This window comes from Bacillus sp. X1(2014), from assembly GCF_007678255.1.
In genome coordinates this window covers 57672-173014 of sequence record NZ_VEED01000001.1, presented here as the reverse complement: position 1 = coordinate 173014, position 115343 = coordinate 57672, and the positions used below count along the sequence as shown (strand labels likewise).

The 115343-nt window shown below is 37.6% G+C and carries 121 protein-coding genes and 1 other annotated feature (2 of these 122 cut by a window edge); of the genes, 86 read left to right on the top strand and 35 right to left on the bottom strand.

The window, feature by feature from the left end:
• Positions 1–12: the 3' end of a peptide-methionine (R)-S-oxide reductase MsrB gene (gene msrB / locus FS608_RS00870; protein WP_260871550.1), read on the top strand. 423 nt of this gene lie to the left of the window's left edge; 12 of the gene's 435 nt are visible here — the last part of the coding sequence; the start codon falls outside the window, past its left edge; its stop codon occupies positions 10–12.
• Between the two features lie 21 nt (positions 13–33).
• Here msrB and FS608_RS00865 read toward each other — a convergent pair whose 3' ends face one another.
• The gene (locus FS608_RS00865) at positions 34–624 is read right to left on the bottom strand and encodes a DUF502 domain-containing protein (protein WP_144547944.1); all 591 of its coding nucleotides are present in this window, start codon (positions 622–624) and stop codon (positions 34–36) included.
• Positions 625–743: 119 nt separating this feature from the next.
• On the opposite strand from FS608_RS00865, the gene FS608_RS30660 reads away from it, so the two are divergent.
• Entirely contained in the window at positions 744–896 is a 153-nt protein-coding gene (locus FS608_RS30660; RefSeq protein ID WP_222127295.1) for a YjcZ family sporulation protein, read from the top strand.
• Between the two features lie 103 nt (positions 897–999).
• Here FS608_RS30660 and FS608_RS00855 read toward each other — a convergent pair whose 3' ends face one another.
• Positions 1000–2361: a TrkH family potassium uptake protein gene (locus tag FS608_RS00855; protein WP_144547267.1), complete on the bottom strand. Its 1362-nt coding sequence runs from the start codon at positions 2359–2361 to the stop codon at positions 1000–1002.
• A 180-nt stretch (positions 2362–2541) separates the two neighbouring features.
• Between FS608_RS00855 and FS608_RS00850 the strand changes: the two genes are divergently transcribed.
• The 10 genes from FS608_RS00850 to FS608_RS00805 all read left to right on the top strand — a co-directional run bounded on the left by FS608_RS00850 (position 2542) and on the right by FS608_RS00805 (position 12151).
• Entirely contained in the window at positions 2542–3876 is a 1335-nt protein-coding gene (locus FS608_RS00850) for an aspartate aminotransferase family protein (protein ID WP_144547264.1), read from the top strand.
• 24 nt (positions 3877–3900) lie between these two features.
• Complete coding sequence (locus FS608_RS00845) at positions 3901–4593, top strand: CoA transferase subunit A (RefSeq protein ID WP_144547262.1); 693 nt, start codon at positions 3901–3903, stop codon at positions 4591–4593.
• Positions 4578–5243: a 3-oxoacid CoA-transferase subunit B gene (locus tag FS608_RS00840; RefSeq protein ID WP_144547260.1), complete on the top strand. Its 666-nt coding sequence runs from the start codon at positions 4578–4580 to the stop codon at positions 5241–5243. Before FS608_RS00845 ends, FS608_RS00840 begins: the two co-directional genes overlap by 16 nt.
• Positions 5244–5286: 43 nt before the next feature.
• Positions 5287–6540, top strand: coding sequence for a peptidase (locus FS608_RS00835; RefSeq protein WP_144547942.1), 1254 nt, complete (start codon positions 5287–5289; stop codon positions 6538–6540).
• Positions 6541–6666: 126 nt separating this feature from the next.
• Positions 6667–7521, top strand: coding sequence for a putative beta-lysine N-acetyltransferase (gene ablB, locus FS608_RS00830; protein ID WP_144547258.1), 855 nt, complete (start codon positions 6667–6669; stop codon positions 7519–7521).
• Positions 7522–7584: 63 nt separating this feature from the next.
• Positions 7585–8979, top strand: coding sequence for a sigma-54 interaction domain-containing protein (locus FS608_RS00825; RefSeq protein ID WP_144547256.1), 1395 nt, complete (start codon positions 7585–7587; stop codon positions 8977–8979).
• A gap of 266 nt (positions 8980–9245) precedes the next feature.
• Positions 9246–10685: a lysine 2,3-aminomutase gene (gene kamA, locus FS608_RS00820; protein ID WP_144547253.1), complete on the top strand. Its 1440-nt coding sequence runs from the start codon at positions 9246–9248 to the stop codon at positions 10683–10685.
• Positions 10686–10696: 11 nt separating this feature from the next.
• On the top strand, positions 10697–10981 hold the full coding sequence (locus FS608_RS00815; RefSeq protein ID WP_144547251.1) for a YokU family protein: 285 nt from the start codon (positions 10697–10699) through the stop codon (positions 10979–10981).
• A gap of 124 nt (positions 10982–11105) precedes the next feature.
• Positions 11106–11330: a YozE family protein gene (locus FS608_RS00810; RefSeq protein WP_260871566.1), complete on the top strand. Its 225-nt coding sequence runs from the start codon at positions 11106–11108 to the stop codon at positions 11328–11330.
• Positions 11331–11455: 125 nt separating this feature from the next.
• A complete protein-coding gene (locus tag FS608_RS00805; protein WP_144547247.1) occupies positions 11456–12151 on the top strand; it encodes a hypothetical protein in 696 nt (231 codons plus the stop codon).
• Here the strand turns inward: FS608_RS00805 and FS608_RS30025 are convergent, their stop codons facing one another.
• Positions 12152–12319 (bottom strand): hypothetical protein, encoded by a 168-nt coding sequence (locus FS608_RS30025; protein ID WP_186328564.1) that lies wholly within the window; start codon positions 12317–12319, stop codon positions 12152–12154.
• Positions 12320–12515: 196 nt separating this feature from the next.
• On the opposite strand from FS608_RS30025, the gene FS608_RS00800 reads away from it, so the two are divergent.
• From FS608_RS00800 to FS608_RS00785, 4 genes are all read left to right on the top strand, one after another.
• Entirely contained in the window at positions 12516–12686 is a 171-nt protein-coding gene (locus tag FS608_RS00800; RefSeq protein WP_144547245.1) for a YozD family protein, read from the top strand.
• Between the two features lie 349 nt (positions 12687–13035).
• Complete coding sequence (locus FS608_RS00795) at positions 13036–13833, top strand: serine/threonine protein kinase (protein ID WP_144547243.1); 798 nt, start codon at positions 13036–13038, stop codon at positions 13831–13833.
• 11 nt (positions 13834–13844) lie between these two features.
• Entirely contained in the window at positions 13845–14615 is a 771-nt protein-coding gene (locus FS608_RS00790) for a sporulation protein (protein ID WP_144547241.1), read from the top strand.
• A gap of 197 nt (positions 14616–14812) precedes the next feature.
• On the top strand, positions 14813–15124 hold the full coding sequence (locus FS608_RS00785) for a YodL domain-containing protein (RefSeq protein ID WP_186328563.1): 312 nt from the start codon (positions 14813–14815) through the stop codon (positions 15122–15124).
• Positions 15125–15191: 67 nt separating this feature from the next.
• On the opposite strand, the gene FS608_RS31060 is transcribed toward FS608_RS00785, so the two are convergent.
• On the bottom strand, positions 15192–15320 hold the full coding sequence (locus FS608_RS31060; RefSeq protein WP_098575029.1) for a hypothetical protein: 129 nt from the start codon (positions 15318–15320) through the stop codon (positions 15192–15194).
• 161 nt (positions 15321–15481) lie between these two features.
• Between FS608_RS31060 and deoD the strand changes: the two genes are divergently transcribed.
• The 6 genes from deoD to FS608_RS00755 all read left to right on the top strand — a co-directional run bounded on the left by deoD (position 15482) and on the right by FS608_RS00755 (position 22374).
• Positions 15482–16186 (top strand): purine-nucleoside phosphorylase, encoded by a 705-nt coding sequence (deoD, locus tag FS608_RS00780; protein ID WP_144547236.1) that lies wholly within the window; start codon positions 15482–15484, stop codon positions 16184–16186.
• A 222-nt stretch (positions 16187–16408) separates the two neighbouring features.
• Positions 16409–18598: a heavy metal translocating P-type ATPase gene (locus FS608_RS00775; RefSeq protein WP_144547234.1), complete on the top strand. Its 2190-nt coding sequence runs from the start codon at positions 16409–16411 to the stop codon at positions 18596–18598.
• Between the two features lie 21 nt (positions 18599–18619).
• A complete protein-coding gene (copZ, locus tag FS608_RS00770) occupies positions 18620–18826 on the top strand; it encodes a copper chaperone CopZ (RefSeq protein WP_144547231.1) in 207 nt (68 codons plus the stop codon).
• Positions 18827–19033: 207 nt separating this feature from the next.
• Positions 19034–20482 carry a lmo1851 family serine protease gene (locus FS608_RS00765; RefSeq protein ID WP_483861886.1) on the top strand — a complete coding sequence of 483 codons (1449 nt, stop codon included), beginning with the start codon at positions 19034–19036 and terminating at the stop codon, positions 20480–20482.
• Positions 20483–20561: 79 nt separating this feature from the next.
• Entirely contained in the window at positions 20562–21467 is a 906-nt protein-coding gene (locus FS608_RS00760; protein WP_144547227.1) for a CobW family GTP-binding protein, read from the top strand.
• An 88-nt stretch (positions 21468–21555) separates the two neighbouring features.
• Positions 21556–22374: a hypothetical protein gene (locus FS608_RS00755; protein ID WP_144547225.1), complete on the top strand. Its 819-nt coding sequence runs from the start codon at positions 21556–21558 to the stop codon at positions 22372–22374.
• Between the two features lie 65 nt (positions 22375–22439).
• On the opposite strand, the gene FS608_RS00750 is transcribed toward FS608_RS00755, so the two are convergent.
• Entirely contained in the window at positions 22440–22685 is a 246-nt protein-coding gene (locus FS608_RS00750) for a DNA alkylation repair protein (protein ID WP_144547223.1), read from the bottom strand.
• Between the two features lie 100 nt (positions 22686–22785).
• Between FS608_RS00750 and FS608_RS00745 the strand changes: the two genes are divergently transcribed.
• Complete coding sequence (locus tag FS608_RS00745) at positions 22786–23064, top strand: hypothetical protein (protein ID WP_144547221.1); 279 nt, start codon at positions 22786–22788, stop codon at positions 23062–23064.
• Positions 23065–23076: 12 nt separating this feature from the next.
• A complete protein-coding gene (locus tag FS608_RS00740) occupies positions 23077–23538 on the top strand; it encodes a FixH family protein (protein ID WP_260871549.1) in 462 nt (153 codons plus the stop codon).
• Between the two features lie 53 nt (positions 23539–23591).
• Here the strand turns inward: FS608_RS00740 and FS608_RS00735 are convergent, their stop codons facing one another.
• The gene (locus tag FS608_RS00735) at positions 23592–24017 is read right to left on the bottom strand and encodes an Hsp20/alpha crystallin family protein (RefSeq protein ID WP_260871548.1); all 426 of its coding nucleotides are present in this window, start codon (positions 24015–24017) and stop codon (positions 23592–23594) included.
• A 215-nt stretch (positions 24018–24232) separates the two neighbouring features.
• On the opposite strand from FS608_RS00735, the gene FS608_RS00730 reads away from it, so the two are divergent.
• Both FS608_RS00730 and FS608_RS30020 read left to right on the top strand, forming a co-directional pair.
• On the top strand, positions 24233–25003 hold the full coding sequence (locus tag FS608_RS00730; protein WP_144547217.1) for an SDR family oxidoreductase: 771 nt from the start codon (positions 24233–24235) through the stop codon (positions 25001–25003).
• A 91-nt stretch (positions 25004–25094) separates the two neighbouring features.
• Positions 25095–25253 (top strand): hypothetical protein, encoded by a 159-nt coding sequence (locus FS608_RS30020; RefSeq protein WP_186328562.1) that lies wholly within the window; start codon positions 25095–25097, stop codon positions 25251–25253.
• A 53-nt stretch (positions 25254–25306) separates the two neighbouring features.
• On the opposite strand, the gene FS608_RS00725 is transcribed toward FS608_RS30020, so the two are convergent.
• The gene (locus FS608_RS00725) at positions 25307–25867 is read right to left on the bottom strand and encodes a GNAT family N-acetyltransferase (RefSeq protein WP_144547213.1); all 561 of its coding nucleotides are present in this window, start codon (positions 25865–25867) and stop codon (positions 25307–25309) included.
• A gap of 310 nt (positions 25868–26177) precedes the next feature.
• Entirely contained in the window at positions 26178–27305 is a 1128-nt protein-coding gene (locus tag FS608_RS00720) for an amidohydrolase (protein ID WP_144547211.1), read from the bottom strand.
• Positions 27306–27484: 179 nt separating this feature from the next.
• Here FS608_RS00720 and FS608_RS00715 point away from each other — a divergent pair, with 179 nt between their 5' ends.
• From FS608_RS00715 to dapF, 3 genes are all read left to right on the top strand, one after another.
• Complete coding sequence (locus FS608_RS00715; protein WP_144547209.1) at positions 27485–28339, top strand: patatin-like phospholipase family protein; 855 nt, start codon at positions 27485–27487, stop codon at positions 28337–28339.
• Between the two features lie 111 nt (positions 28340–28450).
• Positions 28451–29242, top strand: a complete 792-nt coding sequence (locus FS608_RS00710) for a hypothetical protein (protein ID WP_144547207.1) — start codon at positions 28451–28453, stop codon at positions 29240–29242.
• A gap of 78 nt (positions 29243–29320) precedes the next feature.
• A complete protein-coding gene (gene dapF, locus FS608_RS00705) occupies positions 29321–30304 on the top strand; it encodes a diaminopimelate epimerase (RefSeq protein ID WP_144547204.1) in 984 nt (327 codons plus the stop codon).
• Between the two features lie 7 nt (positions 30305–30311).
• Here dapF and FS608_RS00700 read toward each other — a convergent pair whose 3' ends face one another.
• The gene (locus FS608_RS00700; protein ID WP_144547202.1) at positions 30312–32156 is read right to left on the bottom strand and encodes a DNA ligase D; all 1845 of its coding nucleotides are present in this window, start codon (positions 32154–32156) and stop codon (positions 30312–30314) included.
• A gap of 129 nt (positions 32157–32285) precedes the next feature.
• Here FS608_RS00700 and ku point away from each other — a divergent pair, with 129 nt between their 5' ends.
• The 4 genes from ku (at position 32286) to FS608_RS00680 (ending at position 35070) form a co-directional block, all read left to right on the top strand.
• Positions 32286–33116 carry a non-homologous end joining protein Ku gene (gene ku, locus FS608_RS00695; protein ID WP_144547200.1) on the top strand — a complete coding sequence of 277 codons (831 nt, stop codon included), beginning with the start codon at positions 32286–32288 and terminating at the stop codon, positions 33114–33116.
• A gap of 110 nt (positions 33117–33226) precedes the next feature.
• A complete protein-coding gene (locus FS608_RS00690) occupies positions 33227–34189 on the top strand; it encodes a nucleoside hydrolase (protein WP_144547197.1) in 963 nt (320 codons plus the stop codon).
• A gap of 293 nt (positions 34190–34482) precedes the next feature.
• Positions 34483–34683 carry a cold-shock protein gene (locus FS608_RS00685; RefSeq protein WP_132094519.1) on the top strand — a complete coding sequence of 67 codons (201 nt, stop codon included), beginning with the start codon at positions 34483–34485 and terminating at the stop codon, positions 34681–34683.
• 183 nt (positions 34684–34866) lie between these two features.
• Positions 34867–35070 (top strand): cold-shock protein, encoded by a 204-nt coding sequence (locus FS608_RS00680; protein WP_186328561.1) that lies wholly within the window; start codon positions 34867–34869, stop codon positions 35068–35070.
• Between the two features lie 37 nt (positions 35071–35107).
• Here the strand turns inward: FS608_RS00680 and FS608_RS00675 are convergent, their stop codons facing one another.
• A complete protein-coding gene (locus FS608_RS00675; protein ID WP_144547195.1) occupies positions 35108–35401 on the bottom strand; it encodes a DUF6509 family protein in 294 nt (97 codons plus the stop codon).
• A gap of 528 nt (positions 35402–35929) precedes the next feature.
• Between FS608_RS00675 and FS608_RS00665 the strand changes: the two genes are divergently transcribed.
• From FS608_RS00665 to FS608_RS00655, 3 genes are read left to right on the top strand one after another with little or no spacing between them, the layout of a single operon-like run.
• Positions 35930–36682: a DeoR/GlpR family DNA-binding transcription regulator gene (locus FS608_RS00665; RefSeq protein ID WP_144547193.1), complete on the top strand. Its 753-nt coding sequence runs from the start codon at positions 35930–35932 to the stop codon at positions 36680–36682.
• Entirely contained in the window at positions 36679–37593 is a 915-nt protein-coding gene (pfkB, locus tag FS608_RS00660; protein WP_144547190.1) for a 1-phosphofructokinase, read from the top strand. Before FS608_RS00665 ends, pfkB begins: the two co-directional genes overlap by 4 nt.
• 13 nt (positions 37594–37606) lie before the next feature.
• Positions 37607–39475 (top strand): PTS fructose transporter subunit IIABC, encoded by a 1869-nt coding sequence (locus FS608_RS00655; protein WP_144547187.1) that lies wholly within the window; start codon positions 37607–37609, stop codon positions 39473–39475.
• A 28-nt stretch (positions 39476–39503) separates the two neighbouring features.
• On the opposite strand, the gene bcbE is transcribed toward FS608_RS00655, so the two are convergent.
• Positions 39504–40790, bottom strand: coding sequence for a bacillibactin exporter BcbE (bcbE, locus tag FS608_RS00650; protein WP_144547185.1), 1287 nt, complete (start codon positions 40788–40790; stop codon positions 39504–39506).
• Between the two features lie 219 nt (positions 40791–41009).
• Positions 41010–41258, top strand: a binding site (T-box leader).
• A 61-nt stretch (positions 41259–41319) separates the two neighbouring features.
• On the opposite strand from bcbE, the gene trpE reads away from it, so the two are divergent.
• The 8 genes from trpE (at position 41320) to mnmH (ending at position 48986) form a co-directional block, all read left to right on the top strand.
• Positions 41320–42708 (top strand): anthranilate synthase component I, encoded by a 1389-nt coding sequence (gene trpE, locus FS608_RS00645; protein WP_144547183.1) that lies wholly within the window; start codon positions 41320–41322, stop codon positions 42706–42708.
• Positions 42705–43316 carry an anthranilate synthase component II gene (locus tag FS608_RS00640; protein WP_144547181.1) on the top strand — a complete coding sequence of 204 codons (612 nt, stop codon included), beginning with the start codon at positions 42705–42707 and terminating at the stop codon, positions 43314–43316. Before trpE ends, FS608_RS00640 begins: the two co-directional genes overlap by 4 nt.
• On the top strand, positions 43288–44316 hold the full coding sequence (gene trpD, locus FS608_RS00635; protein WP_144547179.1) for an anthranilate phosphoribosyltransferase: 1029 nt from the start codon (positions 43288–43290) through the stop codon (positions 44314–44316). The genes FS608_RS00640 and trpD overlap by 29 nt, the downstream gene beginning before the upstream one ends.
• Positions 44317–45108 (top strand): indole-3-glycerol phosphate synthase TrpC, encoded by a 792-nt coding sequence (gene trpC / locus FS608_RS00630; RefSeq protein ID WP_144547177.1) that lies wholly within the window; start codon positions 44317–44319, stop codon positions 45106–45108.
• The gene (locus FS608_RS00625) at positions 45105–45722 is read left to right on the top strand and encodes a phosphoribosylanthranilate isomerase (protein ID WP_144547175.1); all 618 of its coding nucleotides are present in this window, start codon (positions 45105–45107) and stop codon (positions 45720–45722) included. Before trpC ends, FS608_RS00625 begins: the two co-directional genes overlap by 4 nt.
• Positions 45723–45727: 5 nt before the next feature.
• Positions 45728–46927, top strand: coding sequence for a tryptophan synthase subunit beta (gene trpB, locus FS608_RS00620; protein ID WP_144547173.1), 1200 nt, complete (start codon positions 45728–45730; stop codon positions 46925–46927).
• Between the two features lie 3 nt (positions 46928–46930).
• On the top strand, positions 46931–47716 hold the full coding sequence (gene trpA / locus FS608_RS00615; RefSeq protein ID WP_144547171.1) for a tryptophan synthase subunit alpha: 786 nt from the start codon (positions 46931–46933) through the stop codon (positions 47714–47716).
• 181 nt (positions 47717–47897) lie between these two features.
• Complete coding sequence (gene mnmH / locus FS608_RS00610) at positions 47898–48986, top strand: tRNA 2-selenouridine(34) synthase MnmH (protein ID WP_144547169.1); 1089 nt, start codon at positions 47898–47900, stop codon at positions 48984–48986.
• 40 nt (positions 48987–49026) lie between these two features.
• Here the strand turns inward: mnmH and sda are convergent, their stop codons facing one another.
• On the bottom strand, positions 49027–49161 hold the full coding sequence (sda, locus tag FS608_RS00605) for a sporulation histidine kinase inhibitor Sda (protein ID WP_026563762.1): 135 nt from the start codon (positions 49159–49161) through the stop codon (positions 49027–49029).
• A 199-nt stretch (positions 49162–49360) separates the two neighbouring features.
• On the opposite strand from sda, the gene FS608_RS00600 reads away from it, so the two are divergent.
• Both FS608_RS00600 and FS608_RS00595 read left to right on the top strand, forming a co-directional pair.
• Positions 49361–49564, top strand: coding sequence for a DUF6501 family protein (locus FS608_RS00600; protein WP_144547167.1), 204 nt, complete (start codon positions 49361–49363; stop codon positions 49562–49564).
• Positions 49565–49622: 58 nt separating this feature from the next.
• Complete coding sequence (locus tag FS608_RS00595; protein ID WP_144547165.1) at positions 49623–50213, top strand: GNAT family N-acetyltransferase; 591 nt, start codon at positions 49623–49625, stop codon at positions 50211–50213.
• A 43-nt stretch (positions 50214–50256) separates the two neighbouring features.
• Here the strand turns inward: FS608_RS00595 and FS608_RS00590 are convergent, their stop codons facing one another.
• From FS608_RS00590 to FS608_RS00570, 5 genes are all read right to left on the bottom strand, one after another.
• Positions 50257–50832, bottom strand: coding sequence for a YhcN/YlaJ family sporulation lipoprotein (locus FS608_RS00590; RefSeq protein WP_144547163.1), 576 nt, complete (start codon positions 50830–50832; stop codon positions 50257–50259).
• A 107-nt stretch (positions 50833–50939) separates the two neighbouring features.
• Positions 50940–51734, bottom strand: coding sequence for a membrane protein insertase YidC (gene yidC, locus FS608_RS00585; RefSeq protein WP_144547161.1), 795 nt, complete (start codon positions 51732–51734; stop codon positions 50940–50942).
• 496 nt (positions 51735–52230) lie between these two features.
• Positions 52231–52983, bottom strand: a complete 753-nt coding sequence (gene pflA, locus FS608_RS00580) for a pyruvate formate-lyase-activating protein (protein ID WP_144547159.1) — start codon at positions 52981–52983, stop codon at positions 52231–52233.
• Between the two features lie 58 nt (positions 52984–53041).
• Complete coding sequence (gene pflB / locus FS608_RS00575) at positions 53042–55267, bottom strand: formate C-acetyltransferase (protein WP_144547157.1); 2226 nt, start codon at positions 55265–55267, stop codon at positions 53042–53044.
• A gap of 331 nt (positions 55268–55598) precedes the next feature.
• Positions 55599–56051 (bottom strand): cupredoxin domain-containing protein, encoded by a 453-nt coding sequence (locus FS608_RS00570; protein ID WP_144547155.1) that lies wholly within the window; start codon positions 56049–56051, stop codon positions 55599–55601.
• 287 nt (positions 56052–56338) lie between these two features.
• Between FS608_RS00570 and mprF the strand changes: the two genes are divergently transcribed.
• Positions 56339–58867 (top strand): bifunctional lysylphosphatidylglycerol flippase/synthetase MprF, encoded by a 2529-nt coding sequence (gene mprF, locus FS608_RS00565; protein ID WP_260871547.1) that lies wholly within the window; start codon positions 56339–56341, stop codon positions 58865–58867.
• Positions 58868–59007: 140 nt separating this feature from the next.
• Entirely contained in the window at positions 59008–60183 is a 1176-nt protein-coding gene (locus FS608_RS00560) for a D-alanyl-D-alanine carboxypeptidase family protein (protein ID WP_144547150.1), read from the top strand.
• 159 nt (positions 60184–60342) lie between these two features.
• On the opposite strand, the gene FS608_RS00555 is transcribed toward FS608_RS00560, so the two are convergent.
• Complete coding sequence (locus FS608_RS00555; RefSeq protein ID WP_144547148.1) at positions 60343–60585, bottom strand: YkuS family protein; 243 nt, start codon at positions 60583–60585, stop codon at positions 60343–60345.
• A gap of 102 nt (positions 60586–60687) precedes the next feature.
• Between FS608_RS00555 and FS608_RS00550 the strand changes: the two genes are divergently transcribed.
• Positions 60688–60819 carry a YuzL family protein gene (locus FS608_RS00550; RefSeq protein WP_144547146.1) on the top strand — a complete coding sequence of 44 codons (132 nt, stop codon included), beginning with the start codon at positions 60688–60690 and terminating at the stop codon, positions 60817–60819.
• A gap of 45 nt (positions 60820–60864) precedes the next feature.
• Here FS608_RS00550 and FS608_RS00545 read toward each other — a convergent pair whose 3' ends face one another.
• Positions 60865–62484, bottom strand: coding sequence for an ABC-F family ATP-binding cassette domain-containing protein (locus FS608_RS00545; protein ID WP_144547144.1), 1620 nt, complete (start codon positions 62482–62484; stop codon positions 60865–60867).
• A 188-nt stretch (positions 62485–62672) separates the two neighbouring features.
• Between FS608_RS00545 and FS608_RS31055 the strand changes: the two genes are divergently transcribed.
• A complete protein-coding gene (locus FS608_RS31055) occupies positions 62673–62807 on the top strand; it encodes a hypothetical protein (protein WP_257148543.1) in 135 nt (44 codons plus the stop codon).
• Between the two features lie 74 nt (positions 62808–62881).
• On the opposite strand, the gene FS608_RS00540 is transcribed toward FS608_RS31055, so the two are convergent.
• Positions 62882–63484: an SCO family protein gene (locus FS608_RS00540; RefSeq protein ID WP_144547141.1), complete on the bottom strand. Its 603-nt coding sequence runs from the start codon at positions 63482–63484 to the stop codon at positions 62882–62884.
• Positions 63485–63646: 162 nt separating this feature from the next.
• On the opposite strand from FS608_RS00540, the gene FS608_RS00535 reads away from it, so the two are divergent.
• From FS608_RS00535 to FS608_RS00525, 3 genes are all read left to right on the top strand, one after another.
• Positions 63647–64039 (top strand): CidA/LrgA family protein, encoded by a 393-nt coding sequence (locus FS608_RS00535; protein ID WP_144547139.1) that lies wholly within the window; start codon positions 63647–63649, stop codon positions 64037–64039.
• Entirely contained in the window at positions 64023–64700 is a 678-nt protein-coding gene (locus FS608_RS00530; RefSeq protein WP_144547137.1) for an LrgB family protein, read from the top strand. The genes FS608_RS00535 and FS608_RS00530 overlap by 17 nt, the downstream gene beginning before the upstream one ends.
• 599 nt (positions 64701–65299) lie before the next feature.
• Positions 65300–67234, top strand: a complete 1935-nt coding sequence (locus tag FS608_RS00525; protein ID WP_144547135.1) for an endonuclease MutS2 — start codon at positions 65300–65302, stop codon at positions 67232–67234.
• 46 nt (positions 67235–67280) lie between these two features.
• Here the strand turns inward: FS608_RS00525 and FS608_RS30015 are convergent, their stop codons facing one another.
• Positions 67281–67421: a hypothetical protein gene (locus FS608_RS30015; RefSeq protein ID WP_186328560.1), complete on the bottom strand. Its 141-nt coding sequence runs from the start codon at positions 67419–67421 to the stop codon at positions 67281–67283.
• Positions 67422–67467: 46 nt separating this feature from the next.
• Between FS608_RS30015 and FS608_RS00520 the strand changes: the two genes are divergently transcribed.
• Complete coding sequence (locus tag FS608_RS00520; protein ID WP_260871546.1) at positions 67468–67686, top strand: cold-inducible protein YdjO-related protein; 219 nt, start codon at positions 67468–67470, stop codon at positions 67684–67686.
• A gap of 57 nt (positions 67687–67743) precedes the next feature.
• On the opposite strand, the gene FS608_RS30010 is transcribed toward FS608_RS00520, so the two are convergent.
• Both FS608_RS30010 and yhfH read right to left on the bottom strand, forming a co-directional pair.
• Complete coding sequence (locus tag FS608_RS30010; RefSeq protein ID WP_186328591.1) at positions 67744–67917, bottom strand: hypothetical protein; 174 nt, start codon at positions 67915–67917, stop codon at positions 67744–67746.
• A gap of 145 nt (positions 67918–68062) precedes the next feature.
• Positions 68063–68197, bottom strand: a complete 135-nt coding sequence (gene yhfH / locus FS608_RS00515; RefSeq protein ID WP_081825336.1) for a protein YhfH — start codon at positions 68195–68197, stop codon at positions 68063–68065.
• Positions 68198–68491: 294 nt separating this feature from the next.
• On the opposite strand from yhfH, the gene FS608_RS00510 reads away from it, so the two are divergent.
• Together FS608_RS00510 and fdhF are read left to right on the top strand one after the other, a co-directional pair.
• Positions 68492–70648, top strand: a complete 2157-nt coding sequence (locus FS608_RS00510; protein WP_144547133.1) for a PAS domain S-box protein — start codon at positions 68492–68494, stop codon at positions 70646–70648.
• Between the two features lie 144 nt (positions 70649–70792).
• Positions 70793–72853 carry a formate dehydrogenase subunit alpha gene (gene fdhF / locus FS608_RS00500; RefSeq protein ID WP_260871545.1) on the top strand — a complete coding sequence of 687 codons (2061 nt, stop codon included), beginning with the start codon at positions 70793–70795 and terminating at the stop codon, positions 72851–72853.
• A 224-nt stretch (positions 72854–73077) separates the two neighbouring features.
• Here the strand turns inward: fdhF and FS608_RS00495 are convergent, their stop codons facing one another.
• Positions 73078–74379, bottom strand: coding sequence for a NarK family nitrate/nitrite MFS transporter (locus FS608_RS00495; RefSeq protein ID WP_144547127.1), 1302 nt, complete (start codon positions 74377–74379; stop codon positions 73078–73080).
• A gap of 223 nt (positions 74380–74602) precedes the next feature.
• Complete coding sequence (locus tag FS608_RS00490) at positions 74603–76099, bottom strand: nitrate/nitrite transporter (RefSeq protein ID WP_144547125.1); 1497 nt, start codon at positions 76097–76099, stop codon at positions 74603–74605.
• Positions 76100–76294: 195 nt separating this feature from the next.
• Between FS608_RS00490 and FS608_RS00485 the strand changes: the two genes are divergently transcribed.
• The 3 genes from FS608_RS00485 (at position 76295) to FS608_RS30005 (ending at position 79051) form a co-directional block, all read left to right on the top strand.
• Entirely contained in the window at positions 76295–77632 is a 1338-nt protein-coding gene (locus tag FS608_RS00485; protein WP_144547123.1) for a TrkH family potassium uptake protein, read from the top strand.
• Between the two features lie 44 nt (positions 77633–77676).
• The gene (locus FS608_RS00480) at positions 77677–78825 is read left to right on the top strand and encodes an acyl-CoA dehydrogenase family protein (RefSeq protein WP_144547121.1); all 1149 of its coding nucleotides are present in this window, start codon (positions 77677–77679) and stop codon (positions 78823–78825) included.
• Positions 78826–78889: 64 nt separating this feature from the next.
• On the top strand, positions 78890–79051 hold the full coding sequence (locus tag FS608_RS30005; protein ID WP_186328557.1) for a hypothetical protein: 162 nt from the start codon (positions 78890–78892) through the stop codon (positions 79049–79051).
• A 68-nt stretch (positions 79052–79119) separates the two neighbouring features.
• On the opposite strand, the gene FS608_RS00475 is transcribed toward FS608_RS30005, so the two are convergent.
• Positions 79120–79299, bottom strand: a complete 180-nt coding sequence (locus FS608_RS00475) for an H-type small acid-soluble spore protein (RefSeq protein WP_144547119.1) — start codon at positions 79297–79299, stop codon at positions 79120–79122.
• Between the two features lie 79 nt (positions 79300–79378).
• Complete coding sequence (locus FS608_RS00470) at positions 79379–79561, bottom strand: hypothetical protein (protein WP_144547117.1); 183 nt, start codon at positions 79559–79561, stop codon at positions 79379–79381.
• A 446-nt stretch (positions 79562–80007) separates the two neighbouring features.
• Here FS608_RS00470 and ltaS point away from each other — a divergent pair, with 446 nt between their 5' ends.
• From ltaS to FS608_RS00450, 5 genes are all read left to right on the top strand, one after another.
• The gene (gene ltaS, locus FS608_RS00465) at positions 80008–81957 is read left to right on the top strand and encodes a lipoteichoic acid synthase (protein WP_144547115.1); all 1950 of its coding nucleotides are present in this window, start codon (positions 80008–80010) and stop codon (positions 81955–81957) included.
• A gap of 86 nt (positions 81958–82043) precedes the next feature.
• Positions 82044–82433: a hypothetical protein gene (locus FS608_RS30000; protein ID WP_186328556.1), complete on the top strand. Its 390-nt coding sequence runs from the start codon at positions 82044–82046 to the stop codon at positions 82431–82433.
• A complete protein-coding gene (locus FS608_RS00460; protein ID WP_260871544.1) occupies positions 82373–82936 on the top strand; it encodes a thermonuclease family protein in 564 nt (187 codons plus the stop codon). Before FS608_RS30000 ends, FS608_RS00460 begins: the two co-directional genes overlap by 61 nt.
• A gap of 58 nt (positions 82937–82994) precedes the next feature.
• Complete coding sequence (locus tag FS608_RS00455; RefSeq protein ID WP_222127294.1) at positions 82995–83225, top strand: hypothetical protein; 231 nt, start codon at positions 82995–82997, stop codon at positions 83223–83225.
• A 36-nt stretch (positions 83226–83261) separates the two neighbouring features.
• Positions 83262–83774 (top strand): HD domain-containing protein, encoded by a 513-nt coding sequence (locus tag FS608_RS00450; RefSeq protein ID WP_144547108.1) that lies wholly within the window; start codon positions 83262–83264, stop codon positions 83772–83774.
• Between the two features lie 39 nt (positions 83775–83813).
• Here FS608_RS00450 and FS608_RS00445 read toward each other — a convergent pair whose 3' ends face one another.
• Entirely contained in the window at positions 83814–84290 is a 477-nt protein-coding gene (locus tag FS608_RS00445; RefSeq protein ID WP_144547106.1) for a hypothetical protein, read from the bottom strand.
• Positions 84291–84487: 197 nt separating this feature from the next.
• Between FS608_RS00445 and FS608_RS00440 the strand changes: the two genes are divergently transcribed.
• The 12 genes from FS608_RS00440 (at position 84488) to FS608_RS00390 (ending at position 99622) form a co-directional block, all read left to right on the top strand.
• On the top strand, positions 84488–87895 hold the full coding sequence (locus tag FS608_RS00440; RefSeq protein ID WP_144547104.1) for a hypothetical protein: 3408 nt from the start codon (positions 84488–84490) through the stop codon (positions 87893–87895).
• Positions 87896–88257: 362 nt separating this feature from the next.
• Entirely contained in the window at positions 88258–89418 is a 1161-nt protein-coding gene (locus FS608_RS00435) for a cation:proton antiporter (RefSeq protein ID WP_144547102.1), read from the top strand.
• A 161-nt stretch (positions 89419–89579) separates the two neighbouring features.
• A complete protein-coding gene (locus FS608_RS31050) occupies positions 89580–89708 on the top strand; it encodes a hypothetical protein (RefSeq protein WP_260871543.1) in 129 nt (42 codons plus the stop codon).
• A gap of 605 nt (positions 89709–90313) precedes the next feature.
• Positions 90314–91312: an ABC transporter substrate-binding protein gene (locus tag FS608_RS00430; protein ID WP_144547100.1), complete on the top strand. Its 999-nt coding sequence runs from the start codon at positions 90314–90316 to the stop codon at positions 91310–91312.
• Between the two features lie 108 nt (positions 91313–91420).
• Positions 91421–92443 carry an ABC transporter permease gene (locus FS608_RS00425; protein WP_144547098.1) on the top strand — a complete coding sequence of 341 codons (1023 nt, stop codon included), beginning with the start codon at positions 91421–91423 and terminating at the stop codon, positions 92441–92443.
• Positions 92427–93221, top strand: a complete 795-nt coding sequence (locus FS608_RS00420; RefSeq protein WP_144547096.1) for an ABC transporter ATP-binding protein — start codon at positions 92427–92429, stop codon at positions 93219–93221. The genes FS608_RS00425 and FS608_RS00420 overlap by 17 nt, the downstream gene beginning before the upstream one ends.
• 240 nt (positions 93222–93461) lie before the next feature.
• Complete coding sequence (hppD, locus tag FS608_RS00415; protein ID WP_144547094.1) at positions 93462–94577, top strand: 4-hydroxyphenylpyruvate dioxygenase; 1116 nt, start codon at positions 93462–93464, stop codon at positions 94575–94577.
• 78 nt (positions 94578–94655) lie between these two features.
• A complete protein-coding gene (locus FS608_RS00410) occupies positions 94656–95267 on the top strand; it encodes a flavin reductase family protein (RefSeq protein WP_144547092.1) in 612 nt (203 codons plus the stop codon).
• Positions 95268–95281: 14 nt separating this feature from the next.
• Positions 95282–96208 carry a fumarylacetoacetate hydrolase family protein gene (locus tag FS608_RS00405; RefSeq protein WP_144547090.1) on the top strand — a complete coding sequence of 309 codons (927 nt, stop codon included), beginning with the start codon at positions 95282–95284 and terminating at the stop codon, positions 96206–96208.
• A 4-nt stretch (positions 96209–96212) separates the two neighbouring features.
• A complete protein-coding gene (locus FS608_RS00400; RefSeq protein WP_144547088.1) occupies positions 96213–97370 on the top strand; it encodes a homogentisate 1,2-dioxygenase in 1158 nt (385 codons plus the stop codon).
• A gap of 113 nt (positions 97371–97483) precedes the next feature.
• Entirely contained in the window at positions 97484–98098 is a 615-nt protein-coding gene (locus FS608_RS00395; protein WP_144547085.1) for an NUDIX hydrolase, read from the top strand.
• A gap of 162 nt (positions 98099–98260) precedes the next feature.
• A complete protein-coding gene (locus FS608_RS00390; protein ID WP_144547083.1) occupies positions 98261–99622 on the top strand; it encodes an aspartate kinase in 1362 nt (453 codons plus the stop codon).
• A 44-nt stretch (positions 99623–99666) separates the two neighbouring features.
• Here the strand turns inward: FS608_RS00390 and FS608_RS00385 are convergent, their stop codons facing one another.
• Entirely contained in the window at positions 99667–100245 is a 579-nt protein-coding gene (locus FS608_RS00385) for a DUF2238 domain-containing protein (protein ID WP_144547081.1), read from the bottom strand.
• 14 nt (positions 100246–100259) lie between these two features.
• Positions 100260–100826 (bottom strand): DUF2238 domain-containing protein, encoded by a 567-nt coding sequence (locus FS608_RS00380; protein WP_144547079.1) that lies wholly within the window; start codon positions 100824–100826, stop codon positions 100260–100262.
• Positions 100827–100977: 151 nt separating this feature from the next.
• Between FS608_RS00380 and FS608_RS00375 the strand changes: the two genes are divergently transcribed.
• Complete coding sequence (locus FS608_RS00375) at positions 100978–101613, top strand: GntR family transcriptional regulator (RefSeq protein WP_260871542.1); 636 nt, start codon at positions 100978–100980, stop codon at positions 101611–101613.
• Between the two features lie 60 nt (positions 101614–101673).
• Here FS608_RS00375 and FS608_RS00370 read toward each other — a convergent pair whose 3' ends face one another.
• Positions 101674–103233: an ABC transporter permease/substrate-binding protein gene (locus FS608_RS00370; RefSeq protein ID WP_144547075.1), complete on the bottom strand. Its 1560-nt coding sequence runs from the start codon at positions 103231–103233 to the stop codon at positions 101674–101676.
• On the bottom strand, positions 103233–104357 hold the full coding sequence (locus FS608_RS00365) for an ABC transporter ATP-binding protein (protein WP_144547073.1): 1125 nt from the start codon (positions 104355–104357) through the stop codon (positions 103233–103235). Before FS608_RS00365 ends, FS608_RS00370 begins: the two co-directional genes overlap by 1 nt.
• A gap of 168 nt (positions 104358–104525) precedes the next feature.
• On the opposite strand from FS608_RS00365, the gene FS608_RS00360 reads away from it, so the two are divergent.
• From FS608_RS00360 to FS608_RS00335, 6 genes are all read left to right on the top strand, one after another.
• Complete coding sequence (locus FS608_RS00360; protein ID WP_144547071.1) at positions 104526–105197, top strand: response regulator transcription factor; 672 nt, start codon at positions 104526–104528, stop codon at positions 105195–105197.
• Positions 105198–105200: 3 nt separating this feature from the next.
• Entirely contained in the window at positions 105201–106586 is a 1386-nt protein-coding gene (locus FS608_RS00355) for a sensor histidine kinase (protein WP_313958684.1), read from the top strand.
• Between the two features lie 95 nt (positions 106587–106681).
• Positions 106682–107743 carry an ABC transporter permease gene (locus FS608_RS00350; RefSeq protein WP_222127293.1) on the top strand — a complete coding sequence of 354 codons (1062 nt, stop codon included), beginning with the start codon at positions 106682–106684 and terminating at the stop codon, positions 107741–107743.
• Between the two features lies 1 nt (position 107744).
• Positions 107745–108437, top strand: a complete 693-nt coding sequence (locus tag FS608_RS00345) for an ABC transporter ATP-binding protein (protein ID WP_144547065.1) — start codon at positions 107745–107747, stop codon at positions 108435–108437.
• A gap of 123 nt (positions 108438–108560) precedes the next feature.
• Complete coding sequence (locus tag FS608_RS00340) at positions 108561–109244, top strand: M50 family metallopeptidase (RefSeq protein WP_144547063.1); 684 nt, start codon at positions 108561–108563, stop codon at positions 109242–109244.
• Positions 109245–109340: 96 nt separating this feature from the next.
• Complete coding sequence (locus FS608_RS00335; RefSeq protein ID WP_144547061.1) at positions 109341–109826, top strand: nitroreductase family protein; 486 nt, start codon at positions 109341–109343, stop codon at positions 109824–109826.
• A 49-nt stretch (positions 109827–109875) separates the two neighbouring features.
• Here FS608_RS00335 and FS608_RS00330 read toward each other — a convergent pair whose 3' ends face one another.
• Complete coding sequence (locus tag FS608_RS00330; RefSeq protein ID WP_186328583.1) at positions 109876–110847, bottom strand: NAD(P)H-dependent flavin oxidoreductase; 972 nt, start codon at positions 110845–110847, stop codon at positions 109876–109878.
• 207 nt (positions 110848–111054) lie between these two features.
• On the opposite strand from FS608_RS00330, the gene FS608_RS00325 reads away from it, so the two are divergent.
• Both FS608_RS00325 and FS608_RS00320 read left to right on the top strand, forming a co-directional pair.
• On the top strand, positions 111055–112302 hold the full coding sequence (locus FS608_RS00325) for a DHH family phosphoesterase (protein ID WP_186328554.1): 1248 nt from the start codon (positions 111055–111057) through the stop codon (positions 112300–112302).
• 292 nt (positions 112303–112594) lie between these two features.
• The gene (locus FS608_RS00320; protein WP_144547057.1) at positions 112595–113581 is read left to right on the top strand and encodes an acyltransferase family protein; all 987 of its coding nucleotides are present in this window, start codon (positions 112595–112597) and stop codon (positions 113579–113581) included.
• 56 nt (positions 113582–113637) lie between these two features.
• On the opposite strand, the gene FS608_RS00315 is transcribed toward FS608_RS00320, so the two are convergent.
• Entirely contained in the window at positions 113638–114162 is a 525-nt protein-coding gene (locus tag FS608_RS00315; RefSeq protein ID WP_144547054.1) for a MerR family transcriptional regulator, read from the bottom strand.
• Between the two features lie 40 nt (positions 114163–114202).
• Positions 114203–115081: a MerR family transcriptional regulator gene (locus tag FS608_RS00310; RefSeq protein ID WP_260871541.1), complete on the bottom strand. Its 879-nt coding sequence runs from the start codon at positions 115079–115081 to the stop codon at positions 114203–114205.
• Positions 115082–115312: 231 nt separating this feature from the next.
• On the opposite strand from FS608_RS00310, the gene FS608_RS00305 reads away from it, so the two are divergent.
• A protein-coding gene (locus tag FS608_RS00305; RefSeq protein ID WP_144547052.1) for a DMT family transporter crosses the window boundary here: on the top strand, positions 115313–115343 show its start. 806 nt of this gene lie beyond the right edge of the window; only the first 31 of its 837 coding nucleotides appear in the window; it begins with the start codon at positions 115313–115315; its stop codon lies off the right edge, out of view.

Below are 115343 nucleotides of genomic sequence, written 5' to 3'. Positions count from 1 at the left end.
GAAGCAAAATAAAAAGCCGCACTATGCGGCTTTTTATTTTGCTTTTTGTTTAGAAGAAGATGTCATCCCGCCTGAGAGAATAAATTTCATCGCATCCTCGGGCTTAACGTCAATAATTTCGACTTGTTCCTTGGGAATTAAAAACGTGAACCCGGCCACCTGGAAGGTTTGTGGAATATATACGGCCACATGGTCTTTTAAGGGAGAATAAAAGGCCTCTAATTGTTCGGAGGTAATAAAACCTAGACTCCGCATCTCAGTTCCTGGAATGACGACAAGAGCAACTTTGGAAAAGGACTTCTTCTCACCTAGAAAGGATTGAACAGTGTCTTTAATAACGGAATAGATCGTTTTAACAACAGGAATCTTATCGAGAAGTCGATCAATTAACCTGATAATCTTTCCTGAGATATATTTCGTGGACAGCCATCCCAATACTGTAATTAAAATAAGGGTCGACAGTAATCCAATACCAGGGATGTAATCCTCTTTTAAATACGGCCTCAGCGTATTACCCATTAAACCGTCTAAAAATAGAAAGGTTTTGTAAATGACATAGACCACGAGGATAATAGGGACAATCGTTAAAATACCGTTAATAAAGTTTTTCACTATTGATTTCATCGTTTCACCTACAATTTTTATCATTGTCTTACATAATATAGGCGAATGCACATGCGGGTCAAGTACCTACTACATATTGTATCAGTGTTAAGAAACAATTTCGCGAGGAGTGAATGTGCATGTATTACGGACATGGTGGTTTTGGTGGTTGTGGTGTTGGTTGTGGTTACCCTGCATATCCAGTAGGAGGCTGTGGAATCGGCAGTGGGTTTGCGTTAATTGTCGTCCTCTTTATCCTATTGATCATTATCGGAGCAAGCTGGGGCTGTTAATAGTAAACTAGAGGCTGACTCAAATCGAGTCAGCCATTTTCTATTTTTTGCGGTTATTTTTACAAAAAAATGGAGAGGCAAGGCCGCTTCATTCCTATATATATTACCCAATCGTTACTTTTTCTTTCGGATATTTAATCTTTTCCTTAGTGCCTTTGCCTCTTAAAATGAGTAAACATGTAACAATTCCGACTCTCCCAATAAACATAAGGATAATAATTAGAATTTGGCCAAAGGTAGACAAACGAGGTGTTAACCCTAGTGATAACCCATTCGTCCCGAAAGCAGACGATACCTCGAAGATGACCTCCAGAACAGTCCCGTTTTCAGTAATCGATAATACTAAAATGGAAAATAAACATAATAGCGCACCTGTCGTGATGACAATAAAGGATTTAAGCACATCCTCACTTAGCAATTCACGTCTAAAGATCTTGATTGAACTTTTTCCTTGAGCATAAAATACAATGGCTAAAATGATGATCGCAAATGTAGTAGTTCGGATTCCGCCGCTTGCGCTACTAGGGGAGCCTCCAATGAACATTAATATGGACAAGAATAGTTGGTTGCTCGGTGTAAAGTCATTAATATTCATGGTTGCTAAGCCCGCACTTTTGGTTGTCACCGAATTAAATAACGAGTAGAAAAAGGATTGATGCCAACTTTTATTTGTAAAAAAGTGATGGCTATCAAATATATAGATAAATATGGCTCCTACTACGGTAAGAAGGACAAATGTTATGGTTGTTAACTTTGTGTATAAAGTGAAATGAAATTTCTTCCTCTTATTAAGGTTTATTAAGAATTCATAAACCTCCACCATCACTGGAAAGCCAATCGCTCCCACAATCATCAATACAATGATCACCGACTGTACATAATAATCACCGCTAAATGGACTGAGTGACTCATCCGTCAAATCAAATCCCGCATTGGTCGTGGCGCTGATGGATGCGAAAAATCCATGTTTAAATGCAGATAATATTCCTTCGTAATAATTCAAAAAACGAATCCCTAAAATGATTCCACCCACAAATTCAAACGAGATAAAAATAATTAATATTCGTTTTGCCAATTGAACCAATCCGGAGAGTTTCGATTGATTTTGATCAATCATAATCAATTGTCGTTCTTTTAAGCCTACCTTTTTGCCAAGCATAATCCAAAGGAATGTACTTAAAGACATGACCCCTAATCCACCCAATTGGAGAATTAAGCATAAGAGAAAGATACCAAAGTTGCTAAAAGTATCTTTAATGGAAATCACACTTAACCCGGTAACACTTATCGCACTAGCCGAGGTAAACATGGCATCAATAAAGCTGAGTGTAACATCCTCACGGTGGGCCATCGGGATTTTTAATAATAGTGTCGAAATGACTAAAGCAGATAAATAAAAAATAACGATTAATTGTACCGTTGAAATCTCTTTTGTTTTTAACTTTATTTTTTTAATTGTGCTCATCGGATTCATTCCTTCTGTATTCTAAAAGTAATTTTATATGAATCATTATGAAATGTAAAAGTTTCCTTACATTTAACTGTCTGGCTTCCTCTTTTCTTTGTAAATAACACGAAAGAAACATATAAACCATTCATACAATTTCTATAAGGACTGCCTAATTTATAAAGGAAGTGAATCCCTTTGGATCATTCTTTTCTCATAAAGCCAATGCTCGATGACATTTATCCCGTTATTGACTATGGTCAAGGAATTTATTTATTTGATATGGATGGAAAAAAGTATCTAGATGCTGCTTCCGGTGCAGTAACAGCCAATATTGGTCATGGTGTACCAGAGATTATTGAAGCAATGAATGAACAAGCAAAAAAGGTATCCTTTGTGTATCGCTCCCAATTTACAAGTGAGGCAGCAGAGAATTTAGCGAAAAAAATGGCAGATATGCTTCCTGGAGATCTGAATTGGTGCTTCTTCGTGAACAGTGGTTCTGAGGCTACTGAGACGGCGATGAAAATGGCGATTCAATATTGGCAGGAAAAGGGGGTGCAAACGAAATCTAAGGTGCTTTCAAGATGGGTGAGCTACCATGGGATAACCCTGGGAGCACTTTCCATGTCAGGGCATACAGCAAGGAGAGCAAGATTTGTTCCACTTTTAGAGGATTTCCCAGTTATTCATCCCCCTTATTGCTACCGCTGCCCATATAACCTCGAGTCATCAAGTTGTAATTACTTATGTGCCCATGAGTTGGAAAGGACGATCAAGCGGATCGGTGCCAATCAAATCGCTGCTTTTATCGCTGAACCAGTGATTGGCGCTGCAGGAGGAGCCATAACCCCACCCCCTGGTTATTACAAGGTCTTAAAGCAAATTTGTGAGGATCATGACATCCTTTTTATCGCTGATGAAGTCATGACTGGCTGTGGCCGAACGGGAACCATGCTGGCTTGTGAACAATGGGGAATCACCCCTGATATTGTTGCATTAGGAAAAGGGATGGGTGCGGGGTATGCACCGATAGCCGCAGCTATCGCAAGTGAAAAAGTCATCGAACCGATATTGGCTGGTACCAAGGCCGTAATGAGCGGTCATACCTTGAGCGCGAATCCGCAGGCATGTGCGGCTGCATTGGCAGTCCTTCAATTTTTAGAAGAAAACAATATTATTCAGGAGGTTGAAAATAAAGGGAATTATTTACTTGGCCAGCTTGAAAATTTAAAGCAACACTACTCGTTCATTGGTGATGTCCGGGGCAAAGGGTTATTGCTAGGAATCGAGTTTGTCCAGGATGCCACAACCAAAACACCATTCCCTAGAAATGCGCATGTAACACAAAGAATGGTTGAACTAGCCAAGGAAAAAGGGCTGATTATCTATCCTGCTGGTGCAGGAATGGATGGGATTAATGGTGATTCAATCATTATTTCACCACCACTAACCATTATACAAAAAGAGATGGATGAACTGGTCCATTTGCTAATTGAAACATTTAAATGTTTCTCAGAGTCAACACAATGAATAAAGGAAAGGGGGGAAACAGAAATGGAAAATCCGTTTAGAAAAGTGACTACATTAGAGGCAGCCATGGAATATTTCCATGATGGAATGACGTTGATGTTTGGCGGGTTTGGCGGGGTCGGCTCACCTCCTGACATAATTGATGGCATTCTTGAAAAAGGAGTTCGTAATCTTACCCTAATAGGGAACGACACAGGTTTCCCGCATATTGGCATTGGAAAATTAGTAAGCAAACAAAGAGCATCTAAAGTTATCGCCTCTCATATCGGTTCCAATCCGTTTGCAGGACAGCTGATGCATGAAGGAAAACTAGAGGTTGAATTTTCACCACAGGGAATATTAGCTGAACGAATTCGTGCCGGCGGTGTCGGTCTTCCTGCAATTCTGTCTGATATCGGTATGGATAATGAATTAGTTGTGAAAGACAAACCGTATATTTCTTTAGCAGATAAGAGGTATTTGCTTGAAACGGCCCTAACTGCCGAGGTGTCCATTGTTTATGCGAAAAAAGCCGATGAGTATGGAAATTTAATTTATGACAAAAGTGCCCGCAATACCAATCCGCTTGTTGCTATGGCAGGGGATATCACGATTGCGGAAGTAGAAGAAATTGTCCCGCTTGGCAGTCTTGACCCCGACACCATCATTACTCCTGGAGTGTTTGTGGATTATGTGATTTTATCGAAGGGGGTCAATTGGAAATGGGCATGGGAGTAGATGTTCGAAATCAAATGGCCAAACGAGCTGCTGAGGAAATTCATTCTGGTATGGTTGTCAACTTAGGAATAGGAATCCCATCGCTCGTTCCGAACCATCTTTCAAGTGAGACAAAAGTGATGTTTCATGCGGAAAACGGTATTACCGGGATGGGTCCTAGCCCAAGTAAGGGTGAGGAAGATGAAAATTTATGTAATGCAGGAGGATTTCCAGTTACGTTGAACCAGGGAGGGTCTTATTGTGACAGTGCGATTTCGTTTGGAATGATTCGCCGCGGCAGAGTGGATATAACCATTTTAGGATCGCTTCAGGTAAGTAATAGCGGAGACCTTGCAAACTGGATTGTCCCAGGGAAAAAGGTTCCAGGAATGGGCGGAGCAATGGAACTTGCACAAAAAGCGAAAAAAGTCATTGTGGTTATGAATCACTGTGACAAACAGGGGAATCCCAAAATTGTTTCATCCTGTACATTACCGTTAACTTCATCCGCCTGTGTGGACTTAATCATAACTGAATTAGCTGTTTTCATGGTAACGGAAGAGGGTTTGCTTTTAACAGAGTTATTTGCCCCTTATAGTTTAGAAACGGTTGTCAATAAAACTGGCTGCGAATTCAAAATACGGGAAACTGTTCGTATGATTCCATACTAAGCAGAATTATTCTGAAGGAGTGAATCGTTTGAACAATGATGAAATGCGAATCAAAAAGTGGATAAAAGAGAATCGTGCTCGTGGAGCGAGATTGTTACAAATAATGGTACGAGAAAATAGCACGCGGGGAAACGAAAGTAGTACACAAGCGATTATCATTGAAAAATGCAGACAGTTGGGCTTAACCCTTGATATTTGGGAAATCGGCGGTGATGAGTTAACATCTCACTCAGCCTATTGCTGTGATCGTAAGAGTTTCGAAGGAAATCCCAATCTGGTAGCTGTGTTAAAAGGAACTGGCGGCGGCAAGTCGATGATTTTAAATGGCCATATCGATGTGGTCCCAGTTGGGGATGAATCAAGTTGGAACCATGACCCATTTAGCGGGATAATTGAGTGTGGAAAGCTGTATGGGAGAGGCGCAACAGATATGAAAGGCGGCAACGCAGCGTTATTAATGGCGATTGAGTCATTAATTGCGAATGGAATCAAACTGAAAGGTGATGTGATTTTTCAAAGTGTAATAGAAGAAGAAAGCGGTGGGGCTGGTACCCTTGCAGCTGTTCTAAGGGGTTATCATGCGGATGGGGCCATTATTCCTGAACCGACGAATCTGCGAATATTTCCGAAGCAGCAGGGGTCCATGTGGTTTAGAATAACCGTCAAAGGCAGGGCAGCACACGGAGGTACGAGATACAAAGGAATCAGCGCGATTGAAAAAGCGATCTTAGTCATTCAAAGATTACAACAATTAGAGAAAGATAGAAATGCCAGAATGACCGATCCACTCTTTGACAAAATTCCCATCCCAATACCCATTAATATCGGGAAACTTACGAGCGGCGAATGGCCATCCTCGGTGCCTGACACCGCAGTAATCGAAGGTAGGATGGGCGTATCTCCGGAGGAAACGATTCAATCTGCACAGCAGGAGATGGAAAAATGCTTGCGTGAATTAGGAATTCATGACGAGTGGCTTCATGAGAATCCACTTAAATTGGAATGGTTTGGTGGAAGATGGCTGCCAGGAAGTCTGGAAAATGATCATCCTTTGATGGCTGAATTGACAAAGAGTTTTATAGAAGTTAAGGGGGATAGCCCAACCATCGAAGCAAGTCCATGGGGGACGGATGGCGGTATTCTTTCAACGATTGGGAATACTCCCGTGGTGGTATTCGGGCCGGGTATAACTGAAACTGCTCACGATGCTAATGAGCATATTGTTCTCGAGGATATGTTTGTGGCAAGTGAGATTATCGCGTTAACTCTATTAAGATGGTGTGAGGTTGCAGAATAAATAGCAAAATTTTCCCTATTTAATAATCATATAATTGTTAAAATTGAAATATATAAATGTCTGGCTTATCTAGGGCCAGACATTTCTTCAAATTGCTAGAAAATTAATCAAAATGAGGTGAGTGCAATGAATCAAACGGCATCCACTATTTTTCTAGAGGAGGATCATTATTTCCTCGAAATTTATCTTGATCCATTTAATAAACGCATTCGTGTCGATGATTATCGTGGCAATACAAAATTGTTGTTAGAGAAGGCCGAAGAACTCGTCTTAGAACACAAGGCTGAAAAATTAATTATTAAAGTCCGCCGTGAAGATTACTTCACTTTCTTGGAAAAAGGCCTTCAGCCAGAAGCGGTAGTAGACCGTTATTTTCTTGGCTCAGATGCCTATTTTTTTTCAAAGTTTTATACCTCAGAGCGAAAAAAAAATGATCATTGGGTGATTGAGGACGGGATGATCCATAGTATTTATAAATTAGACACCACCGTTCAAAAGGCATTTCCACCGAAAGAATATGAATTAAGAAAGGCTGATGACAATTGTGCTGAGGAACTTGCCGCACTGTACAGGCAGGTGTTTCAAATATATCCAACTCCTTTGCATGAGCCAGAATATATTAAAAAGACCATGAAGGAAGGAACGATTTATTACACTTTCTTCCACTCAGGAAAAATTGTTAGTTCTGCTTCTGCTGAAGTTAATTCTCTTTATAAAAATGCAGAATTAACGGATTGTGCTACATTGACAGATCATCGAAAATACGGACTGATGAAAATTATTCTCAAGGAACTGGAAGAGGAATTACAAAGGAAAGGAATATATTGTGCATATTCCATTGCCAGGTCATTATCCTTTGGAATGAATGCCGTCTTATTTCAGTTAGGCTATTCCTACCGAGGAAGGTTTATGAATAATTGTTATATCTATGATAAGCTGGAAAATATGAATATGTGGGTAAAAAATCTGGCAAACTGCTAAAAATTCGGCTTCATGTGCCAAGATTTCGGCACCTTTAAATAGAGGACGAAGGGTAGTGATGGAATGGTGTTGTTAACCACTTTAACACAAGAAGTTCTAACCGCTATTCTAAAAGGCATTGATGAAGGAATTCATGTGGTGAATACAGAGGGGAAAACCATATTTTATAATGAAGTAGCGGCCGCTCACGATGGCATGGACGTGAAGGAAGTCCAGGGAAAGTTTTTACTAGACGCCTTTCCCTCCCTTACTGAAAAGTCGAGTACCTTGCTAAAAGTAATTAAAACAGGAAAGCCTATTTATAACCAAACACAGGTCTATATGAACTTGCATGGGAAAAGAATCGATACCATAAACACCACCTTGCCAATTTTCCTCGGGAATGAAATCATTGGCGCGGTAGAAATCGCTAAAGATTATTCCCGAATGAAACTTCTCGCGGAACGATTATTAGATTTACAAAAAGGCTTGAATAAAAGCAGTAGGAAGAAGACGTCAAAACAAGTTACTTATACATTAAATGATCTATTGACGTTGAGTCCAGCGTTTCAAAGGATGAAAGATGAGGCTAAGAAACTGGCAAAATCAGATGCTCCTATTCTTGTCTATGGTGAGTCGGGTACAGGGAAAGAATTATTTGTGCAAGGCATGCATCATGAATCCCATCGCTCAAATGAACCATTTATTGCTCAAAACTGTGCAGCCATTCCTGAAACACTATTAGAAAGTATCCTTTTTGGCACGGCAAAAGGAAGTTATACCGGTGCCGTTGATCGCAAAGGGTTATTTGAACTGGCAGATGGAGGTACGTTATTCCTGGATGAATTACATACGATGCCGATTGAGCTCCAGGCGAAGCTCTTACGGGTTTTAGAAGACGGGATGATACGAAGGGTTGGAAGCTCACAAAGTATTTCTGTAGATGTACGTATGATTGCCGCCATGAATGTCTCCCCTAGCAAGGCTCTCCAAGAGCAAACACTTAGAGCTGACCTTTACTACAGATTGAATGTCTTTACCTTTTCACTTATCCCTTTACGGGATCGAAAAGAGGATATTCCTTTAATAACAGAACATTTTATCAATGTATTTAATCAAAAACTCCACAAAAATATCAATGGATATGAGAAGAAACTGGGGCTCTTTTTAACGAATTATCAATGGCCGGGGAATGTACGGGAATTAAAACATACCATTGAATATATGATGAATGTTTGTGAAGCAGAGCAGTTGAGATATGAAGATTTACCGAGTTTATTAAAACATCTTTCTAGCACAGCCATAATTAACAACTGCGAACTAGACAATCTATCATTAAGGAAAAATATCGAAAAATTAGAGAAGGATCTTATCATGAACGCCCTTGAATTATCTGCAGGGAATATTAACCAAGCAGCAAAGCTTTTAGAGATTCCTAGACAAACACTACAATATAAATTGAAAAAAATTATTGAATAAGGTGCCGAATATTCGGCGTTTTTTATTTTTTATATAAGAAATTATTACTCTGAACTTAGTTAATTATCTAGCTGCAGCGCCCAACGGCTAGTGTCCTTCGCTCTTTTCCTACGATAAGTCAACATCGAATCGTTTACGCTCTCCGTGTTTCCTTTATCTCAGTCAAAGCGCTCCAGGCCATTCGCCGTTAAACGGGCGCTTCCGCTTTTATCATTGGCACATATCTTGCATATTATTTTAGTGAAGCAAGATGGGAGGAACTGACAATGAAACAATTTTTATACAAACCAAGCAGGCATTGGAAAGATATAGAGTTATGGAAAGATGTGACCGAAGAGCAGTGGAATGATTGGCTTTGGCAGTTAACAAATACGATTCGAACGTTAGACGATTTAAAAAAGGTAATCAATTTAACACCTGATGAAGAAGAAGGGGTAAGAATTTCAACGAAAACTATTCCCTTAAATATTACACCCTATTATGCCTCCTTAATGAATCCAGACGACCCGCGCTGTCCGATTAGAATGCAATCGGTCCCAATTTCAAAGGAAATTTACAAAACGAAATATGACTTGGAAGACCCATTATATGAGGATGAAGATTCACCGGTCCCAGGTTTAACGCACCGTTATCCGGACAGGGTTCTCTTCTTGGTAACCAATCAATGTTCAATGTATTGCCGTTACTGTACAAGGAGACGTTTCTCAGGTCAAATTGGCATGGGTGTTCCTAAGAAGCAGCTGGATGCCGCTATTTCCTATATTAGAAAAACCCCGCAAGTTCGTGACGTTTTGATTTCAGGAGGGGATGGCCTGCTGATTAATGATAATATCTTGGAATACATTCTTAAAAATCTGCGAGAAATCGATCATGTTGAAATTATCAGAATTGGAACACGAGCCCCTGTTGTGTTTCCGCAGCGAATTACCGAAAACCTCTGTAATATTTTGAAAAAATATCATCCCATCTGGCTTAATACCCATTTTAATACGTCCATTGAAATTACCGAGGATTCGAAAAGGGCTTGTGAAATGCTTGCGAATGCCGGTGTTCCAGTTGGGAATCAATCTGTTATCCTTGCAGGCATTAACGACAGTGTGCCAATCATGAAGAAACTGATGCATGATCTTGTCAAAATCCGCGTTCGCCCATATTACATTTACCAGTGTGATTTATCAGAGGGGATAGGTCATTTCCGAGCACCAGTTTCAAAGGGACTTGAGATTATTGAAGGGCTCCGAGGACACACTTCAGGATATGCAGTACCAACTTTTGTGGTTGACGCCCCTGGCGGAGGTGGTAAAATAGCCCTCCAGCCGAATTACCTGATCTCCCAAAGTCCGGAAAAGGTTGTTCTTAGGAACTTTGAAGGAGTAATTACCTCGTACCCTGAACCGGAGAATTATGTCCCGGGCAGGGCAGAAAAATATTTCCATGAGGTTTATCCAGATATGGAAGAGAAGCGATCACTCGCAGGAATCGCGGGTATCATGAATGATCAGCATTTTAACCTTGTTCCTGAAGGGGTAACTCGGCTAAATCGACGCAAAGATTACAACCAAGACCCTGCCCACACCACATTAAAAGATAAACGCAGCAAACGGGATGAATTAAAGGATAAGAAGTTTAAGGCATTGACCCAGAAAGAAGCGGTAGGTCAGAAACCAGGCAATGAAGGCACGTCAGCTGAAAAAATGAAGGATTAGGAGTGGTGTAATTGAAAATGGAATGTGAGTGGTGTAATAGCTTAAATGTGGTGAGATTAACTGATTCTGTGTTTTGGGAATTGCCTGATGGGACACGGGCAATTGAAATAACAGAAACCCCTACCCATTCCTGCCCTGACTGTCAGATGATTTATCAAAGTGAACCAATCGTAAAAGAGATCGAAAATCAGTTGTATTTAATCGATTGTAAACAGCTTGGAAAAGTGGTCAGCTTTGAAGAATTAATGGCAATTCCAAGATTATTAAAGAAAAATTATTTTGATTTTTCGTCCTAAAGAAGCAGCCTTACTCGCAGGCTGCTTTGCTTTATACTTTATTCATTCCGAAACGCTGGACGCCTATCATTGAATCCGTTATAGTATTTCTAAGAAATCTGGATGAGAAAGGCGTTTCGAAATGATCAAATCCTTTTACCATTTTTTAATGAAGTTTAGGCATCCAGCTCCAAAGGATGAAATTAGTTTATTTGCGAATCATGCGTATTTAGATCATAGTTTTCCTAAAGTGTCGGAGGACTACGATGAAATCAGTTCTTATCTAGAGCTGAATGGCCATTATTTAGAATCCATGACTGTTTTTGATGAGGCCTGGCAGCAATATTTGTTAACTGAACGCAAAGAATAGGAAATTAGAATCGTCTCTTAATGAGGCGATTTTTTCATTTTACAAATGCCATGCGCTTTTATGTAAATGGTGCATATACTATTGTAATCAAAACTCACGACTTATTATTGAGAGGATGGGAGGAAATGGCAAATAGAAAAAAACCGAAGTTTAAGATCGGTGATACGGTCGTGATTACCATATATGGAACTGTTGGCAAGGTAACAGATGTTAAATGGCTAGATGGGAAGTATGTATATGAAGTAAATAAAAGTGACGGATTATTCATTGAATCCGCCTTACAATTACTTTCAGAATTCGAAGGCGTTGTGATGGAGAAAGAACAAATTGACATCGAATATAATTTTTTCTTCGGTGATCTAGTTCAAGTAAGCGGTTATGGCGCGGACTTATTTAAAGTCGTAGGCTTCCGAACAGAAATTTGGCGCTATAAGGAAGATGCCTGGGAAGATGTCATTTATGAGTTATCACGAGTTAGTGATGGTGAATGGCTTGAAGCAGGTGAAGAAGAATTAACACTTGTAGCCGATGCAGAAAATGCTGATACATTCATTCAAAAACTAGGTCTCCTATACTTAGTGAATAAACAAGAAAAGGTAGTCGAAAATCCAAAAGTCCAGAACATGATAAGAAAATCAGAATTTGAAGAAATTGAAAGAAAAAAAGAAAAGAAGGAACTAATTGATAATTTATTGGACATATTTAATGATTACCGAATTTTATATGAAATGTTTCAGGATCAGGAATATTATCAAGTCATGCGTGTGATTATTAGAAAATTAGAAATTCTTGTTAGTAATGATGGCAAAAGCCATGTATAATTACCACTTTGAAATTTCAAATAGTAAATAAACAACAAACGGGATTCCTGCCCATTTTATGAGGAAAAACATTCCATCTAAAAACTTTTCAATTAATTGGAGAGTAACACTATTCTCCCGATTTACATCATCTATCCATGCCTCTAATTTTACTTGTAAATTTGACATCCGAATCCACCCCTTGGAAAGTTCTTTTCATTCATCCTATGCTTGTCCAATCCCAAAAAGACATCTCTCCTGCTTAATTTTCCAAGTTTATTTTAGAAATTTGTTCACAACCAATGGATATTCCGTTTGCTCCTTAAAGTAACTAGCATGAAAACGCCATGTACATCATACATTCACTAAAAAGGGGGGCGATGCTATGAGAGAAATTGAAGTTTTTATTGATACCGAAGAGATTGCCGAATTTTTCTTTCATGAGCTTGTAAAAAGGGGATACGTTCCTAGCGAAGAAGAGCTAGAAGAAATTGCAGACATCACCTTCGAATATCTAATTGAGAAGAGTATTATCGATGAAGAAGATGATGAATAAAAAAAGGAAAAGAAGTTTTCCTTTATCATAGATTTAAACGAAAGACGAGCATTCTGTGCTCGCTTTTTGTTGTGTATGTTTTATACAAAATAATTTTGTAATTAATTGAAACCTTTACTTTAGGGTTACGTATTACTAGTTACGAAGCAGAGGAGGAGATTGAGTTGTTTAAAAAAATCCTTAAATTGATTTTTGGAAGCAAATCACATCATCACAAGTATAGTTCCTCAAGTGATGCCTGGAAGAAAAGGAATCATTATAAGCAAAACAACCTAGGGCACCATTATTATAAAAAGAAATATAAAAGTAGTAGTTTTTTCAGCAGCTAACGTAATCGGGTGTTTTATTCATGATGAAGAAAATTGCTTTACTCATATCAAATTTATTTGAAAAACCATTTCCCAAAGATAAACTGATTGCTGAGCGATACCAGGTAATCACCCATCTCGGAGCAGGTGGTTATGGTCATAGTTATTTGGTGTATGATTTGGAAAGTAGACAGAAGAAGGTTCTAAAAGCCTTACGTCTCCATAAAAGATTGACCTCATCCGGGAGAGGAAGTTTTGAATTAGAAAAAGAACTGTTAGATTCGATTGATCACCCAGGGTTTCCTAGGTATTTTGAAGAGGGGATCTATAACAACATACCCTTCTTCACCATGGAATTTATTGAAGGCATGAATTTCGAACAACTCATTTTTTTAGAAGGAAGGAAAATCTCAGAAAAAGAGGCCTTTCAAATTATCAATAAATTACTTACACCACTAGAATATTTGCACAACCGTAAAATAGTCCATCGAGACATTCGAATACCCAATGTCATTACGGATGGATCAAACATTAGGCTGATCGATTTAGGGTTGGGTAGACATTTCCATCACGAAAATGAGGCAGTAAAAACAAAGGAAAAGCATTTGCGTAAAGAAATAAATTTCCAAGCGGATTTCTATGGACTTGGACATTTCCTTTTGTTCTTGCTGTATTCTAATTTTACTTTTTCAAATGACATACATGAAAAAAGTTGGGAAGAGGAACTGAAAATTTCGAACCATGCAAAACACATAATTAGAAGGCTCTTGCAGATTGAGCCAGCGTATGAGAACTGTGCTCAAATAAGAGCTGAAATAATAAATTTATACTTAATTTAGGAGGAAGAACGATGTCTTTTTTTAACAAAGTATTTGCCAGTGTAGGAATAGGGTCTGCTGCTGTGGACACAAAGCTTGAAAAAGATACCTATATGCCAGGAGAGACAGTTAATGGTGTAGTTGAAATTAAAGGCGGCAAGGTGGAGCAGAAGGTGGATGAGATTTATCTTACCCTCAATACCACTTATTTAAGAGAGTCAGATGACAAAAAATATACCGTCACTGCAGCTATTGATAGGTTCAGATTGACTACTCCTTTTGAAATTCGTCCCAATGAGAAAAAAGATATCCCATTTTCCTTTCAACTTCCCTTCGATACACCACTTTCCATTGGAAGGTCAAAAGTTTGGGTAACAACAGGCCTTGATATTAAAGGCGGTGTCGACCCAAGTGATAAAGATTATCTTAAAGTTGTTCCGAACCCATTGATGTCGGCTGTGTTTACTGCCATTGATCAGTTAGGCTTTAGAATTCGTGAGGCCGATTGTGAAGAAGCACCTCGGCGATTACGAGGAAGATTACCATTTGTTCAAGAATTTGAATTCGTCCCAACTTCAGGAGCATTTCGAGGCAAACTAGATGAATTAGAAGTTGTTTTCTTCCCATCAGGGAATGGAAGCCTCGATATTATGTTTCAAGTAGATAGGCGTGCAAGAGGGTTATCTGGCTTGTTCTCGGAAGCTTTAGGGACAGATGAGACCAATGTGCGCCTGTCAGTATCAAATGCAGATATCCCATATTTACAACAAAAAATTCAAAGTGTTATTCAACGATATTCATAAAAGCGAAGGAAATAGGGCTAAATGGTCCTATTTTTTATATCGTTCCAAGAACTTGATTCGCTAAATTTTCACAAGAAACTCCCTGTCTGGATAAAAAAAGCGCTATTCGACAAAAAAAGTAGGAGTTCTATGGAGGAATCGACAGGCGCCATCGCTAATTATTAGAATAGACATTAAATTCTAATAATTGGAGGTTCATGATGATCAAGGTATTAACAAAAAGAGCTAGTATGCAATATGATGTAACGATCTTTCAAACTCCAAGGTATCGGGAACATAAGGGTCATAAAGAGGTTTATCGGACCATGGTTCCAGCATCCAGCCGTAAAAAGTGCTTAGAGGAAACCTTTAGCCGCTTTAATGTGACCGATAGAATTCCTGCAAATTATAAAGGAAGATTTCTCTCCACTGGAGATATCGTTTTAATTGATGAAGGCCGCGGCGGCCAGCATTATTATCAATTAAAACCTGGTGGATGGTTTCCTATAAACAGAATCGTTCTCCTATAACTCTAAAAAACCTAAGGACAATTCCTTAGGTTTTTTTTACGTTGCTAAACGGATGATTCCGCTTTTTTTAATGTTTTCGACCGCCTGTTGCATTGTGCTCTTTTGCATGTGCTTCGTGTTCAGCTACGATTGCCTCAGCAGGGATATGGTTATTTTTCTTCGGTGAATTAATACGGCTTCGATGTTTTTTACCCATGAATAATCTCCCTCCAATCTAAAAATAGCATCCCACAAATTAAAAAATTCATGTCTATTTCATTGCAGTGTTTTTCATTGGAAAATGTTTATGATATATTGTCAATGATACAGTTTTATTCATTAAATACTGTGCGCAGTTCTTGATTGGAGGATTTTAAAATGAGTGTACATATCGGTGCAAAAGAAAACGAAATAGCAGAGACGGTATTACTGCCAGGAGATCCGCTAAGGGCAAAATATATTGCAGAAAACTTTTTAGAAGATGCAAAATGTTACAATGAAGTCCGGAATATGTTTGGTTTTACAGGGACATATAAAGGAAAGCGAATTTCTGTTCAAGGAACTGGAATGGGCGTACCCTCCATCTCAATTTATATAAATGAATTGATGCAAAGCTATAATGTCCAAAATCTAATTCGTGTAGGAACGTGTGGTGCAATTCAAAAAGATGTAAAGGTTCGTGATGTTATTCTGGCTATGACCAGCTCTACCGATTCAAATATGAATCGACTTACCTTTGGTCATGTCGATTTTGCCCCTACAGCAAACTTTGATTTACTTCGTAAGGCATATGATGCGGGGGTAGCAAAAGGGCTTAACCTGAAAGTAGGAAATATTTTCACAGCAGATTCGTTTTACAATGATAATGCAGAATTGGAAAAGTGGGCTAAGTACCAAATTCTTGCGATTGAAATGGAAACGACAGCACTTTATACTTTGGCCGCTAAATTTGACCGTAAAGCACTTTCGGTTCTAACTGTTAGTGATCACATTCTAACAGGTGAAGAAACGACAGCTGAAGAAAGACAGCTAACTTTTAACGATATGATTGAAGTAGCATTAGAAGCAGCTATAAAGGAATAATCACCACAAGCCTCTTCCAAATAGGATGAGGCTTTAAATTTATGTAAATAACAGGAACTCACCACCAAAATGGAGAATTAATAAAATACATACTTCTCTGTGACAAATATCATCGAAATGCGGTTAAAATAGACTTAAATTAAAATAGTATGATTTCGAAATTATTCCTTTGACGAAATATAGGTTCCGGGGGTATTGTATATAGTATTAGAGGTGATTAAAATGAAAGAGCTGCTCAAATTAGATATTACTGGAATGACATGTGCGGCCTGTTCTACCAGAATTGAAAAGGTTCTAAATAAAATGGACGGTGTACAAGCAAATGTCAATTTGGCCATGGAGACAGCCGCTATTTCTTTTGATACTGAACAAGTTTCAAGTAATGATATTATTGCTAGAATAGAAAAACTTGGCTACGGTGCACGATTTGATGAAGCAAAACAAAAGCAGCAATATAAAGAGGAGGAATTGCAGCGGAAAAAACGAAAGTTTCTACTTTCGGTCATTTTGTCTATTCCACTTTTATATACGATGCTTGCTCATATTCCAGTGGACCTAGGATTGGCAATGCCACACTTATTGATGAATCCTTGGTTTCAATTGCTTTTGGCAACCCCTGTTCAATTTTATATTGGCGGGCAATTTTATGTGGGTGCTTTCAAAGCATTAAAAAATAAAAGTGCAAATATGGATGTTCTTGTGACTCTAGGAACTTCTGCAGCCTATTTTTATAGTCTTGCTGAAGGAGTGAAAACAATGGGAAACCGGGCCTATATGCCGCATCTTTATTTTGAAACTAGCGCCGTGCTGATTACTTTAATTCTTTTAGGAAAGTTATTTGAAACGATTGCAAAGGGGAAAACTACGATTGCCATTTCTAAATTGCTAAGTCTCCAAGCAAAGGAAGCTACATTGATCAGAGATGGGAAGCAATTGCAAATCCCTATTGAAGAAGTGAAGGTTTCCGACTTTTTATTGGTGAAACCAGGTGAAAAAATTCCCGTTGACGGTGAAGTAACTTTAGGGCAATCATCTGTTGATGAATCCATGATAACTGGTGAATCGATCCCGGTCGAAAAAGCTGTGGGCGATACTGTCATAGGTTCGACCATTAATAAAAATGGAACCTTGACAATAAAAGCAGTGAAAGTGGGTAAAGACACAGCACTTGCTGGAATAATAAAAATTGTCGAAGAAGCGCAAGGCAGCAAAGCGCCAATTCAACGTGTCGCTGATACCATTTCAGGATATTTTGTTCCAATTGTTGTCGCTGTATCGTTGATAACCTTTTTGATCTGGTATTTCTTTGTGCGCCCTGGTGAGTTTTCTTCCGCACTTGAAACAGCAATAGCTGTTCTTGTGATTGCCTGTCCATGTGCACTCGGCCTGGCTACACCGACATCCATCATGGTCGGAACCGGGAAAGGAGCCGAAATGGGAATTCTCTTTAAAGGCGGAGAGCATTTAGAAACAGCTCATAAAATCAATGCACTCATCCTCGATAAAACCGGCACAATTACAAAAGGACAACCTATGGTGACTGATTTTATTGCATACGAAGAGGAGAAAAAAGTTCTCCAATATCTTGTATCCGCTGAGAAGTCTTCAGAACATCCATTAGCAGAAGCAATTGTTAAATATGGGATCGAAAAAAGATCAAGTACTCTTCCTATTAAACAGTTTAAAGCTGTACCAGGTTATGGAATTGAAGCGAAAATTGGCGATGATGAAATTTTCGTGGGCACCCGAAAGTTAATGAATCTTAAAAATATTGCCAGCTTAACGGGAGAAAAAGATCTGTCTCGTTTAGAAAACGAAGGAAAAACAGCCATGTTTATTGCTATAAATTCTACGATCGTCGGTGTGGTTGCAGTAGCTGATACAGTGAAAGAAACAGCCAAATTAGCCGTGCAGCAGTTACTTCATTTAGGTATTGATGTGTTTATGTTAACCGGTGACAATGAGCGGACCGCTAAGGCGATTGCACATCAAGTAGGAATCACACATGTTATTGCGGAAGTACTGCCAGAGGAAAAGGCTAATCATGTGAAAGAATTACAGGCAAAAGGACTTAAAGTGGCGATGGTTGGCGATGGCATCAATGATGCCCCAGCTCTTGCTGTTGCGGATATTGGAATTGCAATCGGTACTGGAACAGATGTGGCCATTGAAGCAGCGGATATAACAATTCTTGGCGGAGAATTAACCTTGATTCCAAAAGCAATGGCTTTAAGTAAAAAAACGATGCATAATATACGTCAAAATTTGTTCTGGGCTCTTGTATACAATACAGGGGGAATACCGATAGCGGCCTTAGGATTGTTGGCTCCATGGGTTGCTGGTGCAGCCATGGCATTTAGTTCAGTATCAGTTGTGTCTAATTCCCTTCGATTGAAGAGAATGAATATATAATAAAAAAGTGAGGTAATCGTCATGGAGAAAACAACATTACAGGTTTCAGGAATGACATGCGGACATTGTGAAAAAGCAGTCAAAACAGCACTTCTAGATGTTGAAGGGGTAAGCGAAGTAAATGTTTCACTAAAGGATGGCAAGGTTGAAGTAGGTCATGATTCCAGCAAAGCCCCAGTCACAAAGCTAAAAGAAGCCGTCGAAGACCAAGGCTATGATGTAGAATAGATACGAACGGCACTTACTATTATGTAGGTGCCTTTTTTTGTGAACATCGATTTCCTGTGAATATTATTATTTTCATTAACTTTTCTTTGTTAATTTTAAGTAAAAGATGTTATTCTAATCACTAAGAGTTAATTTTTATGGTGAATGAAAGTGGTGAAGGCTTTGGAAGATGAGAAAATTGGACAAGAAAAAGTGAAAGATACCAATATGGAACAAGATCAGGCAATCGAAAACAAAACCGGATACATACGATTAAAGAGATTTCATTTTATCATGCTATTGTTTATGGTGGTGTTTCTTTCGGCGGGGATTACAACATTTGCACTTGCGTTCGGGGAAGAAAAGGTAGTCACTGTAGGAGCGGAACGACCAGAATTTACTAAACTTTATGAAGCATTTGATACATTGAAGAGTGGTTATTACAAAGATATTGATCAAAAAAAGGTCATTAATGGGGCAATAAACGGAATGGTTGAGTCGCTGGATGACCCTTATTCAGATTATATGAGCAATGAAGAAGCCGAAAGCTTTCATGGCAGTATTTCTTCTTCGTTTGAAGGAATAGGTGCCGAAATTCAGGAAAAGGACGGACATATTGTTATTGTCTCTCCAATCAAAGGCTCTCCAGCTGAAAAAGCTGGCTTAAAACCTAATGATATGATTATGTCCGTGAATGGAAAAAGTCTTCAAGGCATGAATTCAACTCAAGCAGTAACCCTGATTCGTGGCAAAAAGGGTACGAAGGTAGAGTTGTCCATCCAACGACCTGGAACAGATGCACCAATGACAGTCCCAATTATTAGAGATGAGATTCCGATTGAAACGGTTTATGGTGAAATGGTTGGTGATGGAATTGCAAAGGTTCAAATTACCAGTTTTTCAAGCAATACAGCAAAGGAACTTGTAGAAAAACTCAATGAATTAAATGGTAAAGGTATGAAGGGTCTCGTATTAGACTTGCGTCAAAATCCAGGAGGTCTATTAGACCAGGCCATCTCGATTTCGAGCATGTTTGTTCCTAAAGGGAAACTTATTTTAAAAGTTGAAGATCGTAATGGAAAGGTTAAAGAGTATCCGTCGCAAAATGATGGGAATCCAAATCTTCCATTAGTTGTCTTAATTGATAAAGGCAGTGCTAGTGCATCAGAAATCCTTGCAGGGGCTGTAAAGGAATCTGCAGGTGTAAAACTAGTTGGAGAAAAGTCTTTTGGGAAGGGAACTGTACAAACGGCTTCTGACTTTAAGGATGGTTCAAATCTTAAATTTACAACTGCTAAATGGTTAACACCAAACGGAAATTGGATCCATAAAAAGGGGATTAATCCAGATGTGGCAGTTGCCTTGCCTGATTATGCAAGCTTAACAATCATTAATCCGGATAAGGAACTAAAACAATCTAGTTCGGGAACAGAAGTTCAAACTGCCCAGAAAATGTTAAAAGCAGTTGGATATAACCCAGGCCGGACAGACGGATTCTTTGATAAAAAGACAAAAGCTGCCGTCACAGCTTTCCAAAAAGCTAATAAGCTGCCAGCTAATGGAATTCTAAAAGGCGATTCTACCTTGAAATTAATGGACTTATTAAGAGACAAAATTAAAAACAATGATACACAAATGCAAGAGGCGATCAAAGTATTAAAAGGAACGATGAAATAAACGTTAGCGGCCCGACTTCCTTTGAAGTTGGGTCCATTTTTTAGATTGCCATCTATGAACAATGGAAAGGGATACTACAATGAAAAAAGCTGAGGTTTATATTTTATCCGGTTTTTTAGGGAGCGGGAAAACCAGCCTTCTTAAACAATTATTAGAGGATGAGCATGGAACAGGAAGAAAAACAGCAGTCATAATGAATGAATTAGGTAAGGTCTCTATTGATTCTGATGTAGTCGACGAGGAAGATGTTACTTTAAAAGAACTGCTGGGCGGTTGTATTTGCTGTTCCATTCAGGATAAGCTTGAAGCCCAAATGCAAGCTCTATTGGTTGAGAAAGAGCCAGAAGTGATCTACATCGAGACTACCGGGGCTGCACACCCTGTGGAGGTGTTAGATGCGATTCTTTCTCCCTTATTTGCAGATAAATTAATCATAAAGGGGATAATCACCACCGTCGATGGCACAAGATGGTTAGTTCGAAAATCATTAAGTCCACAACTTCAGCAATTGGTACTTGAGCAGGTGAGACATGCGGACTACATTCTTGTTAACAAGTTGAATGAATTAACAGAGAGTGAGCAAGCGCAGATCACTTTTGAAATTCAGTCGATTAATCCGAATGCAAGATGCCTTTTAACTAATTTTTCACAGGTTTCTATTGACCAGTTGCGAAAGCTTTCTGTTTCAGTTGAAAAGGTTGCCCAGCCAACCCATCTTAATTTAACGACATTTGTATACCAATTCGAATCGGCGATTAGCCAAACTGAATTTGAGGATTTTTTAAAAAAGCTGCCTGATACAATTTACCGTATTAAAGGGTATGTTAAGTTTGGTTTTTCGAAGCTCCCTTTTTTATTTCAATTTTCTTATGGTATGCCGTTATATTTGAAAGAGGATATGAATATGCCATTAAACCTTGTCTTTATCGGTGAGAGTATTGATTGGACCGGAATTAAAACGCAATTAGAAAATCTTGAGAAATAACAAAAATAACGGGATTGAATGAATGATAATTTCCTCTTCAGGTAACTCTTTTAATGTGGCAAAGTTTATTTTTTAAAAGGAGGATGCGATGAAGAGGGTAGTTATTTTTTTTGTATTAATACATATCCTCCTAAATGGTCAAGAGGTTAAAGCAGCATCAACCATTAGTTATAAAATTGAGATGTTGAACTGGAAAGAAGTTAATCAAATTCTGCCTAAATACACAAAATTTACTGTTTTGGATGTAGAAACGGGTAAAAAGTTTAAAGTGCAAAGACGGGCGGGGAGCCACCATGCGGACGTCCAACCCTTAACCACCAAGGATACTAAGATCATGAAAAGAATATACGGGGGCAAATGGAGCTGGAAACGCAGGGCCATCATTGTTATTCATAAGGATCAATGGATTGCGGGTTCCATGCACGGGATGCCCCATGGTGCGGGTGCACTGCAGAATAACTTTCCAGGACACTTTTGTATTCATTTTTATGGCAGTACCACCCATCGAACGAACTCAATGGACTTGTCGCATATGCTTATGGTACTGAAAGCTTCAGGGAAATTAAATCAGTATTTAGGTAAAGCGAATCCCTATGAAGTAATAAATGCCTATGTAGCAGGATTTAAGCAGCAAGACCGCCAAATTACATCACAAGCCTCACTGCAAAAAATTAATTGGAAGCCCATTTTAGAAAATGTTGAAAATATTAGACTGTCTCGAATCGAATTACTCCCAGCAGAGGATTTAACGGAAGAACTCAGTTTGGACGTACCCGTGGAAATTGACTGGTATATTAAAAATAGAGGCAGACAAACCTTTAGGGGAGACATTCACCTGATTAGATTTTCACCGCTGGACGCTTGGAAAGTGGATTCACAGGAATTTCTTAAGGAAAATAAACTTTAATAACAAAACAAAAACATCCTCATATTGGACACTCCAATTGGGGATGTTTTTGTTTGAGGGTGAGGCTATAACGGCTGTTCTCCAAATTTGATAAAGGTACGTTCATCCTCTATTAACCCGCAAGCACCGCATTGTATTCGATAATCGGGGCCATTGTAAGGGAGATGAAAGGGCTCTAAATCGTTTTCAGCATACTCTTTAATCACGGCCCCTGATTGTGGGTCAAGTTTAACAGAATGAGATACTTGTTGAATCACATTAAAACGGCTGCGATTCGTCTTGCAATTTGGACATTTATAAGGTGTTGACATCTTAGGATTCTCCTTCCTTGGTGTTGTTAAAAGTTATTTTTTGCAATGTGGTAAGTAAATATGTAACAATGCAAGTGAAGACAAAAAGGGGGGATTGTTTTTGTCTAGTGAAAAAGTGTCCTTTGATCATTTATTAGAAGAATATCGGCTGATTTGGAATCATCGGTTACTTGATACGATAGGGAAAAGCAGTAAGGAGACATTGATAGAAGCAATAAAAAGAGAACTTCTCGATGAAAATTCACACCCGAGAATCAGAAAAAGCAAATTTGAGAAATATTTTTTTGCCATTAAAAGAGTGAGTGATTCAACAGTTTCGCTAGAAGCTAAGGTGCTGTTAATAAAAATTCACAATAAAGTGATGGAAGAATTAGGATAGGAGAGGGAGATTTTGAAAAAGTTTTTCGTTTTTCTAGTGATTGTTCTTTGTTTAAATATTGTTGTGTCTTGTAATAAAAAAGATCAAGAGGATAATCTGCCGCAAATGGTAGAAGTAGACTTGTCCATTAAACCCAATCCAGGTGAACTGGGCAAGCCAGTCACATTTGAAGCGAAGGTAACCCAGGGAAAAGATCAAGTGGAGGATGCAGAAGTTATCTTTGAGATTTGGCGTGCGAAAAATGACACCCATGAAAAAGTGGAAATAAAACATTCTGAGAATGGAATCTATCGCCTAGAAAAAGCTTTCAATCAAGAAGGTACGTATTATATCATCTCACATGTTACTGCTAGAGATATGCACAACATGCCTAAAAAGGAATTTGTTGTCGGGACCCCGAGTGAACCTGAGGATGCTAATGGAAAGAACACAATGGATATGGATAATATGAAGGAATCAAATGAGGGTCAATAACAGGAAGGACAGCAGATTTGCTGTCCTTAAAATTTAAAGATTTTTACATTGGTTTAAATTTCTGTAACGTCTATTTGTGAATATTGCAAATCAATATTTTTAGGGATTTTAACTTCAAGCACGCCATCTTTGAAGGTAGCAGTTGCCCCTTTCTTTTTTACAATAGCTGGAAGGGTAATCGTGTGTTTATCTTCATGATGAGGGATATGCTCTATAATGAGTTGATTGGATGTGTGATAAATTCGAAGCTGCTTAACCCATTCCTCCTGTTTTATTGAAATTCTAACGTATACAAAATTATGAGTTTCAAAGGCAGTTGAATGTAAACGATCGCTTGTGGTTAATGGGGGGGATACCGATGATTGGAATCCCTGGAACATCTCCGCTGGATTTATTCCGGTATTCATATTTCCAGGCATGAGCTTCCCTAATACATCCTGCACATAATTATTAATTTCTTCCGGCTTCATTTTTGTCATCTTATCCTTTATATTCTTATCAAAAGGGAATATATTCCACGGGAACAATGATCTCACCCTTTCCGTGTTACTTAGATATTTGTATCATATGCTAACACTTGCCCATGCGTTATTAAAACCTAAGTCAATATGAATGAATGTACAAAAATTGCGTATAAACATGTCTAGTTAACATATAGTTAAGGGAAGATTCTAAACATAGAGAGGTAATGATTGTGAATAAGAAAACGGCTCTGATTACGGGGGGAGCAACTGGTATTGGCAAAAAAACTGCATTATATCTAGCGGAAAATGGTTATCAACTAGCCATAAACTATCGTAATAGTGAAACAGAGGCTATTTCTTTAGCGAACCAATTGACTGAATGTTTTGGAAACAAAAATATTGTTGTACAAGGCGATGTAGCAAACAAGGAGGATTGTATCCGAATTATTAATGAAACACTGGCTGCTTACCGTACAGTGGATGTTTTAGTCCATAATGCTGGTCCTTACATGCATGAACGAAAAAAGCTGGCAGACTACTCCTTCGAGGAATGGAACTATGTAGTCCAAGGAAATTTAAGCTCCGTTTTTTATTTGACTAAATTAGTTATCCCTTCCATGCGTAACCAAAAATGGGGGAGGATTATTACATTTGGATATGATCGCGTTGAAACTTCACCAGGTTGGATATATCGGTCAGCCTTTGCTGCAGCCAAGACAGGTTTGGCCTCACTTACAAGGACTATAGCGATTGAGGAAGCGGAACATGGGATTACGGCAAATATGGTTTGTCCAGGAGATATCATTAACCAATGGAAAGAAAGTAATATACATGATGCAAGGGGAATGAATGGTAATGCCCCGGTTGGCAGGTATGGAACAGGGGAAGATATAGCAAGAGTCATTGCATTCTTGGTTGACGAAAAATCAGATTTTATTACAGGTAGCATCATCCCTATTACTGGAGGGTTAGATGTATTAGGAAAGATCCATAAGAATTAGTATAATTTTTTGAACTATTTGATTTTCTAGAATGAAAACTGCTCTTTTTGTTGACAATAGATAATAATCATCAATGAAAGGAGCAAAGAATATGAGTTTTAATATGAACAGAATAAACCCTAATCAAACCCAGGTATTTTTTCATGATGGCCGCTTTGAAACACTAACCAATGAGGAACTAGACGAATTTTTGCTCCAAATGGGTCTTAATGACGTGAATGAAACGATTGAACAAAACGTAACGGAATAATATTTTGAATAAAATTCTAAACAAAAAGCAATCGGACAAGTCCGATTGCTTTTTTATGCTTCCAACAATTGTGAATCGTCTGATTGAGCAGCGCCATTCCGCATTAGGTAGAAAGTGTACTGATCCTTAGGTATTTCATACAAATCATATACGTTACCATTTGCGTTCAATTGTTCATATATAGATTTTCTTGTTTCGTTTGCTTTTATTACGTAAGGTAGTTTTTCAGCTGCTTTGATTGAGCGAATATTAACCTTGCGTATTCTCATAAAGACGGTCTCGATGCCTAAGTCATAAAAAAGTTCTTTAAAAAAGGCATCTTTAGCCGGATTATTATATCCTTTGCCATGATAAGGCTTGCCTAGCCAAGTTCCTAAAAAACCGGCGTTGTCCTCAATATCAAACAAATTAATGGTACCGATCGGTGCACCCCATTCATCAAGAATCGTTCGTGAAATCAATTCTCCTTGGTCTTCGGCCTCAATCGTTTGTTTAGTCATAAATAAGAATTCTTCATAAGAATCAGCTTTTTGGCGCACAAAAGGGAAGACATCAGGGTGTGTCATTAATTCGTACAATGTGTGGCTGTCATGAAGATCACGTTTTTTAAGCATGAATAACCCTCCATTAGGGCATTCCGATCCCATGTCAAAAGAAACGGTCCGGTCCACCCTCGAAATTTTTTATAAAGTTACTAAAAAATTTCGGGGTGGGAATCGAACCCACTAGAACCAGTATAACTGGTGGCGCACCATTTGCCTTCCCTATTTCATTTTTTTGTTAACAAGAATTTGTTCGTAAACCCCCAAAGTTTTTCAGGTTTTTATCGGCTTCACTAGAGTATAATACAAGAAAAAAGCTAAAAAATAAATAGGTTTTTTGTGGATTTTTCGATAATATTTTTTACCAAATTTCAGCATTATTCTACGCTTCTTGATAGACCATTTCGCCGCTAATCATCGTCCATTTAGGTTTAGCTAAGTAGTGAAAAGGATGATGGCTCCAAAGTACTAAATCGGCTTCCTTGCCCTCCTCGATACTGCCCACTCGACTGTCTATTCTTAAGTTCTTGGCTGGCAGAATCGTGATTCCTTCTAGAGCTTTATGCTCAGATAACCCCTCCCTGACAGCGAGGCTTGCACAAATATTTAAGTATTGGATGGGTGTATAGGGATGATCGGTTGTAATAGAAACTTCGACACCGTGATTCGTCAGTTCTTGATAGGTTTTCCAGGTTTTATTCTTCAGTTCGACTTTGGATCTTCGTGTTAAGGTTGGACCGACTGAAACCTTCAAATCGATCCCAGAAAGTTCACTTGCAATAAGATGCCCCTCAGTACAATGTTCAATTCTTAAATCAAGATTAAATTCTTCTGCGAAACGTAGAGCCGAAATAATATCATCAGCACGATGTGCGTGGATTCTAACCGGAATTTCTCTTTTTAGGGCCATGATGATAGGGGCGATTCTAGGTAAGTCTGGATTATCCGCATGGATTGCTTGGTAAAAAGCCTCCCTAAGCATCCCCATAATCCCCATGCGAGTAATGGAATCACTGTTGCCATGGCTATGAATTCTTTTTGGATTTTCCCCTAAGGCCATTTTTAAGCCTGAGACCTCTTGGAAAATCATCTTTTTAATATTTTTGCCGGTCGTTTTGATGACTGATGTTGTTCCTCCAATGACATTTGCACTCCCAGGCATAACATTAACTGTGGTGATACCGCTTTTAACAGCGTCAGAGAATGCGGGATCCAAAGGGTAGACCCCATCAATTGCCCGGATATGAGGTGTGAGTGCCTCGGCAGTTTCATTGGCATCATTCCCAGCCCATCCTGTTCCTTCATCATAAAGGCCTAAATGTGTATGGACATCAATAAAGCCTGGAAAAAGAAATTGGTTCCCGCAATCGATGATTTTTACATTTAAATCAGTTGTAAGATTCTTTCCAATTTTGAGGATCTTCCCCGCATCAATTAACACATCTCCATGTGGGATTGGTTTCGATGTTATCGGGTATACCGTTGCATTTTTAAAAAGTATTTTTGTCATAATAAAACCTTTCTTCACATTGATAATAGTTATTTTATCAATTTTAACAATTTAGGTGCCTAGGGAGAAGTTTCAACCCGAAAAAATTTTTTATGCAAAGTCGTTTCATTTTGTAAAAGAATTAAGTGGGTCTATAATGACAAGTAAGTTTATCGTTAACAATGAGAGGGCGGGGCAACATGGAAAATCAAGTTGGTTTGGTACTAGAAGGTGGAGGAATGCGAGGTGTTTACACTGCCGGGATCCTTGAATACTTTTTAGAAACTCAATTATTTTTCCCTTATGTAATCGGGGTTTCTGCAGGTGCATGTAATGCTGCCTCCTATTTGTCGAAGCAAAAAGGAAGAAATAAAACCGTTACGATTGAATATGCTTCTGACCCAAGATACATTTCATGGAAAAATTATTTTCGAAATCGGCAATTTTTTGGAATGGATTTTATTTTTGACGAAATTCCAAATAAACATGTCCCATTCCATTATGATGTTTTTTACAATAGTCCTTCAGAATTTGTTGTGGGGACAACAGATTGTCTGACAGGAGAGCCTGTTTATTTTAAGAAGAAGGATTACGGGGATGACCTTTTAACCGTGATACGGGCATCAAGCTCCCTTCCATTTATAGCACCTGAAGTCCGTTTTAGAGATAAAATATTACTTGATGGGGGTATTAGCGATCCCATTCCAATCAAGAAAGCACAACTGGATGGGTTTGCAAAAAATATCGTCATTCTTACAAGGAATGAAGGGTATTTGAAAAAGCCCTCGAAGTTTCATTTTCTTGTTGATCGTAAGTATCCCGAATACAAAGGCCTGCAACAGTCCATTAGGAATCGATATCAAATATACAATGAAACGGTCGAATATGTTGAGCAGGAAGAGAAAAAGGGAAAGGTTTTGATTATCCGTCCATCGCAGCCATTGAAGGTCGGTAGAATGGAACGGAATCCTCAAAGACTGGAAGAGCTATACAATCAAGGCTACGAAGATGCCAGAGCATCTATGTCAACGATAATTAACTATATTAAGAATTAAGAGAAGGGACCATTTCGTCTCTTCTTTTTTATTCTAGTCGTAATCTCCTATCATTTTTTTTGTTAATAGTAAATAAACTAAGAAAAGAGGAATTGATAAGGAGTTATCTAGATGAAAATAAATGAATATTACCGGGATACAGCTCATTTGAACTTAAATGGTAGTATTGCTTCTCTATTGCCAGTTATCATAATCATTGCTGGCAACCTTTCTATTTTTAAAACGAAAGAAATCATGTTATTAACGATCCCATTTCTTATCTATAGTTTGGTTAGTTTTCAATTCTATCTATTTAGAAGGCGGCAGTCGATTTCAATTGACAGGCAGATGAGGAAATCAGAGGTCGGAAGAATGTCTTTTTTTGAATCACGCCATTTACTAGTGCTCTTTCTGAACACTAAATCTTCTAGACTACTATTTTACTTTCCAAACGGGCATCTTGCTGGGATGATTAAGAGATATCGAGGCAAAGGGACGAAGAAGCTATCTTTTTCAAAAATTTATGCACTCTATTCCATGGAGGACCAGAACCAAGCAATCGGTTACTATAGGGTTAATGGTGGAAAAACGATAAAAATAGAGGTATTTAATCATCGGAGGCAATACTTAGGCAGTTTTGAGCGAAGAAAAAAGGATTGGAGAACATCCAAAAAGGAATTACTAGATTCGAAAGGAAAGTTTATTGGTGCCGTAGAAGGTGCTGTCGCTTTTATGGATGAACAATTCATAAACCACGATCACTTTCAGGAAGCACGTCTTCGTCGTGGATGGATGCCATTGGAATGGAGTTCCTTGTTTCCAGAGCCGAATACACCGGTACTTTCCATGAGAGAGACTTTATCTGATCAAGACAAACTCCTTCGGATGTCATTTTTGATTAATGAGTATTTTATCGAAAGATAGAAGTTTCGACAGTTTCCCTCATAGACATTGTTTGGTATGATAAATAAAATACTGATATCAGGTTGTGGGGGATGAACAATGGAAGTCCAATTAATAAAAGGTCATGGATCGGGAAATGACTTTCTAATCATTGATGAAATGTCGAATGGATATGCATTTTCGGAAAGTGAACGTGCGGAACTCGCGAATTTGTTATGTAACCGTCAGTCTGAATTAGGGGCAGACGGGATTCTTTTCGTGATGAATAGCAAAAATGCGGATGGTCGAATGCGAGTCTTTAACTCAGATGGGTCTGAAGCATCAATGTGTGGAAATGGATTACGGCTTGTTGCGAGATATGTATGTGAACATCTTGGCCAAAATAATGCCGTAATTGAAACAATGAAAGCAAATTTAAAGGTGAGCAAACAAAACGACCTGTTACCAGATATCCATACTTATCAGGTGGAAATTTCTCCAGTCTTGTTTGAATTAAGGGCTCTTCCATTAAATTTAAATAAACCAACTCTTTTCAATGAAAAAATTGAAGAACTATCAGCAGATTTAAGGTTTTCAGCACTGGCGGTTCCCAATCCGCATCTAATTGCTATTGTTGAAGCAGCACAGCTAGAAGGCGACCTTCAAAAACAGCTTAGTGAAAAAGTTAATGGTCCTAATGATTTGTTCCCGGACGGAGTCAATGTAAGCTTTGTTAAGCACTTACAGCCTGGTTCTATTTATGTAAGAACATTTGAGCGTGGTGTAGGTTTTACCAATGCCTGTGGGACTGCTATGTCAGCTTCCACGCTCGTCACATGTTTACAGGAATTAAATGAATTGGAAAGCGTCGTTAATGTTTATAATAATGGCGGCAAAGTCCAATGTGTTGCCCATGAAAGCGAAGGAAAATATTCGATTGACTTAATAGGGAATGCCACCTATCTTTATAGTGCTACAGTAAATGTTGACCTAGAGAATCGTTCGTTTACAGTTTCAGCTAAAACAGAACATTCTGAACAGGTTTCTTATGAGCAGTTGCAAAATGAAGCAAAAAAGTTTGTTGAAACGAATATGAAAGGATAGGGTGCCCCTATCCTTTTTTTTTCGTCCCTTTTTTTAATACCTCCAACACAGGTCCAAACGGTTGAATCGATTTTGATTGAAAATAATCTGAAAAGGGATCTCCTTGTTGGCGAATGCGCTTTAATGTATTTTCCATATTAAACGAAACAGGTTTGAGTTTTTCAGTTACTTCCTCCCAATAAAGGGGTGTGGCGACACCAGCATGTTCATTTCCCCGCATCGAATAGGGGGCAACAATTGTTTTCCCTTCGCTATGTTGCACATAATCAACATAAAGTCTGTTTCCGCGGTTTTTCTTCATTCGTTCAATCGTGAAGGAGTCAGGATCCTTTGAAATCAAATATTCAGCAATAAAGCTAGTAAATAATCTTGTATCGTCATAAGAGAATTCATTTTCCGGCAAAGGCAGGTAGATTTGCAAACCTTTGTTTCCGGATGTTTTAATGAAGGCGATTAAATTTAATTGATCGAGGACTTCTTTGATTAGTAGTGCTGCTTTTACCGCCAATTGAAAGTGCTCCTTAGAGGGCGGATCTAAATCAAAAACAATCTCACTTGGTCCCCTGCTATCGATGGTTTGAAAGGGGATGTGGAACTCAATCGCTAATTGATTGCCAAGCCAAACGAGTGTTTTTAAATTATTGCAGAGGATATACTCAATCCCATCATCTGTGTGTGTTTGCACAAATTCTGGGGCATAATCTGGACAGTTTTTTTGATAAAACGCTTCACCGAACATCCCGTGCGGATAGCGGATAACGGTTAATAAGCGATTGTTTAAAAAGGGCAGCATATAGGGTGAAATTTCTCGCAAGTAGTGAATATAGTCTGCTTTTTTAATCGCTAAATTTTCCCATAATGGTTTATCAGGGTGGGTTATATCTAGGTCTCCGGGCAGGTTTTTTTGTGCAAAGATAAAACGATCATATGTACACTCAGCGGGTTCTAAATCAAAACGAAATCGGTCAAAATGGGGCTCGCGCAGTTGGTTTTCATATAGCTCTAAATATTTCACCTCTAGGCATATGGCCGGTTCCACAATGATTAGTTGTCCTTCTTCACGGAGCATATTTTGTTTAATCGTTTGCTGGAGTGCTTGTTTTTCTTCTGGTTTAAAACCGAAAAGGACCTGACCAATTGGATGGATTTTTTTGTCCATATACACACTTACATAAAAATATCCATTGGTTTTATCATAGGCGTTGATAAAACAACTTACATATTTCCAATTTTTATACTTTAACCACTGTAAGGAGCGTTTTCCTTCCTCCCAAAGACTATTTTTTTGTTTGGCAATAATTCCTTCCCCGTCAGACAATACAACCTTCTCCCAAAGCGGCTCAAATTCATCATGTGCCTGGACAAGTTGAAGAAGTTGTTCGTTGTAAGGGTCAGCCCCGAGTGCAAAACCGACTTTTTCGAACAATTTGATGAGTTCCTTTTTGCGTTTTTGAAAACTAAGTGAACGTAACGGTTTTCCAGCGCTCATGAGTATGTCAAACACCATTAGGCGGCAAGGGGATTTTCTGGCTTGCTCGTTGATCTTTTTTTCTGATTTTAATCGCCCGCGAACTTGAATCATCGAGAAATTGGCCTTGTGTGTGTTTTCTAATAAGACTAGTTCTCCGTCTAAATGTAAAGGTAGAAACGGTTTAAATTGATCTTCGTGTTCTAATAAAAATTCCTTAATTTCTGGGAATTGGGGGAGAAGAGATTTTTCATTCCGGCTAATTAGTTTAATCCCATGAGAACTCCATTCTAAAAGGGCGCGAAATCCATCATATTTTACTTCATAGAGCCATTCAGGATGAACAGGGAGATCGAATGTAAGACTGGGCAGCATCGGCTTCATGGATAATTGGTCCCTTCTTTTTCATATATTTTGTTTAAAAATACTTAGATTCATTCTTTTCCAGATGTTTTTAGGAATGTGAATGTCTTAGTAACGCAAAATAAAACAAAAAGATTGGAGAAATACACGATGCATACGATGTGGAAAGGCAGTATCAGTTTTGGGCTTGTAAATATACCCATCAAACTCCATACAGCAACAGAAGATAAAGATATCAAACTTCGAACCCTGCATAACAAATGTCATGCTCCGATTAAATATGAGAAGATATGTTCTGTCTGTGAGGAAGAAGTGAAACCAGAGGATATTGTTAAAGCGTATGAATATACAAAGGGAAAATTTGTCGTCTTAGATCATGAAGAGCTTGAGAAGTTACGTAAAGAAAACGAGGATAAAGCGGTTGAAATTGTTGACTTTGTTAAAATGGACCAAATTGATCCCATATACTACGATCGTAGTTATTATATGTCTCCAAGTGAGGGTGGAGGCAAGGCCTATTCCTTGCTAAGAAAAGCCTTATTGGAGTCACAAAAAGTGGGCCTTGCTAAAATTATCATTCGTTCAAAAGAGCAATTAGCAGTCATACGTGTGTATGAAAATGTTTTAGTCATGGAAACCATCCACTATCCAGATGAAGTTCGAAAAGCGGGTGATGTACCGAGCGTGCCTGCTGAAGATAAGGTGACGGAAAGAGAACTTGATACTGCGATCATGTTGATTGACCAATTGACAACAGATTTTAACCCAGAAAAGTATACGGATGATTACAGAACTGCATTGCTTGAGTTAATTGAATCGAAACGAAATGGACAAGAAACCGTATCCGCAGCTACGAAGGAAGTTGCTTCAAATGTCACGGACTTAATGGCCGCATTACAAGCATCCATTGACAGGACAAAACCTTCAAAAACAGCTGCGCCAAGAAAGAAAGCAGCACCTAGAGTCAAAAAACGAGCATAGGAAAGTGTTGACAAAACCGATTCGAATCCACGAATCGGTTTTTATATTAGTTCTTTCAACCAATTAAATCGCATATTTTTTAGAAATATAATTTATTGGGGGAGATACGCATGGCAACTAATGTCCTTATGATTGCTGATCCAGGTATCGATGATTCTTTTGCCATAATGTATGCCTTACTAAATCCAAAAATTAACCTGGTTGGTATTGTCAGTGGTTATGGTAATACCCCAAAAGAAAAATCGGTTAAGAACACAGCTTATCTGCTAACTTTAGGAGGAAGAGAAGATATTCCAATTATTGCAGGGGCCGCAGGACCTCTATCAGGTGAACCAATCGTATATTACCCAGAAATACATGGTAAAGAAGGATTAGGACCCATAAAACCACCAGATACGATCAAGAATACAAAAGTTTATGATATTAACAAAGTTATTGAAATTGTTAATCAATTTAAAGGGAATCTTGTGATTGTATCTGTCGGAAGATTGACCGAATTAGCATTGATGTTTATCTTATATGGAAATGACGCATTAAAAGGAGTCAACGCTTTTTATATTATGGGTGGGGCTTTTTTGGTCCCGGGCAATATTAGCGCTGAAGCAGAAGCGAATTTTTATGTTGATCCAATTGCGGCAAATTCGGTTATGGAAAAAGCACATAATATTTTTTTATTTCCTCTCAATGTAACCAATAAAGCCCTCATCACACCCGAAATTATTGACTTTCTAAGCAAAAACAGCCCTACACCTTTTCGTCTATTACTAAAACCAGCATTTGATTATTACTATAAAGCATATCAGAAAAATGTCCCGGGTATTAAGGGAGCACCACTTCATGATGTCGTCCCACTCATGGCGTTAACAGAGCCTGAGTTGGTGAAATATATTCCAAGACGAGTAAGAGTCGAGGAATTCGGGAATGCCAAAGGAAAAAGTATTGCTGATTTTCGTCCAAAACCGGATAAAGAACCCGTAGTTACTCTTGATTACATCGGTATAGAAGCGGATATACAGAAATTTGTCGTTAACTTTATGGAAGTATTTTTACAAGGTAATTTTAATAAAGAATAATGAAACTCATGTCCTAGAGTTTCATTTTCTGTATGTTTGAGACAAGTCTGGTAAGCTATTATAAATTCTGAAATATTTTCTCTGAATTTCCTAGTTTTTGAAATTCAATTGACGATATGGCCAAAATCTGTTAAAATGAAGATACGCTTTTAAGTTAGTTAAATATTTATTTGTTTAGGTAGCCGTAACTGCACGAAGATGTGGGTGATGTCTATTACCCAAACGTGTCAGTACGTCTTTTTTATTTTTTTTAACTGAAAATTAAAGTGAACAATTATTTTGGAGGTTATTTCATGAATAACGGTAAAGTTAAATGGTTTAATGCAGAAAAAGGTTTTGGATTTATCGAAGCAGATGGCGGTCAAGACGTATTTGTTCACTTTTCAGCAATTCAATCAGAAGGCTTCAAAACTTTAGAAGAAGGCCAATCAGTATCTTTCGAAATCGTTGAAGGTGCTCGTGGACCACAAGCTTCTAACGTTAAAGCAGTTTAATTCTATTAAAATAAAAAGGTGATGCACTAGATTTAGCATCACCTTTTTATCTATAAAGTTTTATATATGAAAAACTAGTTTTAGGTGGCAATAGGACACTGCTAAATGATGTATTTCCATATTATTTAGCTAACAAACAAAATAGTAAAAACAGTCATGCACTAATTATAAGGGGTGATCGTTTTGGCGTTTGGTAGAAAAAATGATGAGGAAATCAAATTAGAAGAAACGAAAATATGGGTATGTAATTCAGCAACTTGTAAATGCTGGGTACGCGATAATTTTAAAAGCACAGATGTGCCATTATGCCCGATTTGTAAAAGTGAAATGAGTTTAACAACAAAAGAATTACAAGTAATTCATAACCATAGTAAAAACTTTATGTAATAAGCAGCAGGGAGCGATTTAATCACTCCCTGTTTTTTTAATCTTTAGCATGCTCTTTACAATAGGCAAGGACTAATGCCTCTTCATCTTCTTCAAGAGCAAAATCCAGCACATTTTCACTCCCTTGTTCATAAAGATAAAAATTGGTGATTTTTTCACCATTTTCATCGCTAACAAAGATGGTTCTTAGGCCAATTCCTTTATCTGAAAATAGCTCATCTTCTTCATCAACTTCTAATTCTAGGAAAAACTCATAACGGTCACCTGATAATAGACCGAATGGATCTTCTAATTTTTCAACAGTGTGTCCAGTAATGTTCAAGTGTATCATCCTCTGCAAAATATTCATCCATACTATTATACACATATTTGTTTCAACAAGAAAAAATTGAATCGTTTTTGATATTTTTAGCGTGAATTGTGATTTTTTACATAGGTATAATCCCTTAATAATGAGGAATTATACCTTTTTTTATTTTACCCTAATAAAAGAACCTGTTGATTGGAGTGGAAGGCGGCGAAGACTCCTGCGGGAGTACGGGGCAGGGAGGCCCCGCAGGTGCTTCAGCGCCGAGGAGGCTCCCCGGCACGCCTGCGGAAAGCGAATCCGTCTGGAGCGGAAATCAACAGCTAATTTAAACACAGAACCTAATTTTAAGAGACTTTTTCAATATCTCTGGTGTTTTTTTATATATTAAAAAACAGGACAACCTACATATTATACTGTGGTAATTTATAAATTTTCAGAAATCGTTCAAAATCGTTCAAAATTTGATTGTTTTTGAAAGAAAATGATTGATATTTGCAATCGTTTTCAGTATTATGTAGTTATAGAATAAAAAATCTAGGTGGTGATGACATGTTAACACCAGAACGTCATCGAGTGATTCTACAATTATTAAAAGAGAAAAATGTCGTTAAAATTACCGAAATTATGGAGTTAACGGAGTCTTCGGAGTCAACTATACGCCGTGACCTTTCACAATTAGAGGACCAAAAGTTTTTAAAGAGAATACATGGAGGTGCCTCAAGATTACAAGGGAAACTTCAAGAGCCCAGTATGATTGAGAAATCTTCCAAAAACCTTCAAGAAAAGCGACTGATTGCAAAATACGCAGCCAGTTTAGTTGAAGAAGGAGACAGCATTTATCTTGATGCAGGGTCAACTGTAATTGAAATGATTGAATTCCTCCCTTTTAAGGATATCGTTGTTGTCACGAATGGGTTCATGCATTTAAAACCATTATTAGAAAAGGGTATAACCACTTATTTAATTGGCGGCTTGGTGAAGCCTAATACTAATGCTTTCATCGGAAGGGGAGCCATAGAATGCTTAGACCTTTACCGTTTTGATAAATGTTTCATAGGAGTGAATGGCATTCATCCACAATTTGGGTTTACCACGCCAGATCAGGAGGAGGCCATGGTAAAGCAAAAGGCTATTTCACTTTCAAGAGAGACGTATGTAATAGCTGATCATTCAAAATTTGCCGAAATCTCGTTTGCCAAAATTGCAGATATACACGAAGCGGCCATTATTACGAATGAATTGGATGACGAATCAAAAAAGCAATACTTAAATAGAACTACAATAAAGGTTGTGACAGCATGATTTATACATTGACGTTAAACCCCTCTGTTGATTATATCGTTAAACTAGAGAGCTTTCAGATTGGTGAGTTAAATCGAACAGTCGATGAGGCGAAATTTCCAGGCGGGAAAGGAATCAATGTGTCAACAGTTTTGAACCAATTTGACACTAGGAGTATAGCACTAGGTTTTGTTGGTGGTTTTACCGGTGCTTATATTGAGCAATATCTTCAAAAGGAAAAGATTGAAACAGATTTTGTTCAAGTCGATGAAGATACACGAATCAATGTAAAACTAAAAACGGGTCAAGAGTCCGAGATTAATGCAAAAGGACCGAAAATTACCGAAGAAAACTTCTCATTACTAAAGCAAAAAATTAAGCAATTAGGTGCCAATGATTTATTGGTCCTGGCTGGGAGCATTCCTAGTAGTTTACCGAAAACAACCTATGAGGAACTGGTCAAAATTTGTAGTGAAAGCAGTGCACAATTTGTAGTGGATGCAGAAGGAGATTTATTGAAAAAAGTTCTCCCTTATCAACCATTATTAATCAAACCGAATCATCACGAGCTTGGGGAACTATTTGAAACAACTATTACCACCGCGGAAGAAGTCATTCCCTACGGGAAGAAACTCGTTGATATGGGGGCAAAAAATGTAATTGTTTCGCTTGCTGGTGCCGGGGCGGTTCTGATCAATAGTGAAACAACACTATTGGCAGAAGTTCCAAAAGGAGAAGTGAAAAACTCAGTAGGTGCAGGTGACTCGATGGTCGCAGGTTTCTTAGCCGCTTACGTGAAAACTAGAAATATTGAAGAATCTTTTCGCTATGGTGTGGCATCAGGAAGTGCAACAGCCTTTTCACTTGGTTTATGTACGAAGGAAAAAGTAGAAGAACTTCTTCCACAAGTTCATATAAAAGAGATTCGATAAGGGAGAGAATGTCATGAAAATTACTGAATTGTTATCGAAAAATACGATTCTATTAAATATTGAGGGCAATCAAAAAGAGGCAACGATTGATCAACTAGTAAATGTTCTTTATACTGCTGGCAAAATATCTGATCGTGCTGAATTTAAAGCAGCCATTTTAAAACGTGAAGAGCAAAGTACAACGGGAATTGGAGATGGAATCGCCATCCCGCATGCTAAAACAAAAGTAGTAAAAGAAGCAGCAATTGTCTTTGGAAAATCAGCTACTGGTGTGAATTATGAATCATTGGACGGAAAACCTGCACATTTATTTTTCATGATTGCTGCCCCAGATGGTGCGAATAATACACATTTAGAAGCATTAGCACGGCTCTCTGGTTTGTTAATGAAGGCGGAAGTTCGTTATGAGCTTTTAAAGGCGACGACTCCAGAAGAAATTCTTGATACTATTAACCGCTTCGACAAAGAAGACAAACAGGAAACCGTACCCACGACAGAAACTAAGAAAAACTTTATCGTTGCTGTAACGGGTTGTCCAACGGGTATTGCCCATACCTATATGGCGGCTGATTCTCTAAAAGCAAAAGCAGCTGAAATGGGTGTGGACATTAAGGTTGAGACAAATGGTTCTGGCGGTGCAAAAAATGTCCTGACAAAAGAAGAAATTGAAAATGCAACAGCAGTTATTATTGCCGCAGATATCAATGTTGAAATGGATAGGTTCAAAGGTAAGCATGTGATTCAGGCAGCGGTGGCTGAAGGAATTCGTCGTCCAGAACAATTAATTAACAAGGCACAAAATCAGGATGCCCCGATATTTAAAGGGAATGGCAGCCAAAGCGAAAAAGCAGCCGATCAAAAAGGTTCACGTACAGGATTTTATAAGCATTTAATGAATGGTGTTTCTAACATGCTTCCGTTTGTTGTTGGAGGCGGGATTTTAATTGCGATATGCTTTATGTTTGGTTATAACTCATTTAAGCCGGATGATGCTACTTATAATCCTATTTCTGAAGCCTTAATGACGATTGGCGGCGGTAATGCATTTGGACTCATTGTTCCTGTTTTAGCAGGGTTCATTGCTTTAAGTATTGCAGACCGTCCTGGTTTTGCACCTGGTATGGTTGGCGGTATGATGGCAGCAAGTGGTGGAGCTGGTTTCCTTGGCGGTTTGGTCGCAGGTTTTCTAGCAGGATATGTTGTCCTTCTTCTTAAAAAAGTATTTGCTGGACTTCCTAGATCTTTAGAAGGTATTAAGAGCATCTTACTTTACCCGCTTTTTGGTATCGCAATAACAGGCTTTATCATGCTATATGTAGTCAACAAACCAGTTGCTTGGTTAAATGGAACGATTGCTGATTGGTTAACAGGACTTGGGACAGGTAATGCAGTTTTATTAGGTATTGTTCTTGGACTTATGATGTCCTTTGATATGGGGGGGCCAGTAAACAAGGCTGCCTATGTATTTGGAACAGGATTATTATCAAGTGGTGTCTATGAGCCGATGGCGGCAATTATGGCTGCAGGTATGGTTCCACCGTTAGCTATTGCTCTTGCAACGACATTCTTCAAAAATAAATTTAATGATCAAGACAGGGACGCAGGAAAAGCTTGTTATGTTATGGGCTTATCCTTCATTACCGAAGGCGCGATTCCCTTTGCTGCAGCTGACCCATTACGTGTTATTCCTTCTGTTATGGCTGGTTCGGCCATCGCAGGTGCACTATCGATGGCATTCGGAATTGGTCTCCGTGCCCCACATGGTGGAATATTCGTCGTCCCATTGGTAGAAAATGGTGCCCTTCTTTATGCACTCGCCATTTTAGTGGGCTCTGTTGTTTCAGCATTATTAATCGGTTTTCTAAAAAAACCAGTAAAATAAAACGTATCAAAAGAGCTGAGGACTAACCTCAGCTCTTTTGGTCTTGTGCCGTTGGTTTGATCGCTATCAATGCGACAATGGCTGCAATAATACTTAAACTACCTAATAGGATAAAAATCCAATGAGTTTCTTTCTTTAGTAACAATGCAATAATCGGCGGTCCCGCCGCCACTCCAATAAATCTCATTGAACTATAAATTGATGAGATGGTGCCTCTTTCTTCCTTTTCAACACCCTCAGTAATCAGGGCGTCTAGACAAGGAAGCCCTAAACCAATACCTACACCGCTAATTAGAAACATGGTAATTACGTACCAAAGTTTTATCGAAAACCACAAGGCACCAATCGATAGGGCTGTAGCAATCACCCCGCCAAATGTAATCCATTTCATAAGAACTTTATTTTTCTTAATCACTTTTCCGCTGATAAACGAAGATAAACAAAGTGCACCAAGTGGTAAAGCTAGAAAGAATCCTTTCTTGATATCCTTAATACCATATTCTTTTTCAAAAAGCTCAGACAGATAAAACAAAATTCCAAAAAGGACAAACATTAAGATTCCGCCAATAAAAAAGATGGCATATAGCCAGCGGCCCTTTTCAGTAAAGGTTTTCTTCACATTGATGAAAAAAGCTTTAAATGGGATTGGTTTCTCTGTTGATTTTGGACTTTTGACCAGGAACATAATCATCAAAACAGAAATGACACAAAATACTGGAAAGGAAAAAAACGGCATAAACCAAATGAATCCCGCAAGAAAAGCCCCTAAAATAGGACTTAATACCTTTCCGAATGTATTCGATGTTTCAATTAGTCCTAGACAGCAGCTAACATCATCCTCATTTTTAAACATATCACCAACCAATGGCATAACGATTGGAGCTGCTCCAGCTGCTCCAACCCCTTGAAGGGCCCGGCCAGCTAAAATAATCCAATAGGCATCATCCATTTTCCACGCAGCAAAACCTGAAATCAGCCCGCCAATTCCAGCAATGATAAGGCTTGGAATAATGACCTTTTTTCGACCAATATGGTCTGATAAATAACCTGCAACAGGTATTAGGAAAATAGCAACAATCGAATAAACAGTAATAACCATACTGGTTTGAAAGGAAGAAACCGATAATTTTTTTTCCATTGAAGGTAGAACAGGTATTAACATGGAGTTACCCAACGTCATGACTAGTGGAATGGAAGACAGTGAGATGATTGCCCACTTCTGATTAGCTATTTCATTCGATCGCTTTTGTCCCGCTGCTGATTGTTTCTTTTTCGCAGCTTTTGGATTTTGGCTTAAATGCTCAATATGCTCCATTAATCTTCAATCCCGCCTTCGTTATATGCTACTATTACTATTCGCTTATTCACTTTAAAAAAACCTTGTGAAAGCATCCTTTAAATGGAATTAATAAATTGGCCAATGATATAAAGCCTTAGAGGAGGAAGGTGAATTTTCAAACTAATTTAAAAATTTATAAATCTTTTCCTTGACTTCAGCTTGAAATTTGCGTAGGATATAAATCAAAGTTAAATAATTAACTCGTTGAACAAGAGGAGTACACTAATTTATTTCTTCAAAGAGAGTCGGGGTAGGTGGGAGCCCGATAGGAAAGGATTTGTGGAATGGACTTGTGAGAGGCATCTTGAATCTAAGTAGGGATGCACGGGTCTCCACCGTTAAAAGGATAGGATATCGAACAGATTGTTCCGTATCTGAAGAGGAAGCAGGGAAATCAACTGCTTCAAACAGAGGTGGCACCACGACCATAGAATCGTCCTCTATATGCGTAAATTTTTGCGCATATAGAGGGCGATTTTTTTTTTATTTTGAAGGGAGTCCTAACATGAAAACTAAAATAGATTATTTCATAAAGGAAATCAAAGGAGACACGCTTACACCAATTTCCATCTTAAAAAAAATAAACGGGAAAAAGAAATTCCTCTTAGAAAGTTCACATAAGTATAATGATTCTGGTCGATATTCCTTTATTGGTGCAGAACCGGCCTTTGAACTTATTTCGAGGGGAGATCGGAATGAGATTCTTAAGCGGAATGGTGAAAAAGAAGTTTTAACGGGAAATCCTCTAGAAGTGTTAAAAACACTTATCCCGCCAAGGGGCTTTGAAGAGTATCCCTTCCCGTTTATTGGAGGGGCAGTTGGATTTGTAGGTTATGACATTATTAGGCAGTATGAAGTGATAGGAGAGGAATTTCCAAACGGTATGGAAATGCCGGATGTACACTTAATGTTTTATGAAGAAGTAATAGTCTTTGATCATCTCCAAGACAAGGTTTTGATTTGTGGTTGTCCTTTAACAAAGGAGAGCGACACCGCTGTAATTGAAAAAAGAATCGAGCGCAGAATAGAAGAACTCAAACAGCCTACTTTTTACCCAACAGAAGAGCCTTTTAATTTTTCAGGCTTTGTCTCTGAAACAACAAAAGAAACCTTTATCAAAAATGTAGAAATTGCGAAGGAGCATATTTTAGCTGGTGATATTTTTCAGGTGGTTCTTTCGAGGAGGATGAAATCAGCATTTAATGGAGACCCATTATCACTTTATCGCCAACACCGTGCAAATAATCCAACACCCTATATGTTTTATATTGATTATGACGGCTATACCGTGATTGGCTCATCTCCTGAGAGCTTAATTAAAACAAGAGCACAGAAAGTTATTTCGAATCCTATCGCTGGTACAAAAAGACGCGGGAAAACAAATGAAGAAGATTTGTTGATTGAACAAGAATTGAAAAATGATGAAAAAGAACTGGCAGAGCATAAGATGCTAGTTGACCTTGGCAGAAATGACCTCGGAAAAATTTGCGAATTTGGGTCCGTTCAAGTGGATAAGTATATGGCAGTGGAGAAATATCGTCATGTGATGCATCTTGTCTCAGAAGTAAGCGGTCATTTAAATTCTGGCAAGACAGCCATAGATGCGCTTGCTGCCTGTCTGCCTGCCGGGACTGTCTCAGGAGCTCCTAAGGTTCGAGCCATGGAGATTATTAACTCTTTGGAAAAGTCAAAACGAGGGTTATATTCAGGAGCTGTTGGATATATATCCGCCGATGGAAATATGGATTTTGCCCTTGCCATTCGGACGACGATTTTAAAAGAGGGTACGGCTTATATTCAAGCCGGAGCTGGGATCGTGTATGATTCAAATCCAGAGTCCGAATATCAAGAGACGATAAACAAACTAAACTCTTTCTTGGAGGGTGAGAAATGATTTTACTGATTGATAATTTTGATTCGTTCACATTCAACCTCTATCAATATCTAGGAGAACTAGGGGAACAGACAACAGTTTTTAGGAATAATCAGCTAAGCATGGAACAAATCAAGGAATTAAACCCTAAAGCAATCATTCTTTCCCCGGGACCAGGAAAGCCAGAGGATGCCGGAATTTGCATCGAATTAATTCAAACATTTTTTAATGAAATACCAATTTTAGGGATTTGTCTTGGCCATCAAGCCATCGGTGCAGCATTCGGTGGTGAGATAAAAAGAGCAGCCCTAATCAAGCATGGTAAAACATCATTCATTTCGCATCAGTGCGATGGATTATTTGCAGATCTACCCAACCCATTAGAAGTCATGCGCTATCATTCATTAATTATTGAAAAGTGTAGTATTCCTGAAGTGCTCGAGTGCATCGCTCATTCTGACGAAGATCAGGAAATTATGGCGATCAGACATCGTGACTATCCTGTTTTTGGGCTTCAGTTTCATCCGGAGTCGATCGGTACTCCTTCCGGCAAACAAATCCTGAATAACTTTTTAAATGAGATAGAGAGGATGGAGAAAAATGAAGAATTATTTACTCCAATTAGCTGAACGTGAATCATTTTCTGAAAATCAGATGGAAGAAGCGGTTAGTTGCATTTTGGGTGAAGAGGTTTCAGAATCCGAAATTGCTGCCTTCTTAATGGGCTTGAAATCAAAAGGAGAAACAGTTGAAGAAATTACCGGAATAGTAAAAGCAATGAAAGCAAATACACTGAAATTTAAAGAGAAATTTTCTGGAGTTATCGATAATTGTGGGACCGGAGGAGATGGTTCTTCAAGTTTCAATGTAAGTACTACTTCTGCTTTTGTGATTGCTGGTGCTGGAATTCCTGTTGCCAAGCATGGCAATAGAAGTGTTTCGAGTAAAACAGGAAGTGCCGACGTACTCGAATACTTAGGAATTAATTTAAATCTTTCAGCAGAAAGAACAGAAGAAATTCTGCAGGAAATTGGCTTATCTTTTTTATTTGCACCAAATGTTCATCCGAAATTAAAGAAAGTCATGACCGTCAGAAGACAATTAAAGATTCCAACGATATTTAACTTTATCGGACCACTTACAAACCCAATTGAGTTGGACTATCAATTGTTGGGTGTGTATCGGAGAGATTTATTGAATGTGTTTGCTGAAGTACTCTTAAAGTTAGGACGCAAGCGGGCCATTGTCATCAATGGAGCAGGCTTTATGGATGAAGCATCGCTTCAGGGGGAAAACCATTTAACCATTTTAGAGGATGGTATCATTACTAATCAGTCATTCTTTCCTGAAGAAGTCAATCTTCCACAATATGATAACAGTTGTATTAAGGGTGGTGACTCCAAGGAAAACGCTGGGATTTTGATTAATGTGTTAAAAGGGGAAAAGGGCGCTTACCGCGACACGGTAATACTTAATTCGGGGCTCGGAATCTTTACAGCTGGAAAAGCAAGTTCCATTGAGGAAGGTATCCACGTAGCAAAAGAGATCATTGATTCTGGAGCTGCTTATGAAAAATTAACCACTCTAATTGAAAAATCTCAAGCAGCAGGGCAGAAAGAGGCGATATAAGTGGCAACCATTTTAGATAAAATTATTGAACAAAAGAAAAAAGAAGTTCTATTCCTGCGAGAAGGGAACCAACTATTCGAAGAAACAAACCAGCCGAGAAGATCATTTATTCAAAAACTTAAAACAACTGATCAAATATCGATTATCTCAGAGTTTAAGCGGGCATCGCCTTCGAAAGGGATCATTAATAATTCGATTGATCCTGCCTATCAGGCGGGATTATATGAAGCATATGGCGCGTCAGCTATTTCTGTTTTAACGGACCAAACTTTTTTTAAAGGATCTTTCTCCGATTTAAGAGCAGTTCGGAGTAAAGTGAATCTGCCGATTCTCTGTAAAGACTTTATCATAGATGAATTGCAAATAAAGCTTGCCGCCTCAAATGGTGCGGATATTATTTTATTGATAGTAGCTGCCTTAGATGAACAGAGATTGGTTGAACTTTTTCAATACGCTAAGGAGCTAGGTCTAGAAGTATTGGTCGAAGTTCATAATCGGGAAGAATTGGAAGTAGGACTAAAGACTGGTGCAAAGTTGATTGGGGTAAACAATCGTGACTTAAAGACCTTTCATGTCTCCCTGGAGGTGACGGAGACCTTAGCATCGATTGTTAAAAACTCTGGTGCGTATCTCATTAGTGAAAGCGGGATTCATCACCAAGAGGATGTAGCACGCGTTAGAAATGCAGGAGCTAATGGAATATTAGTGGGCGAAGCGTTAATGAAAAGTCCAGATGTGAAACAATCCTTTTTAGACTTTCGCTTGCCACTTATTGGAGGTGTCATTAAATGAAAGTGAAAATTTGTGGAATCACTGACGTAGAAACTGGGATAGAAGCGGCTCGTTATGGTGCTGATGCTATTGGGTTTGTCTTTGCAGAAAGTAAGCGCAGAGTCACCATTGAGAAAGCGCAAGAAATAATTGGTTATTTACCAGTAGAGGTTCATAAGGTCGGTGTTTTTGTAAATGAATCACGTGAAGAAATTGAGAAAATTGCTTCTACTGTAGGCCTTACACATATCCAATTACACGGAGACGAAACAGGACGATTTAGTAAATCGCTGTCATTGCCTGTGATTAAATCAATAAGTTTTCAAGGAAATGAAGGCTTAGCAGCATTGGCTGATTATCCATGCGAGTTTATTTTATTAGATAGTCCTAAGGGCAAATACAGAGGTGGAAATGGAACGGTATTTAATTGGAATGAGGTTGACCCTACCTTAATTAATAATCACAAAATTATCCTTGCCGGTGGTTTGCATGCAAAAAATGTGGAAGAAGCGATAAAGATTATTCGACCATATATGGTAGATGTTAGCTCGGGGGTAGAAACCGATGGGAAGAAGGATTTAGAGAAGATTAAAACATTTATAGAAAAAGCGAAAAGCACACCTGTAGGGAGGTAAAGGGAATGAACACTTATACATTACCGAATGAGAAAGGCCACTTCGGCATTTTCGGAGGAAGATTTGTCCCTGAGACATTGATGAAAGCAGTAATTGAGCTTGGTGAAGCATATGAAAGCGCGAAAAAGGATCCTTCCTTTCAAGTGGAAATTCAAGAGTTATTAAAAAACTATGTTGGTAGAGAAACGCCATTGTATTATGCAAATAATCTTACAAGACATGCCGGAGGAGCTAAGATTTTTCTTAAAAGAGAAGATTTAAACCATACAGGTGCCCATAAAATTAATAATGCTATTGGGCAAGCACTATTAGCCGTACGTATGGGCAAGAAAAAAATCGTTGCTGAAACGGGAGCTGGCCAGCACGGTGTAGCAACTGCGACCGTTTGTGCTTTACTAAATCTTGATTGTATCGTGTTCATGGGTGAAGAGGACATCAAAAGGCAGGCCCTTAATGTTTTTAGAATGGAATTGCTGGGTGCAAAGGTTGTAAGTGTTACCTCTGGGAGCGCCACATTGAAAGATGCAGTAAATGAGGCGTTAAGATACTGGGTAGAAAATGTTGATGATACTCACTATTTATTGGGTTCGGTAATGGGGCCGCATCCATTTCCACAGATGGTCAGGGATTTCCAAAGTGTGATTGGTAAGGAAACAAAACACCAATTCCAATTAAGCGAAGGGACACTTCCAGATGCCGTGGTAGCCTGCATTGGCGGCGGGAGCAATGCAATGGGGATGTTCTATCCTTTTATCGAAGATGAAGAGGTTAGTCTCTATGGTGTAGAAGCAGCTGGACAGGGTGTTGATACAAAGTACCATGCAGCCTCCTTAACTAAGGGAAGTCCAGGGGTATTACATGGAGCACTCATGTATCTTTTGCAAGACCAAGATGGTCAAGTTCAAGAAGCACATTCTATCTCGGCCGGATTAGATTATCCTGGTATCGGACCGGAGCATAGCTATTTACATGACATTGGTCGTGCAAAATATCATTCGATTACCGATAAAGAGGCACTAGACGCTTTTCAGCTTTTATCTAGACTGGAAGGAATCATCCCAGCCCTTGAGAGTGCACATGCCATTGCTTTCGCAGTTAAGCTGGCAGCAGAAATGGACGAATCCAAAAAAATTGTAGTGTGCTTATCAGGGCGCGGTGATAAAGATGTAGATACGGTGAAAACACGTTTAGGAGAGGAGAGATAAGAAATGAACCGTTTTGAAAAAACTTTTGCAGCATTGAAAGAGAATAATACAAAAGCGTTTGTTCCATACATCATGGCAGGAGATGGCGGGCTGGAATGTTTAGTTGACCGCCTTAAATTATTAGAGAAATTTGGTGCAACGGCTATTGAAGTGGGGGTTCCATTTTCGGATCCAGTGGCCGATGGACCAACCATCCAGCAGGCAGGAATTAGAGCACTTGGAAATGGTACAACTCTAAAAGGCATTATTACAGAACTAGGAAAGGCACGAAAGGAAATTAATGCTCCAATCATCCTTATGACTTATTTAAATCCAATTTATCGCTATGGGATCAATGAATTTGTCCAAGATATTGGGAATGCAGGTGTAGACGGGTGTATTATTCCCGATTTACCGATAGAAGAAGAAGGAATTATTACATCGCTGCTAGAAGAGGCTGAAATAGAATTAATTCGACTTGTCACGCTCACAACACCTATTGAGCGAATCAAGACCATTGCAAATAAGGGCAAGGGATTTTTATACACGGTAACAATTAAGGGGATTACAGGTGTGAGAAATGAATATGATTCGGAATTGAATCAATTCTTACAGAATGTAAAAGCTCAAAGTCCAATCCCTGTCTTGGCTGGATTCGGCATTTCAAGCCAAGAACAGATAGCAGACTTAACAAAGTACTGTGATGGAGTTATAGTTGGCAGCAAAATTGTCGATCAATTTCATAATGGAAAACTGGTTGAGATGGAAAAGTTAATGTCTGTTTTTAAACCAATATCCAAAATGGTATAAGCACACAGCATAACTGTCTCGCCTTGAATGCAAGGGATGTTTCCTGTATAATAGGTACGTAGGAAAACCTAATTTACACTAGTTAACTTTTCTCGAAACTTCCCGTTGTGGAAGTTTTGTTTGTTTTCTAATAGATATTTGATTTATTCAAAAAGAGTATTTTTTAAGGAGCGTAGATGATATGAAAGAAATGACGGTCGAAGAACTCTTCACGATAAAGAACCCGGTAATCATTGACATACGCTCGCCAATTGAGTTTAATGATGGCGCTATTCCAGGAGCGATTAATGTACCATTATTCACTGATGATGAACGGCAAGTAATCGGGACAATTTATAAACAAGAAGGACCTGCAGTTGCTAAATGGAAGGCGATGGAAATTGTTTCCCCTAAAATTCCTGACCTATTGCACACGATAAAGAATACCATTTCAAACGATACCGAGCTGATTATCCATTGTTGGCGAGGTGGGATGAGAAGTAAAGCTGTAGTCACGTTTCTCGAGTTTGCAGGTATTTATGCTAGTAGGCTAGTAGGTGGATATAAAGAGTACCGCCACTTTATTCTTGAACAGTTACCAACAATGCTTCCTGGCAAAGCTGTTGTCCTTCATGGACTAACAGGGGTTGGGAAAACCGAGGTCTTAAAGGTCTTGAAAAAAAGAGGTTATCCAATTTTAGACCTTGAAGAGATGGCAGGGCATCGTGGTTCGATATTCGGAACGATCGGGCTAGGGGATGGTCATAATCAAAAAACATTTGACTCATTATTGTTTAAAGGGCTTACCGAAATAAAGGGTGCTGAATACTTTCTCGTGGAAGCAGAAAGCAAAAGAATCGGAAAAGCCGTCCAAACCGAGGAACTAATGGATAAAAAGATGAGAGGGATAAATATCAACCTAAATACCCCGATTGAACAAAGGGTAACACATCTTGTGGCGGGATATGTCCTTCCTTACCAGAATGAACCATGGTATTTTGATAAGATTTCTGATGGGATTGAAAAGGTGTTAAGGCGTATTAAAGCAATTGACATCAGAAATTCACTCATCCAAGCGTTATCCGATCGAAATTACCCGGATATGATTCACCTTTTACTTGAACACTATTATGATCCGCGTTATGACCATGCGAAACTAGAGTATGAAGGGGATTTCTTTGAGATCTTTGCTGATAATCCGGTGGATGCGGCTGACAAGATTGCAGGAAAACTTACTGAATTATCTTTTTATCCTAATGAGTTAACAAGTAATGAAATGAAAATGGGATGAAATTGAAAAACCGCTGAATCCTTTCAGCGGTTTTTTCGAGTTAACGGTTTTTAAATGGTCTTAGGCCACGGCGTTTGATTTCGTCTTTTAAAATCTTAATCCATTCTTTTTCCTTGTCAGATTTTAATGCATCCCGATACGAAACAACCAATTGCTCATTACTCATAATTTTCATACTTATGAATGCCTCCTCAAGAAAATGGATTGAATATTCAGTTTTTATAATTGTAATGTTTTTTTGGTCATTTGAGAACCCAAAATTAATAAAATTTTAAAATACTTCACAATTTCTTAATACATTGATTTTGTTGCGCACCACCAGCCATTTTGATTATACTAGGAGTGGGACAAAGAACGAAAGGAAGTGTGCTCCAATGATTCATCTATCATGGCGTGATCGGGAAACAATCAAAAAAATAAAATGCGTTCATACAGATGCCAAAAAATATCTTGTCAATAATGCTTTAACAGCTGGTAAAGTCTATGATGTAAAAAATGAGACTGAAGAATTTTATTACATTGTTGATAATACAGGAAAAGTAGGCGGCTTTTACAAGGAATATTTTCAGAATGCATAATAGGAGGACTGTGGGAGCATAGCCCGCAGTCTTTTCTTTTTGAACAGGGGGAATGATTATGGCTAAATTATGGAACGATTTATTTTCGTTACAAGGGGAAACGGTAAAATTAATTCCTGTCAGTATGGACCACTTAGACGGTTTGTGGGAAGCTGCTGAACCAGAAGAAATATGGACGTATATGGCAACAAAAATTCGCTCAAAAGATGATATGGAACAAATGATAAACGCTGCCATCAAAGCACGTGAACATGGAACAGATTATACCTTTACGGTTGTAGACAACAATAATCATATCATTGGAAGCACACGATTCTTAGATATACTCCCAAACCATAATAGTGCGGAAATTGGCTCGACATGGTATCACCCGGCTGTATGGAGGACTAAAGTAAATACTGAATGTAAATTTCTTTTATTAAGCCATGCATTTAATGTTTGGAACCTTACACGAGTCCAATTAAAAACGGACTCTCGAAATATAAGATCCCAAAAGGCGATTGCTAGAATCGGTGCCGTTAAAGAAGGCATATTACGGAAAGATCGGAAAATTTCTGATGGGTACGTAAGGGATACGGTATTTTTTAGTATCCTTCGTGATGAATGGGAAGACATAAGCACCCAATTAAAAGTTCAGTTGCAAAGATAATAAAAATGCCAGGCTTATGTGCCAGGCATTTTATTTATATTGACTATTTTGCATTTGGGAAGACTCGACGGATAATATCAGAAAACTCGTCCATGAAGCCTGCAACAGGTCGTCCATTTCGAATATCTCTGGAATACGTATTCATCTGGTCATAAAAATCAGGGTTAACTGAAATATAAACGTTATCAATGTTTTCATCAACGGATTTGACTGCGCGTGCAATCTTATTTTTAATATTTGAGGTCAACTCATTCCGTGATGAACGGTCCAATTTAGCAGCAACATAAGCATTATTATCATTTACAATAATAACTGCATCATCGACTTCGGATAAGTTGATTACTTTATCCATTGCCCTATCCGCTAGTCTTGTTTTGGTTTGATTGTTATTACGTACGTTATTTCTAGTATTATGTTTTCTCATGCGGTCTAATTCGGGATCACTGGTATCAGCGCTCGAAATCGCAGGTCCGACTTGATGGGGATTATAATTTACACGGGTTATGTCACTTGCATTTCGTTGCCCTGTAGAAACTTCATTTTTCATATCATTATTAGCGCAACCAGTTAAATAAAGAATTGGAATAAGGGAAGCAATGATGAATAAGTTGATTTTCATGTTGTCATATCACTCCTTTATCTGAATACTACAAAATTAGGTTGCCATAATTGTAAAAATCTATCCAAAAAAAAGAAGCATCCAAGGACGCTTCTTTTTCAATCAGACTATTTTTGTTTGACTTGAACTTTCGGTGTTTTATTTGTTTGATAAAGACTTTTGCTAATCATTGTTTGAATAATCAGGAACGTACCGCCGACTACCCAATAAAGGGGAAGGGCTGCTGGTGCGTTGAATGAAAACATAACAATCATTAATGGGGAGAGTAAACCCATATATTTCATTTGGTCTGCCTGTGCGGAAGGCATATTCGACTGGGAAACTTTAAACTGGAAGTAGTAAATAACCCCAGCAATAATCGTGATAATGATGTCAGGATTTCCTAGACTGAACCATAAAAACTCATGGGTTTTTATCTCTTCTGAACCACGAATCGCATAATAGAAACCAGTTAGAATAGGCATTTGGATGAGCAATGGTAAACAACCCATATTTAATGGATTAACCCCATGCTTTTTATAAAGCCCCATCATTTCTGCTTGAAGTTCCTGCTTTTTCTTTGGATCCTTTTCGGTTTTCATTTTAGTCTGAATGACATCCATTTCAGGCTTTAACACATCCATTTTTTCCTTCATGGCCATTTGATTTTTATACTGCCTTAACATAAGCGGCATTAAGGCAAGCCTGATAATCAACGTTACAAGAATAATGGACAAACCATAGTTTCCATTAAATAGTTCCGCTAAATAATGGATAAAAGTTGAAAAAGGTTCGACAAAATAAGTATGGAAAAATCCACTATTGTTGTTTCCATTTTGTGCTTGAGATGAACATGCAGATAATAATAAAGTCGTTAAAGCTAACAATGTGACAATAATGAAAGATGATTGTTTGTTTTTCATATTTCCTCCTAGAATGGTTTATAAATATTTATTAAGAAAAAAGGGAGGAAACAGGTTCTTCAGAATCATCCTGTGAATATTCTTTTCTACGAAAATATATAACAATTCTTTTCAGAATAAAGCTGCCATTTAAACAACTTTTCTTAAGATAAAGTACCAATGGGTGAATAATATTTGTCCTTGCCGGATCAGATAAGGAACCAACAAAAGAATATTCCACACTCCATGCCCATAATAATTTTAAAGCAATTCCTAAAAATATACTTACATAAAGAGCGTTAAGGGCATTTATATCTGAACTGTCGATAAGCAATTGAAACAAATATTATCACCTCACTTAAATGTCAATGATATGAGTATATAGGAGATAGGGTAAAGAATCAATTTAATACTTGCCAAAATGCCAGTTTATGAAGATATTTACTTATTAGCCAATAGAGGAAGTATCAAAGTGGCCAAATTATGCCCATTATCTAAAAACACTGATTCGATTGAATCAGTGTTTTTGGATTGGTGCATTCCAGTGTGCAGTTATTTTCTTAAAGGCAAACTCCACGTTTTCTTCTGTGGGTGGCTCAACTGAATGGAGTTGATATTCATGTCCGAGTGCTTCCCATTTATAAACACCAAGTTTGTGGTAGGGAAGAATTTCAATCTTTTGGACGTTTTTAAGTGTTCCGATGAATTCACCAAGCTTTGTTAAATCTTCAGGATCATCTGTTACCGTAGGGACGAGCACGTGGCGAACCCAGATAGGAACGTGATGGTCGGATAAGAATGTTGCAAATTCAAGAATATGGTCATTGGCCATTCCTGTTAATTGAATATGTTTTTTCCGGTTAATATGTTTCAAATCCAATAGGATTAAGTTAGTATACTGGAGCAGCTCCTCTAACTGGTCAACAAAAAGCTTTGAATGAGAGAAGCAGCCACCGGAAGAATCAATGGTCGTATGAATCCCTTTCTTTTTACATTCCTTAAACAATTCTGTTAGGAAGGGGATTTGCAGCAATGGTTCACCACCGCTCACTGTAATTCCACCGCCAGAAGACTGAATGAAAGGCAGATAGGACATAAGTTCATCCATGATTTCGGAAACGGTCATTTCTTTACCGGTGCCAATTTCCCATGTATCAGCATTATGGCAAAACTGGCACCGCAATAGGCAGCCTTGTGTAAAAATAACATAGCGGATACCTGGTCCGTCGACTGTACCTAATGTTTCGATTGAATGAATATTTCCGTTCATGATGATGATCCCCCTTAGTTTATCAGGAATCCCAATAAAAGGGCCCCAGTTGATTTAATTATAGTGATTCGTGGAATGTTCGATTAATAACGTCCAACTGTTGTTCTTTTGTTAATTTAATGAAGTTAACTGCATATCCAGAAACACGGATTGTTAATTGTGGGTAAAGCTCTGGGTGTTCCATTGCATCAATTAATGTTTCGCGATTAAAGACGTTAACATTTAAGTGATGACCTGATTTAATAGCATATCCATCTAGAATAGATACAAGGTTACGAGTTTGGCTTTCTTCTTCTTTACCTAATGCGTTAGGTACGATTGAGAAGGTATTTGAAATTCCATCCATCGCATAGTTGTATGGAAGCTTCGCAACCGAAGATAGTGAAGCTAGTGTTCCTTTTGTGTCACGGCCGTGCATTGGGTTAGCGCCTGGTGCAAATGGTTCTCCCATACGACGTCCATCAGGTGTATTACCGGTTTTCTTTCCGTAGACTACGTTAGATGTAATCGTTAAGATAGATAGTGTGTGAACAGAATCACGGTAAGTTTGGTGCTGACGAAGCTTTTTCATAAAGGTTTTAAGTACTTCTACAGCAATCGCATCGACTCGGTCATCGTTGTTTCCGTATTTAGGGAAATCGCCAGTTGTTTCGAAATCAATTGCAAGACCATTTTCATCACGGATTACTTTAACTTCTCCGTATTTAATAGCGCTTAGTGAATCAGCAACAACGGATAGGCCTGCAATACCAGTAGCCATTGTCCGTAGAATCTTCGTATCATGCAACGCCATTTCAATTCTTTCATAACTGTATTTATCATGCATATAGTGAATGACATTTAAGGTGTTGATATAAAGACCAGCAAGCCATTCCATTACAAGATCGAATTTTTGCATTACTTCTTCATAGTTTAATACTTCAGATGTAATTGGCTGATATTGTGGTCCCACTTGAATTTTTAATTTTTCATCTACGCCGCCGTTAATAGCGTATAGAAGTGCTTTTGCAAGGTTGGCACGGGCACCAAAGAACTGCATTTGCTTACCAATTTCCATAGCTGATACACAGCAAGCAATTCCATAGTCATCGCCATATTCTGGGCGCATAATATCGTCGTTTTCATATTGAATCGAGCTAGTTTTGATGGACATTTTCGCACAATATTTCTTAAAGTTTTCAGGTAACTGTGGTGACCATAAAACTGTTAAGTTTGGTTCTGGTGCAGCACCCAAGTTATCCAATGTATGCAGGAAGCGGAATGAGTTTTTCGTAACAAGGGAACGACCATCATTTGCCATACCGCCGATTGATTCTGTTACCCAAGTAGGGTCTCCACTGAATAATTCATTATAGTCTGGTGTACGGGCAAATTTTACAAGACGAAGCTTCATAATAAAATGGTCAACTATTTCTTGTACTTCTTCTTCCGTAATTGTTCCGTTTTGTAAATCTCTTTCAACGTAAATATCTAAGAATGTTGACACGCGGCCAAGGCTCATTGCCGCACCGTTTTGTTCCTTAATCGCTGCTAAGTATCCAAAGTACACGAATTGGAATGCTTCAGCAGTATTTTTAGCTGGTTGACTAATATCAAATCCATAGCTGTTTGCCATTTCTTTTAATTCTTTTAAAGCACGAATTTGTTCAGCAAGTTCTTCACGAAGGCGCATATTGTCTTCAGTCATTACTTTGCTTGTGTTCTTTTGGTCCTTTTGCTTTTCTTTGATTAAGAAATCAACACCGTAGAGAGCAACGCGGCGATAATCCCCAATAATACGGCCGCGGCCATAAGCATCAGGAAGACCAGTAATAATTGCAGCTTTACGAGCAAGCATCATTTCATCTGTATAGGCATCGAAAACACCTTGATTGTGAGTTTTACGGAAATCAGTAAAGATTTTTTCAATTTCAGGGTTTAATTGGTAACCATAAGCTTCACAAGCTGCTTTCGCCATACGGATCCCACCAAATGGCTGCATTGAACGATTAAACGGTTTATCGGTTTGTACCCCAACAATTTTTTCAAGGTCTTCGTTAAGGTAACCAGGTCCATGGGAAGTAATCGTAGATACGGTTTCTGTGTCCATATCTAATACGCCGCCCTTTTCACGCTCTTGTTTGGTTAATTCCATTACCTGTGCCCAAAGTTTAGTGGTTGCATCTGTAGGTCCTGCTAAAAATGAATCATTTCCTTCGAAAGGAGTATAGTTATTAAGGATAAAATCGCGAACGTTAACTTCTTTTGACCAAGCACCGCTAGTAAATCCAGTCCATTGTTCCATTATTAATCACCTCATATTTTTTATAAAACAATATAACAGTTTGGTTGTTCTTTCTATAAATCGAGTGTAACAGATTTATTGTGAAAAAAGGCGCGTATATTAGTACTAATTGTTAACGTTTTGTGAAGTCTTATTTAATGGGGATAATTAGCACTGTTTTCAGATTGTAAATAATGGTTTTTAGATTCGGATTTGAATCTGTACTATAATTATTTGGATGAATTGTGAAACTGTTATATATGAAGAATTTAATAATAATAAGGTGTCAATAGTGAAAAAAGTGAAACAGCAGTTCTTTTCGCACGAAAAAACAGGAGAAGGATCTCCTGTTTTAATCTACTACTATATAAGCAATCATTGGACCATTATGTGAGCGATCGGAATGGACTTCACAAATTAACCGATACGTACCTTCTTTTTCGAATTGTAAGGGAACAACTGTTTCTTCGCCTTTTTTAACGGTCCCTTTTATTTTAGTTCCTTCTATATAAAAGGGGTGTTCTTCACCGTTTATTCCGCTAATAAATAACCTTACTTTTTCACCTTTCTCTAAAAATACTGTCCCAGGATCCCAGCGATAAGCTTCCATTTCTTCTCCATTTTTCATTTTCGTACTGAATTCTGCAGTAACCATGTGAATTTCACGGATATCTTTCGAGTTCTGCTGATTAAAAACAGTTATATCCCCAGCTTTTAACATGAACCAGGCTGACAAGGAGAAAAGTACAACCCCTATTGCAACAAAGAAAAGGAGTGTTTCCTTTTTAAAGACTAAAAATTTCATTTCGTACCCCCTCGTAAATTTGTCCTACTTTATTCTTATGCTAAGTGGGGGAGAAAACTTGTCTATTTTTTTGCAACATTTTGAGTTGTTTTGTTTTGGTTAACATTTATACATTCAAAAATGGTTGAACATAAATAAAAGTGTCTAGAATAAGTAGTACTCCCTATTGAGTGAGATAATTTTTCTTTGTTTTTCTATTAGAAAAGTTTATAGTAAAAACAGGAAATGTGTTTCTATGTAAATTAGATGTTGCTAATTAATTCGCAAATAATTAGGTGGTTAGCTTGTTGGGGATTAGAAAAGAAAGAATATTAAAGACGCTAAAATTTATTTTTCCGTTGTTACTGTTAATCTTTGCAATTATTGAAATCAAAAAATTTACTCAAAACATAAATATGCACTTACTTAAGGAAGAACTAAGTCAGCTTGATATGGTGCATCTTCTATTTATATTATTCATCACCTTTATAGCTGTCTTACCCATGTTGCTTTACGATGTGGTATTAGTACGAATATTAAAATTAAAAGTTCCAACCAGAGATTTATTAGAACAATCATTTATTGCTAATTCGTTTTCAAATTTAATTGGCTTTGGTGGAATAATCGGGGCAATGTTAAGGACGTATTTCTTTCATAAGCACGAACCGGATAAACGTAAACTTTTAGGGGTTATTGCATCCGTATCATTATTTTATTTAACTGGTATTTCAGTGCTATCATGGATCGTCACAAACAATTTTCGTAACTTCCCGTTGTTTGTTGACACAAAATGGCTCTATTTTGCAGTGGTGGGTGTTGGTTTATATTTACCACTATTTTTAATATTACATATAATAAAGTCCAAAAAAGGAAGTTCATCTCTAGTTAGTGCCAATAGCACCTTGAAGCTAATTATGATATCCATAATCGAATGGTTTGCAGTATTTTTAGCCATTTGGATTTTATGCTGGACTTTAGGAATTTCTATCTCTGCAGCAAATCTTTTTCCTGTCTATATTGTAGCTGCATGTGCGGGTATCATTAGCATGATCCCAGGCGGATTAGGTTCGTTTGATTTGGTATTTATTTGGGGAATGCAAGATTTACATATCCCTGAAGAAAAGGTACTTGTATTATTACTATTTTATCGGATTGGCTATTACTTTCTCCCATTTTTTATTAGCCTTGTTTTCTTTGTTAAGCTTTATTGGAAAAAGTGGAATCAAACTTGGAATGATCTTCCTAAAGCCGTGGTTCAAAGATTAAGCCATGTCATTTTAACCATGCTGGTTTTCCTTTCTGGTTTAATCCTACTGTTATCAGCTAGTGTGCCTGGAATTATGTCCCGGTTGAAGGTTGCACAAGAACTTTTATCCTTTCCAATTATTAATGTATCGCACCAATTATCTGTTGCAGCTGGGTTTTTATTATTAGGTTTATCTCGGGGAATTGAATATAGCGTAAAGAGAGCCTACGAGCTAACGATGTTCGCTTTAATATTGGCCGCACTGTTCTCTATCTTTAAAGGAATTGATTATGAAGAAGCGATCTTTTTAATTATTGTCGCTTTGTTGCTCCGGATGTCAAAAGGTCAATTTTATCGAGAGAGTTATGTGTTAACTTGGGGTAAAACGATTTTTGATATAATGATTATTCTTGTGATCACTTCAATGTATCTCGTGATTGGTTATCTGAATTTACCGATTTCTAAAATAGAAATACCACCTAAACTTTTGCCCTATGTGATAGTTGATTATCACGATTTATTTATGAGTGCAGCAATTGGGCTTGTTATCGCGCTATTCATTATTATGTTTGGATATTTAATCAGTCTGCCGAAAAGTTGGATTTTAAAGAGATCTGCAAACCATGAAAAAGATATTGTTGACCATTTATCGAAGTATCAAGGGAAGGTGTTATCACATTTAATTTTTTTACATGATAAATTCATATTTTGGAACAGTAAAAAAAATGTATTAATTTCCTTTCAGCAATTTGCAGACAAACTGGTCATTCTTGGAGATCCCATTGGGGAAAAAGACGAAATATCAAATGCAATAGAGGAATTTCAGGAGATTGCTGATTTACATGGTTATACGCCCGTTTTTTATCAAGTAAGTGATGATATGCTTCCATATCTACATGGGCATGGCTTTGCTTTTTTTAAGTTAGGTGAGGAAGCATTTGTTGACCTGAAATACTTCTCCTTAGCAGGGTCCAAAATGAAAGGGTTGCGAGCATTACGAAATAAATTTGTTCGTGCTGATTATTCTTATGAGATCATCACCCCTCCACATTCAATAGACCTTTTAGAAGAATTAAGAGAGATATCAAATGAATGGCTGCAAGGAAGAGAGGAAAAAGGTTTTTCACTAGGTTTCTTTTCTGAGGATTATTTAAACAAGGCGCCAATTGCGATTGTAAGAAATGAACATCAGCAGATTCTTGGTTTTATGAGCATTATGCATGTATATGATGATTATCAAACAATTTCCGTTGATTTAATGAGGTTTAAACCAGAAGCCGCATCAGGTGCAGTTGATTTTCTTTTCTTGAGCTTATTTGATTGGGCAAAAGAAAAAGGGTATGATCGGTTTAATATGGGAATGGCCCCATTGGCAAATGTAGGACTGTCAAGGTTCTCATTTTTAAGCGAAAAAATTGCTGCACAAATTTTCCTGAATGGCCATTTTTTTTACCACTTCCAGGGTCTGCGAAAATTTAAAGAAAAATATACAAATATTTGGGAACCCAAATACTTGGCCTATCGAAGAAAATCATCTTTACCAATAATCATGGCGCAAATTACTATGCTAATATCGAAAAAAAGAAATTAGTCCAATTTCCGGTTGGTGTGATACCAGCCGGTTTTCTTTTTCTAATCACTTTCCAATCGATTTCCTAATTTAATCTATTATTTTGCAATACAATCTGTTAAGATTTAATAGGAAATAATGTAAAAGTTGGGTGTTATTTAATGAAAAAGTTAGTATCTCTTATCTTCGTAATCTTACTCGTTTTTTCGAACCATTTAAGTCCTTTAGCAGCTAACAATGGGCAACCTAACCTAAAAAGTAAAGGGGCTATTCTTTTAGATTCTGATACAGGTGCCGTTCTGTATCAAAAAAATGCAGATAAAAAGATGTACCCTGCTAGTCTAACAAAAATAGCCACAGCCATTTATGCGATTGAAAAGGGCAATTTGAATAGTCTGGTTACTGTTAGTGCTAATGCTGTGAGGCAAGATGGAACAAGGGTTTATTTAGACGAAGGGGAAAAAATTACTTTAAAGCAATTGATCGAAGGAATGTTAGTTAATTCAGGAAATGATGCAGCCGTAGCTATTGCAGAACACTTAGATGGAAGTGTCGAACAGTTTGCAGTACATTTGAATACCTATTTAAAAACAACAATAGGTGTAAATCACACCCATTTTATCAATCCCAATGGTTTATTTGATAAGAACCATTATACCACGGCGAGGGATATGGGGATCATAACTAATTATGCCATTAAGAATCCTGTCTTTGCAGAAATCTTTGGAACGAAAGTACTTAAGTGGAAGGGGAAATCATGGAAAACGAACATTCTAACCCACCACCGCATGCTAAAAGGGGAGTTTGCCTACCCAGGAGTAACCGGAGGGAAAACAGGATACACAGTTAAAGCAAAACAAACACTGGCTACCACTGCAGCCAATTTGAAAATAAGGCTGACTGCTGTGGTTCTAAATTCTGATCTACCAAGAGATAAATATGATGATACGGCCAGTTTGTTTGATTATGGATTTAAAAACTTTCAACATGCAACACTATTGCAAAGTGATATTTATAAATTAGACAATAAAGAATACTTCCCGGAAAAGAATACCTTAATTACAGAATCCACCAAAGGGAGTACGAGGGTATTAAATAATCAGGGAGTACTTGCGATTAAAAGTAATAATAATGGACAAGTAGTTCAGTTCGTTGCACTTAAATACAAAGAGCCGGCTCCTGAGAAGGTTAAAGTAAAAAATGAAACATCCTCTAAAAATAAACAGCAACATCAAGAAAAGCAGTTATCCAATATTAATCTCATATATGGTGTTATAATTATTGCATTAGCAGGGATAATTATTGGTTTAAGAAATAAACTTACAAGGAAATTTTAGGATATAAAAAAGCCATGATAAGTTGGACCTTATCATGGCTTATTTTTGTGTGATATTTTTCATCCGATACTCACTTCTAACATCTACCTTCTATAATAATAATAGATGAAAACAAAAAAAGACTAAAGTGTATCCTTTAGTCTTTGAGATTTGGATTAATTATTGTAGTCTGCTTTCTACTTGTTGACATACTTCGTCAGCGGATAGACCGTTTGCGTCAATAACTGAACCCTTTGTACTGGTATCCTGCATACCCATTACGTTGGAATCTAGTCCTGTAACAACACAACAATCGCAATTCTGGGCGTCCGACTCCTGCTTTAATTCAACTACATCATATCCCTTTTCACGCAGGACTTGTTGAACTTGTGTAAGAGATTGTTCTACACCAATTTTTGCCATACAAAACACCTCCTCTTCTAGATTATCTTGCCTCACTTTATCTGAATTATTCGGAATAACTAGCATTAATCCTCCAAAAACTAATAGGGGAGGTGTACAAACATGGGAAAACGTAAAAAGGATCCATCAACAATAGGCTTGGCTTCCCCGCAAGTCGAAGGACAAGGAACAACAACAACCGAGACAGGTTCTAGAACAGAACCTTCATCAAGAAGAAAACAGAAGAGAAGCTAATGAAAAAGGGTCACCTCAAACGAGGTGCCCCTTTTGTCCAATTAACTATTTATACATTTCAGCCACTTGTTTCTGTATTTCATCATTTTCTAGGTATTCATCATAGCTCATTTGTTTATCCATTAAGCCATTTGGAGTTAATTCAAAAATTCGATTGGCAATGGTTTGAATAAACTGATGGTCATGGGAAGCGAAAAGCAATGAACCCTTAAAATTAATTAATCCGTTATTCAACGCAGTAATTGATTCTAAGTCTAAATGGTTTGTTGGTTCATCTAATAATAGAACATTTGCACCATTTAACATCATTTTAGAAAGCATGCAGCGAACCTTTTCTCCTCCGGAAAGGACACTTGCCTTTTTAAGAACCTCTTCACCAGAGAAAAGCATTCTGCCTAAAAATCCACGTAAAAAGCTTTCGCTGTCATCTTTAGGTGAGAATTGACGAAGCCAATCAACTAGAGTTAAGTCGCTGTTTTCAAAATACTCGGAGTTATCCTTAGGGAAATAAGCTTGTGAAGTGGTGATACCCCATTTATAGGTACCACTGTCTGCTTCCATTTCACCCATTAGGATTTTAAAAAGTGTTGTTTTTGCTAGTTCATTTGTTCCAACAAGGGCAATTTTATCGCCTTTATTCACAAAAAAGCTGATATTATCAAGGACTTTAACACCATCAATGGTTTTTGTTAATCCTTCGACACGTAACAAATCATTTCCGATTTCACGGTCTGGTGTAAACCCAACAAATGGATAACGACGAGAAGAAGGTCTAATATCATCAAGAGTAATTTTATCAAGTAACTTCTTCCGAGAAGTAGCCTGCTTTGATTTCGAAGCATTTGCACTAAAACGCGCAATAAAGGCTTGTAATTCCTTAATCTTTTCTTCTTTCTTTTTGTTAGCATCAGAAGTCAATTTAGATGCTAATTGGCTTGATTCATACCAAAAATCGTAGTTGCCAACATAGATTTGAATTTTACCGAAGTCAAGGTCAGCGATATGTGTACAAACTTTATTTAAAAAATGACGATCGTGGGAAACAACAATTACTGTATTTTCAAAGTTAATTAAGAATTCTTCAAGCCATTGGATGGCTTTGATGTCTAGGTGGTTAGTAGGCTCATCCAGTAGTAACACGTCAGGTCTTCCGAATAGTGCCTGTGCAAGCAACACTTTCACTTTTTCTGAGCCTGTCAATTCCGCCATGGTTTTATAATGAAGGTCTTCACCAATCCCTAGACCTTTCAAGAGAATGGCTGCTTCTGGTTCTGCTTCCCATCCGTTTAATTCAGCGAATTCTCCTTCTAGTTCAGCTGCTTTCATACCATCTTCATCTGTGAAGTTTTCCTTCATATAGATTGCGTCTTTTTCCTGCATGACTTCATACAGGCGCGTATGACCCATAATAACTGTCTTTAATACTTCATACTCTTCATATTCGAAATGGTTTTGTTTTAACACAGCCATCCGTTCGTTAGGTCCGAGCTGAACAGTTCCAGATTGTGCTTCAATTTCACCAGAAAGAATTTTTAAAAAAGTTGATTTTCCTGCGCCATTGGCACCGATTAGTCCGTAGCAGTTACCAGGTGTAAATTTAATGTTTACATCTTCAAATAATTTTCGGTCTCCATATCGTAAACCTACGTTACTTACAGTAATCATATTTAAAACATCCTCCAAAACAAAATATCTACTGATTATACCATTAAAACAGAAGAAGAGCGAATTCTTTTCGTCAATAAAAAGTTTATAAGAAAAATTTTCTAAAAAAATTTCTCCGATTTCACACTTTATTCATATTTTTGTTGTAGAATTGGGTAAAGAAGCAAGTAAAAGAAGGTGTGAGATGGATGACAAAAAATCAACTAACTGAACTTGTTAACAAGTTAAAAAAGGCTGGTATTAAAGCGAGCTTAACCAAACCAAAATCCAATTACCTCTTGTCACTGCAGAAAATAAAAAATTACCCTTCTTCTGTGAACTAAATAACAAGCATTTGCAAGGGACAAAATCTAGGAAATAAAAAGCGATTAATCCAAATGGACTAATCGCTTTTTTGTTACTCTAATTCATCCATTACTTGATCGTAGACTTCTTGTTTGTCAAAGTCTTCTCCCATTGGAAACTTGTCAATAAATTTATTGTTTTCATCTATCAAAAAAGTAAATGTGGAATGTACGAATTGTCCGTTGCCAGGATCTTTAAACTGAAACTGCATTGCATCGGTTACTTTTTTGATATCTGCCCGGTCTCTTTTAATGTTTTGTTTATCTCCTGTTAGGAATAACCATTCCTCATTATTTTGAATCTCAAATCCTTGCATATAGTCTGATAATATCTCTGGTGTGTCACGATAGGGATCGATGGTAATTGTTAAAAACTCAATATCTTTCCCAAAAACGCCAACCTTCTCAAAATCTTTTTTCAAGTCAATCATCTTTTGTGTTGTGGTTGGACATATATCAGGGCAATGGGTATAGATAAACTCAACCAGTTTTAATTTGGTTTTATCCTTACCAAAGATATAGGAATCACCATTTTGGTCTATCAATGTAACATCTGCAGGTATTTTAGCATTTGCATCGCGAATTAGAAAGAAAGAAATTCCTGCTGCAATACCGATAAACACAGCAAGACCGCAAATTAAATAGATCTTTTTCATATGTATCCCTCCTACATTTAAGATAAAGAAGTTAGCTGAAAAAAGATATGGATAATTTGTGAACAAAATTTCGTGCATTTAAAATGTTGTTCCATTATACTGTAGTATTATTGATTGTATTTTTGGAATATTTAAATATTTTCTAAAAAAGGAGGGAGTCTAGTGAAAAAAGTGTTAATTTTTTCTTTTCAAATTGCCACTTTAATTGTAATTTATCAAACGGGAAGTCTATTGGTACGTTTTTTTCATTTACAAGTTCCTGGAAATGTAATTGGTATTCTTCTCTTGTTAATTCTACTCTGGACCCGTGTTATCAAAGTGGAACAAATAGACTTGGCAGCAACATGGCTATTAAAGCATTTAAGCTTTTTTTTCATACCAATAGCAGTTGGCTTAATGACATTGGGACCTATCTTTCTAAATAAGGGCCTCCTCATTTTAATTGTCTTGATTATTAGTGCCTTTATTGGACTCATATCGGCGGGTAAAGCAACACAATCTGTAATAATGAAAAAAGAAAAGGTAAAAGTGAATTATCATGATCACAGTGTATAGTATTTTTCTAACGATTACTGTCTATATATTTTCACGGAAATTTGGGCAAAGATATTCATCGCCCCTTACTAGCCCTGTATTTTTAAGCACATTAATTATTATTGTTCTGTTAGTAGGTTCACATATTACATATCATGAATATACGCCTGCTAAAAAAATTATGACTTATCTGCTCGGACCTGCAACGGTTGCATTAGCTGTCCCGATTTATAAGAATCGGACCTTATTAGCTCAATATTTGGCTGCGGCATGTGCAGGGTTATTAATAGGGACAATTACAACGATTTTATCCGCCCTCATTATTGCTAAATGCTTCTTTCTTTCAAAAATGTTACTACTGCCATTAACGATTAAGTCAGTAACTGTTCCAGTTGCAACGGAAGTTGGCAAAATAATAAAGGGTAATGTTTCTCTCATCGCTGCTTTTGTGATAATTACTGGAATGATTGGTGCAATGTTTGGGCCAAGGCTCTTGAATCTGTTTAAAATTGATCACCCGTTTGCTCGTGGCTTATCAATCGGGACAATCGCTCATGGCATTGGTACGGCTGAAGCTGTCAGAGAAGGGGAAATCCAGGGAGCCGTTGCCGGCGCCGCCATGGGTATCGCAGCATTGTTAATATCGTTTGTCATTCCTTATATCATTCCATTCTTACTATAGAGGAACAATGCATTTTTATTTGCATATTCTATAAAATGAAGAAATTGACAAGTGTTCCCATTTATTATATTCTTAATAAGAATTAAACTTTTCTAAAAACTTAGGTGTTTAAAGGAGTATGTTTTATGTTAGGTGTCGTTCTTAACTAATCCAATCAATTGGATATGTTCATTCCTAATTCCCCTTTTCAAATTTTACTTGATTTAGGGCTTATTTAGTTATGTTTAGGAATGGAGTTAAGAACAATGGGCATCATTAGCATACATCTTTACCAATGTAGCTGTGTACATCCGTGTAGACAGTTTTTATTTTGGGTAAATATTTTTGTATGTAGGATGAATGAATGAGTTTATTTCATGTAGCCGCAATGACATTGTTCATTGCGGCTATTTTTATTTTTGTTTAACTAGGTTGTTGATTTCCGCTCCAGGCGCTTCGCTTTCCGCGGGCGTTGCGGTGAGCCTCCTCGGCGCTTTTAGCGCCTGCGGGGTCTCACCTGCCCCGTACTCCCGCAGGAGTCTTCGCGCCTTCCGCTCCAATCAACATAATGGCAATATCAACAATTATCACCATAGTCAATTATTTAGGAGGTTAATAAAGTGAATTCACATACTTTTAATACGTTGGAATTTCAGCAAATCAAAGAAACCATTGCAAATTTTGCCTTAACGAAAGAAGGGAAGGCAAAAATCGAGTGCCTGACACCATCGACCAATTTGAAGCAAATTGAAGCATGGCTTGAAGAAGTGTCTGAGGCTGTCGAGATTTTAAAAAAGAGTGCTAGTGTTCCTGTTCATGGTTTGGATGGGATGGATGCATTGTTAAATAACATGAATAAAGGAGTTGTACTTAGGGCTGACCAGCTGGCTAAGCTTTATGATTTTTTGGATTGCTGTGGGAAAATGCGCAGATATATGAAAGATAAAGTATACTATGCCCCAAGAGTATCTTTTTACGTCGATGGAATTGATGAATTGCCGGAACTTGCGGGTGAGATTATCCGCTGTATCCGAAATGGCCGAGTTGATGATTATGCTAGTAAAGAGTTATTAAAATTGAGGAAACAAATAGCGATTCAAGAGGAAAGGCTAAAAGAAAAAACACTTCAGTTGATTCGCTCCAATAAATATAAAAATTATTTACAGGAGAATGTAGTCAGTCAGCGAAATGGCCGCTATGTGATCCCTATTAAAAAAGAATATCGGAACAAAATAAAGGGAGTGGTCTTAGATACTTCTGCTTCTGGTTCAACTCTTTTTATGGAACCTGAAGAGATTGCGATGTTTCAAGACCAATTAAATTGGTTATTCGGGGATGAAGAGGTCGAAGTTCAAAGGGTTTTAAATTATTTAACGGGATTGGTTGAAGAAAAGGAGCAGCAAATTCGTATTGCGATTGAAACGATGGTTCATTACGATTTTTTATTTGCAAAAGCAAAGTATGGACGCTCGATCAACGGCTCAAAGGTAAGTGTAAACGAATCTGGTGAGTTAAATTTAATTTCTGCAAAACACCCGCTTTTAGGGGAAAAAGCTGTCCCTCTTTCCTTTACTTTAAGTAATGAACAGCATGCATTAGTCATTACCGGACCAAATACAGGCGGCAAAACTGTAACGATTAAAACGGTGGGTCTCTTAGCCTTAATGGTCCAATGTGGTCTTCATATTCCGGCTGCACCAGAAAGTAGTCTGAATATATTTGAGCGCATTCTAGTCGATATTGGGGATGGGCAAAGTATTACTGAAAATCTTAGTACGTTTAGCTCACGGATTGTTAATATTATTGAAATATTAAAAGAAACCCAGCATCGCACCTTGGTCTTATTAGATGAATTAGGTTCAGGCACCGACCCTGGTGAAGGAATGGGGCTCGCTACAGCTATTTTAGAAACTTTGTATGAAAAGGGGGCAACGATCCTGGCAACAACCCATTACAGTGAAATTAAAGTTTTTGCTGAAACACATCCTGGATTTATTAATGGATCGATGGAGTTTGATTTAACCAGCTTAAGTCCGACCTATCGTTTACACATTGGAAGAGGAGGAGAGAGTCAGGCCTTTGCAATTGCTTTAAAACTGGGAATACATCCGAGAATTCTTGAAAGGGCTCATATCATTACCTATAAAGAAGAAAAGCAATATACAACAGATGTAACAGATGTCTGGAAGCTAAAGGAATTGGAAAAACAGGTGATTATTAATAAGTATAAGGATGTGACCAAAAGAACGAAAATGGAGGTAAAAATCCCTCTCTTCCAACAGGGAGACAATGTGAAAATTTCACCTGCAAATGAGTTTGGGATTATCTTTACAGGTCCGGACCCTCTAGGAAACTATGTCGTGCAAATAAAAGGGGAAAAGCAAACAATCAACCACAAAAGAATTACTTTATATATCGCAGCAAAAGAATTATATCCTGGTGATTACGATTTCGATATAATTTTTCAATCCAAAGAAAACCGTAAAAAAGATAAACTGCTCTCAAAAGGACATCAGGAAAATATAACAATTGACCATAAAGAGGGAAATCATTAACAAAAATCAAACCCTCAAGCCCAATGGCTTGAGGGTTAGTCTTCTTCTATTCCTTTTTAATTGCAGCAAGATATCTTTCCGCAAGTAATTTCTTTACTTCATTATAGCTCAAGCCAGATTGTTTATTTAACTGTTTTACTTCGTCAATATCGGTTCCCACTTTTGTATATCTTTTTTGATTGAACATCTTTTTAACAACTCCTAAAGAATTCTGGAAATGAAAACCCACTTTTTTGTGCATACTAATAAAAAAGGAGGCGGTTCCCATTTTTTACGGTAAAAGAGCTAAAGAAGAAGAAATTGAAACGGTCCTGGTTAATACTGAAATCTATTCATGCATAGCCGAAGCCTGTATTGGGTGGATGAGAAAGGACTTCGTTGCAGATGACTTACTATGCCCAATGTGTGGCAATGAAATGCTTCAAGAAATGAGAGAACTTCCGCAAATTTAAGAAAACACTATTCACTAAAGACTGTCATGGATTATTGACAGTCTTTTTCTTTTCCTTCTATAAATTTTCATTTTGCTGTTGGATTTCATCTCCGCTAATTAAGGTATTTGCTTCTTCTAGATTTCTAAGCTCATCTACGGAATCCCCTGAAACTGTTTTCGTATTATTAATAACAGTCTCTTTTATAATGTTTCTAGTTCGGTAACTATGGGAATCGGCCTTTTTAGCCATGCATATCATCTCCTTATGTAAAGGTTTTACATCAAGAAAAAGGATTATGCCTTCCTAAATCTCTCCTAAAAGGTAAAAATTTAATAATCATCACATGACATTTGAAATAAGAAAAAAACTCTCCAAAGCGGAGAGTTTTTTCAAGCTATTCTTCTTTTTTTGCTAAACATTTTTCACATTCCATAAAATAGCTTTCTGCTTGTTCCTCCATGTGCTGACCACATTCTGAACATTGCTTCTTTGGTAAAGTACGGAAAAACTCAACTGGACTAATTAACATAATAAAACTCCTCCTTTATTAATACAGTTTATTAATATCGTTCTTGTTATAGTACAGTATAGACGAAATAAATTAAAATGTGTAGACTTTTTTTAAAAAAATTAGCCTTTTTTTTAAAATATAAGTCTTTTATCACATAAATGTTCATTTGGTTTTTTTATTCTTCATGGACTGGTTTTATGTAGGTTAAAATAATAGGAAATCGACGTATCTGAGAATTTTATACTTCCATAACAATTCTCTTTCCATTACAATCATAGTAGAAAAGTATTAGATATGGGGGGATGCTGGTAAATGAATGCAATGATCGGTACTTTTCAGCCGTATTTCATCGTAATTGCCATTGGTTTGACCATCATGGCATCATATACAGCATTAGATATGTTTACATTAATAAAGTCTACAGAAAAAAATAAGCCGCATCTGTTTCTGGGTGGCACATTTTCAATTGGCATCGGGATTTGGATTATGAATTTTATTGGGCTCATATCCGTAGATACAAACAGGTTTGCCAGTTATCATATTCCACTTACGATTCTTTCAATAATTATCGGTATAGCATTTTCAGGAATGGCCTTCCTGTCTTTATTAGGAAAACGAATGACGTTTTATCATTTAATCTTAAGTAGTTTATTTCTAACGATGGCCGTTTTTGCAATCCATCTAATCGGTTTATATGCCATGAATGTTGTTATTAAATATCATGTAATATTGCTTCTTTTTTCAGGATTTTTAATCTTTGCTTCCTTTTTATTTTCTTTATGGATTATTTTTTCTTCAAAAAGTTTTACTCGAAATAACCAGGTTTGGTTAAAGCCAATTAGTGCGATTATTATGTCGTTAGCCATTATTGAAGGTCATTTTCTATTGAGGAGAGCTTTAGTCACGTCTTTCAATGAAAGGCTGAATGGGTCAAGTGCAGCTAGTCCCTTTTTTATTTATTTGGTATTATTCTTATCTATTTTAATTATTGGAGGGCTAATTGTATCAAGTACGTTAATTAGTAAACAATTAGTAACATCTGATACAAACCTGAAGGACATTAAAGCAGCTCTCGATGCCTCGACCATTGTTGCTATAACAGACCCTAAAGGAAATATCATTTTTGTTAATGATAAATTTGAAGAGATTTCCAAGTATACAAAGGAAGAAATTATCGGTCAGAATCATCGGATTTTAAATTCTGGTTACCATTCAAAAGAATTTTTCAAGGATTTATGGTCCACGATTCAATCAGGAAAGATTTGGCGGGGAGAAATCCGCAATAAAGCGAAGGATGGGTCATTTTATTGGGTTGATACCACGATAGTGCCATTTTTAAATAAAAAAGGAAAGCCTGTCCAATATATTGCGATTCGCTCTGATATATCGGACAGAAAAAAGGCAGAAGGTCATCTGAAGGAAACCATTAAAGAGAATATTGATATTAAATTTGCTCTTGATCAATCCTCGATTGTTGCATTTACGGATGCAAAAGGAGTTATCACAAGTGTCAATGAAAAATTCTGTGAGATTTCAAAATACAGTCGAGAAGAAATTCTTGGCAGAGATCACAATATTTTAAATTCAGGTTTCCATTCAAAAGAATTTTTCAAAGATCTTTGGAAGACAATTGGTTCTGGAAATGTGTGGAAGGGTGAAATAAGAAATAAAGCAAAGGATGGCACCTATTATTGGGTTGATACCACGATTGTTCCTTTTTTAAATGATCAGGGCAGGCCATACCAATATCTTGCCATCCGGAATGACATAACCGAACGGAAGAAAACAGAGGAAGTCCTGCATCGGCAGGATAAATTGGCTGCGGTTGGTCAATTAGCTGCGGGTGTTGCCCACGAAATCCGTAATCCACTCACTTCAATGAAAGGATACGCGGAATTTTTACAGCTAGATGAAAAGGACCCGGAGCGGATCGAGTTTTTGAGCATTATTCTCGATGAAATTGAGCGAGTTAATACTATTGTTGAGGACTTTATGGTATTAGCAAAACCAAAGGAAGTTGAATTAGAAGAAAAGAATGTCGTACCAGTGATAAAAAATGTTATTTCATTACTTGAATTTGAAGCCCGAAAGAAAAATGTACGTTTAACTTTTGATTGTAATCAGGAGATTATTCAAATTGAATGTGATGAAAACCGTTTAAAGCAGGTATTTTTAAATTTCATCAAAAATGGAATTGAAGCTATGCCAAACGGTGGAGAACTTCATGTTAAAACAATCATCCACGATAATAATGTTCAAATTTCTATTCAAGATACAGGTGTGGGTATTTCTAAAGAGAAATTAAAGAAACTTGGCGAACCCTTTTACACAACTAAGAAGAACGGGAATGGCTTAGGATTGATGGTGAGCTTCAAAATCATTGAAAGTCATAATGGGAAGGTCTTTGTAGAAAGCGAACCAAATAAAGGTACCACCTTTAATATCTTATTGCCTGCCAAAACTGCTTAAAAAACGGGAGAAATTCTCCCGTTTTTTTATTACTCAATTTGTCGAAAAATAGACACATATATTGTGAAAAATGAATCTACAATTAAAATAAATAGATTATTATTATTATTATATAGTTACAGATGTTTTTATAGAGGAGTGAACATGTTGGGAGAATCTAATTTAGTCAAAACGATCTGCGGATATTGTGGAACGGGATGTGGTTTAGTCCTTGAAGTTCAAGATAACAGAATCATGAAAATCCGAGGTGACAAGGAAGCACCTGTCAACAAAGGACAAACATGTGTAAAAGGTGCATTTGCCTATGAATATGTACATGCTAAGAATAGATTAACATCCCCATTAATTCGTAAAGCTGGTAAGTTGGTTGAAACGTCGTGGGATGAAGCCTATCAATACATTGCCGCTAAATTATCAAGCATCAAAACATCATGGGGACCAAATGCAATTTCTATGTTTGCTTGTGCACGGAGTACAAATGAATCCAATTATATAACACAAAAATTCATGAGAACGGTCATCCAAAGTAATAACATTGATGGCTGCAATCGAACTTGACACGCTCCTAGCGTTGCCGGTCTGGCAACTGTTTTTGGAAGCGGTTTCCCAACAAACACTCTGGAAGATTTTGAGCGGGCAGAAGTGCTGCTTTTGATGGGCTCGAATACAACAGAGGCACACCCAATTATCGCTAATCGCATCAAAAAGGCGGCAAAAGCCGGCCTGAAAATAATCGTTATTGATCCAAGAAGGATTGATATGGTGAAAGTTGCCCATCGTCATCTGCAAATAAATGTCGGGACAGATATTGCACTGATCAATGCTTTCATTCGGATTATCCTGAAAGAAGAGTTATATAACCCTGAGTTTATTAAACAATTTACGGTCGACTTTGAGAAACTTGAAAAACAAGTTGAACCATATACTCCTGAATTTGCTGCAAACATTACTGGCTTGCAAGCGGAAGATATTGTCGCTACAGCTAGGGAGTATGCTTCAGCAAGCTGTTCAATGATTGCGTATACACTTGGTATTACAGAGCATCACTGTGGCGTTAATAATGTATTTGATATCGCCAACCTTGCTTTATTAACTGGAAATATTGGAAAACCAGGAACTGGAATTATGCCATTAAGGGGCCAGAACAATGTTCAAGGTGCTGGGGATATGGGATGCCTGCCCAACCAATTAGCTGGAGCAATGAGTTTAGCAAATGACCAATTCCGTGCCCGTTATGAAAAAGAATGGAAAGTTGAATTAAATCCGCAGGCAGGCGATACACAAACTCGTACATTTGACCGCATAGAAATGGGTGAACTAAAGGCTCTGTATATTATTGGTGAAAATCCTCTGCTTGCCGATGTTCATATGAACCATACGAAAAAATTGCTTGAGAAACTAGATTTATTAGTCGTTCAAGACATTTTCATGACCGAAACAGCCAGAATGGCAGATGTTGTTTTACCTGCGCGTTCATGGGGAGAGGTAGAGGGTACTTATACCAACACAGATCGAAGAATTCAAAGGGTCCGCAAAGCAATTGAGGCACATCCCAATGTGAAAGAAGATTGGGAAATCCTTTGTGAATTATCGACATTAATGGGTTATCCAATGACCTATAATAATAGTAAAGAAATTTGGAATGAAGTGAGGAAACTTGCTTGGGAGATGTATGGCGGCATATCTTACGAACGGCTCGAAAAAGAGTATAGCATCCACTACCCATGTCCAGATGAAAATCATCCAGGTACTTTTATCATGCATGAGAGGTTCCATCAGCAAGAAGTACCAACGAAAAAATCACCATTTGTTCCGGTAGATTACACAGCTCCGTTAGAGTTACCGGACCAGGAGTATCCATTTACCCTCACGACAGGCCGTCGCTATGAATCCTATAATACCCATTCTCAGACTCGTCATTATGCCTCTGGTGTAAAGGTGAAACAAACAGAAGAGACCCTAGATATCTCTCCTGCTAATGCAGCAGCTCTAGGTATTATTGATGGAGAAGTGGTCAGGGTTCGTTCACGAAGAGGGGAGCTTGAGGTGAAGGCAAAGGTTACAGAACAGGTGGTACCAGGTTTGGTCTTTATGAGTTTTCACTGGAGTGAAACACCAACAAATGTTTTAACATTAAATGAATACGACCCTATTTCAGGAACTGCCGAATACAAGGCATGTGCAGTTGCAATTGAAAAGGTATAAACGACACATATTCATCTTTAGAACGCAGTTTCGTAACTGCGTTCTTTTTATAAAAAAAGGATCTGTTAAAAGATTAGTGTTGATTTTATAGCCAAGTTGATTGGAGTGGAAGGCACGAAGACTCCTGCGGGAGGCTCCCCGGACCGCCCGCGGAAAGCGAAGTGCCTGGAACGGAGATCAACAGCCTAGTTTAATAGTGCTTAAAATAAAAAAACAAGCCGGGATTACCCGACCTGCTGTGTAAGAGATTTAGCTGCAGTTGCTTTTCTTTGATAATAATACCAGTTAAGCGCAAATGATATGACATAAAAACCGATAAAGAAGTAAAAAGCAGTAACTGGTGTGCCAGTAGCTTTAACAGACCATCCGAACAACTTTGGAATAAAGAATGAGCCATAAGCTGCAAATGCTGCCGAGAATCCGATGACAGGTGCGGCTTCCTTAGGAATAAAAAGGTTTGGAATCATTTGGAATGTTGAGCCTGAACCAATACCAGATGCAACGAAAAGAACTAAGAAAGATACTAGGAATCCAGTAAATTGTTTTCCATTTAGGAAGTAAATAACCCCCGCTGCACCAATGCCCATGATTACTAAAACATATGCAGTGACTTTAGCACCGCCAAGTTTGTCAGCCAACCAACCACCTACAGGTCTAGCTGCCGCTGCCACTAAGGCTCCAAGGAAGGCAAGTGAAATATGCTCAGGAAATTGTGACCTTAAAAGGAGCGGGAAGGCCGCTGAATAACCAATGAATGAACCAAATGTTGCTACATAAAGAGCTGTCATAATCCAAGTGTGTTTACGTTTTACGATCACAAATTGATCCGCTACGGATTGTTTTGCTCCAGGAACATTATCCATTTTAAACATCGCTAGGATTGTTAAGATTACAATTGGAATAACCCAAATAAATGCTGCATTTTGTAACCAAACTTTCTGACCATTTGCTAAAACTTGGTTGCCGCCAACTAGTGCAAAAGTTCCTGAAGTAACAATTAATGGTGTAACGAATTGAACAACAGATACCCCCATGTTACCTAAACCGCCATTAATACCAAGAGCTGTTCCTTTTTCTTTTTTCGGAAAGAAAAAGCTGATATTCGCTGAAGAGGATGAGAAATTACCGCCGCCTAGACCACAAAGAGCTGCTAGAGTTAGCATAATTGAAAATGGTGTCTCCGGATTCTGAACGGCAAATCCAATTCCAATCGCAGGAATCGCTAAAACCGCTGTGGAAATGACGGTCCAGTTCTTACCGCCAATCGAGCCAACTGCAAATGTATAAACAAAACGTAGTGTTGCACCAACCAAACCAGGAACAGCTGCAAGTGTAAAGAGTTGTTCTTCAGTAAAATGGAAGCCAATGTCGTTTAGTCTTACGGCAACCACGGACCAAATTTGCCAGACAATAAATGCGATCATCAATGATGGTACGGAAATCCATAAATTTCGTCGTGCATGTTTTTTTCCTTCTGCTTTCCAGAACTTTTCATCTTCTGGGTTCCAGTAATTAATTCGGGCCATTATTTATTCCCCCTAAAGTGTTTTAAATTTTATTTTCAAAAGAATTTGTTGTTTGTGTTATTACTATAAATCAGATGGTAACATGAAATTTGTGACGTACGTCACAAAAATGGTGAACGAACTGTGAACTCAGGACGGATGACAAAAAGTTGTAATAATTTAATCCATAAGCATAACGAAAGGAGACCTTCCACGGGGAAAGGTCTCCTTTCGTTATGCATATTTAAAATTTTTCGTTATCCTCATAAAACATACCTACATAGTTCTTTGTTTCTCCAACGTCATCCTTAATGGCTGTAATGGAAAGCCATTCTCTGTATATTTCATTATTTTTACGTTTATTCCAAATGTACCCTTCCCAAACGCCATTGGTCTTTAGACTCTCCCACATTTGATTGTAAAATTCATTCCCGTGTTCCCCGGATTGAAGTACACTTGGGGTTTTACCGACAACTTCTGCTTGACTATATCCAGTAATTTTTGTAAATGCAGGATTTACACTTTGTATGATTCCGTGAACATCGGTTACACAAATGCCATCTAAAGCATGGTTAACGATCTTAGCCGAAATATCTAGCTTATCTTGGTAATACAGCCAAACTACAATAACCAGACTTGCTAATGAAAACTCAGAAAGGGACATAAACCCAATAGCATAATGTCCAGTCCAATTAAAGAGAATGGTAAGAATAACTGGAGGGAAAAAACCACCAAGCCCCCCCATGGCTGAAACAATACCATTCACAATACCAGCTTGCTTTGAAAAATATAATGGGACTAGTTTAAAAATCGCACCATTACCAATCCCCGCAAAGAAAGCAACTAATAAGCAGCCGAATGAATAAATTGGCAGCGATGGCTTAAAGGACAATAGAAATCCTGCAAAAGTTAAGCTAAAGAAAACAGCCATTAAAATTAGAAACGGATTAATTTTATCACCTAACCAACCCCCGACTGGTCTAAAAATTGTGGCCAAGGCAATAAAACCGGCTGTCCGGAGTCCTGCATCCACTTTATCCAATTCAAAATGATTGACTAAGAACGATGGTAAATAAATGGTGAAAGCTACGAAGGAACCAAACGTGATAAAATAAAATAAACTTAGAAACCATAGTTTTGGATTTTTATAAACCTCTTTGATTTGGTCAGGTAAAGAAATGTGAACTTTTCGTTCTTTTCTGTCCCCTAATATAAAATTTAAAAGGGCAAAGAGAAGTACAACTAGCAGGTAGATTTTTATCGTATTTCTCCAACCATATGCGGTAGCAAGAACGGGCGCTGAAAAAGAAGTAATGGCCGTTCCAATGTTACCTGCACCGTATATTCCATTAATAAATCCGTGCTTTGATTTTTCATAATATTTTGGAAGGGAGGTAACACCAACCGAAAAAATAGCACCGCCAATCCCAAGTAATAATCCGCCAATGATGAGCGTAAGCAAGGAATTAGCATAGCTTAACAATGCAATAGGAATAAGTAGTATAATGAAACTAATTGAAAATAAAAGACGAGCACCATAGCGATTCGTCCAATAGCCAATCGGAACACGAAGCAGTGAACCAAGGATCACAGGGACCGCTGTGGCCCATGCAATTTGTGATGAAGTAAGTTGAATATCTGCTTTAATAAAGGGCATAAGTGATGATATAAGTACCCAAACCATAAAACCAGCAACAAGGCTTCCAGTTTGTATAAAAAGTTGTTTTGATCCTTGTTTCATAAAAATCCCCCTTTAATTCCCATGCCATGTTATTATTTCCTCAATATTACGTTATAAATAGTTAGAAATCTGTTCATTAGCATGGAAAATTTTTCTTCTTGTATTATAGAACAACAAGCATTTAACTTTCAGTGAGGTATGACACACTTTTGACACAAACAACAAATTAAATTTTTAGGAGGAAGGAAGAAAACAATGCTGCGTAAAAAAAAATATATAGATCCGCCTAAAATTCTTGTATTGGGTTTTGGTCTAATTATTTTACTAGGATCATTTTTACTAACTTTACCGTTCTCAACAACAAATGGGGAAGGCCTATCGTTTATAAATGCATTTTTCACAGCAACCTCAGCAACATGTGTTACAGGATTAGTAGTTGTTGATACCGGAACTACTTTTTCAGTGGCCGGTCAAGTGATTATTTTATGTATGATTCAAGTCGGCGGTCTTGGCTTTATGACCTTTGCTACTTTTTTTGCCTTCTTGCTAGGAAAAAGAATTTCTTTAAAAGAAAGGATACTGCTCCAAGAGTCGCTCAACAATTTATCAATGGAAGGAATTGTACGCCTTGCACAAAGGATATTAATTTTTACAGCTGTAATTGAATTTACTGGGGCTTTGCTATTATCGATTCGTTTTTCCTTTGATATGGATATTGGTAAAGCGATTTATTTTGGAATATTTCATTCGGTATCCAATTTTAACAATGCAGGATTTGATCTAATGGGTGAGTTTCATAGTTTAACAGGTTATGTTGATGATCCTACGGTAACTCTAACGATAAGTTCATTAATAATTTTGGGTGGAATCGGGTTTATCGTTATGAACGAACTTTTTGAATATCGAAATTCCAAACGGCTATCTTTACATACTAAGATTGTTTTAATGACCAGCATTACGCTGTTAGCAGTTGGTACTGCAGGCATATTTCTATTTGAATATTCTAATGGATTAACACTAAAACCATTGTCGTTTTCTGGAAAAATTCTTGGTTCCTTCTTTCAATCAGTTACCGCAAGAACGGCAGGGGCTAATACATTAAATATTGGTGATTTAACACAATCTTCCTTATTATTAATCATCCTTCTTATGTTTGTTGGTGCATCGCCTGGGTCGACTGGAGGAGGGATTAAAACAACAACATTTACTACTCTGATAGGTGCTGTTTGGTCACAAATCCGCGGGAAAGAGGATGTGATTTTTTACCGTCAACGAATTGAATATGAAACCATTTATAAAGCGTTAACCGTAACATTTAGTGGGATTTTCCTTGTCATGCTTATGACACTTATATTAACCATTTCGGAACATGGGCAAGATTTTTTAGCCATTTTATTTGAGGTAACCTCCGCATTTGCAACAGTTGGACTTTCAATGGGATTAACTCCAGAACTATCACCACTTGGCAAGACACTGATCATTTTTACAATGTTTGCTGGCAGGGTGGGTCCACTTACCATTGCATATGCGGTGACTATACGAAGAAATCCTGATGCCTTCCGGTACCCTAAAGGAAAAATCACAATTGGGTAGTATTCTGGTTTAATTTTTTACGATTTGGATTGGAGAGATATATAATGAATTTTCTAGAAAAACAGACTGTGAATGAACGAATCGAACTAATGAGTAATCTGTCGAAACAATTCCTATTAAGAGCACATCAAATAGACATTGAAGGCAGTTTTCCTTATGCAAATATAAGTGACCTTAAAGATACTGGATACACTACATTAACTGTACCTTCTAGATATGGGGGTAAGGAGATAGCGCTTTATGAATTAATTCGACTCCAAGAAACAATAGCTGAAGGTGACGGAGCTACCGCACTTTCGATTGGTTGGCATATGGGTATAATGATGAATCTTAATGAGAAAAAAACATGGAAGGAGCCTGTTTTTAAGTATCTTTGTGAACAAGTAATAAATGGTTCATTAATAAATAGTGCCCAAAGTGAGCCGAAAACTGGTAGTCCTACTCGGGGAGGAAGACCGGAGACATCGGCAGAAAAATGCCAAAATGGCTGGATAATAACAGGAAGAAAAACATTTACGACCATGTCACCGGTCCTTGATTTCTTTATCGTTAGTGCAACAATCAATGAAACCGATGAGGTGGCAAATTTTCTAATCCCACGGAACACTAAAGGACTTGTGATCGAGGAAACTTGGGACAGTATTGCATTAAGAGGCACCGGCAGCCATGACCTAATATTGAATCACTGTTTTGTCCCTAACGACCATCTTGTCGAAGAGATTAGTTCCGCTGGGAAAAAAGCAAATGGTTGGCTCTTACATATACCAGCTTGTTATCTTGGCATAGCAAAAGCCGCCCAAAGATATGCCATTCAGTTCGCAAATGAGTATTCACCTAATAGTATCGTAGGGCCGATCATCGATTTACCAAATGTACAACAAAAACTGGGTGAAATTGAACTAAAGATAATGCAGTCAGAGTACTTTTTATATGGGGCTGCCAAACAGTGGGATGCATCAAATGATGAGGAGAGAGAAAAAATGGGGGCACACTTAGGGGCTGCCAAATTAACCGTGACCAATTTGGCTATTGATATTGTTGACTTAGCGATGCGAATCGTTGGGGCAAAAAGTTTGTCATTAAGCAATCCATTGCAAAGATATTATCGGGACGTACGTGCCGGACTTCATAATCCTCCAATGGATGACATGACTTTGCAATTATTAGCTAAGTATAGTATTAACAAAAAATGACCAAAAGTTGGATAACTTAAATTCAAACTTTTTGGATACCTTAACCTATAAGGAGTGATGAAACATGCCAAGAGGTAAAGAATTAGAACAACTCCCAATGGCTAATATTGCGCCTGGAGCAGGAAATGATGCTAATAGGAATAACAGAGAGGTTCTTGGTGGAATCGTCCAAGGAGAACAACCTCAACCAAGTGATATTGAAAAGGAAAATGAAGATATGGTGTAAGGCAGGAATCTCAATCCTGCCTTTTTAATTTGGATAAATCAGTGGTTACATTTTTCACAGAAGTTGGATTATTCTTCCACTAATTCGCCTATATCAACATTGGATCGTTCTTCCAGTGGCCCACGTAAATGAACTGTAGCAGTATGCCCATCTTCATGTAGTTGGTCAATCCATACAGATACACCATTATACTTGACCTCAATATCAGCGGATGAGGATAAAATCTGTTTAACTCGATTAACATTCATTCTTTTCACTCCTAGTCATATTTTGGTTTTATTGAGAAATTGTAATCGCTTTCTTCTATTATATAATTGCAATTTTTCATTAATATGGGTAGTCAATATGTACACCATTGATCGTACCTGGCTCATCAACATCTTCCATGCTATTCAGATAATTATTGAACTCTACCTGCATTTCCTTCGGTGCACCAGGCTTTAAGTGCCAATTTCCTGGTTCATCAACAAAATATGGACTCTTTGTAAATTCAGGCCTTATTCTGGGCATAAGATTCTCCTTTGAAATTTTCTTCTTTCCTCTGTGTATATACTTTCCAATGTTTACATAGTTCATTCAAGCAAAAGTGACTCCATTTTTTTAAAATATAAGGCTAAATTCATATTGCTCCCTCATACATTCAGGTTTAATATATGTAGAAATGGTGATTAAAGGAACGTATCACTTATTAATAAAAATTTGAAACTAAAATAAAACATATTCGTCTTATATTATTGAGGACTCGAAAATAGTCATGTCCAACAATTAAATGACATAGAAATAGAAATGACCAAATTATAAAAAGGGCTAAAGAATTAGCAAAGAATGTAGAGTTATGTTGATAAGAAATGGAAGATATAACATGGGTTTTGTTTTTATTTTGAAAAGAAATGTGATATAGTAATTGAGGTTCGTTTACCGTAGCTTAATTGGTAAGTGAGGGGAGAAATTTTTAAATGAATAAAATTAGACTACCTAAAACATTAAAAAATAGTCATATTACATTCTTTGCAGCTGCAGTTGTTTTATTTTGGATCAAGACCTATGCTGCATATCAAATTGAATTTAACTTAGGAATTGAAAACAATCTACAAAAGTTTCTACTTTTGATAAATCCTTTAAGTTCAGCGCTATTCTTCTTTGGTATAGCATTGCTGTTTAAGAAGCATTCAAAGTTAATAATGATATTAATTAACTTCCTTTTATCATTCTTATTGTATGCGAATATCGCCTATTATCGCTTCTTTAATGATTTCATAACAGTGCCAGTTTTGATGCAAACCAAAACGAATGCTGGACAGTTAGGTGACAGTGCACTATCGTTAATGTCTCCTTTTGATATTTTATATTTTACAGATATGTTTATTTTAATTGCTTTAGCATTAACAGTCTTCAAAAAAGTAACGGTATCGAACAGAAAAACCTATAAAATTGTTCTATTATTTTCAATCACTACTTTTCTATTTAATTTAGGTTTAGCGGAAAAGGATCGTCCACAACTACTGTCACGTTCTTTTGACCGAAATTATTTAGTAAAATACCTTGGTGCGTACAACTTTACCATTTATGATGTTATCCAAAATATTAGGTCATCCAGTCAGCGTGCGTTGGCTGATAGCAGTGATATTACCGATGTTGAGAACTATCGTAAAGCAAATTATGCTGCCCCAAATCCAAAATACTTTGGTAAAGCTAAGGGTATGAACGTAATTTATATTTCGATGGAATCCTTCCAAAGTTTTATGATTAATTATAAAATGCCTAACGGACAAGAAGTAACACCATTTTTAAATTCATTGGCACATGACAATAATACCTTCTATTTTGATAATTTTTATCATCAAACAGGCCAAGGAAAAACATCGGATGCCGAATTCTTAATGGAGAACTCACTTTATCCAATGGCACAGGGTGCGGTTTTTGTTAACAAAGCCCAAAACACCTATCAAGCAATGCCGTCGATTCTAAAAGGACAAGGATATAGTTCCGCAGTGTTACATGGTAACTATAAAACATTCTGGAATCGAAATGTGATCTATAAAGCATTTGGGTACGATCAATTCTTTGATGCAGAGTACTATAGCATGTCAGATGAAAATACAAAAAACTATGGAATGAAAGATAAACCGTTCTTTAAGGAATCTATTCCATTACTTGAAAGCTTAAAGCAGCCGTTTTATACAAAATTTATATCTCTGTCTAATCACTTCCCATTTGAAATGGATCCGGAGGATACAAATTTTCCTGCCGGTGATTACGGGGATACAGTTGTAAACCAATATTTCCAATCTGCAAACTATATGGATCAGGCGTTCCAACAGTTCTTTAATGATCTAAAAGCAAACGGTATGTACGATAATACCATCATTGTTATGTATGGTGACCATTACGGCATTTCTGAAAACCATAACGATGCAATGGCAAAAGTTATGGGTGTGGACGAAATCACTCCTGCAATCAATGCAAAACTACAGCGTGTACCATTATTTATTCATGTACCTGGTGTAAAAGGAGGAGTTCAACACCAAGTGGGCGGGGAAGTCGATGTACGTCCAACTGTTCTTCATTTACTAGGTATTGATACGAAAGATTATATGGAATTTGGATCAGATTTACTTTCCAAACAACACCGGAATTGGGCATTATTTAGAAACGGTGACTTTGTAACATCAGATGCCATCCAGATTAATGAGAAATGTTACTCCTCTGCAACGGGTGAATTATTAGAGGATGGTACGATTTGTAAGGATGTCGATAGCAAAGTCAATATGGAACTAAATATGTCTGATGAAATTGTTTACAAAGACTTACTACGTTTCTATAAGCCAAAAGGTTATACACCAATTAACCCTAATGATTATGAATATTTAGGTCCAAAAGGTGACAATGGGACATCAGATGAATAACACGGTTAAAGAGAGAAGAAACGATAACTTCTCTCTTTTTCTTTTGTTACAATTATTATCGGAATTAATATTAAGGGGAACTTGCAATGAACAAGAGAATTCATCAATTAATCATTTCATTACTTGTCATTATCCTTATCATTCTAACTGGGTGTACTGAGAGCGAAATCTCTAAGGAGAAGAATGACACAAAAACAACCTCAATTAATAAAAAGAAAGAAGTGAATACGAATGAAACGATCGATGCTTCACCATCTCAATCAGAAGTTCCAGAGCAGAAAACTGCTAATAAGAAATTACTTCCCGCCACCATTGTAAGAATGTCGATGGAGATACTGTTGAGATTAATCTTAATGGGAAGGTCGAAAAAGTCAGAATGCTCTGCGTGGATACACCAGAGACACACCATCCCCGCTTGGGTGTTCAACCCTTCGGACCAGAAGCGTCTGAGTATACTAAGAAGATTCTCGCTGTAGGTACAAAAGTCGAAATAGAACCTGGAATTGGCGAAGGCCGAGATAAATATGGCCGTTTACTTGCTTATATTTATGTAAATGGAAAAATGTTTAATGAAATGTTGCTTGAGGAAGGTCTTGCACGAGTCGCCTATATCTATGCACCCAATACCCAATATGTTGATGAATTTTATGCGATCCAAAAGAATGCACAAAAAAAGGGCATAGGCATTTGGTCCATTGAAAATTATGCTCTAGAGGATGGGTATAACACTGATAATGCCAAGAGCACGGATGAAAAAGGGTCAACATCAAACACATCATCCGTAAATATGTATGAAAATAACCCAAATGATGATCAAGAAACTAACTTGGATTGTAAAGGGAAAATTAAAGGAAATGCCAATTCCCATATTTATCATGTACCAGGCGGTAGTTATTACGAATCCACCAAAGACAACATCGTCTGGTTTTGTTCAGAAAAAGAAGCACAGGATCAAGGCTATCGAAAGTCGAAACGTTAATATACTTTTGTTTATAGGTAGCAGCAGGCATTTATATGCTTGCTGCTTTTTAATAATAATGGATGTGTCGAAGGGCAATGATGATAGTATAACTATGTTGATTGGAGCGGAAGGCACGAAGACTCCTGCGGGAGTACGGGGCAGGGGAGACCCCGCAGGAGCAAAGCGACGTGGAGGCTCGCCGTACCGCCCGCGGAAAGCGAAGTGCCTGGAGTGGAAATCAACATCCCAGTTAATAAGGGCCAATAAAAAAATAGCCATGTACCAATTGTTATCATATAATAAATAAAATATATTATTTTAAAAAAGTTAGGAGAGGGATCGCATGAGAGACGTTACCTTATTGAATATATTTGAACATCATATTGCCCAAAAATATTTGAATCGTTCAGGTCTTGCCCATGCGATTGCGGTTGCCTACCATGCCTTTCAATTAGGGAAGGAACATCAACTGGATGTAGACATTGCTGCAAAAGCAGGACTCCTCCATGACATGGGGCATTATACATGGTATAAAAATGGAAAATGGGATTATGACTTATACAAACAAAATGACATTCACCCAATCAAAGGGGCGGAAAGGGCCCACAAGCTCTTGATTCGCCTTGGTGAAAATCCAATCAAAGCAAAGACAATCGCACTCGCCATTTTATTTCATACCGACTCATTTTTGCCATCCAACGATATTGTCCGTACACCCTTACAGCAAATTGTTAAATGGGCCGATGAAAAGGATGAAGAAGAAGGCGGCATGCATCATTATCGGACGATTGATTATGAAAGAGCCAAACAAAGCATTATCCGCTTAGACGAATGGATCGACAAAGAAAGTATATAAATTAAAGGCGGTGCAGAAGCACCGCCTTGTTTCATTCATTTACTGCCTAGTAAAACCCTCTTCTTTTAAGAACATCTCAGCTTCCTCATAGGTATCAAAGGTAGCATCCAGGTTTAATCCGTAATAGATATTCCAGGATTCATTTTCTTCCACTAGAATAAGGACACTATTTTCATTATCTACCCAACGTTCCTCTTTTGAATCCCCAATAATCGCTTCTTCTGCAGCCGATTTTTCAACTGGTGATAGGGATTGAATTGATTGTTTTAACAATTTACGGAGTTGGTCTTCGGAGTAATCACGGATATTGACCATTCCTTTTTCATCCGTATCATAATTGTCCAACTGTCCGGCATAAATAAATCCATTCCCGTTTGGGTGTAAGTGATAAACGATGTTTTTCTTATCAGAGACACTGCCTTCGAACTGAAAATTGACTCGTCCCAGTGATACATTTTTTCTTTCCAATTCAGGAAATGATTCGATGATCGCTAATTTTTCATTATATGTAAGCATAGTTTCCTCCAAAAAATTAAATAAGCCTTCATACATCATACAGTTATTTTACCCAAACGTAAAATCTTTAAGAAAAGGACCAATTAGAAGACCTTTTTTGTAGAATATATTGGAAAAAATATAAAAATGGTGTAAAATTACACTAAATAGAAATTTTTGGTACAATTACCATTTTGTAATGATTGTGGGGAGATTTTATGGATTGGAATATACGAGAAGAGCAACGGAAAATTTTTAGAAAAGAACTATATACCCTACGCGAGGAGGGCTACCTTTCTGAAGCAATAGTTGACACAGTTGCAAGAGCACATCACCAATACCATTTAGATCTAATCGAAATGGAGGCAAAACCTTCAGTAAATGAAAAAAGCGGGCAGGTCCATACTCCAATACCCAAAAAACCTGCGAAAGTGATGAAGACACGAACACCAGAAGAGATTCGTGAAAGGAATATTACGTGGTTATTAAACATTGGAGTAATCTTCTTGCTTATCGGAGGATTGTTTGTTGCAACAAGTAATTGGGAATCTATGACAAGTTTCATGAAAAGTGGGTCCATTGCAATTGTTGCTATCTTATTTTATGGAATTGCCTTTTTAACAAAAAAGGTATTGAAAATAGAGAAAACAGCTTTTGCCTTTAGTGTTCTTGGAAGTTTGTTTTTACCAATTTTTATTCTCTCATTGGGATGGTTTGGGCTTTTAGGATCCTATTTATCAATTACTGGAGAAGGACGTTATTTACTCGGAATGCTGGGTAGCTTGCTGCCAGTTATTGTTTACTATTTATTTGCCAAAAGCTTAGCATCAAGATTATTTGTTTGGTTCGCCTTTGTTTCGGTATCTCTAGGTATGGCCTTTCTTTTAGCTAGTTTCCATTTCGAGATTGATTTCTTCTACTTAGGTATGATGATTTTCAATGCAATCACTATTTTTGTATATCATCAGTTAAAGAATAAGGAATCAAGTAAACTTTTTACGAAGGAATTTATCCCTTATATCCAAGTGAATCTCGTTCTGTCTACATTATTTATGTTGTTTTTATTCGATAACAAGGTCGCTTACAGCTTCAATTTGCTGTTAACAGCGATTATATATTTATCGATGATGTATGTAAGCGGGCGGAAAGAATATCATTTCATTTTCAGTATGATGATTGTTTATGGTGCTTATCAGTTAATTGAGCACAGCTTCCTGGATTATTTTGGGGCGATAATTTATGCTCTGGTTGGATTTGGAATGGTCTTTGTTCCAAGGGCTTTGAATAACCAATTTTCATTAAATAAAGCATTCCAATATACTAGTGCAGTAATATCAGGTATGGCATTTATTTATATTAGTCTCGAAGGAATTCTCCTGCGTGCAGGGAATCCGTCAATTGTGCTTATGCTTGCGTATTTCGTCATTGCAGTTAACTTTGTTTATTTGTCTCATCACGGTTCAAGAAGGTTATTTCCGTATTTAAGCGCGGTTTTTTCAGCCTCTTGCATTTATGAAATCATTGCATTGATAAGCAAACCTTTTGATATCATAAATTTCTCACTACAATTATCAATCACAGGTTTTATCCTATTTAGTTTGTTTGGAATTGTGCACCTTTCAAAATACGTAAAGATCATACAGACTGCCTCCAGAGATGTAGGTTTGTCGATCATGGTGCTTGCTATGATGACTGCTATTTCGTTTTTATTGTGGTGGGAGCTTGGTGTTCTCTTATTCCTATTTATAGTTGCAGCCTATTTGGTTTATAAGAAGGAAGAAAGGAACTTCCTAAAAGAAGCCGCTGTATGGATTACACCTAGTTTACTTGGGCTTTCCATTGCCGCTTTTGGAGAAGAAATGAACAGTAACTTTTCTTTTTATCTTAAAGAATTTGGGTATGGAGTTAATTTTGCTATCGCGGCCATCCTTGTATTATTATCAGGTTTTGTGTGGAGAGCAGTAGGGGAAAAGAGGTTGGATAAAATCTCTTTGTATACATCCCATGCACTTTATACTGTGGCCATTCTCCAAGCATTGTTTAATCAAATAAACCATATTTGGGTTCAACCGCTTATATTAATAGTTGGAATCGGAATGTATTATTATTTGTATAAAAAGATCGGTACGAAGTGGGTCCCATTTTTGGTCAGTATCGCAGCACTTATTTCGTATTTTTCTATCATCCAAGCCATTTTGCTGAAATTTACTTTTAGTCTTACCATGAATTCCCTAATCAGCTCTTCTGGTGCAGTGATCATGCTGATAATCTCCTATCTTTGCCGGAAAAATGATTTGAACCTATCATTTGCATTTGGTTGGGTAGGACACAGCATTTATCCACTGACGCTATTATTCACATGGTTCGCATTTCAGAAAGACTGCATTTACAGCTTTATCTTGGCGTTGTTTGTCTATGCTATTACCACAAAGTTAATGACTGTAGAATGGAAAATTAAAGCCTTTCTTTATGGCAGTTTTACTTCCTTATTCTTTATAGTTACAACCGTGTTAGATCAAATAATATATCAATCTTTTGGAAACTATGAGTATGTGTTTACTAGTGCGATACTTATATTGTTTGCTTTCTTCGCAAAAGATGAATATAAAAAAAGGACTGCTTATTATTTAATACCATTTTCAATAATTGGAATTGTGTTTACGTTGATTACCTATCCATTTGATTTGCTGCCATATCTTGTCACACTTGCCTATGCATTTGGAACCGTATTTTATATGCATAAAATTCAGTGGGATGTTCTTGGAATAGTTCCTTTATTTTTAGCTTTTATTGCAACTGTAGAATTCACCTATTCGAGTGACCTGGGTGAACTTGCTAAAATGCTAGTTACAGGAGGAGTAGGAATTGTTCTATCGGTGATCGGACAATTGGTTTATAAAAAGCTGGTTGAATATGGGCCGAAATTTCAGCAAATAAAAATAGACGGTTTTACATTTGTTTCATTCATGTTTTTCGGGCTTATGTATTTGTTCGAGGATCCATTCATCTGGAGTCATGCAATACCTGGCTTGCTGATTGCAATTTCAATTTTACTGCAAAGAAAAAGAGTACCTGAAAAGTTATCTGTACTAATGACCATACTTGGGGGAGCCTATTTATTACAACCATATTATTCAATCATGGCTAACCTTCATATTCCGCCATTATGGGAGCGGGAAGTGATTGTTCTTCCCTTTATTATTCTTATTATTTTCATTCGACGTTGTTTAAAAGGTCGATATGCAGAGATAACGAAAGCTGTTCAATGGGGAGTCCTACTCATCGTTTCCTTATTATTTATTCAGGATGGTTTGGCGAGCAACACAATTTATGATGCAATTATTGTTGGGACACTTTCCTTGTTGTCGCTGCTGGCAGGAATGTTCTTACAAATTAAATCATATTTCTTTGTAGGAGCTGGCGTATTATTATTAAACGTATTCCTGCAAACAAGACCGTACTGGGGGAATATGCCGTGGTGGTTCTATTTATTAATTGCCGGACTAATCTTAATTACGGTTGCCAGCTTTAATGAATGGAATAAGCAAAAAGTGAATAAAGGAGAAACCACCTTTATTATGATTCTTAAGGAAAAAGTAATCGGTACAATGAAAAAGTGGGATTGAACGTTAATATAAATAATGTTATAATAGGGTTAATAAAATATTCTGTTGTATCTGGAGGAGCCTGTCACCAAGGGATTACTATGTCCCTTGGTTGACGGGCTTTTTTGCATTTTCAAAAAGGGTCTGTTAAAACACAGACCCTTTTATTTTTAGGCTGTGTTAAAGGTTAATGTTAATTTTGGCACTCTGTTGGTTGGAGTGGAAGGCACGAAGACTCCTGCGGGAGTACGGGGCAGGGGAGACCCCGCAGGAGCATAGCGACGAGGAGGCTCCCCGGCACGCCCGCGGAAAGCGAAGTGCCTGGAACGGAAATCAACAGACTAGTTTAACACAGCCATTATTTAAAAAGGAGTGGTGATTGGATGGAGTTAATTTTAGAATTAGCAATTATTTTATTTGCCTCAAAGATTGCCGGAGATATTAGTGTTAAATTAGGCCAGCCATCAGTTTTAGGAAAGTTATTAATTGGGGTTATTATCGGACCTGCGGTCTTGGGGCTAATTTCAGAAACGAAAACCATCGCAGACCTAAGCCAAATTGGTGTGATCATGTTAATGTTTATTGCAGGACTTGAGACTGATATCCATGAATTTAGACGGACGTGGAAGGCATCAACCTTTGTGGGAATCAGCGGAATCATCGTTCCTTTATTGGCAGGTTACCTGTCAGGAGTTTTGCTGGGTATGACAACCATCGAAGCATTATTCTTAGGTTTATTACTATCTGCAACTAGCGTAAGTATTTCCGTTCAAGCACTTAAAGAGTTAAATAAGATTCAATCTAAAGAAGGGACAACAATTTTAGGTGCAGCGGTTATTGATGATGTGCTTGTGATCATTGCTTTAGCCTTCCTCATGAGTATGGCTGGAGACGAAGTGAATTTAAGCATGATGATAATAAAAAAGATCCTCTTTTTTACGTGTGCTATTTTAGTAGCTTGGAAGGTTGTTCCATGGCTATTAAAAAAATTTGTTCCATTAAAGGTCACAGAATCGCTTGTCTCGGGTGCACTAATTATTTGTTTCCTATTCGTCTTCACAGCAGAATTAACAGGTGTTGCGGGGATTATTGGTGCCTATATTGCTGGGGTTGCTATTGGACAGACGGAATATAAACCTAAAATATTTAAGAAAGTGGAGACCATCAGTTATTCTATTTTTGTGCCTGTATTTTTCACTTCGATTGGTTTATCAGTAAGTTTTGATGGAATCTCTCAACATTTGGGGCTTATGTTGGGCCTTAGTATCCTTGCTATTTTAACCAAGTTAATTGGTGCAGCTGCTGGTGCAAAAATGGCACGCTTTTCTTGGAAGAATTCACTTGGAATTGGCGCTGCCATGGTTTCACGAGGAGAGGTTGCGTTGATTATTGCCACAATTGGTTTGGAAACTAAATTAATTACCCAAGAACTTTTTGCTGTATTAGTGGTAGTTGTACTAGTGACAACCATTGTTACACCACCGATGATGAAGTACTTTTTCAATCAAGGTGATAAAGGAACAACGATGAAAAACACCGCATGATAGAAATAGAGAATTTTTAATATTCTAAAAAAATCCAGGCCAAATAGCATTGGCTGGATTTTTATTTTTTTTAGATTAATTAAAGGGGTACCCCCACTATTTCAATGAAATCGTCGAATGATCTATCAAACAATAACAAACTAACATTCAGGAGGTTAGAAATGGGTACTGTACTAATCGATATCGACAAATTACTAGAAGCAACGTCAAATCTAACATCTGAGAAAAATAATCATATCGTTAAAAAAGTTGAAATTGACCTTTTACTTGAAAATACCCGAGATTGGTAGAATAGTATTATTGAAAAGATAATTCTTAGAATGCCTCCATTTAATATGGAGGCATTCAGCTTGTCGAGAAAGGTTAGTCTCGGCAGTTTTTTATTTTGTCCTCTTCAATTGCCTTATTAAGTTCTTCAAAGTATTCACGAGTCTCTCCTTCAACCTTTTCTTTTGTGAACTTATACATATTATCATTGACCTTTAAGTGCTAATCATAAGTAATGGTGAACTGGATTCTTGAACTTCAAACCTAAAAACTAGCGGTAGGCAACGTTCATTCTTATTTCTCCATCTAAAAGATATACAATATAATATAATTATATTAAACAAGTTAACGCGGTGAATTGTTAAAGAAATTGAAATAAAAAAGGCTGTCGAAAGTTTTTCGATAGCCTGAAAATGCCTCCACTTAAAATGGAGGTATTTTTATTTTTTAACAGCAAAATGTAGGTTATTTACCATGGGAATTATGGATTTACAATTATGTTGCTTTAAAGCGAAAAAATATTTTTACGATAACTCTTGATTTTCTTTGAAAAAAATACTAGAATAATTTCTAATATATTTAATTTTTTGAAAATTGATATTTTAGTATTTGAGGGGGATTTAGCTAGATGAAGAAAAATGGAAAAGTATTATCTATTGCTTTAGCAGGAATGATGCTGCTAGCTGGCTGTGGGAGTAAAGAATCCGCGGGCGGAACTGAAAAAGGTGGAGCAGATAAGGAGTTCAAAGTAGGTATTACCCAATTTGCACCACACCCATCTTTAGATGCTGCGACAGAGGGCTTTAAGAAGGCCTTAAAGGATAAAGGGATTAAGGTTAGCTTTGATGAACAAAACGCGCAAGCAGACATGAACAACACGCAAACAATTGCGAATAATTTTGTCGGGGACAAAGTAGATTTAATCTTTGCTAATGCTACGCCTAGTGCAACGGCTGCATTGAATGCTACCAAAGATATTCCGATTATCTTCACATCAGTGACAGACCCAGTGGGTGCTGGACTAGTAGAGGCTTTTGATAAGCCAGGCAAGAACATTACTGGAACAACAGATAACCATCCAGAAGCAACGAAAAAGACAATCAGCTTTATTACGGACGAAGTGAAAGCGAAAAATGTTGGGGTCATTTATAACTCAGGGGAACAAAATTCAGTTGTTCAGGTGGAAGAAGTTGAAAAGATTGCTAAAGAGAAGGGTGCTAAACTAGTAAAAGTATCTGTTTCTACTACAGCAGAAGTGAAGCAAGCCTCAGAATCATTAGTTGGACGCGTTGATGCCATCTACATTCCTACTGATAACACTGTTGTTACTGCACTTGATTCAGTTATCGCCGTTGCAAACAGCAAGAAAATCCCGTTGTTCGTTGGTGAACTTGATTCCATGAAAAAGGGTGCGGTTGCCGCAAGTGGATTTAGTTATTACGATCTTGGCTATCAATCAGGTATCATGGCAGCTGACATTTTAAGCGGCAAAAAGAAAGCATCTGAAATTCCTGTTGAACTTCCTAACAGCTTAAAGCTTGTTATTAACAAGAAGGCTGCTGAAGCCCAAGGTTTAAAAGTCAATGATGCTTGGAGTAGTTTAGGTGAGTTTTACGAAGGTAATTAAATGATATTTTTTAAGGAGGAGCCTTCTTTTAGAAGGCTGCCTCTTTGTCACTATATAAAATATTGCATCTAAGACGGATGCTTTATGATAAAAGAAAGGATGATCTCAATGTTTACAGCCATATTTGGATCATTTGAAGCAGGTATCATCTACGCGATTATGGCACTGGGCGTCTATCTTTCCTTTCGTATTCTGGATTTTCCAGATTTAACGGTTGATGGGAGTTTTGTCACTGGAGCAGCGATTTCAGCAGTTATGATTGCGAATGGTACCGATCCATTTTTAGCTACAATTATGGCACTATTTGCAGGTTTTGCAGCAGGATGTATGACGGGACTTCTGCACACATTTGGAAAGATTAATAACTTGCTTTCCGGTATTTTAATGATGATTGCACTTTATTCAATAAATCTGAGAATTATGGGACGTTCCAACATCCCTTTATTAAATACAGATACAGCTTTTACGAAAATCAGTGGATTTTTTGAAAAGACAGGAATTGATTCATTCTTCAATAATATTCTTTCCATGGTCGGTCTCGGTGATAGTCTGCCGGAAACATGGGGAATTCTTCTTTTTATGATTCTCGTTACATTTGTGATTAAATTCCTAACGGATTTGTTCCTAAAAACGGAAATTGGTCTTGCTGTTAGAGCAACTGGAGATAATAAACGAATGATTCGCAGCCTTTCTGCTAATACCAATCTTCTTGTTGTGTTTGGCTTAGGTTTATCTAATGCATTAGTAGCATTTTCGGGTGCTCTAATAGCCCAGCAAGGTGGATTTGCAGACGTAGGTATGGGAATTGGGATGATTGTCATTGGCCTTGCTTCCGTTATCATCGGTGAAGCCCTATTTGGTACAAAAACAATCGCTCGGACAACTCTTGCTGTGATTGGCGGTTCCATCATTTATCGAATCGTCGTAACGTTAGCCTTGCGTGTAGATTTCTTAGACCCAGGTGATATGAAGCTAATTACTGCACTTATTGTTATTATTGCACTTACTGCTCCAAAAATCATTGAAGGTTCTAAAGAGAAAAAGCGGAAAGCCCGACGAAGATCAGAGCGAAGGAATATCATCCAGGCGAATACTTCAGCGAAGGGGGACAATCATGCTACACTTAAATGAAATTCATAAGATTTTTAATGAAGGGACTCCGGATGAAAAAATCGCCATCGATCATGTGAATCTGACCCTTCAGCCTGGTGATTTTGTCACTGTTATTGGAAGTAATGGTGCGGGGAAATCTACATTAATGAATATCATTTCCGGTGTGTTAATCCCGGATGTCGGTGAGGTTCATATTAACGGAAAAAATGTTACCAATATGTCAGAGTTCAAGCGTTCAAAAATGATTGGACGTGTCTTTCAGGACCCAATGGCAGGAACGGCTCCAAGCATGACCATTGAGGAAAATCTTGCGATGGCGTACTCTCGTAACAAAATGAGGACCCTGCGCCAAGGGGTAACCAAAAAGCGGCGTGATTATTTTCGTGAGGTATTGGAATCACTGCATTTAGGACTGGAAAATCGACTCAGTGCAAAGGTAGGGCTTTTATCAGGTGGAGAACGCCAAGCATTATCCTTATTAATGGCAACTTTCACAGAGCCATCGATCCTCCTTCTGGATGAACATACAGCGGCACTTGATCCGTCAAGAGCAGAATTAATTACAAATTTGACGAGAGAAATTGTCGACAAATACAAACTAACCACATTAATGGTGACACATAATATGCAGCAAGCGATTGATTTAGGAAATCGCTTAATTATGATGGATAAGGGTCAGATTATTTTAGAGGTCAGTGAGGAAAATAAGAAGCAGCTGACAATCGAAAGTTTGTTAACGGAGTTTAAACGGATCCGTGGTGAACATATGGCGAGCGATCGTGCGATTCTTTCCTAATCAAAAAATTTTTTGTAAGTCTATTATTCTATTGAATAATATTTCCAATATGATTTAATTAGAAACTTCCCGAAACGGGTAAGTTTCTTTTTGTGTTTTTGGGAAATAACGCAAAAATAATCCTGTTTTCTTTAGCACCAAAAAGCGTTATTGCTTTACACCCTATCCTTGATAGGACAAGGTTCTTTGAATTAGAATTAATTCTGAATATTATTACATTTAGTTAATGGGGGTTTCTAAATGAAAGAAAATAGAGTAAGAGCAGACCAATTAGCTAATGACTTCTTTCCGGTTCGAGACGTGGATTATATTGAGATTTACACGGGTAATGCCAAACAGGCATGTCACTTTTTCTGTACAGCATTCGGTTTTGAACCAGTAGCATATTCGGGTCTTGAAACAGGCAATCGTGAAACCGCTTCCTACTGTTTGAAGCAGCGAAATATTCGTCTTGTACTAACAGGTTCTTATACTGAGGAAGGGTCAGTAGCCCAATTTGTTAAGAAACATGGAGACGGTGTGAAGGATATTGCGCTTTTAGTTGATGATGTCAAGAATGCGTTTGAAGAAGCTGTGAATCGAGGTGCGATTGCCATTGCGGCCCCATTTGAAATAAAGGATAAATCAGGGGTGGTTAAAAAAGCCGTTCTAGGTACATATGGAGACACGATCCATACGTTAATAGAACGAAAGGATTATCAGGGAGTGTTCTTACCAGGATTTGAACCATATTCTGCGCCAGTACCTGTTAAAGATACGGGTTTAATTGGGATTGACCATGTCGTTGGGAACGTAGAGCGAATGGAGGAATGGGTAGAGTATTATGCCAAGGTAATGGGCTTTAAAGAAATGAAACATTTCTCTGATAAGGATATTACGACAGAATATTCTGCGCTTATGTCAAAAGTTATGCATAACGGTGGGCGGATCAAGTTTCCAATTAATGAACCGGCGGTTGGGAAACGAAAATCACAAATTCAAGAATATCTAGAATTCTATAATGGTCCGGGTGTACAGCATTTGGCCATATTAACGGAGGATATTGTCTCAACGGTTGCGATTTTAAAGCAAAATGGAGTTGAATTCCTAAAGACTCCTGATACTTATTATGAATCCTTAAGTGAACGGATAGGGAAAATTGATGAAGAAATTGAAAAGCTGCGTGAACTTAATATTCTAGTAGACCGAGATGATGAGGGGTATTTACTGCAAATTTTCACCAAACCAATTGTTGACCGTCCAACATTATTTGTTGAAATTATTCAACGGAAAGGGGCACGCGGTTTTGGAGAAGGAAACTTTAAAGCATTATTTGAGTCCATTGAGCGGGAGCAGGAAAGACGAGGAAATTTATAAAGAATAGCAGTTTAAAAGGGCTAAAGGGAGAGAGATCTCTTCCTTTTTTAGAGTTCAAAAAGTGAGGTGATAAATGCAATGGAAATCTCCCCGAAAACACTGGAATGGAGAGAGGCATATAAATTATTAGTTGGCTCAATTCTCCCCCGTCCAATTGCTTTTGTTTCTACAGTAGATGAGAAGGGCACTGCTAATGCGGCCCCATTTAGTTTTTTCACGGCAATTTGTGCGGACCCCATGCTCATTTGTTTTTCACCAATGAGAAGGGGAACAGATGGAGCTAAAAAAGATACGCTTGTAAACATTGAAAGCACAGGTCAATTTGTCATTAATATTGTTAGTAACAGTTTGGCAGAGCAAATGAATGACTGTGCGATCGAATTTAGTCCGGATGTCGACGAAATGGTGGAAGTGGGTTTAACGAAAGAACTTAGTATTAAGGTCAAGGTGCCGCGTATCAAAGAATCGCTTGTCCACCTAGAATGTGAACTAGAACAAGTATTGCATTTTGGTGATAAACCTGGCGCTGGAAGTCTAGTAATTGGAAAAGTAGTTCATGTCCATGTAAACGATGAACTGTTGGATAAGGGACGGATTGATACTGCGAAACTGAAGCCGATCGGGAGAATGGCAGGAAATATTTTTACAGACCCCATAGCAAAAATGTTTGAAATGAAGAGAAAAACCTAGAAAAGGTGAGTGTCGTGAAATTCGTAACGTTTGAAAAACCGGATGGGACATTCCGAGCAGGATGGTTATTGGATCAAGAATATGTAGTAGATATGTATGAAGCCTCAAGTGGAATACTGCCAAGTAATCTCCTGGATTTTCTAGAAAATAGTGAGGCTAATCTAGAAAAGGCGGCCAGTTTCTCATTTACAAAGGGGCAAAAAGGAGTATATCCGTTAAGTGAGCTCCGTTTAAAGGCGCCACTGCCACTCCCTAGGAGTTTTCGTGATTTTTATGCATTTGAGCAGCATGTGAAACAAGCAAGGGAGAATAGGGGCCTCGGAATGATTCCAGAATGGTACGAAATCCCTGTTTTTTACTTCTCGAATCATCTTGCCATAAAAGGACCGGGAGAAGCGATTATTAAGCCGGAAACGTGTAACTGGCTTGATTATGAGCTTGAAATTGCCTGTATCATTGGTAAAGAAGGTAGAAATATTTCTGCAGATCAAGCGGATGAACATATTTTTGGCTACTGTATATTAAATGATTGGAGCGCAAGAGACCTGCAAAAGAAAGAAATGAAAGTTGGTCTTGGTCCTGCCAAGGGGAAGGATTTCTCAACTTCAATTGGACCATGGATTGTGACAAAAGATGAGTTAGAACCATTTAGAGCAGGAAAAGGGTTTAATCTTTCCATGAAAGCCACTGTAAATGGACGACTTCTTTCCGCAGGGAATATGAAAGACCTATTTTATTCCTTTGGAGAGATGATTGAGAGGGCTTCTGCAGGTGTTACCTTAATCCCTGGAGAGATGATTGGTTCAGGAACTGTCGGCTCTGGATGTATTCTTGAACTTGGAGATCAGGTGCATCGCTGGTTAAAGCCAGGTGATCGAGTAATATTAGAGATTGATCATCTTGGCATGTTACAGAATGAGATAATCGCTGAAGAGAGGTGAATTCATGTTTTACCGCCAAATGGGGAAGATACCGCACAAACGGCATACGATGTTTAAAAAAGCTGATGGGAGCCTATTCAGAGAGCAAGTAATGGGGACACGGGGATTTTCAGGAACCCAATCGATTTTGTATCACCATTATATGCCAACAGAGGTGGTGAGGACGGAATTAGTAAGTGGTTACTTGCCAGAATATGAGGAGCAGCAGCCTCTAAAACACCGCCATTTTTTCACCAATATAGTGCCGGCCAAAGGCGATGCCCTGAAGGCTAGGGAATATATCTTAGGAAATCAGGATTTATTAATTGGAACCGCCCATGTAACTGCACCGATGACAAGCTATTATCGGAATGGTGATGGCGATGAAATGCTCTATGTCCACTATGGAACTGGAAAAATAGAAACGATGTTCGGCACCCTATCTTACCGTCAGGGTGACTATCTCATTATTCCAATTGGGACCATATATCGTGTCATACCCAACGAAAATGAAGAGACTAAAATGCTGTTTGTTGAATCGTTCAGCCAAATCACCACACCAAGAAGGTACCGAAATGAATATGGTCAGTTATTAGAACATAGTCCATTTTGTGAAAGGGACTTTCGAGGCCCGGAAGAACTGAAGACATTCGACGAAAAGGGTGAATTTGAGGTTTTGACAAAATCAAGAGGGAAGATAACTTCGCATATTTTAGGGCATCATCCCCTTGATGTAGTGGGCTGGGATGGATATTTATATCCGTGGGCTTTTAACATCGAAGATTTTGAACCAATCACAGGGAGAGTTCATCAACCGCCGCCGGTCCATCAAACTTTTGAAGGGAATAATTTCGTTGTTTGTTCGTTTGTTCCGAGGCTATATGACTATCATCCAGAGTCCATACCAGCGCCATATTATCATAGCAACGTGAACAGCGACGAACTTCTCTATTATGTGGAAGGTAATTTCATGAGTCGAAAAGGGGTTCAAGAAGGTTCGATCACACTTCATCCAGGCGGTATCCCCCATGGCCCACATCCGGGAAAAACCGAAGCAAGTATTGGAAAAAAGGAAACGCTGGAACTAGCTGTTATGATTGACACCTTCCATCCATTAAAAATTGTAAAAACCGCACAAAAAATTGAGGATGTTAATTATATGTATTCATGGTATGAGAAATAGGAATGAAATTTATTAAGCGAACAATCCAATAATCGAATTGGATTGTTTTTTTATCTGCAGGTAAAAGTGGTATTGTAATAATATGTTATTTGAAAATGAAATGAGGTGAAGTCATGGAGTTGGAACCAATACTATCTAAATTAAAAAACCATACACCAAAGATCCTTGGCAGTGAAAAATTTTCAAAATATGCTGTTATGGTCCCACTCATTGAAAAAGAGGACGGGATCCACGTTTTGTTAGAAGTTCGTTCCCTTGAACTAAGAAGGCAGCCTGGCGAAATTTGTTTTCCAGGGGGGAGGATTGATGCCCAGGATATCGACGAAAAAGCAGCCGCTATCCGAGAAACCGTGGAAGAATTAGGTGTCAGTCATGAGTTTATCTCAAACGTACACCCATTGGATTTTATGATTTCACCTTTTGGAATGATGATCTATCCTTTTGTTGGCTACATTAAAACACCTAATACGATTGTGCCTAACCCTTCAGAAGTCGGTGAGATTTTTACTGTACCGCTATCATTTTTAATAAAAAATGAACCAGAGATTTATAAAATTGAATTTAAGGCAGAACCCGAGGTTAATTTTCCCTTTGACCTCATTGTAGGGGGAGAAAATTATAATTGGCGTACACGAGGAATCGAGGAGTATTTCTATCGTTATGATGGAAAAGTGATATGGGGACTTACTGCTAAGATTCTTGCCCATTTTATTGAATTACTACGGTAGTTCTAGTTTTTATAAAAGAGAGGATTTCCTAGCAGAAATCCTCTCTTTTTTTTGTTTGTCCACTACAAGCGGACAAATGTCCACACAAAAAAGAAAAAGCTTGATTATTTTCTGAATATGATTAAAATTAAGATTATATTTTTTAATTAGGGAGATGTAGGGATGAAGGTCGTAAAGTTTGGCGGGTCCTCGCTAGCATCAGGAAAACAAATTGAAAAGGTATTTAAGATTGTTGTTTCAGACCCCAAGAGAAAAGTCGTTGTCGTTTCTGCCCCTGGGAAAAGGTTTCCAGAAGATAATAAGGTAACCGATTTATTGATTGAATGTGGAGAACTATGTCTACAAAATAAGGACCCAAGGGAACAATTTGAGGCCGTCCTAGAAAGATACTCCTCGATCGCCGAGGAATTATCACTGTCAAATGATGTTATTATCGAAATTCAAGAAGATTTAGCCAAACGGTTAAGCGCTGATAAAACAAAACCTGATCGTTTTCTGGATTTGTTAAAAGCAAGTGGTGAAGATAACAACGCCAAATTGGTTGCTGCCTATTTCCGTAAGCAGGGTGTAGAAGCTTCTTACATAGATCCAAAAGAAGCGGGGCTGCTTGTCAGTGATGAGCCAGGTAATGCTCAAGCACTGCCTGAAGCTTATAGTCAGTTATATTCGTTGCACGACCGAAAAGGGATTCTAATTTTTCCAGGATTCTTTGGTTATAGCAGGGAAGGTGAGGTGTTTACCTTTTCAAGAAGCGGTTCCGACATTACTGGATCCATCTTAGCAAATGCCCTTAAAGCTGACCTTTATGAGAATTTTACCGATGTTGATGCGGTGTATTCCGTTAATCCCTTCATCGTAAAAAATCCGAAGGAAATAAAAGAACTGACTTACCGGGAAATGCGTGAACTTTCCTATGCGGGATTCACCGTGTTACATGATGAAGCACTTGTTCCGGCGTTCAGAGCAGGAATTCCTGTTCAAATCAAAAATACAAATAATCCAAGTGCACCTGGTACAAAGATTGTCTATGAACGCGACAACACAAATGGACCAGTAATTGGTATTGCGAGTGACCAAGGATTTTGTAGTATTTACGTAAGCAAATACCTGATGAATAGAGAGATAGGCTTCGGACGGAAGCTGTTAAACATCTTAGAAGACTTCGGATTATCTTACGAACATACCCCATCAGGAATTGATGATGTTTCCGTGATCCTCCGTGAAAATCAAATGGATGCAGAAATGGAGAAGGCAATTGTTGAGAGAATTGAATCAGAGCTGCATGCTGATCAAGTGAAAATTGAACACAGCCTCGCGCTTATAATGGTGGTTGGTGAGGGCATGCGTCACAATGTAGGCACAATGGCAAAAGCCTCCAAAGCTCTGGCAAAAGCTCGTATTAATATCGAGATGATTAACCAAGGTTCTTCAGAAGTAAGCATGATGTTTGGTGTAAAGGAAGTAGAGGAAAAGAGAGCGGTTCAAGCACTTTATGAAGAATTTTTTGTGGCTGTCACGGTTTAATATCTTATTTTCAAAAAAAGGTACGTCAAATAGGACGTACCTTCTCATTTGTGATTTTTTAACTTTCTCCGAGTTCGAATGCCTGCTGACACGGCAATAATCAATCCGCCAATCGTATCAGCAATTAAATCTGTCATTGTATCCTTATTTCCTCCACCCTGTAAGGTCATATCGAAAAATTGGTCGGAACTAAATTCATAAATTTCCCATAATACACCGCCGAGTGCTGCAAAGGACAGCGTGAATAAAAACACAAACCATGGCGAAATTTTATCTCCCGCATTTCGATGAATCAAACGTTCATATAAAGCAATTCCAGAAAAAGCGAGAATGGCTCCACTAATCAAATGCATAAAAGTATCCCACCAACCAAGACCATACCAGCCGAGGATTGAACCTAGATATTGTGAACCAACTAAGAAAATTAAATAAGAAATAACAATTGGTAAATTAAATTGTAGTTTGGTGAATAATGCCAATAATAACGGAATCGCACCGCAAACAATTCCTCCAATTGCAACCGATCCTTGAAAAGTTACATCCTTTGAATAGTAGTAAACACATAAAACAGCCATGAATAGGACATAAATGAAACTTAATATGATGACAAGTTTTCGATTCAACAATATTCACCTCTTTAAACTTTATGTTTTCGAAAGTATGCGTAAATGGCAATTAATAGTCCTCCAGAAAAGCCACATAATAAGTCATACATGGTATCTTTATTTCCCCCAAGCTGCATGATATGAGTAAAGGTTTGATCCCCTGCAAACTCATAAATCTCCCAAAGTACACTTGCTAGGACAGAGAGGGAAAGAACGAAAATTGAAATAATCCAACTCGAGGTGTCCTTTCTTACTTGTTCAGGAATCATTAATTTATATAATGTTATACCGACACAAGCGACATATACACCTTTATAAAAATGAATGGTCGAATCCCACCATTTATATTTAAGATAAAAATCCCCTATAGACCCTAAATACGTGGTACAAAAGATAAATAGATAAAAACCAACGATGCTTGGAAGATTAAATGGTATGTTGTTCTTAAAGATTAGCAAAACGGGCAACCCGCACACGATTATCCCTCCGAGGGCTACTTGCCATTTTGAAGATGGCCCTTTAACAAGGAAAAATATAAATAAGACAATCATAAATAACATAAATATACTACCTAGAATGATAAGTATTTTCCGTTTCAATGACTCACCTCATTAATCATGGTTCATTACAATTATGTCCAATAAAAATAAATGAAATCACTCAGATAATTTTGTATGGAATACTCGCATAGGCACATACAAAAGAGTATATTGGAAAGGTAAGACAATGTTGGAATAGTCCAAGATAAAGATGGCTGCGGAGGATGTTATGCAAAAGGCACAAATACCGACTTACGAGCGAATTGCTATAGATTTAGCAAATAGAATATATGATGGGAAATTTAAGGTGGGAGAAAAAATTCATGGGAGATCTACCTTAGCAAGTGAATATAAGGTTTCTCCTGAAACTATCCGAAGAGCAATAAAGATTTTAGAAGATGTCGAGATTGTTCACTCCACAAAAGGTAGTGGAATTGTTATTTCTTCTCGTGAGAATGCTTATAAATATATTCAACGGTTTTCAAATCTCGCAAGCATTAAGGATCTAGAAAAGCAAATGAACTCTCTTATTTCTGAAAGAGACAAGCTCGATGAACAGCTCTTTGATACACTCCGAAAAATTATGGACTACTCAGGAAAGCTGCGTCATACGAACCCACTGGCCCCCATCGAAGTAGAGGTATTTTCGGATTGTATTCATATTGGAAAAACCATTTCGGAAGTAAAGTTTTGGCAAAATACCGGGGGAACTGTTATCGGGATGAAACGAAAGGGAGAATTAATTATTTCACCAGGTCCCTATGCATTAATCCAAGAGGGGGATGTCCTCCTTGTTATTGGTGCTGATGAAACATATGACCGAGTCCTTCATTTTATGGAGGAGTAAAAAGAGTTTTGAAGATGCAAAAAAAGCCGGTTTTTTTAGGACCGGCTTTTTCTTCATATACTAATTTTCTAATAAACCTTCACTTTCTAAAAATTCCTTTGCAACTTTGGCTGGAGACTGTTTAAGGCTGTCGACCTTATAATTCAGTTTTCGCATCTTTTCATCAGTTAACTTACCTGCCAAGGAGTTTATCACTTTTTCTAGTTCTGGATGTTCCTTTAACGTTCCCTCTTTTAACATCGGTACCGCATAATAAGGCGGGAAGAAATTTTTATCATCCTCTAATACCTTTAAGTGGAACGCTTCAAGTAAGCCATCCGTTGAAAAGGCATCGATGACATCACTCTTATGGTTGGCTAATGCCGTATAGCGCAACCCGCCATCAACGGGTTTCACCTCTTTAAATTTCATATTATACGTTTTTGTAAGTCCGATTAAGCCATCCTCACGATTTGGAAATTCGATGGTCGGACCCATGGTTAATCCACTGCTGACTTTGGCTAAATCAGAGATCGTCTTTAAGCCAAATTCTTTTGCTGTATCTTGACGAACAGCTAAGGCGTAAGTGTTATTAAATCCAATCGGTTTTAACAATTCAAAGCCATATTTTTGCTTGAATTCCTTCTGGACAATATTGTAGACCTTGTCCGGATCACTCTGGGGCGGCTGATTTAATATATTTACTAATCCTGTTCCAGTGTACTCTACATACATATCAATGTCCCCATTTTTAAGGGCGCTGAAGGCTACCTGACTGCCGCCAAGATTTAATTTTCTCTCTACTTGAATATCAGTCTTATTTTCTATTAAATCCGCAAGCATATTCCCTAAGATTAATTGTTCACTGAAATTTTTAGAACCGATCACAATTTTATCCTCAGCGTTCACCTTTGAATATACAGTAAAAGCACCGGCAATGATGATGACAATACTTGCAAAACTAATCATCATTTTTTTAGTGGTTTTCCCTGTCTTCTTTGCTGAAGTCTGTTTGCTTGTATAGGAAAGTGAGGATTCAAGTTTTCCTACGATAAAATCAATAACTAGGGCAAGAATACAGGCAGGAATAGCCCCAGCTAAAATCATATAATTATCGACCGTTTGCACACCGGAGAAAACGAGATATCCTAGTCCGCCAGCACCAATGAAGGCAGCAATTGTCATTAATCCAACAGCGGTAACCGCTGAAATTCTGATACCCGCCATAATCATCGGGAAGGCTAGTGGTAACTGAACCTTTCTCATCGTTTGACTCTTGGTCAGACCGATACCTCTGGCGGCTTCCAGAATATCCCCATCAATATTCGTTAAACCTGTATACGTGTTTTTGACGATCGGAAGCAATGAATAAAGAACGACCATAATAATGGCTGGAGTACTGCCAATCCCAACGAATGGAATAAGAAACCCAAGTAATGCCAAACTAGGGACTGCTTGAATCACATTAGTTGTTCCAATTATCGGTTTTGCAAGCTTTTGCTCTCTTGAGATTAATATACCAAGCGGGATCCCAATAATAATCGCTACTAGGACAGAAATTACACTTAAGTAAAGATGTTGGCCAAGCAGACTGAAAATCTGATCATAGTTTGTGGTTAAATAATTCATAAATCCACTCATTAAAAGGCCACCTCCAAATCGATTAACTGGCTGCTTAATGCAGAAAGAATGCTGCTTCTAGTAATAAGTCCAATCAGCTGGTTATGACTGTTCACAACAGGGACATAACCAATTTTGTGCTCATTCATTGTTGCTAAAACTGATATCAAATTGGCATCCTGTGAAACCGAAAGAACATTTTGTTCCATTACCTGATCGATTGAGATAGTTCGATTGAGCAGTTGGATGCCCTTTAATGTCACTAAACCTTTAAGGACATTATTTTTATCTGTAACCATTAGGCTATCGACTTTTTGGTCCTTCATTATTTCAATTGCCTGAAGCACCGTTCGCATTGAGGTGATTTTAACAGGATTGGGGATCATAATATCCTCAGCCATTAATAATTCTGGATTGTTCCAAACCCGTCTTTTGCCAATAAAGTCTTCAACAAAGTCATTGGCAGGATTTTTAAGAATGTTTTCAGGTGTATCATATTGGAGAATATCCCCGTCTTTTAAAATACAAATTTTATCTGCTATTTTAATAGCTTCATCCATATCATGGGTGACAAAGATAATCGTCTTGTTTAATTCTTTTTGCATCTGGAAGAGTTCATCTTGTAGGGAACTTCTTGTGACAGGGTCTAATGCGCTAAATGGTTCATCCATTAAAATGATATCGGAGTTGGTTGAGAAAGCTCTTGCGACGCCAATTCTTTGCTGCTGGCCGCCGCTCAATTCTTTGGGATACCGATGCAAGTATTCTTTAGGGTCTAAACCGACTAATTCAAGCAGTTCGCCCGTTTTAGTGGCAATCGCAGCAGGATCTTCCCCTTTAAGTTTTGGAATTAACTCTAAATTTTCTTTAATAGACATATGTGGAAATAAACCAGTATTTTGGATGACATAACCAATATTTCGACGCAGTTCAATTGGATTCATCGTCGAGATATCTGTCCCATTGACAAAAATTTTCCCTGAGGTTGGCTGAATTAATTTATTAATCATTTTCAGTAAAGTCGTTTTCCCACAGCCGCTGGGTCCGATAAAAACAACCAATTGACCAGCCTCAATTTCCAATGAGAAAGGCTTAATAATGGTTTTGGTTCGATACTTTTTCACAATGTTTTTAAACTCTATCAATTTCATTCCTCCTTGTTAAAACTAGGTGCTGATTAAATGCAACAACTTAATGGTAACATAAAAGTTGTTTCTTTGTCTAATCAAGTTCCATTTTACTTCTTTCCAATTAGAGAGCCTTTAAGTACAATGAGGTAAGGAAAATAGCACTTTGAGTAAGCAGGTGATGAGATGAAAAAAATTTTAATTGTTGATGATGATGAATATATCCGCAATCTTGTAACAAGTTTGCTGATGAGAGAGGGATTTAAAACCATCTCAGCGGAAAATGGGGGAGCCGCACTTGAACTATTAAATAAAGAGGATTGTGATTTAGCGGTAGTAGATATCATGATGCCAGTCATGAATGGATACCTATTAACAACTGAAATTCGAAAAGTGTATGATATTCCGATTATTTTATTAACGGCCAAAAGCCAGATTGAAGATAAGGAAAAGGGATTTGAATCAGGTACGGATGATTACTTAATAAAACCGTTTGAACCCAAAGAATTAATATTTAGGGTCAATGCCCTTTTAAGAAGATATGGAAAATCTGGTGAAGCGAATATTAAAGTAGGTACCTTATACATAAATAAAAAAAGCTATGAAGTTAAAATCAATAATAAGACCTTTATGCTCCCGTTAAAGGAATTTGATCTTTTAACCTTCCTTGCTACGCATCCTAATCAAGTGTTTAGCCGTGGTCACTTGATTGAAAAAATATGGGGTCATGATTTTGAAGGGGATGAAAGAACTGTAGATGTCCATATCAAACGGTTACGCGAGAGGTTTGCGAATATTGCCGAGGATTTTACCATCAAAACGATTAGAGGGGTAGGATATTCCCTGGAGGTTCTTTAACTAATGATCATGAAATCTTTATATAGTAAATTCGCCTTTATTACAATCATGATTATGGTAGTCAGTGGAATTATTTCTTTTTTTCTTTCCAATGCTTATTACCAGATCACATTAAAACAGGAAAATGATGAGAAAATCATGAATTTTGCTTTTGAAATAGCTGACTTTGCTAGTAAGCACCCTTTGATTAGTCTCCAGGACTATTTTGACCATATCGGGTCGATTGGTTACCAAATACTTTTGGTTAATAATGAAGGGGACAAATATTATTTTGGCTCATCGTTTAGAGAAAAGAATTTACATGCAGATATTCCAGAAAAAGTTTTAGATGGCGAGGTTTATCATGGGATTCGGAATTTTCCTCATAAAACCTTTGTAACCGGATTTTTTGCAAACGAATTAAAAAACTCAGTCGGTGTCCCTTTTCAGTATAAAGGTGAAGAATATGCCATTTTTATCAGGCCAGATATTAAGCTGATGTTTAACGAGATGCATATTCTTTTTGGATGGCTGCTTATCATTTCAATTTTATTAAGCGTTATATTGGTTCTTATTAGTACTAAATATTTAGTCAATCCAATAAGAAAGCTTAATAATGCAACGAGAGCAATTGCGGAAGGAAATTTCTCCATCAAGTTGGATATTACTCGAAGCGATGAACTTGGAAATTTAGCCGTCAGTTTTATGAGGATGACGGAAAAATTAGCAAAAGTAGATTCGCTAAGAAAAGAACTAATTTCTAATATTTCTCATGATATCCAATCACCACTAACCAATATTAAAGGGTATTTAAACTTATTGGAAAATAGCAACAAAAGTGAGCAAGAAGAGCAACAATATTTACGAGTAGTTCAATTCGAGGTAGACCGACTCTCCAGGATGACAAAACAACTATTACTTCTATCCACTATTGAAAGTAAAAAGGATTTAATGGAGGTTAGTCCCGTAGATATTGCAGCACAGCTCAAAGCTGTTATTCATCAATGCGAATGGAGCACCTTAGAAAAAGGAATAATGATGAGTTACTCACTCTCTGATGCCACGGTTAAAGGGGACCCAGCATTGTTATATTCTGTCTGGGAAAATCTGCTGACGAATGCGATTAAGTATAATCGTGAAAACGGTACAATTGATATTGAATTGGCTGAAACGGATGTAGAAGTTGTCGTGGTTATTAAAGATTCAGGGGTGGGATTAAGTCAAAAGGAAATAGAAAGAATTTTTGACCGTTTTTACCGGGCGGATGCCTCTAGAGCACGGTCTGTCGAAGGGACAGGATTAGGCTTATCAATCGTCAAATCCATCGTTAATTTGCACCATGGAAAAATTGATTTAGAAAGCACAGAAGGGAAAGGGACTTCTTTTACTGTGCTCCTTCCCAAATTGTAAAATAACGTTCATCTTCCGTTCATATTCGAACAGTATTCTGTTTGTGAAATGAAAGGGAAGGTGAATTTTTTATGTTCTCATTACCATTTAAGGAAATGACATTTTTTAAAGTGAGATATTTGTTAATCAGTTTTATTCTCTTTTTTGTAGCGATACTTATTTTTGTCATTAGTGGACTTGCCAATGGCTTGTCGATGAATAATGCTTCTTCGATCATTAACATGCCGGCACACTCTTTTTACCTGCAAAAAAGTGCAGAGGGTCGCATTGATCGGTCGCATTTAACGGTGGATATAGAGAAATTGACAGCAAAAAGTGAGGCTCAGCCAATTGGTGTTCAAATGGGAGCCATTTCTAGAGTGAATTCAGAGGATAGACTAGATGTTACCTTTATCGCCGTCCAGCCTGGCAGCTTCTTAGAACCGAATAGAAGGGATGGAAAGAGTTTAGAGAGTGGCGGGGGAAATTCTGTCTTACTAGATCGCTCGTTATCTGGAACAATTAAGATTGGAATGATCGTAAAAGATGCACGAAGCGGTATAAGCTTAAAGGTAGTTGGATTCCTTGATGATCAAACTTTTAGCCATACACCAGTTGCGCTTATTTCCCTTGACACTTGGGAGAAACTCGCTGGTAAACTAAACAAAAATGAATATAACGGCATTGCCATAAACAAAGCTGATTTAGGATTAGAAAAAAAAATTTCTAGCTTAATTAAAAATGGGGAATGGGTAGAAAAGGATCAAGTGGTCAAAGGTATTCCTGGGTATACGGCTGAACAAAATTCACTTTATATGATGTTATCTTTTTTAATAGTGATTGCTGTTTTTGTTTTAGCCGCATTCTTTTATATTATGACCATACAAAAAACGGCACAGTTTGGCATCTTGAAAGCCATCGGTGCTAAATCGAGTCAATTGGTCAAATCAACTATCTTTCAGGTTATTTTGTTAACCATTGTTAGTATTGCTGCAGCTATTGCCTTTACTAAGGGCTTTATGTCAATACTTCCCGATGATATCCCGTTTATTTTCGATTTGGTGGATATCGCTAAATTTTCGGGGTTATTATTTCTTGTGTCGATATTCGGCTCATTATTATCGGTATTTAATATTGTGAAGGCCGATCCAATTCAAGCAATGGGGAGAGTAGAATAGTATGATGATGGAACCGTTAATTTTAGAGCAGGTTGAAAAATCGTTTAAAGATGGTGATAAAGAAAATCATATCGTGAAAAACTTATCCTTCCGTTTAAAAACGGGCGAAGTGGTTGCAATCATTGGTCCTTCAGGGTCGGGAAAGTCCACGTTTTTATCGATTGCAGGTGCCTTGCAATCTCCTGATAAAGGAAAAGTCATTGTAAATGGCACCGACATTGCAACCTTTAGCGATATTGATAAAGCGAACATTAGATTAAATCACCTAGGTTATATTTTCCAAACTTCGAACTTAGTCCCTTATTTAAAGGTAGAAGAGCAATTGAGTCTTGTTTTAAAAATGGCGAATCAGTGGACCAAGGAAAGTAAAAGAAAGATTAACGAGATGTTAGTTGCAGTTGGGATGGAGCAACGATCAAAATTTTATCCACATCAGTTATCGGGTGGAGAAAAGCAACGAGTTGCCATTGCTAGAGCATTTATTAATGATCCTGAAATCATCTTAGCTGATGAACCAACAGCCAGTCTAGATTCGAATCGTAGTATGGTCATTATTGAGTTAATCTCAAAAATCGTTAAGGAGCAAAACAAATCTGCTATCATTGTTACTCACGATGAACAGATTCTCCCGCTATGTGATCGGATTTACTTAATGAAGGATGGACAACTTATTGAGCAAGGAAACAGAGATTAAATGAAAAGAGCTAGCAATCTGAGTGATTGCTAGCTTTTTAGATTTAAAGTTGAATTTTGCAAAAGAATTAACAAAAGATGTTAAAATGGAGATATTACTAAATACCAAAGAGGAGAATTTATTATGAGCTTTGTTCGAGACAAATTCAGTGCGAAGTTTTTCCTTTTCCTCGTGTTTGCTTTTCTGTTGATTCATGTGCCGTTCCTAGGAAACTATGTGAAAATCATCAATACGCTTATCCATGAATCGGGTCATGCTTTAATCGCTCTTTTTGGAGGGAATGTCGAAAAAATATCGTTATTCATGAATTCCGAAGGGGCCACGTATAGTAATCAGTCAACATGGATTGGCAGCTTCTTAACTAGTCTAGGTGGATACACTTTTGCGTCATTTATGGCGTTTCTGTCCTTTTTATTAATTGGTAAGAAAAAGCAGAATTTGTTAATAGACATATTGTTAGGTTTTATTGGCTTGAATCTTATTTTTTGGGTACGGAATCCTTATGGTTTGTTTTGGCTGTGCTCATTTGCGTTTGCTTTTCTTTACTTACTCATTAAAGGGAGTCAAAATTTTAGAGATCACTTATTACTGTTAATTGCTTCGATTCTTTTAGTTGATTCCGTTCAAAGTGCTTATGAAATCTTGTATATCAGCGTATTACAGCCACAGTCTGCTGGGGATGCCGCAAATCTTGCTCGGCTTACAGGAATCATTCCGGCGCCAATCTGGGGGATATTCTTCTTTATTCAGGCACTATGGTTTTGTTATAACGGATTAAAAAGAGGTTATTATAAACTTGAAGGATAAGCTATAAGGGAATTTTTTATCACTTTTAATAAAAAGTTGAGAATTGTTGCATAGGATATTACAGTGAGCAGCTAATATAGAAGGAGGCGAATGAAAATGAATACGTTAGATGCGATAAAAACGCGCCGAAACATAAAAAAATTCAAATCCATGGAGATTGAGCAAAATTTAATCCTTGCGTGGTTAGAGGCTGCCACAATGGCACCGAATCACCGAATGACAGAACCATGGGAAATTTATTTTATTGGAACGGAAACGAGAGAGAAGCTAAACCATAAAACAAATTTTGGAAATGCACCGGTTGTGTTAATGATTTTATCAAAGCAAGGTGCGACCACTGTTGAGACAGAGGAAAACGCAATGGCAACTGCCTGCTTTATCCAAAATTTTAATTTAGCTGCATGGGCAGAGGGTGTCGGGACCTTTTGGTCTTCCATTGGTATTACACCAAAAAACAGAGAGATCCTACGTGTTCCGGATGGCTTTGATATTATTGGCGTTTTGGGAGTGGGCTATCCAGAAGTAATTCCAGATCCAAAACCACGTACACCAATTCAGAACAAAATAAGTAATTTACCATAACAGGAAGTGAAAGAGCCAACCGAACAAGTCGGTTGGCTCTTTTAAATAACTAGATTGCATCATGGTATTCTAATGTAAGCTTGTCGATGATTTGTTGAACAGGTAGAATATCTTGAATTTCGCCCACTCGCGCACCTGCAAAAACAAGTCCATTTTCGACATCACCATTCATTGAAACCAATAAAGAATCCATTGTACAAAAGCGGTAAGAACAATTTTTTAAGCAATCAATGCATTTAGCGATTTTTAATTTGTCAGGTCCACTGATTAATTTTGCAAAATGATTATTAATCGCCCTGCCTTGAAGTCCTACAGTCGTTTTTACTAAGACCAAATCCTCTTTCGTTGCCTCGACATATTTTTGCTTAAATGCTAATGGTGCATCACATTCCTCGCTTGCGACAAAGCGTGTCCCCATTTGGACACCAGATGCACCCAGGGAAAGGGCTCTTGAAATATCTCCGCCAGTCAGAATTCCTCCTGCAGCAATCACCGGGATGGAAACTGCTTCAACCACTTCTGGCAGGATTTCGAACATTGGGCGATCGGTACCAAGGTGACCACCTGCTTCAAAACCTTCAACGACAACGGCTGCAGCACCAAGTCTTTCTGAAATTCTTGCTAATTTAGCAGATGAGACAATTGAGATTACCGGAATACCTGCTTGTTTTCCCCATGCATACATATCTCTAGAAATTCCAGCACCCGAGATAATAAAATCAACTTTCTCTTCAAGAGCAGCTTTCATTTTTTCAGCAAAGTCATTCATCGCGAATAGAACATTTACACCAATATATCCGGCATCTTTAATCAAGCTCTTCGCCTTTCTAATATGTGTTCGCAATTCGTCCGTTGAAATCCCTGTTCCTGAGATAATCCCAATTCCCCCAGCATTTGCGACGGCTGATGCCAATTTACTAAGTGAAATACCTACACCCATACCACCTTGCATAATGGGAACCTTAGGCATCATATGACCTATTTTTAGTTGTGGAAAGTTCAATTTATAACCCCGTTTCATAATTTTTAGTAGAAACTTCTCATGAATCATACCACTTCCATTTAGGCATGTCTGTGATTACTATCACCAGGTCATAATGGCAGGTTTTATCATTTACTAATATGTTAAAATAAACATAATGGTTAATTCATAAGAACTTACTGTATAAAAAATTTGATGAAACCAAACGATACGATATGAAGTTAAAAATGGATGGTGGTAATTGTCATGATAATTTTTACTGATATTGACCTTGATGGGCTTGGATGCGGGCTAATTGCGAAACTTGCTTTTGGAGAAGAAGCTAATGTATTTTACTGTTCTTACAGGAATTTAAATCAACGAGTTGAAGCCGTTATTAAAAACCCAGAGAATAATAATGTAGAGATCTATATTACCGACCTGGCGGTAAACGAACAAGTCGAAAAAAAACTCGAGGAGCGGTTTAAACAAGGCAAACCGGTTCAAATGATTGATCACCATGTGACTGCATTGCATTTTAATGAATATAAATGGGGAAGTGTTATTCCCGAGTATGAAACGGGAAAGAAGACATGTGCAACCTCATTATTCTATGATCATCTGATTACGAATGGAATCATGGATAGAAATAAGGCTCTTGAGGAATATATTGAGCTGGTACGCCAATACGATACATGGGAATGGGATGAAAACAATAATGTGACGGCGAAACGCCTAAATGATTTATTTTACATACGGAACAGAGAGCAGTTTGAAGAAGAAATGCTGAAAAGGTTAACGGAAAATACCGAATCGTTTATGTTATCTGAAACGGAAAATATGCTTCTAGATATTGAGGAGCAAAAAATTAACCGATATATTTATTCAAAAAGCCGACAAATTGTTCAAACCTTTGTTGATGATTATTGTGTAGGCATTGTTCATGCAGAGCAATATTTATCGGAGTTAGGAAATGCGCTAAATAATTTATATCCGCATATGGACATGATTATTCTTTTGAATATGAGTGGAAAGAAAATGGGTTTTCGAACCATTCATGATGAAGTAAATGTAGCAAAATTTGCAAAGAGATACGGTGGGGGTGGACATCCAAAAGCATCTGGATCTGAAATGACAAGTGAAGCGTTTAAGCAATTTGTAGTGGATGTGTTTGAAATTCTTCCTCTTAAACCAGATGCAGATCGGAATGAATTTAACCTGAAAACTTCTCACTCTGGGACCGCTTTTCAAAATCAAATGGGTGAAATTTCATACATCATCTCTAGCGGTGATAGTGAATATTATATTGTGCACAATAAGAAGAAATTGGATCAAACCTTCGCTGAATTTGAGGAAGCAGAGCGTTACCTCAAAAGAAATTATCTTTCTTGGCTTCAGTATGACCAAGATTATCTGTATCAGTTATCTGCCGCATTAAAGATGCCAATTGATAAGATAAAGGAAAACCATGCAGAGATTATCAGTAATTACCTAGTCGATATAGTTAAGGAATAAAAGAGAGCTTGGGATCCCCAAGCTCTCTTTGTGTGATAAAAAGGAGATAACCAAAATTAAGGTTTCGTTAAGACGGGAATGGTAGTATAATCGTAGGTATTTGTTAGTGTTATTTCAATATCGTAATTATCGTGAAACAGAAAGTAATTCTGCTAACATCTTCCTGTAATATTCAAAGGGTATAATAGTGGTAATCACTAAATTTATATGGTGTGGGTTATTGGAATTAATAAAGAAACAAATTAACATTATCTTAAAATACCTTTTTGATTAAAAATAATGGGGTGATAGGATGGCTTCAACTTCAAAAAGGAGTAAGTATTTTGACAATGCAAAATTTATTTTGATTTTTCTGGTCGTCTTTGGGCACCTGATAAGTCCATTAAAAGAGCAAGACGGGATTCTATTTACTTTATATACCATCATTTTTCTCTTTCACATGCCAGCATTTATCTTTATCTCTGGATACTTTGCAAAGGGATTTAAAAAGAAAGGCTATATATTAAAGGCAATTAAAAAAATATTATTGCCTTATTTCATTTTCCAAATCATTTATTCCGTTTATTATTATTTAAATGGGCAGGAAGCAAGTTTAGAGTTCGATTTTTTACATCCACATTGGTCACTATGGTTTTTAATGAGTTTATTTTGTTGGAATTTATTACTCTATGTTTTTGCCAGATTTAAATGGGTAGGATTTTGTTTCTCCATCGGTTTGGGAATAGCCATAGGATTTATTGATGATGTGGGTAGTTATTTAAGCCTGTCTAGAACGTTTGTCTTTTTTCCGTATTTTTTATTGGGATTTTTACTCAATGGCGATCAATTGAAAAAAGCGATTCGTTCCAAATATTCGCGTCCAGTTGGATTAGTTATTATTCTAGGAACTTTGTTATCTTTAGGGTTCAGTTTCCCGCATAACGTCGTGCCATGGCTCTTGGGAGATACTTCCTATGCGAATATGGGACAAGAAGAATGGGTGGATGGACTTTATCGTGGCTTCCAGTATTTGCTAACGTTAATTGTCGTCTATGGATTTCTCACGGTTATACCTTCCAATCCACTTAAGGTATCGGAAATAGGTGAAAGAACGTTGTATGTTTATTTGTTCCACGGTTTTATTATCAAATCACTTGAGGTAACCGTTCTTGACAAAAATTTATTTAATATTTCAGGACAATATCATCTACTGATTATCCTATCTTTCGTCATTTGTTTAATTCTTGGCAGCTACGTCACTAAAAAATATACTCGTCCTCTCGTGGAATTAAAGATTTGATTCATAAAGGGGAAATAAAAAGAGCCGAACATATACCAGTTCGGCTCTTTTAAATGTTATAAGAATCCAAATAAGGAGCTTACAATATTTTTCTTTTTTCGTTTACCCTTACTTGAATCAAATACAATAGGGTCATCTAATTGAGAAGGTATATTCACTTTACTAAGGATCTTTTGAAATTGTTCAAGTTGTTTAGTTAATTCATTTACTTGAGATTGCAAATCTTCTATTTCACGCCTGTGCTGTAGAAGTTGATATGAAACAACAGAATCCGCCTTGGAATGGAGTTCGATTTCTAGTTTACTAACTTTTGCAGTCAAGTCTTCAAATGCGTAATGGTTTTCTACAGCCTTAGCAGCACCTTTTCTAGGCACCTTTTTCTCTTTGATTGGAGTGATTTCCTGGATTAGTGTTCCATTTTGGAGTTGTTCATGGATTTTTTTTAATACTTCGATATCCTCGCTGTTAAAATGATAATGCCCGCGCTCATTTCTTTCCATTGGCAACTCGAGCTGTTTGACCCAGCGTTGGACAGTACTTGTAGATACGCCTAATAACTTTGCTACTTCACTAGTATTCATTTCGAATCCCTCCAATGAATTAATTAAATCTTAACCCATATTAAGACCAGAATTTCCACCATTTCTTGTCTTTAGCTGCTGCTACATCTCGATAACTGTTCAACATTTGTTGAAAGGCAATTTCTCGTTGTGTAATTTCTTGTCGGTATTCATTACGCTCTTCAATGAAGAATTCGCGTTCTTTCGTCATGGCCTCGGTTAAACTTGAAATTTCGTTGTTTGTCACATCCACATAGTGGGATAATTCCTCTGAAGTTTCGGATAACTGCTTGGAGAGTGTATAAATTTCCTGAGAAGTTTCGATCGACACGTTGGCAATGTTGTTAGAAAGGTATTGTAAGGAGTCTGCCGAGAGTTCAGATGCTTTTTCTAGGGTCTTTGATAAATCTTGGATTTCAGCCTGTGTGATAGCAGACGATTTATAAATAGAGTCAGAAATGGACTTAACCGTTGTATAGGTTCCTTTGTTTATTTCCTTTTTTACTTCTTCCACTACTTCTTTTCGCACAACACTACGAATTTCATTTTTTACTTCGCTTAAGAAATTTTCCTTGTACGTATCCATTGCTTCGAAAAACTGATGCGCATCAATAGCATCCTGTATGGTAAATGGCGCGGATGGTTCTGAAAGGACCTCGAGTGAAACTTCAGTAAACTCTGGCACTAATTCACTTTCAGGATGCAATTTTTTGTACAACATTTTCCTGATTTCTTCCATATTTAATTTATTCTCAAACATTTTTTTTATTTCAACTAGTTTGTCAATCTCTAATTCTGTATAAATCCTTGCCCCTTGCTTTGATCGGGGAATCTCGAGTAATTCCTCTAAATCTTTTTCCCACTGACGGATAACGCCTGGTTTAATATTTATTTTTTTTGCCGCTTCTTTTAAGGTATAGGTCTTCATTAAAAAAGTCATTCCTTTCTATTTATCTAGGAAATAATTCATCATGTTTAAGTTATTCACCATTTGGTATTACTTTTTCCTGCAAGATGACAAAAGCTATCAAAACAAGACGGAAAACATGAAATAACAACATTTTTTTTGCGAAAAACATCCGATAAAAAAATATTTGCAAAAAAACAATTGAGAGTAATGAAATAGAGGTTTAATATATGAAGTGAAAAAGATAAAGAGAGAAGGAGCAATATGTGGATAGCAGCGGCCTTTATTACTATGG

What these genes read in the sequence shown, in the direction of transcription:
- FS608_RS00865 (WP_144547944.1), bottom strand. Translation starts at nt 624, where the DNA reads ATGAAATCAATAGTGAAAAACTTTATTAACGGTATTTTAACGATTGTC.
- FS608_RS30660 (WP_222127295.1), top strand. Translation starts at nt 744, where the DNA reads ATGTATTACGGACATGGTGGTTTTGGTGGTTGTGGTGTTGGTTGTGGT.
- FS608_RS00855 (WP_144547267.1), bottom strand. Translation starts at nt 2,361, where the DNA reads ATGAGCACAATTAAAAAAATAAAGTTAAAAACAAAAGAGATTTCAACG.
- FS608_RS00845 (WP_144547262.1), top strand. Translation starts at nt 3,901, where the DNA reads ATGGAAAATCCGTTTAGAAAAGTGACTACATTAGAGGCAGCCATGGAA.
- FS608_RS00840 (WP_144547260.1), top strand. Translation starts at nt 4,578, where the DNA reads ATGGGCATGGGAGTAGATGTTCGAAATCAAATGGCCAAACGAGCTGCT.
- FS608_RS00835 (WP_144547942.1), top strand. Translation starts at nt 5,287, where the DNA reads ATGCGAATCAAAAAGTGGATAAAAGAGAATCGTGCTCGTGGAGCGAGA.
- ablB (WP_144547258.1), top strand. Translation starts at nt 6,667, where the DNA reads ATGAATCAAACGGCATCCACTATTTTTCTAGAGGAGGATCATTATTTC.
- FS608_RS00825 (WP_144547256.1), top strand. Translation starts at nt 7,585, where the DNA reads ATGGTGTTGTTAACCACTTTAACACAAGAAGTTCTAACCGCTATTCTA.
- kamA (WP_144547253.1), top strand. Translation starts at nt 9,246, where the DNA reads ATGAAACAATTTTTATACAAACCAAGCAGGCATTGGAAAGATATAGAG.
- FS608_RS00805 (WP_144547247.1), top strand. Translation starts at nt 11,456, where the DNA reads ATGGCAAATAGAAAAAAACCGAAGTTTAAGATCGGTGATACGGTCGTG.
- FS608_RS30025 (WP_186328564.1), bottom strand. Translation starts at nt 12,319, where the DNA reads ATGTCAAATTTACAAGTAAAATTAGAGGCATGGATAGATGATGTAAAT.
- FS608_RS00800 (WP_144547245.1), top strand. Translation starts at nt 12,516, where the DNA reads ATGAGAGAAATTGAAGTTTTTATTGATACCGAAGAGATTGCCGAATTT.
- FS608_RS00795 (WP_144547243.1), top strand. Translation starts at nt 13,036, where the DNA reads ATGATGAAGAAAATTGCTTTACTCATATCAAATTTATTTGAAAAACCA.
- FS608_RS00790 (WP_144547241.1), top strand. Translation starts at nt 13,845, where the DNA reads ATGTCTTTTTTTAACAAAGTATTTGCCAGTGTAGGAATAGGGTCTGCT.
- FS608_RS00785 (WP_186328563.1), top strand. Translation starts at nt 14,813, where the DNA reads ATGATGATCAAGGTATTAACAAAAAGAGCTAGTATGCAATATGATGTA.
- FS608_RS31060 (WP_098575029.1), bottom strand. Translation starts at nt 15,320, where the DNA reads ATGGGTAAAAAACATCGAAGCCGTATTAATTCACCGAAGAAAAATAAC.
- deoD (WP_144547236.1), top strand. Translation starts at nt 15,482, where the DNA reads ATGAGTGTACATATCGGTGCAAAAGAAAACGAAATAGCAGAGACGGTA.
- FS608_RS00775 (WP_144547234.1), top strand. Translation starts at nt 16,409, where the DNA reads ATGAAAGAGCTGCTCAAATTAGATATTACTGGAATGACATGTGCGGCC.
- copZ (WP_144547231.1), top strand. Translation starts at nt 18,620, where the DNA reads ATGGAGAAAACAACATTACAGGTTTCAGGAATGACATGCGGACATTGT.
- FS608_RS00765 (WP_483861886.1), top strand. Translation starts at nt 19,034, where the DNA reads ATGGAACAAGATCAGGCAATCGAAAACAAAACCGGATACATACGATTA.
- FS608_RS00760 (WP_144547227.1), top strand. Translation starts at nt 20,562, where the DNA reads ATGAAAAAAGCTGAGGTTTATATTTTATCCGGTTTTTTAGGGAGCGGG.
- FS608_RS00755 (WP_144547225.1), top strand. Translation starts at nt 21,556, where the DNA reads ATGAAGAGGGTAGTTATTTTTTTTGTATTAATACATATCCTCCTAAAT.
- FS608_RS00750 (WP_144547223.1), bottom strand. Translation starts at nt 22,685, where the DNA reads ATGTCAACACCTTATAAATGTCCAAATTGCAAGACGAATCGCAGCCGT.
- FS608_RS00735 (WP_260871548.1), bottom strand. Translation starts at nt 24,017, where the DNA reads ATGACAAAAATGAAGCCGGAAGAAATTAATAATTATGTGCAGGATGTA.
- FS608_RS30020 (WP_186328562.1), top strand. Translation starts at nt 25,095, where the DNA reads ATGAGTTTTAATATGAACAGAATAAACCCTAATCAAACCCAGGTATTT.
- FS608_RS00725 (WP_144547213.1), bottom strand. Translation starts at nt 25,867, where the DNA reads ATGCTTAAAAAACGTGATCTTCATGACAGCCACACATTGTACGAATTA.
- FS608_RS00720 (WP_144547211.1), bottom strand. Translation starts at nt 27,305, where the DNA reads ATGACAAAAATACTTTTTAAAAATGCAACGGTATACCCGATAACATCG.
- FS608_RS00715 (WP_144547209.1), top strand. Translation starts at nt 27,485, where the DNA reads ATGGAAAATCAAGTTGGTTTGGTACTAGAAGGTGGAGGAATGCGAGGT.
- FS608_RS00710 (WP_144547207.1), top strand. Translation starts at nt 28,451, where the DNA reads ATGAAAATAAATGAATATTACCGGGATACAGCTCATTTGAACTTAAAT.
- dapF (WP_144547204.1), top strand. Translation starts at nt 29,321, where the DNA reads ATGGAAGTCCAATTAATAAAAGGTCATGGATCGGGAAATGACTTTCTA.
- FS608_RS00700 (WP_144547202.1), bottom strand. Translation starts at nt 32,156, where the DNA reads ATGAAGCCGATGCTGCCCAGTCTTACATTCGATCTCCCTGTTCATCCT.
- ku (WP_144547200.1), top strand. Translation starts at nt 32,286, where the DNA reads ATGCATACGATGTGGAAAGGCAGTATCAGTTTTGGGCTTGTAAATATA.
- FS608_RS00690 (WP_144547197.1), top strand. Translation starts at nt 33,227, where the DNA reads ATGGCAACTAATGTCCTTATGATTGCTGATCCAGGTATCGATGATTCT.
- FS608_RS00685 (WP_132094519.1), top strand. Translation starts at nt 34,483, where the DNA reads ATGAATAACGGTAAAGTTAAATGGTTTAATGCAGAAAAAGGTTTTGGA.
- FS608_RS00675 (WP_144547195.1), bottom strand. Translation starts at nt 35,401, where the DNA reads ATGATACACTTGAACATTACTGGACACACTGTTGAAAAATTAGAAGAT.
- FS608_RS00665 (WP_144547193.1), top strand. Translation starts at nt 35,930, where the DNA reads ATGTTAACACCAGAACGTCATCGAGTGATTCTACAATTATTAAAAGAG.
- pfkB (WP_144547190.1), top strand. Translation starts at nt 36,679, where the DNA reads ATGATTTATACATTGACGTTAAACCCCTCTGTTGATTATATCGTTAAA.
- FS608_RS00655 (WP_144547187.1), top strand. Translation starts at nt 37,607, where the DNA reads ATGAAAATTACTGAATTGTTATCGAAAAATACGATTCTATTAAATATT.
- bcbE (WP_144547185.1), bottom strand. Translation starts at nt 40,790, where the DNA reads ATGGAGCATATTGAGCATTTAAGCCAAAATCCAAAAGCTGCGAAAAAG.
- trpE (WP_144547183.1), top strand. Translation starts at nt 41,320, where the DNA reads ATGAAAACTAAAATAGATTATTTCATAAAGGAAATCAAAGGAGACACG.
- FS608_RS00640 (WP_144547181.1), top strand. Translation starts at nt 42,705, where the DNA reads ATGATTTTACTGATTGATAATTTTGATTCGTTCACATTCAACCTCTAT.
- trpD (WP_144547179.1), top strand. Translation starts at nt 43,288, where the DNA reads ATGAAGAATTATTTACTCCAATTAGCTGAACGTGAATCATTTTCTGAA.
- FS608_RS00625 (WP_144547175.1), top strand. Translation starts at nt 45,105, where the DNA reads ATGAAAGTGAAAATTTGTGGAATCACTGACGTAGAAACTGGGATAGAA.
- trpB (WP_144547173.1), top strand. Translation starts at nt 45,728, where the DNA reads ATGAACACTTATACATTACCGAATGAGAAAGGCCACTTCGGCATTTTC.
- trpA (WP_144547171.1), top strand. Translation starts at nt 46,931, where the DNA reads ATGAACCGTTTTGAAAAAACTTTTGCAGCATTGAAAGAGAATAATACA.
- mnmH (WP_144547169.1), top strand. Translation starts at nt 47,898, where the DNA reads ATGAAAGAAATGACGGTCGAAGAACTCTTCACGATAAAGAACCCGGTA.
- sda (WP_026563762.1), bottom strand. Translation starts at nt 49,161, where the DNA reads ATGAAAATTATGAGTAATGAGCAATTGGTTGTTTCGTATCGGGATGCA.
- FS608_RS00600 (WP_144547167.1), top strand. Translation starts at nt 49,361, where the DNA reads ATGATTCATCTATCATGGCGTGATCGGGAAACAATCAAAAAAATAAAA.
- FS608_RS00595 (WP_144547165.1), top strand. Translation starts at nt 49,623, where the DNA reads ATGGCTAAATTATGGAACGATTTATTTTCGTTACAAGGGGAAACGGTA.
- FS608_RS00590 (WP_144547163.1), bottom strand. Translation starts at nt 50,832, where the DNA reads ATGAAAATCAACTTATTCATCATTGCTTCCCTTATTCCAATTCTTTAT.
- yidC (WP_144547161.1), bottom strand. Translation starts at nt 51,734, where the DNA reads ATGAAAAACAAACAATCATCTTTCATTATTGTCACATTGTTAGCTTTA.
- pflA (WP_144547159.1), bottom strand. Translation starts at nt 52,983, where the DNA reads ATGAACGGAAATATTCATTCAATCGAAACATTAGGTACAGTCGACGGA.
- pflB (WP_144547157.1), bottom strand. Translation starts at nt 55,267, where the DNA reads ATGGAACAATGGACTGGATTTACTAGCGGTGCTTGGTCAAAAGAAGTT.
- FS608_RS00570 (WP_144547155.1), bottom strand. Translation starts at nt 56,051, where the DNA reads ATGAAATTTTTAGTCTTTAAAAAGGAAACACTCCTTTTCTTTGTTGCA.
- FS608_RS00560 (WP_144547150.1), top strand. Translation starts at nt 59,008, where the DNA reads ATGAAAAAGTTAGTATCTCTTATCTTCGTAATCTTACTCGTTTTTTCG.
- FS608_RS00555 (WP_144547148.1), bottom strand. Translation starts at nt 60,585, where the DNA reads ATGGCAAAAATTGGTGTAGAACAATCTCTTACACAAGTTCAACAAGTC.
- FS608_RS00550 (WP_144547146.1), top strand. Translation starts at nt 60,688, where the DNA reads ATGGGAAAACGTAAAAAGGATCCATCAACAATAGGCTTGGCTTCCCCG.
- FS608_RS00545 (WP_144547144.1), bottom strand. Translation starts at nt 62,484, where the DNA reads ATGATTACTGTAAGTAACGTAGGTTTACGATATGGAGACCGAAAATTA.
- FS608_RS31055 (WP_257148543.1), top strand. Translation starts at nt 62,673, where the DNA reads ATGACAAAAAATCAACTAACTGAACTTGTTAACAAGTTAAAAAAGGCT.
- FS608_RS00540 (WP_144547141.1), bottom strand. Translation starts at nt 63,484, where the DNA reads ATGAAAAAGATCTATTTAATTTGCGGTCTTGCTGTGTTTATCGGTATT.
- FS608_RS00530 (WP_144547137.1), top strand. Translation starts at nt 64,023, where the DNA reads ATGATCACAGTGTATAGTATTTTTCTAACGATTACTGTCTATATATTT.
- FS608_RS30015 (WP_186328560.1), bottom strand. Translation starts at nt 67,421, where the DNA reads ATGTTCAATCAAAAAAGATATACAAAAGTGGGAACCGATATTGACGAA.
- FS608_RS30010 (WP_186328591.1), bottom strand. Translation starts at nt 67,917, where the DNA reads ATGGCTAAAAAGGCCGATTCCCATAGTTACCGAACTAGAAACATTATA.
- yhfH (WP_081825336.1), bottom strand. Translation starts at nt 68,197, where the DNA reads ATGTTAATTAGTCCAGTTGAGTTTTTCCGTACTTTACCAAAGAAGCAA.
- FS608_RS00510 (WP_144547133.1), top strand. Translation starts at nt 68,492, where the DNA reads ATGAATGCAATGATCGGTACTTTTCAGCCGTATTTCATCGTAATTGCC.
- FS608_RS00495 (WP_144547127.1), bottom strand. Translation starts at nt 74,379, where the DNA reads ATGGCCCGAATTAATTACTGGAACCCAGAAGATGAAAAGTTCTGGAAA.
- FS608_RS00490 (WP_144547125.1), bottom strand. Translation starts at nt 76,099, where the DNA reads ATGAAACAAGGATCAAAACAACTTTTTATACAAACTGGAAGCCTTGTT.
- FS608_RS00485 (WP_144547123.1), top strand. Translation starts at nt 76,295, where the DNA reads ATGCTGCGTAAAAAAAAATATATAGATCCGCCTAAAATTCTTGTATTG.
- FS608_RS00480 (WP_144547121.1), top strand. Translation starts at nt 77,677, where the DNA reads ATGAATTTTCTAGAAAAACAGACTGTGAATGAACGAATCGAACTAATG.
- FS608_RS30005 (WP_186328557.1), top strand. Translation starts at nt 78,890, where the DNA reads ATGCCAAGAGGTAAAGAATTAGAACAACTCCCAATGGCTAATATTGCG.
- FS608_RS00475 (WP_144547119.1), bottom strand. Translation starts at nt 79,299, where the DNA reads ATGAATGTTAATCGAGTTAAACAGATTTTATCCTCATCCGCTGATATT.
- FS608_RS00470 (WP_144547117.1), bottom strand. Translation starts at nt 79,561, where the DNA reads ATGCCCAGAATAAGGCCTGAATTTACAAAGAGTCCATATTTTGTTGAT.
- ltaS (WP_144547115.1), top strand. Translation starts at nt 80,008, where the DNA reads ATGAATAAAATTAGACTACCTAAAACATTAAAAAATAGTCATATTACA.
- FS608_RS30000 (WP_186328556.1), top strand. Translation starts at nt 82,044, where the DNA reads ATGAACAAGAGAATTCATCAATTAATCATTTCATTACTTGTCATTATC.
- FS608_RS00455 (WP_222127294.1), top strand. Translation starts at nt 82,995, where the DNA reads ATGGATGTGTCGAAGGGCAATGATGATAGTATAACTATGTTGATTGGA.
- FS608_RS00450 (WP_144547108.1), top strand. Translation starts at nt 83,262, where the DNA reads ATGAGAGACGTTACCTTATTGAATATATTTGAACATCATATTGCCCAA.
- FS608_RS00445 (WP_144547106.1), bottom strand. Translation starts at nt 84,290, where the DNA reads ATGCTTACATATAATGAAAAATTAGCGATCATCGAATCATTTCCTGAA.
- FS608_RS00440 (WP_144547104.1), top strand. Translation starts at nt 84,488, where the DNA reads ATGGATTGGAATATACGAGAAGAGCAACGGAAAATTTTTAGAAAAGAA.
- FS608_RS00435 (WP_144547102.1), top strand. Translation starts at nt 88,258, where the DNA reads ATGGAGTTAATTTTAGAATTAGCAATTATTTTATTTGCCTCAAAGATT.
- FS608_RS31050 (WP_260871543.1), top strand. Translation starts at nt 89,580, where the DNA reads ATGGGTACTGTACTAATCGATATCGACAAATTACTAGAAGCAACGTCA.
- FS608_RS00430 (WP_144547100.1), top strand. Translation starts at nt 90,314, where the DNA reads ATGAAGAAAAATGGAAAAGTATTATCTATTGCTTTAGCAGGAATGATG.
- FS608_RS00425 (WP_144547098.1), top strand. Translation starts at nt 91,421, where the DNA reads ATGTTTACAGCCATATTTGGATCATTTGAAGCAGGTATCATCTACGCG.
- FS608_RS00420 (WP_144547096.1), top strand. Translation starts at nt 92,427, where the DNA reads ATGCTACACTTAAATGAAATTCATAAGATTTTTAATGAAGGGACTCCG.
- hppD (WP_144547094.1), top strand. Translation starts at nt 93,462, where the DNA reads ATGAAAGAAAATAGAGTAAGAGCAGACCAATTAGCTAATGACTTCTTT.
- FS608_RS00410 (WP_144547092.1), top strand. Translation starts at nt 94,656, where the DNA reads ATGGAAATCTCCCCGAAAACACTGGAATGGAGAGAGGCATATAAATTA.
- FS608_RS00400 (WP_144547088.1), top strand. Translation starts at nt 96,213, where the DNA reads ATGTTTTACCGCCAAATGGGGAAGATACCGCACAAACGGCATACGATG.
- FS608_RS00395 (WP_144547085.1), top strand. Translation starts at nt 97,484, where the DNA reads ATGGAGTTGGAACCAATACTATCTAAATTAAAAAACCATACACCAAAG.
- FS608_RS00390 (WP_144547083.1), top strand. Translation starts at nt 98,261, where the DNA reads ATGAAGGTCGTAAAGTTTGGCGGGTCCTCGCTAGCATCAGGAAAACAA.
- FS608_RS00375 (WP_260871542.1), top strand. Translation starts at nt 100,978, where the DNA reads ATGGCTGCGGAGGATGTTATGCAAAAGGCACAAATACCGACTTACGAG.
- FS608_RS00370 (WP_144547075.1), bottom strand. Translation starts at nt 103,233, where the DNA reads ATGAGTGGATTTATGAATTATTTAACCACAAACTATGATCAGATTTTC.
- FS608_RS00360 (WP_144547071.1), top strand. Translation starts at nt 104,526, where the DNA reads ATGAAAAAAATTTTAATTGTTGATGATGATGAATATATCCGCAATCTT.
- FS608_RS00355 (WP_313958684.1), top strand. Translation starts at nt 105,201, where the DNA reads ATGATCATGAAATCTTTATATAGTAAATTCGCCTTTATTACAATCATG.
- FS608_RS00350 (WP_222127293.1), top strand. Translation starts at nt 106,682, where the DNA reads ATGACATTTTTTAAAGTGAGATATTTGTTAATCAGTTTTATTCTCTTT.
- FS608_RS00345 (WP_144547065.1), top strand. Translation starts at nt 107,745, where the DNA reads ATGATGATGGAACCGTTAATTTTAGAGCAGGTTGAAAAATCGTTTAAA.
- FS608_RS00340 (WP_144547063.1), top strand. Translation starts at nt 108,561, where the DNA reads ATGAGCTTTGTTCGAGACAAATTCAGTGCGAAGTTTTTCCTTTTCCTC.
- FS608_RS00335 (WP_144547061.1), top strand. Translation starts at nt 109,341, where the DNA reads ATGAATACGTTAGATGCGATAAAAACGCGCCGAAACATAAAAAAATTC.
- FS608_RS00330 (WP_186328583.1), bottom strand. Translation starts at nt 110,847, where the DNA reads ATGAAACGGGGTTATAAATTGAACTTTCCACAACTAAAAATAGGTCAT.
- FS608_RS00325 (WP_186328554.1), top strand. Translation starts at nt 111,055, where the DNA reads ATGATAATTTTTACTGATATTGACCTTGATGGGCTTGGATGCGGGCTA.
- FS608_RS00320 (WP_144547057.1), top strand. Translation starts at nt 112,595, where the DNA reads ATGGCTTCAACTTCAAAAAGGAGTAAGTATTTTGACAATGCAAAATTT.
- FS608_RS00315 (WP_144547054.1), bottom strand. Translation starts at nt 114,162, where the DNA reads ATGAATACTAGTGAAGTAGCAAAGTTATTAGGCGTATCTACAAGTACT.
- FS608_RS00310 (WP_260871541.1), bottom strand. Translation starts at nt 115,081, where the DNA reads ATGACTTTTTTAATGAAGACCTATACCTTAAAAGAAGCGGCAAAAAAA.